This window comes from Pseudarthrobacter sp. Pseusp20, assembly GCF_059492155.1.
The window spans coordinates 3293868-3409210 of the sequence record NZ_CP168521.1 but is presented as its reverse complement, the minus strand read 5'-3'; the positions used below and the strand labels follow the sequence as shown (position 1 = coordinate 3409210).

The following is a 115343-nucleotide window of genomic DNA, read 5'->3' as shown; positions in this document are numbered from 1 at the left end:
TCCCGGAGGTGAGATGGTCAAAGAAGCCGTTAAGTGAGAACCCAAATAAGCCGACTCCGGCCACGATGACGACAGCAACGAAACCAACGGTGATTCCATATTCTGTTGCGGTGGCGCCGTCTTCCTCGCACCTTATTCGCCGTGCGAAATTACGGATCAGGAATAGGGACTGTGCAGGATTCCTCATGACTCCTCCTAGGAGAACGCGGCGATGATGTTCATGACTGCCGGCCCCAGCAGGATGATGAAGAGGGTCGGGAAGATGAAGAAAATTAGTGGAAAGAGAATCTTCACTGGTATCTTCATGGCGTGTTCCTCGGCACGCTGTCGGCGCTTCATCCGCATTTCGTGGGCCTGGACTTTCAGCACCTTGGCGATGGCAATTCCGTATGCATCCGCTTGAACAATCGCGCGGATGAATGAGCGCAGGTCGGGGACGTCAACTCGGTCAGACATAGCCAAATAGGCTTCCTTTCGGGAACGCCCCACTTGCATGTCCTGCAGCGTTCGCATCATTTCGTCAGCCAGTGGGCCGCCCCCATTTTGCGCTGTGCGCGCCATAGCGGCTTCAAACCCAAGACCTGCTTGGACAGAGATCAACATCTGGTCCAGGGTGTTCGGCAACTCCAGCCGAATCTTGTCTCTCCTCTTCTCAGCCTTACTGCGAATCAGCAGGTCCGGTGCGAAATAGCCAAACGCAAGAGCGGCAATGAGGAACGCGAACCGTGCCGGCTCAGGCGAGGCGAGGAAGTAGAAAAGAGCCAGAAGTCCGGCACCGAGAGCCAGTAGCGGTTTCGTCACCAGGAGTCGTTCAAGGGGCCACTCCTTGGGGCGTCCCAGGGCAGCGAGCTGTTTGTCCAGCCAAGCGACGTAGCGAACTGGAGTCACTTTGCGGGCCACGGCGCTGAATTCCAGGGTTAAGCTTTGCGGAGCTGCGTTCCTGGCCCGTTGACCGAGGTTCGTTTGGATGTTTCGAAGGGCGAGCCTATCTACGGCTGCTACCGACCACACGAGGTATGTGACAGGCAAAACGATGGCAAGTATGGCTCCGAGTGCAATGGGTGACATGTTGCTCTCCTAATACTTTGGCTTGATAAGCCGGCTGAGCCAGAAGCCACCGGCAGTGAGCATTACAGCCGCAGCGCTCAGCATCAGGTAACCAGGAACGGTGCTCGTAAACGTTTTCGCATATTGACCGTTGATCAGGATCAGGGCGAAGAACAAAACAACTGGCAGTCCCATGAGCACGGCAGCCGACATCTTGCCTTCGGCACTAAGCGCCTTTACCTGGCGGCGTATCTGGTTACGGTCACGGATGGTTTCGCCGACGTGGTCGAGCACTTCCGCCAAATCTCCGCCCACCTCACGGTGGATCTCAATGGCTTGGGAGATCCAACTGAAGTCTTCGCTGCCGGTGCGAGAAGAAACCTCGTTCATTGAATCCCCAAGGTCGCGGCCGATCCTAGTTTCATTGACGATCCTGCTCAGTTCTTCCGACATGGGTGCGTCACTTTCACGTGCTGACGCGTCGATAGCTCGCAAGAGGGAATGACCAGCACGCATGCTTCCGGTGAGCATTTGCAGGGTGTCCGGCAGTTGCTCATCGAACTTGCCCTTCCGTCTGGAAGTTAGTACCGAAAGATAGGCGAGCATTCCGGCCGGAACAACTGCGAGCAGAATGATCGCGAAGAAGAGCCCCCCAAGCAGGAAACCGAAGACGCTTCCCGCCAGCGCGCCCGCGCCCATCATGAGCAGGAAGTCGGCTGGCTGGGTCTTTAACCCGGCCTGTTCCAGCTTTTCGCGGCTAACCAGAAAGTCTTTTCTTCCTTTCATACGTTTGTTGATGGCGCCAACTGCAGTATCGGTGAGGACAGTCAGCCTGGAAGCACCTGCGGGCACATCCGGCCGGCGCCGTGAGAGCGGAATCGCATGACGGGGTTTCAGTACGACAATGAAAGTGACAATGATCGACGTGAAGATCATTAGCACCCCCGCAACCAACATCATGACCGGAGCTTCTGGAGTTTCCATCTATCGACTCCTTGGCCCTTGCGCACCAAAAACAGCAGGGGAGATTTTGATTCCCAGTTCCTCGAACCTGTCCGTGAACCGGGGCCGGACTCCGGTAGGAATAGGCTTCCCAAGGAATCGGCCGTTCGCGTCAATGCCCGCGGAATAGTCGAAGACGAAGGCATCCTGAAGCGTGACGATGTCTCCTTCCATGCCCTGCACTTCAGTTATGTGTGTCACCCGCCGTGATCCGTCCCTGAGCCGCGAGATATGCACGATCAGGTTTACCGCGGACGCAATCTGCTCCCGGATTGCCCTGAGCGGTAGGTCCATCCCTGCCATGAGGACAAGTGTTTCCAGGCGGGCCACTGCGTCACGAGGCGAGTTGGCGTGGACGGTCGAGATCGAGCCGTCGTGGCCGGTGTTCATCGCCTGGAGCATATCGAGTGATTCGCCGCCACGGACCTCACCGACAACAATGCGGTCAGGCCTCATACGAAGAGAGTTGCGGACCAGATCACGAATAGAGACCTCGCCCTTGCCTTCAATATTCGCTGGCCGGCTTTCGAGTCTGACCACGTGGTCCTGCTGAAGCTGCAGTTCGACGGCATCCTCGATGGTCACGATGCGGTCCGTAGCGGGGATGAAGGAGGAAAGCACGTTCAACATCGTCGTCTTGCCGGTGCCCGTACCACCGGAAACGATGATGTTCATCCTTGCCAATACGCATGCCTGGAGCAACTCGGCCATTTCGGGGGACAGGCTTCCGAAGCTGACCAGTTTTTGTACCGTCAGCGCCTCGCGCCCGAACTTACGGATTGTCAGCGACGCGCCGTTCACCGCCAACGGAGGGATGATCGCGTTTACACGGGATCCATCGGCCAAGCGAGCATCCACAAGTGGGGACGATTCATCGATTCGGCGCCCAATCCGGGTGACGATCCGCTCAATGACCCTACGAAGAGCATCCTCATTACTGAACTTGGTGTCGGTGAGGAAAAGGTGCCCATTTCGCTCGACGTATATCTGGTCCGCCCTGTTCACCATAATTTCTGTGACTGACGGGTCGTCCAGGTACCGCTGCAGCGGTCCATGTCCGAGGACATCGTCGATGATCTCCCGTGTGAGGCGCTGTCGCTCACCCTGTGACAGAGGGACCTGTTCCTCATCAACAACTGCCTTCAGCTCATCCTTTACAAACTGATGGAGCTCAGCCTCCTCAAGGGATGAGTCCGTGATCCGGGAGCCCAGCCTCTCGTAGAGTGCCTGACTGGCCCGTTCCTTGAGGCCTGTGAGTGCCTCGCTCGCAGTTCCACCGGTTACTTCTATCGTCACCGGGGCTTGGGCCTGCTCAGCTGCTTGAGCCAGTTGAATAGAACCCAAGGTAGATGCGAGGTATGGGGCAGCTTCGGAAGTGGGAGCATCGGACTCGCCACGCAACTTTGCAAAACGGTTGGAGAGACTCACTGAACTACCGCCCTTCTGTGGACCTTCTTGCGTGGCGCTTCCCAATTAGGTTTGAACCGCTCGACCAACTTGCGCAGCCCCTTGGCTGCTCCATCCCGGCTGCCATCCTGAAGCAGCGGGACGCCCTTGTTCGTCGAGAATGGGACCGCGCGGGACTTGGGAAGAACGACATCTACAGGCGCGCCAATGGTGGCCTCAACGTCTTGAACTGTCAGGCCCGTCCGCCGATCCGCCATGTTTAGCACCACGTGCCGGTTATCAGGGAGCAGATCGAGTTCCGAAAGGATCTGGAACCCCGTTCGCAACCCACGAATACTCGGGACATCCATTCCGCATACCCAAACAGCGTCCGTGGCCTGCTCCAGAGTGGCCAGCACGTGCTCGCCAAGGCCGGGTGCGGTATCGACCACCACATATTGGAACTCTGCCCTCAGTTGGCGAAGTAAGTGGCTTATATTTTCGCCGGATATCCGGTCCATATCGATAGGATTGCGGGGCGCGCACAGGACGTAAATGTTGCCTGGGTGGAGAGACAAATAGGTCTTGAGTACCATTGCATCCTGGCTCGCGGCACCCACCACAGCCTCCGTGATCGTGAATTCAGGCTCAAGCATCAGGCCGCTTGCTATGTCCCCGAACTGGAGATCCAGGTCGACAACCACGACGCTCATGGGTGAAACCTGTCCCAAGCCGATCGCAAGGTTGCTGGCCACCGTCGTCTTACCCACCCCGCCTTTGGGAGACATGACGGCGATGACCCGGCCTCCTTCAGCGGCCGGACGCTCGGCAGTGTTTGGTGCCAAACCCCGCCGGCGTCCGGCGGCCGCAAGGCTCGCCCGTTCCACCAGTGCTCGAACCTGGTCTAGGTCTGCTGCGGGCGGGATCAGATCACGAATACCGGAACGCATTGCATTCAAGGCAAGATCGCCGTCGTCATCTGCCGCCAGCACGATGCTGATTTCGGGATATTGCAGGTCCATGACCGCGGCGAATTTCAGGGCTTCCTCCTGCGGAAGCCCTGGGCCAAGAATGAGCACCTCTGGAGGTTCGCCTGCTTGCTGCCGAAGGAGATCTTCAGGGGACTCGGGAAGGTAAGCGGCTTGGAAAAACTGCAATGATCCGCTCAACGGGGCTACAGATGCCCGAACCTTGCGCTCGTAGTCAAGGGATGGCGATATCAGAATGAACCGGCTCATTTGAATACCTTTGTTTGGTTGACTACACCGTTGGTGCCTTCAGTGGCGTCGGCCGGTTCTTTCGAGAGGTAGACCTTCCCGAATTCAGCGGCATAAACGAGCTTTTCGGTGTCGACTGCATTCCGGGCGAACGTGATCAGGTACGAATCGCTTGTAGCTGGCTTGTTCTCGCTAGCCGCGTTGAGGGCACCCGATGAGCTCCCTTGAGTTGATTGCGCCTGCGTTTGGGCTGCGGCTCCCGAACTGAACTGAACGGCAGTGACTAGAACCTTGTGGAACGTGAGCTGGGTTCCGTTGCCGACGCCCGAAGGATCTGTCATGGAGATGAACACGCCTACTGTGTCGCCGGCCTGGATCTTGCCGCCGACGACCCGCTCAATCCCCAGGCGAAGAGTGATTTCCTGGAGCCCGGGTGGCACCGCAACCCGTGACGGGCCGAGGTAGGCATTTGCGTCTACGAGGCGGCTGCTGAGGAGCTGCTCGCCAGGCACCAGCGCGACTGCGGTGACTGTCGATCCCAACGAGGCCAGATCGTGGACTCCATCGACTGCCACGGCGGTGCGTGGCACTGCTTTAGTAGTAACGTACTGCGAGAGTTGGCTGGCCGGCGTTCCGGCCGGGACGTTCTGTTTGACGACCAGTACGTCCTCTGTTTCGGTGTTTGCCAAGGCGCGTCGATCCGCTCCTTGGACGTAATTGAAGAGAAGGACTGTGCCAAGAACTGCTACCACCAGTGCGGCTATGCCTCCCAGTAGGCGTGTTTTCATTACTTTCCCCTTAGTTGGAACTATTTGATGAGCCGGATTTCCGACGTGCCCAGATTTTGGCCTCCAGGAATGTAGCCACCGGAGCCGATAACCGAGTATTTGACGAACTGGCCGATGACACAGCGGTCGTTTCCGCCTGAGCAAGCTAGGGAGCTTGTCATTCCGGGGTCACTGGCGGTGTTGCGGAACTCGTAAACTCCGTTGTTGCCGAACTTCCAGCCCCAGATTTTGAATGTTGCGTAACCAATAATGTGGAACGAACCACCCTGCCCAGTGCCAGAGGACGTGTCGAACACGGGGAATTCGACTTTGACTTCTCCTCCTGCTTCGATCGTGGTTTTCCAGGTACCGAGAATTGTTGCGCAGCCACTTGGAGGGTTATTGCCGGGGTCCGATCCCATATCATTTGTTCCCACTTGTGTGTCAGCGACACAGGGGGAGTCCTGGTCAAGCCAGCCCCAACCGCCTGGAATCTGTGTTCCGGAGGGGCCCGTGCATGTCCCTCCCGGTTTGTATGACATCTTCTGAACTTCCGCCGTCTGGCTCCCTGAAGCCAGGTTGTAACAGTTGTTAGACAAAGCCAGCGGGAATCCGGAGCCGCCACCAGGGGGGCCCGCAGCTGCTACAGCTTGGGCACCAACCGTTACCGGGCCAGCGTTAATTGCATTTGCGAATAGGTTCGTCAGAAAACTGGACGAACCATTTTTCGTGGACGTAGTGACTGTCACTTGACCGGGTGTCGAAAGATCAACGGAAGCCGTGCTGGCGCCATCGTTGGAGTTTGAATTTGCCAAGTCATTCGCAAGGGCAGGAGTACAGGTGCCGGCCTGGCAACTTAGAGCAACGGCTAGGGCGCTTGCGTCGGCGCCATTTTGCAGTTGCGCGCGCTCGGCATAGATCTGCCCGACATCGACCGCCATTGCACCCGCGCCTATGAGGACGAGCATCATGACAGCGACTGTCACACCGGCTGCTCCGCGTTCACCTTCGTTTGCACCCCTTGCCTTTTTGACTAACCGCCACATTGCATAGCCCCTTTACCTGTGACTGTGAGGCTCGGGCCGAAAAACCCTGTTAGAGAAGAGCCGCTGTATTTGACCGTTACTACTGCAGTCGATGCTGGCGTCGCTGCCGGGCAGGTCGCTGACGAGAAGTCGAAGGTGAGCAGAGAGGAGTTAATTGAAGGTGCGCCGGCCTTGCCAGCTGCCGTTGCTTTCGTCGCGTCCTTGGTGATGGCCATCGTCCGGGCAGCTTCGCGTGATGCCTGCGTGACAGAGACTTGAATGTTGTATGCATTTGAGAACTCGACGATGGCTATGATCAAAGCGACCAGAATCGGGGCGACTAACGCGAATTCGACTGCAACGGCACCCCGTTCACCGTTATCAGAAGTTCTGTTGCTGCGTTTCAAAGGGTCCCCCTGGACGGTTGCAGCTTGAAAAGGGTCGGTGTGCCGTGCTCGGGAGCACGGCACACCGATTCCGGATAACTACCAAGCGCCGACAGTGCCGGCTAGACCATTGAAGAAGGCATTCAGGTTAGTGCCGAAGAGAGTTACCCCTGCGACGATAACCAAGGCAATAAGTCCAACGAGCAGTGAGTATTCAGTGGCCGTTGCGCCCTTTTCGCTGGTGAAGATTGTCCGGATGGCAACCGCCAGTTCTCGAACAAAGGCATTAATGTTTGACATTTTGTCGACACTCCCTCGTTGACGTTGGCTTCTACCAGGCGCCAACCTTGCCAGCGAGTCCGTTGAAGAAGGTGTTGAGGTTGCCGCCGAAGAGCGTTACGCCCGCGACGATCACCAGTGCGATGAGGCCTACCAGCAGGGAGTACTCGGTGGCCGTCGCTCCCTTTTCCGAGGAGAAACGCTCCTTGACACCGGTGACGAAAGCCATCATCGAGACCATGAGAGAAGTCATTGTATTTTCCTTAATTCGGTGAAATTGAAGTGATTTGTATTTCAACGAATTTCCAGCTGCCCCCATAAATCCTTAGCGGCTGGACTTCGCTAAGAAGAGATTGTCATTCAAGCCAACGGGCAACAATGCGTAGTAGTACTCGAATTTTTCGTGGCATGCTGAACTGACGTACTCGAATACTCGGAAAGGTACCTAGGGTGAGATCCGCGTGTTCTCTTTACTACTTGGATGGGTGCGCTTCACCACGAGCGGGAGGCGTCCGGAAGGGAGTGTTCCGGCTACGGGATGAGCAGTGCTGTGATGGCCAGGGCGCCCAGCATAGCGGGGCCATGTGCCACTTCCTTGGCCTTATTCCGGCGTTTTCCACCGACGATTATGGCTGTGCTGATCCCGTTCACAATGAAGCCCAGAAGGCCGCCATACAGCAGTTGGCTCCAACCTAGGTACCCCAGATAAAGGCCGATAGGTGCCGCCAGCTTTACATCACCCATACCGATGGCACCAGGCGAAATCAAAGCCAAAAGAACGTAGATGGCGAACAAAATCGCGGCGCTGAGAAGTGCGCGCAGAAAGTCATCAGCCTGCTGACCAAATATCAGGGGTGCTGCCAACAAGAGAACGCCGGCTACTAGCAAAATTATGACCAGCTGGTTGGGCAATAAATGCAGCGCAATATCCACCCTGGCAAGCTGCACACCAAGCACGGCCAGGAGTATCAATGCGGGCAGTGCCGCAGTATTTCCGAAACGCACAACGAGGGCGACACAGGCGGCGCCGGTGATTGCCGCCGTCGTAATCCGAACCCGCAAAGTAGGAAGGCCACCCAGCCGCGGGAGCAGTCGCGAAATCAAGAGCTCGGCCACGGGGGAGAGGAAGAGCCCCAGGAGGCCGATGGCAACGACCATGAGACCAGCGGTCGGACCGTTGCCCCCTGCTGATACCACTGCGGCCCCCTAAGTAGCTTGGGCCGGCGCGGGATGTACCCACCGCCGGCTACCCCATTTTGACCCTGAACCCCTTGACGCGCTAATCTTGGTAGTCGTTGTGCGTGTCCTATTCCGATGGTGCGTGCCCGCTTGAGAATCCGGTTGCAGGATAACTACTCAACGTGCACATTCGGAACTTCAGGATGACTGGTTACATGGAGCCCTCACCTCTGTTCCGGTAGCGCGCAGACAGTAGGTGCGCGAGCTAGCGACACCTAAACAAGAACGCCAGAACAAGAACGAGGCAAACACCGTGCGTACGTACACCCCGAAGCCCGGCGATATCAACCGCCAGTGGCACGTCATTGACGCCACCGACGTTGTCCTTGGTCGTCTTGCAAGCCAGACCGCAATCCTGCTGCGCGGCAAGCACAAGGCCACTTTCGCATCCCACATGGACATGGGCGACTTTGTCATCATCATCAACGCCGAGAAGGTAGCCCTGACCGGTGCCAAGCTGGAGCAGAAGCGCGCATACCGCCACTCCGGCTACCCGGGCGGCCTGACCTCCGTCAACTACGCGGAACTGCTGGAATCGAACCCGGTCCGCGCCGTTGAGAAGGCCATCAAGGGCATGCTCCCCAAGAACTCCCTGGCTGCCCAGCAGCTCGGCAAGCTGAAGGTGTACCGCGGTGCCGAGCACCCGCACGCCGCCCAGCAGCCCAAGACTTTCGAAATCACCCAGGTCGCCCAGTAGTCCTGGCCACCAAACAACTTATCTATACAAGGAGAATCGTGGCTCAGAACGAAGAGACCACCGAGGTCGTCGAGGCCGAGGAAAACCTGACCAGCTACACCTCTGAGAGCTCAGCTGCTGAAGCTGCTCCCAAGAAGGAGCGCCCGGCCCTGACCGTTGCCGGCGCAGCTGTTGGCCGCCGCAAGGAAGCCGTTGCACGCGTCCGCGTTGTGCCCGGCTCCGGCAAGTGGACCATCAACGGCCGCGAGCTGGCGAACTACTTCCCCAACAAGCTGCACCAGCAGGACGTCAACGAGCCCTTCAAGATCCTCGATCTCGAAGGTGCCTACGACGTCATCGCCCGCATCCACGGCGGCGGCATCTCCGGCCAGGCAGGCGCCCTGCGTCTTGGCATCGCCCGTTCCCTGAACGAGATCGACGTCGAGAACAACCGCGCGACCCTGAAGAAGGCCGGTTACCTGTCCCGCGACGCCCGTGTCATCGAGCGTAAGAAGGCTGGTCTCAAGAAGGCCCGTAAGGCTCAGCAGTACTCCAAGCGCTAAATCCGCTTGCACAGAAGCCCGCCCCGCTATCCAGCGGGGCGGGCTTCTGTCGCTTCAGTCTGGTAGTTGCTGCGTCAGATCATACAGACGAACACCGGCGAATTCCCGGTATGGGTAGTGGTCTTGGATCCAAGCGACAACCGACAGTGTGTTCGGGCTGGCAGACCAACTTAGGATACCCGGCTGGTGGATGTAGTAGTGCACTTCTCCTGCGTGTAGATAGTCCTTAAAGGAGTTCAGTGACGGGTAAGAATCCAGAGCAGAGAAACCGCCAACGGACATCACCGGACGCTTCGTAGCCAGTTGGTAAAGGGCCGCATTTTCGCTTCCCGTCGTCGCAGCCGCCCAACGCGCGCCAGAAGATGTCCCCTCAATGTATGCTGCAATTTCTGCGACCACAGGCTCTCCTCGAGAGAGTGCGTACTTGCTCTTCTCATCCAGCCTCAATTGTTCGGCGTCGCGTTTGTGCCAACTCTCGGCAGTCGGAACAGGTCCGGAAATCGGAAACGATCCTTGCTGGGAAGTCGATATGGACTCGATGACGAACAACGCAGGGATTATGACTATTGTCGTCCCTGCTAGTAAGAGCGCTATCGAAGCGACTTGATGTCGTTTGGCCGTAAGGGGAAGTAGTAGGGCGACTGCAGACGCAAGCGCTCCGACTTTCATTCCGAATACTGCCCAAGGCTGCCAGTCCTGAAACCACGTGAGGATACCGGACGTGAGTACAGCGCAGAGGAGCGTGACAACCGCTGCCCCCCGCACATAGATCATCCTATTTCTGTTCACCCAGAAGGCTTCGAACGCGGTGCCAGCCATCGATGCCATTGGTAGTGCCAGCATCGAGGTGTAGTACGGGTGGATATCACCGGTCATGAAGCTAAGCACTGCAAAGGTGGTCAAAAACCACATGACCAATAGTGCCATAGCGTAGGACCCCAAACGGGACGGGCTGCGGCGGCAGATTCTGATCACCATCAGAGCTGTGCCCACGAAGGCAACAGGTAGCAGCCATGCCACCTCGGGAGCGTAATTGATGGTGAAGAGACGGATTGGACTTGCGTCATATCCAACTACCCCTGAAAAGTCTTTTGGATTAACGGCGCCTAGGTCCGTCTTGCCGGTCAATCGGCCGAGCCCGTTGTATCCAAAAGTAAGGTCGACAAAGCTGTTTGTCGTTGTTCCACCTATCCAGGGTCTTTTCGAGGGCGGCGTCAGTTCAACGATCGCAATCCACAATGAAGCCGGAATAAGTGTGACCACTGCGGCGGTAAAAAGATGGCCAAGCCTCGCACGCATTCGGCCGTCGCCGAAGATCAAGAACGCAAGTCCGAGAGCTGGTACCAGAATCCAACTCTGGAACTGCTTACATAGGAAGGCAATGCCCAGGATAAACGAGGCTGCGTAGATATACCTCGGTTGGTGCTTTTCTGCTGACTTCACGGCGAAAAATACGGCCAAAGACCACAGAAACAGTAGCAAGGCGTCCGGATTATTGAACCTAAAAATAATGGATGTCACAGGAATGAGTACCACAAACAGCCCGGTAATAAGAGCTTGACGCCGACTAGACCAGCAAAGCGTGGTGCGGTAGACCATGCCTACTGTTGCAATCCCCATCAATGCTTGAGGGACGAGGACGCTCAATGAATTTAGGCCGAATAGCCTTATGGACAATGCCATTATCCACAAATGCGCCGGCGGCTTATCTACTGTTAGACCGTTTCCTGCATCGGCAGAACCGTAGAACAGGCCTTGCAAATCTGCGGCGCCTACTTGCGCCGCAGAGGCGTAATAGGGATTTCCCCATCCATTTATCGTTAGGTTCCACAAGTAGACCAGTCCGGCTATGGAATAGAGCGCTGCTTCGGGCCAATGTCTCGTCCATCTGTCAGGCCAAGGCGCTTTCGGTTTACCTGCGCTTCGTTCATCGAGCGCCGACGTTGTAGACGTTAGTGCCATCTATCTTCTCCGCTTCAAAGTTTGCTTTGACCCAATCCTGTAGGGCAATGAGATCCTTGCTGTTGCCCGGCACCCTCAGTTGCTCTTGCTGCTCGATCACGTAGCAGACCTGACCGGAGGATACTGCCGTTTGAAATTGTTCGAGGGTCGGTGTGGGGTCCACCGCCGCGAATCCCCCAATCGACATAACCGCGCGTCCTGTTGCAAGTTGATATTGGGCGGCGGTTTGGCCGGGATATGTTGCAGCGGCCCATGTGCAGCTGTCTGGGGCCTGCCGAACAAGGTTGACCATGGCGGGGCTTGGTTTAATACCAATCGCTATGCCTGTGGCCCACGCTGGCTCTTGCTGCTTTACCCCTTGTAGAAACCGACTCAGTGTATTCGGGTTGTTTGTCAGCGCACCTGACATGGGATTTGATCCCTCCTGCGGCGACTGCAGCGTGAATGCGGAGCAGGAAAGGGGGCCTACAAGGAGTACACCGACCGCAAGAGAGCCAGCAGTGCGAGGTATCCACTGCCGGGGTGCCCGGACTGCCAGAACTGCAGCTGCGCAAACGCCGAGGAGTAGGAGGCTAGTCCCCAACCAGTCTGGATAGGCGCTGCTCAATTGCCACATCCCGTGCGCGAACACCGTGGCCACCACCAAGGAGAGTGCCAGGGTAATGCGCCCCGAACGTGTGTTCACTGATTTTCTCATCAAGTCAGTCCCTAGGCCGAGGCATAGAGCCATGGGAAGTGCCAGAGATGCAGTGTAGTAGGAATGAAAGTTACTTCCCATAAAGCTGAGCACCATATAGGTGGTAGCTGTCCATGCCACCGACCCACAAATAAGAATTGACTGTCGGCGAGAATAGCTATTTTTCGCTAGGAGAATGATCAACCCTATGCAGGAAAGTAAGGCTGGCAGCAGAAGCCAACCTAGTTCTTGGCCGTAGTTTGCATTGAACAGTCGAAGCAATCCAGCATCTGATTCCACCGTGCGGAATTGGACGGGTATAAGGGCGGCAGATGGGGAGTCGTCGTGCTGCAGGACGCGATCCAGTCCGTTGTACCCCAATGTGAGCTCAATCATGCTGTTAGTGGTCGAGCCCCCGATGTAAGGGCGACTTGAATTGAATCGCGAGTCCACGAAAAGTGGCCACGCGAGTGAACCAATCCCTAGCACGAGGCCCGCGGCACCCAAGGAAACGAATCGCCTGCGCCACCCAAGTGGTGCGTAGAGTAAATACGATGCAGCAACTGCCGGAAGTACAAGGAAGGCCTGCAGTTGCTTAGTTAGAAACCCCAGGATAAGGAAGACGGTCGCCAGGAGCATATACCTGAAGTGACCGCTCTCGGATGCGCGAACACCTGCGTAGAGGGCGGCGACCATCAAAAGAACCATAAGAGGGTCTGGGTTGTTGTAGCGAGCCATCAGGACTGTGATGGGGGCGAAAGCATAGGCGATTCCTGCGAGGAGGGCGGTTGAGAAAGGAAAACACCGCCTCAAAAGCCGAAACGCCATGTAAGTGCTGGCCAATGTCATGACTGCCTGTGGAACCATTATGGACCAAGAGTTGAGGCCAAAAATCCGAACAGAGATTCCCATAATCCAAAGGCTTAGCGGGGGCTTGTCGACCGTGATGAAGTTGCCCCAATCAGCCGAAGCGAAAAGAAATGCTTCAAGGTTGTACTGTCCGGCCTGTATCGCAGCAGAGTAATAGGCATTTGCCCAGCCATTTCTGTCAACTGCCCAGACGTACACGAGCCCCGCCGCGAGCATTAGGGCACCAAGAGCCCATTTTTCCCTGTGCCGGTGAACAGGGACCTGGTCGTTCAGGACCGCAGTGCCCCGCTGCTCTTCCGCGACTTTCACAGGCCAGACTTTCCGGCATGCGCAACTTGCATGCTTGTCGCACTGCCCGAAGTACGGCCGCCTCTGAAGACCCAGAGGCGGAGGAGCACGAATCGCAGCAATGTCGCAACGACGTTCGCAGCAGTCAGAACTAGAAGTTCCACTCTGGGTGCAGCGTCGGGATGCACCGAGTGGAGCACCAGCAAACACGATGACGTGATAGCCCAGGCCAACAAGAAGACCAAGAAACCTTGGAATTGTTGGGTGAACAATTTCTCTGGCCCGCTTATACCGAATGTGTATCTGCGGTTTGCTGCGGTATTTCCTACCGCCGTAAGCAGTAGTGCAACGAAGTTGGCTTCCTGAGAGCCAAGGGGTCCCTGCATCATTAGGTACAGCAGAGCGAACGCCAGAGTCGAGGCCGCCCCCACGAGTCCAAAGCGGAGTACCTGCCCAAAGAAGCTTGGCCGGTTCAGAGGCGCGATCGGCCGGCGTCCGAGTTCAGCGTAGATTGCCTGAACAGGAATCACGCCCTTTAATAAGGAGGTGGCTACCCGCACCATCCCCCTGAGGTCATCCAGAGCAGTCTGCTTGATATCGACCCGGCTGTCGGGATCATCCACCCAATCGACTGGAATTTCGTGAATGCGGAGCCCGGAGCGTTCAGCGATGATCAGCAACTCTGTGTCAAAAAACCAGCCGTTGTCCTCGATATGGGGGAGCAGGCGTTTCGCTACGTCGGCCCGAAGTGCCTTGAACCCGCACTGTGCGTCGGAGAACCTCACGTGCATTGTGCGACGCAACAGGAAGTTGTAGGACCGGGAAATGAATTCGCGCTTCGGACCACGGCTCACCCGTGAGGTCTGACCCAACCGTGTGCCTATCGAAATATCCGAATGACCAGACAGCAAGGGGGCGACAAGGGGCGGAAGCGCCGCAAGATCGGTGGATAGATCCACGTCCAAGTAGGCGAGGACTTTTGCTTCGGAAGCGGTCCAGGCATCTCTCAGTGCCAAGCCGCGTCCTTTGGCTTCAAGGCGTCGGTATTCGATGTTTTCATGTTGCTCACTGAGTCGAGCGGCAATCACCGGTGTCCCGTCGGTGCTTGCATTATCGGCGATGGTAATTTTCCACGTCGACGGCATTTCATGCGTCAGATAATCGGCGAGCCTTGTGATGCTGTTTTCGAGTACCGCTTCTTCGTTGTAGACCGGTACTACAATTTCGAGCGCCAAGCCCCCATAGCTAGGTGTCATGCATGGATCGTAGGGTTCACGAAGTAGGCACGGCGAGGGTTTGAGGTAAAGACAGGTACCCGGACCGTGATCTAAGTAGCCAGGAAGTCCCGCACTCTCGCTGAGGCAGGTAATCGCGATGGAAGACCAAGTAGCCGGTTGGAAGCCTTCTTGCTGCAAAAGGGAGCTCCAATCACCGTTCCGCCTGAAAAGCCCGGATAGCCACTAGGTTCCGGGCCGTGTGGGAGGTGCGACGGCGAAATCAGGTAGTTGCTACTGAGGCGCAGGACCGGGCCGGCTACATACCTTTGACGCATGCAAGGGATAGGCGTGGCGCGGTACCAAGCCCTCGATGGGTTGAGGGGAATCGCCGCATGCGTGGTCCTGATTCATCACTGTTGCCTGGTCTCCCCGGAGCTGGCGGAAGCGGTGGACAGCAACGGACGCGGCACCTTCGAACCGTGGACATGGTGGACCGTCTTTTCGCCCCTTCACCTTTTCTGGGCAGGCCAAGAGGCGGTCTTTGTGTTTTTTATCCTGTCCGGGTTCGTCCTCACGCTGCCACGGCTGCGAGGCCGTCCTCAGAGTTGGCCGGCTTATTACTGTAAGCGAATAGCTCGAATCTTTCCGCCCGTGTGGGCGTCGCTCGGTCTCGCTGTCATTACCGTCTGGATTGCTCCCAGGATCGCAGACCCTGACCTAAGTTCTTGGGTCAATAAGCATCAAGAACCCACAAATGCCTTCATTGATGGAGCCTTGCTTTTCGGCGCAAGTAGCTTGAACTCACCTCTCTGGTCTCTGAGGTGGGAAGTTCTGTTTTCATTGTTGCTCCCGATGTTTTGCATAGGTGTCTGTCGATTCAGGCAAGCCTGGATGCTGCGCATGGCGGGCCTTCTCATGACAATCGGCCTAGGAGACATCCTGGAAGAGGACGTACTGGTATTCCTCCCCATGTTTGGACTCGGCGTTCTCATGGCATCGCATGTGGAGGTTCTCAGCGCGTGGGCGGCAAAGTTCCGTTCCAGCACGTGGTGTGGGCTTCTCACCGTCACACTCATCTTCTTGTTGTCGCGCTGGATTCTGCCTGGCATTCCTGCAGCCAATGCACTGTCTGCAGTCGGCGGAGTACTTCTTCTGTTCATGTTCGTCGGGTCGAAGGGGACCAGCATGATTGGGAGTGCTCCGGCTCTCCAATGGCTGGGCAAACTGTCCTTTAGCCTTTACTTGACTCACGAACCCGTGGTTGTGTCCGTCGCCCTTGTGACACATTCTGATGAGCCCGTTGTAGTCGGGCTCATCGCCGTACCGCTTTCTATCGCCTTGGCCGTGGCTTTCAGCGCCTTGGTGGAGCGACCCAGTCTTCGATTGGCGTCAACCGTGGGTGATCTGGTCGACAAGACAAGCTGGCGTCCACGTCTATGGAGTCAGGGCCGGGAAAGCCGCATCCAAAACAAGGAGCCATCCAGGAATTAAGCGGCCGGGAGATCGTCGGCCCGATGCCTGCGATTGCGCTGGGGCGCCTTCTGATTCAGGTTGAAGATCGGCAATGCGTGCCTGGGAAGCAGCGGTTTCCATTTCCCCCCACACCCATCCTCTACACTTGACCGGTGTCTAGATTATTTGGAACTGATGGTGTCCGGGGGCTGGCCAACGGCCTGCTGACAGCAGAACTGGCCCTGCAGCTGGCCCAGGCGGCCGCCGTCGTGCTCGGCCACGACCGCAACTCCAACGGCTCCCGGCCCCGCGCCGTGCTGGCCCGCGACCCGCGCGCCAGCGGCGAATTCATCGCCGCAGCCGTGGAAGCCGGGCTCTCCAGCTCAGGCATCGACGTCTATGACGCAGGGGTGTTGCCCACCCCCGCGGCCGCTTACCTGGTGGCGGACCTGGACGCGGATTTCGGCGTCATGATCTCCGCCTCCCACAACCCGGCACCGGATAACGGCATCAAGTTCTTCGCCCGCGGCGGCCAGAAGCTGCCCGACGAGGTGGAGGACGCCATCGAAGCCCAGATGGGCAAGGAAGCCGTCCGGCCCACCGGCGCCGACGTGGGCCGCATACAGCGCTTCTCCGACGCAGAGGACCGCTACATCGTCCACCTGCTCCGCACCCTCCCGCACCGCCTCGATGGCCTCACCGTGGTCCTTGACTGCGCCAACGGTGCGGCCAGCGGCTGCTCGCCCCAGCTCTTCAAGGACGCCGGAGCTGACGTGGTCGTCATCGGCGCCGATCCGGACGGTCTCAACATCAACGACGGCGTCGGCTCCACCCACCTCGGCCCGCTCAAGGAAGCCGTGATCAAGTACGGTGCCAACCTGGGAATCGCCCACGACGGCGATGCCGACCGCTGCCTGGCGGTGGACCACGAGGGCAACGAGGTTGACGGCGACCAGATCATGGCCATCCTCGCCGTCGCGCTCAAGAACTCCGGCAAACTCAAGGATGACGTCCTGGTAGCCACCGTCATGAGCAACCTCGGCCTGAAGATCGCCCTCCGCGAAGCCGGCATCACCATCGTGGAAACCGCGGTGGGGGACCGCTACGTGCTGGAGGGCATGCGCGATGGCGGCTACAACCTGGGCGGCGAACAGTCCGGCCACGTCATCTTCGCCGACCACGCCACCACCGGCGACGGCCTCCTCACCGGCCTGCAGCTCGCCGCACAGGTGGCCCTGACCGGGAAACCGCTCAAGGAACTCGCCACCGTGATGACCAAGCTCCCGCAGGTCCTCATCAACGTCAAGGGCGTGGACCGCACCCGCGTGGGCAGCAGCGATGTCCTGGCCCAGGCCGTGGCATCGGCGGAAGCAGCGCTTGGGGAAACCGGCCGCGTCCTGCTCCGCCCATCCGGCACTGAGCCCGTGGTCCGCGTCATGGTGGAGGCCGCCGACGAGGAGACGGCCCAGTCCATCGCCGAACACCTGGCCCAGGTGGTCCGCACCGAACTCGCGCTGGAGCTCGCCTCCAACTAGCCGGCGCGGCTCAAAACAACCGCAGCAAAAAGAGTGGCCCGCCTCCCAACAGGGAGACGGGCCACTTTGCGGTTGGAAAGGCTTAGACCCGGTCCTTCAATGCATCCCGGATCTCGGTCAGGAGCGCAACCTGCGGATCCTCTGCAGCGTCCTTCTTCACATCCTTGTTGATCCCAAGCCGGCGGTTGCGGCGCTCAATCATGATGTTCATCGGCATCACCACCACAAAATAGATGGCCGCCGCAATCAGCAGGAAGTTCACCACCGCGGTCAGCAGCACCCCGAACTCGATGGCGTTGCCGTTCAGCTCCACCCTTCCAAAGCTGTCGAAGTTGGGTGCACCCACTAGGCCTGAGACGAAGGGCATCAGCACTTTGTTGACCAGCGCCGTCACCACGGCGCCGAAAGCAGTACCCATGACGACGGCGACCGCAAGGTCAACCACGTTGCCCTTCATAATGAAGTTTTTGAATCCACTAAGCATGGAAACCAACCTAGCGCACCGGCATTACAGGTACCCCGGTGCCGCCTCCAGGCCGAAGTATTCCTCCAGCGTGCCGATGCCCCGGTTCAGCATGTCCGTGGCCGCCTCCACGCCCACGTACCGCAGGTGCCACGGCTCGTAGTAGTACCCCGTGACGGGGTGCAGCATCCAGGGATACCGCACCACGAATCCGAAGCGGTGGCCGTTGGCTTTCGCCCAGGACGCCGCTGGCTGGTCGGCAAAGCACGGCTGGAAGCTGCAGGCGCCCCCGCCGTCCGCGATGTCGAACGCCCACCCCGTCTGGTGCTCCGAGTGGCCGGGCCGGGCACTGGCCGTGTCGGCATCGGCTTGCCCGCGCGCCGCGACGTACCCGTTGTAGGTGGTCACCTGCGTGCTGTACGAGCGGTAGCCGCTGGCCAGGACCAAAGCCACGCCATCCTGCGCGGCGGCCGCGAACATCGCTTCGGCCGCCGCCGCCGTCGTGCTGTTCAACAGCGCCGCCTCGCCCGCGGCGGAAATGGCGACGGCGGGACGCGCCAGGTCCGCCGGCACAAAGTTCGCCGGCTTCAGGGGCCGGTGCTTGTTGACGATGACCCACTGGCTGGCCGGGTCATCAAGCGAAAACTGGCGCGCCAGGGCCGCCGACGGCGACGGTGACGGTGCGGGGGACGGCACCTCCGGTGACTGGCCCACCGTGGCGGCTTCCGCCGTCGGGCCCGCTGAAGCGGTGACCGCAGCAGGGGAGGGGGCTGCGGAAGAAACAGCGGACGACGCCGGCACGGCGTTGGGTGCCTCAGGCGTGCACGCTGCCAGGACAGTCAGCCCGGCCCCCGCGGCGAGGAACCGGGTGAAGCTGCGCCGGCTGGGGGACCCGCATTGGTAGCACACCTGTGCTACACCTTCCGGAGGAGCATGCGGCGAATGGAGTGGTCCGCTTCTTTGGTCAGCACCAGCTGCGCCCGCCCCCGCGTGGGAAGGACATTCTCCTCCAGGTTGGGTTCGTTGATCCGCTTCCAGATGTCGCGGGCCGTGGTTTCGGCTTCCTCGTCGGACAGCGTGGCGTAGCGGTGGAAGTAGGACTCCGGCTGTGCGAACGCGGTGCTGCGCAGCTTCCGGAACCGGTCCACGTACCACTCCTCGATGTAGGAGGTCTTGGCATCGACGTAGATGGAGAAGTCAAAGAAGTCGCTCAGTGCCAGCCCCTGGCGGCCGTCATGCCGGGGCCGTGCCGGAGCCAGGACGTTCAGGCCCTCCACGATGAGCACGTCAGGACGGCGGACCACCACTTCCTTGCCGGGCACGATGTCGTACGTGACGTGGGAGTACCAGGGCGCGCGCACTTCCTCGGCGCCGCCCTTGATCTCGCTCACGAAGCGCAGCAGCGCCCGCCGGTCGTAGGACTCCGGGAAGCCCTTCCGGTCCAGCAGCTGCCGGCGCTTGAGTTCGGCCAGGGGGTAGAGGAAGCCATCGGTGGTGATGAGCTCCACGTTGGGGGTGCCCGGCCAGCGGCGGAGCATCTCACGCAGCACGCGGGCGATGGTGGACTTGCCCACGGCAACCGAACCGGCCACGCCGATCACGAACGGGGTGCGCTGGGTCTGCTCGCCCAGGAACGTGGTAGTGGCCGCGTGCAGCTGCCCCGCCGCCTCAACGTACAGGTGCAGCAGCCGTGACAGCGGCAGGTAGACATCCCTGACTTCATTGATGTCCAGGGGGTCACCGAGCCCGCGAAGGCGCAGCACATCCTCTTCATTAAGGGGCTGTTCCATCTGGGCTGCGAGCCGGGACCAGGTTTGCCGGTCCAGCTCCACGAACGGCGAGGCACCCTCCCCGTTCGCTTCATTGCGTTGCGAAGTCACGCTAAAGATTCTGCCCCGCGCCCGGCCCATCACGAAATGAGCGCCCTGCTCAGCGCGGCGGAGCCCGTCACGCAGGCCCCCGTTAAAGCCCCGCCGGGTGGGCCGCCGGTTTAGAGCAACAGGCACGCTGCCGATAGTCTTGTGCCTATGTGTGGAATCGTGGGATACGTAGGCCGTCCGGTTGACGGTGCAATTAACGGTCACAGTGCCCTGGATGTTGTCCTTGAAGGACTGCGCCGCCTGGAGTACCGCGGTTATGACTCTGCCGGCGTGGCAGTGGTGTCCAAGGGCGCCATTGAGTCGCGGAAGAAGTCCGGAAAGCTGAGCAACCTGATTGCCGAGCTGGAGGCCCGCCCGTTGCCTGAGACGGTGACCGGGATCGGACACACCCGCTGGGCCACGCACGGCGGCCCGACGGACCGCAACGCGCACCCGCACCTGGCTGACGGCGGCAAGCTGGCCGTGATCCACAACGGCATCATCGAAAACTTCGCCGAGCTCAAGCTCGAGCTGCTTGAAAAGGGCGTCACGTTCCTGTCCGAGACGGACACTGAGGTCGCTGCCGCGCTGCTGGCCGACATCCTCCGGAACAAGCTGGGCGGGGACACCGCGAACGGTGGCCTGACCCGCGCCATGGAGCTGGCCTGCCAGCGCCTGGAGGGCGCCTTCACCCTGCTGGCCGTGCACGCGGACCAGCCCGACGTCGTCGTGGCCGCCCGCCGCAACTCACCGCTGGTGGTGGGCCTGGGCGAGGGGGAGAACTTCCTGGGCTCGGACGTGTCAGGGTTCATCGACTACACCCGCCGCGCGGTGGAGCTGGGCCAGGACCAGATCGTGACCATCACCGCGGACACGGTGGAGATCACCGATTTCTACGGCAACCCGGCCCAGGGCAAGGAATACCACGTGGACTGGGACCCGGCCTCCGCGGAAAAGGGCGGCTTCTCCTCCTTCATGGAGAAGGAAATCCACGACCAGCCCGACGCCGTGGCGCAGACCCTGCTGGGACGTTCGGACATCAAGGGCAAGCTGACCCTGGACGAGCTGCGGATTGATCCGGAACTGCTGAAGCAGGTCAACAAGATCATCGTGCTGGCCTGCGGCACCGCCGCCTACGCGGGCATGGTGGCCAAGTACGCCATCGAGAACTGGTGCCGGATCCCCACGGAAGTGGAGCTGGCACACGAGTTCCGCTACCGGGACCCGATCCTGGACCAGAACACCCTGGTGGTCTCCATCAGCCAGTCCGGCGAGACCATGGACACGCTGATGGCAGTCCGGTACGCCCGCGAACAGGGCGCCAAGACCATCTCCATCTGCAACACCAACGGCTCCACCATCCCGCGCGAATCCGACGCCGTGCTGTACACGCACGCCGGCCCGGAAATCGCGGTGGCGTCCACCAAGGCGTTCCTGGCGCAGATCACCGCCGCCTACCTGCTGGGCCTGTACCTCGCCCAGCTGCGCGGCAACATCTTCTCCGGCCAGATCAAGGACGTCCTCGCGGACCTGAACAAGATCCCCGCGAAGATCCAGACCATCCTGGACAACGCCGGGCCGCTGCGCGAACTGGCCCGCAGCATGGCGAACGAGAAGTCCGTGCTGTTCCTGGGCCGCCACGTGGGCTACCCGGTGGCCCTCGAGGGCGCGCTGAAGCTCAAGGAAATCGCGTACATCCACGCGGAGGGCTTCGCGGCCGGTGAGCTCAAGCACGGCCCCATCGCCCTGATCGATGAAGGCCAGCCGGTGTTCGTGGTGGTCCCGTCCCCGCGCGGCCGCGACTCGCTGCACGCCAAGGTGGTCTCCAACATCCAGGAAGTCCGCGCCCGCGGCGCCCGCACCCTGGTCATCGCCGAGGAAGGCGACGAAGCCGTCAAGGCCTACGCCGAGTACGTCTTCTACGTCCCCGAAACCCCCACCCTGCTCATGCCCCTGCTGACCACCGTCCCGCTGCAGATCTTCGCCGCGGAACTCGCGGCAGCCAAGGGCTACGACGTGGACCAGCCCCGCAACCTCGCCAAGAGCGTCACCGTCGAGTAACAGCCAGCCAATGAACAGCTGAAAGCCCCGGGCCCACTGAACCAGTCAGTGGGCCCGGGGCTTTCACCCTTAACCCTGCCGTGCCAAAACCAGGTGTTTGCGCTGATGGCGGACAACCGCAATTTCCGGGGTCAAACCGCACCCTGCACCCGCTTCCGGCCAGGCGCGCCCCCGTAGAATGAAGCCCATGATCGTTGGCATCGGGGTAGACGTAGTAGACATCGAGCGGTTCGGCCGCCAGCTGGAACGGACGCCGGGCCTGAGGGACCGGCTGTTCGTGCCGGCGGAACGGGAACTGAACACCCGCTCCCTGGCAGCCAGGTTCGCCGCGAAGGAAGCCGTGGCCAAGGTCCTCGGTGCGCCCGCCGGCATGAACTGGCAGGACTGCTGGATCGGCCTTGACCACAACGGACCCACCGTCCAGGTCAAGGGGACCGTCCTTGCGGTTGCCGAGGCCAAAGGCGTCAAGCGCTGGCACCTGTCCATCAGCCACGACGGCGGCATCGCCACCGCAACGGTCCTGGCCGAAGGCTGACCAGGCAGCCGCCGCATGATCAACGCCTACACCGGAACGCAGGTCCGGGCCGCCGAGCAACCCCTCCTGGCCACCGGCCTGGGGGACGTGCTCATGCAGCGCGCCGCACACGGCCTGGCCGGCGCCGTCGTCCAGGAACTCAAGTCCCGGGGCCGCCGCCTGAGCGGTGCCCGCGTGGTGGTGCTGGCCGGCAAGGGCAACAACGGTGGCGATGGCCTGTTCGCAGCCGCCTTCCTTGCCGCCCGCGGAATGCGCACGACGGCGGTACTCACCGGCGATTCCGCCCATCCGGCTGGCCTTGCGGCATTCGAGCGCGCCGGCGGCCGGGTGCACCGGCTCACTGAATCTGCAATCCCGGGACTGGCGGCGGAAGCTGCCGCGGCCGACGTCGTCATTGACGCCGTGCTGGGGACCGGAGCGAAAGGCGGGCTGCGGGGCAGCGCTGCAGACCTGGTCCAGGCTGTCAGTGACGGCATCAGGAGCGGTTTGGTGGTGGCCTGCGACCTCCCGAGCGGCGTGGACGCCGATACCGGCGAGGCAGCCGGGCCGGTCCTTTCCGCTGACCTGACCGTGACGTTCGGGGGAGCGAAGGCCGGCCTGCTGGCGGACCCGGGCGCGGACCATGCTGGACGCGTCCTGGTGGTGCCGATCGGGATCGAGGAGCACCTGCCGCAGCCGTCCCTTCGCCGGCTGGAGGATGCCGAACTGGCCCACCTCCTGCCCCGTCCTGCACGGCGGGCCCAAAAGTACTCCCGCGGAGTGCTGGGAGTGGTGGCCGGATCCGAAGACTATCCCGGCGCCGCAGTCCTGGCGTGCCGGGGCGCCCTGGCCGCAGGAGTCGGCATGGTGCGGTACCTCGGTCCGCCGGCCGTGGCCGACCTCGTCCGGCAGTCCTGCCCTGAGGTGGTGTGCAGCACCGGGAGCGTGGCCGACAACCGGGTGCAGGCATGGCTGGTGGGCTCGGGCATGGGCCCGCAGGACCATGACCAGTTGACGCGTGCCCGCGATGCCATCGCGTCCGGACTTCCCGTCGTTGCCGACGCCGGCGCGCTGCCCGCGTTGCCGGCCATGCTCGCCCCGCACATGGTGCTGACCCCGCACGCCGGCGAGCTGGCGTCGCTGTTCCAACGCCTGGGCGGTGGGGAGGACCGGGAAGCCGTGGAAACAGGAACCCTCGCCGCCGTACGCCAGGCCGCCAACCGTACGGGAGCCACCGTCCTGCTCAAAGGCGCCACCACACTCGTGGCGGCACCCTGGGGAGAGACCTTCAGCCAGGCGGACGGTACGCCCTGGCTCGCCACTGCAGGCAGTGGGGACGTCCTGGCCGGGGTCATTGGTGCGCTGCTCGCCCAGGCGGGGCCCGACGTCGGCCGCTTCAGTGAGGTGGGCATAGCGGCGGAGGGGCGGTGGGCCGCCATTGCCGCACTGGGCGCCGCGCTGCACGGGCGGGCAGGGCTGGCGGCGTCGGAGGCGGTGACAGGTGGTCCGATCACGGCAGGCGGCGTCGCGAATGCCATACCCGAAATTTGGGGTAAAGTCAGCATGCTTAGTAAATATGGAGCCTGGAAACGTAATAGTCACAGCCAACCACTACGGTAGGCATTAGTTCGCACCAGCAGCGGGGCGTTCCGATGCCCTCTGCTGCTGACCACAAAATGAGGAGCACGATGGAAGTCTGGCCTGGAACTGCCTATCCGCTGGGAGCGACCTTTGATGGCACCGGCACCAATTTCGCCCTGTTCAGCGAACGGGCCGAGCGGGTCGAACTCTGCCTCCTGGCTGATGACCTGACCGAAACGCGCATCGAACTGACCGAGGTGGACGGCTACGTGTGGCACTGCTACCTGCCGCACATCCAGCCCGGCCAGAAGTACGGCTACCGCGTGCACGGTCCCTACGACCCCGCCAGCGGCAACCGCTTCAACCCGAACAAGCTGCTGATGGATCCCTACGCCAAGGCCATCCAGGGCCAGATCGACTGGGACCCGGCCCTCTTCTCCTACGAATTCGGCGACCCCGACTCCCGCAACGACGCCGATTCCGCTCCGCACACCATGCACGGCGTGGTCATCAACCCCTTCTTCGAATGGGACGGCGACCGCCAACTGCGGATCCCGTACCACGAGTCGGTGATCTACGAAGCCCACGTCAAGGGCCTCACCGAGCTCCACCCGGAAATCCCGGACGAACAGCGCGGCACCTACGCCGGTGTGGCCCACCCTGCGGTCATTGAGCACATGAAGAAGCTCGGGGTCACGGCCATCGAACTCATGCCCGTCCACCAGTTCGTCAACGACGGCACCCTGGTGGAAAAGGGGCTCAGCAACTACTGGGGCTACAACACCATCGGCTTCTTCGCCCCGCAGAACACCTACAGCGCCACCGGCGACGTGGGGCACCAGGTCCAGGAATTCAAGGCCATGGTCCGCGACCTGCACCGCGCCGGCATCGAAGTGATCCTCGACGTCGTCTACAACCACACTGCCGAAGGCAACCACCTGGGCCCCACGCTGTCCTTCAAGGGCATCGACAACCAGGCCTACTACCGCCTGGTGGACAACGACCTCAAGCACTACATGGACTACACCGGCACCGGCAACTCCCTGAACGTCCGCCACCCGCACTCGCTGCAGCTGCTCATGGACTCCCTGCGCTACTGGGTCACGGAGATGCACGTGGACGGCTTCCGCTTCGACCTTGCCTCCACCCTGGCCCGTGAGTTCTACGACGTGGACAAGCTCTCCACCTTCTTCGAACTCATCCAGCAGGACCCGGTAGTTTCCCAGGTGAAGCTGATCGCCGAGCCGTGGGACGTGGGCCCGGGCGGCTACCAGGTGGGCAACTTCCCGCCGCAGTGGACCGAATGGAACGGCAAGTACCGCGACACCGTCCGCGACTTCTGGCGCGGCGAGCCCTCCACGCTTGGCGAGTTCGCCTCCCGGCTAACCGGCTCCGCCGACCTCTACGAAAGCTCCGCCCGCCGTCCGGTGGCCTCAATCAACTTCGTCACCGCCCACGACGGTTTCACCATGCGGGACCTGGTCTCCTACAACGAGAAGCACAACGAGGCCAACGGCGAGGGCAACAACGACGGCGAATCGCACAACCGCTCCTGGAACTGCGGCGTTGAAGGCGACACCGACGACGACAAGGTCCTGACCCTGCGCGCCCGCCAGCAGCGGAACTTCATCGCCACGCTGCTGCTCTCCCAGGGTGTGCCCATGCTGCTGCACGGCGACGAGCTGGGCCGCACCCAGCAGGGAAACAACAACACCTACTGCCAGGATTCCGAGCTCAGCTGGATCCACTGGGAAGCCATGGACCAGCCGCTGGTGGAGTTCACCGCCTTCGTGAACAAGCTCCGCCACGACCACCCGACGTTCCGCCGCAGCCGCTTCTTCGACGGCCGGCCGGTGCGCCGCGGCGAAGGCGAAAAGCTGCCGGACATCGTCTGGCTCAAGACGGACGGCACCGAAATGCTGCCGGAGGACTGGGGGAGCGGCTTCGGCCGCACCATCGGCGTGTTCTACAACGGCGACGGCATCCAGGAACAGGATTCACGCGGCCGGCGCATCACGGACGACAGCTTCATCATGGCCTTCAACGCCCACGACGATGCCGTGGACTTCTGCCTTCCCAACGAAGAGTACTCACAGTACTGGGAGGTCCTGATTGACACCGCGGCCCAGGCTGACGCGTATGAACCGCTCAAGGCGAAGGCAACGCTGACCCTGGACGCGAAGTCCATGGTGGTGCTGCGCGCCTACTCCGGCCCGGAAGCTGAAGTGGACACGTCCGCTGCCGCTTCACTGGCGTCCAGGGTAGAGCACGAGGAAGCCCAGGAGGAGATGGTGGAGGCCCAGACCAAGGCCGCGGAAGCGAGCGAGGCAAAGGCCGAGGAAACCAAGGCAGCCAAAGCCGAGGACGCCAAGGCTGCGAAGGCGGAGGAGACCAAGGCTGCGAAGGCAACCGAGGCATGAGGACGCCCGTCTCCACCTACCGTTTGCAGATCCGCAGCAGCTTCACCCTGTTCGACGCCGCCAACCAGGTCCCGTACCTGAAGGACCTCGGCGTGGACTGGGTGTACCTTTCGCCCATCCTCACTGCGGAAAAAGGTTCGGACCACGGCTATGACGTGACCGACCCCTCCGCCGTGGACCCGGACCGCGGCGGCCCTGAAGGGCTGCTGGCCCTGTCCAGGGCAGCGCGCGAGCACGGCATGGGCGTCCTGGTGGACATCGTGCCCAACCACGTGGGCGTGGCATCCCCTCCCCAGAACCCGTGGTGGTGGTCCCTGCTCAAGGAGGGCCGCGAATCACCCTACGCGGAAGCTTTCGACGTCGACTGGGACCTGGGCGGCGGAAAGGTCCGGCTCCCCATGCTGGGCTCCGACGCCGACCTGGACAAGCTGGAGGTCAAGGACGGCGAACTCCGCTACTACGATCACCGGTTCCCCCTGGCCGAAGGCACATACAGCGACGGTGATTCCCCGCAGGACGTGCACAGCCGCCAGCACTACCAGCTGATGGACTGGCGCCGCGCCGACGCCGAGCTGAACTACCGGCGCTTCTTCGCGGTCACCACGCTCGCCGGAATCCGCGTCGAAGAACCCTCGGTCTTCCAGGAAGCGCATGCCGAGGTGGGGCGCTGGTTCACCGAGGGCCTGGTGGACGGGCTCCGCGTGGACCACCCGGACGGCCTCGCCGATCCCACCGGCTATCTCCGCTGGCTGAAGGACCTCAGCGGCGGCGCCTACGTCCTGGTGGAGAAGATCCTGGAACCGGGCGAGGTGCTGCCGCAGGAGTTCGCGTGCGAAGGCACCACCGGATACGACGCGCTGGCGGACGTGGACCGGGTCTTTGTGGACCCCGCGGGGCAGCAGGCACTGGACGCACTGGACGCCAGGCTGCGGGGCTCCTCAGAGCCCGCGGACTATGCCGCAATGATCCGCGGCACCAAGCGCATGATCGCCGACGGCATCCTGCGCTCCGAAGTGCTGCGGCTGGCCCGGCTGGTCCCGGAGTCCTACGGCCTCGCCCTGGACCAGGCAGCCGACGCCATCGCGGAGATTATCGCGTCCTTCCCGGTGTACCGTTCGTACCTGCCCGTGGGCGCCGATGTCCTCAAGGAAGCATGCGAGTCCGCGGCAGCCCACCGGCCGGACCTGGAAGTGGCGGTGGGAACCCTCCTTCCGCTGCTGCTGGATCCGGCCAACGCCATCGCCATCCGGTTCCAGCAGACCTCCGGCATGGTCATGGCCAAGGGCGTGGAGGATACGGCGTTCTACCGCTACACCCGCCTTGGAACCCTGACCGAGGTGGGCGCTGAACCCACCGAGTTCGCCGTGGGCCCGGAGGAATTCCACCAGCGGATGCAGCGGCGCCAGCAGGACCTCCCGCTGTCCATGACCACCCTGTCCACGCACGACACCAAACGCAGCGAGGATGCCCGGGCACGGATCTCGGTCATCGCCGAGCTGCCGCAGGAGTGGGCGGAAACGCTGGAGAGCCTTCGCGGCCTGGCGCCGATCCCGGACGGCCCGTACGAAAACCTGCTGTGGCAGGCAATCATCGGTGCCTGGCCGGCAAGCCGGGAACGGCTTCAGGGATACGCCGAGAAGGCGGCCCGGGAGGCCGGGAACTCCACCACCTGGACCAATCCCAATGGGGACTTCGAGGCCGCGGTGAAGGCCGCCGTGGACGCAGTCTTCGACGACGCCAAGGTCGCCAACGTGGTGACGGACTTCGTGGCCCGCATCGACTCCTTCTCCGCCGCCAACTCGGTTTCCGCCAAGCTGGTCCAGCTGACCATGCCCGGCGTGCCGGACGTGTACCAGGGCAGCGAGTTCTGGGAACGTTCGTTGACGGACCCGGACAACCGCCGGCCGGTGGACTTTGGTGCCCGGCAGGCTGAGCTGGCAAAGCTCGACGCCGGCACCTTGCCGGACGCGGGCACAGAGGCCAGCAAGCTCCTGGTCACCTCACGGGCACTCCGCCTGCGCCGGGACCGGCCGGAGCTGTTCCAGGGCTACGCGCCAGTCCCAGCCACCGGCGCGGCTGCCGGGCACCTGCTCGCATTCACCCGCGGAACCGATGCCTTCTCCGGCGCCCTCACGCTTGCCACCCGGCTCCCCGCCGGACTGGAAGCCGGCGGCGGGTGGCGGGACACCGCCGTCGACCTTTCCACTGCCATGCGCGACGAACTTACGGGAGCCAGCTACGGGCCGGGCCCGGTTTTGGTGGCAGATGTGCTGGGTACCTACCCGGTGGCCCTGCTGGTACCCGAAGATGGAGAGAAGGCATGACCCTGGTCAACGTTGGACCTGAGCGCTTCGATGTCTGGGCGCCGGACGTTTCATCGGTGGTTTTGCTGGCCGATGGCCGGCAATATCCCATGCAGAAGAAGGACACGGCGCCGGGATCGGAAGGGTGGTGGACGGCCCCCGACGCGCCCGTTGACGGCGACGTGGACTACGGCTACCTGCTGGACGGGGACACCGCCCCCGTCCCGGATCCCAGGTCCCGCCGGCTTCCCGCCGGCGTGCACGACCAATCCCGGACCTACGATCCCGCCGCCTATGCATGGCAGGATTCCGGCTGGCGCGGCAAGGACCTGCAGGGTTCCGTCATCTACGAACTCCACGTGGGCACCTTCACCCCCGAAGGAACCCTGGACGCCGCCGCGGAGAAGCTGGGCTACCTGGTGGACCTGGGCATCGACTTCGTGGAGCTGCTGCCGGTCAACGGATTCAACGGCACGCATAACTGGGGCTACGACGGCGTCCAGTGGTACACCGTGCACGAAGGCTACGGCGGGCCGGCCGCGTACCAGCGTTTCGTTGACGCCGCCCATGCCGCCGGACTGGGCGTCATCCAGGACGTGGTCTACAACCACCTTGGCCCCAGCGGAAACTATCTGCCCAGGTTCGGCCCCTATCTGAAGCAGGGGGACGCCAACACCTGGGGCGACTCGGTGAACCTGGACGGGCCCGGCTCGGACGTGGTCCGCGAATACATCCTGGACAACGCCGCTCTCTGGCTGCGCGACTACCACGTGGACGGGCTCCGCCTCGATGCCGTGCACGCGCTGCGGGACGAGCGCGCGGTGCACATCCTGGAGGACCTGGGGGCTTTGGGCGACGCGATTTCAGCCGGGACCGGGCTGCCCAAGACGCTCATCGCGGAATCGGACCTCAACAATCCGCGCCTGCTCTACCCCCGTGACGTCAACGGGTACGGACTGGCCGGGCAGTGGAGCGACGACTTCCACCATGCCGTGCATGTCAGCGTCAGCGGCGAGACCACCGGCTACTACTCCGACTTCAAATCCCTGGCCGTGCTGGCCAAGGTGCTGAAGGACGGGTTCCTGCACGACGGCAGCTACTCCAGCTTCCGCGGACGCCACCACGGCCGGCCCATCAACGCCGCCCTGGTGGACCCCGCGGCACTGGTGGTCTGCAACCAGAACCACGACCAGATCGGCAACCGGGCCACGGGGGACAGGCTCTCGCAGTCCCTGTCCTACGGGCAGCTCGCCGTGGCCGCGGTCCTCACGCTGACCTCCCCGTTCACCCCCATGCTGTTCATGGGCGAGGAATACGGCGCCACCACACCATGGCAGTTCTTCACCTCCCACCCCGAACCGGAGCTCGGGAAGGCCACCGCGGAAGGGCGCATCAAGGAATTCGAGCGCATGGGGTGGGATCCCGCCGTCGTGCCTGACCCGCAGGACCCGGAAACCTTCCGCCGGTCCAAGCTGGACTGGGCCGAGGCCACCTCTGGCGACCACGCGCGGCTCCTGGAGCTGTACCGGGCGTTGACGGCGCTGCGGCGCGGGCATCCGGAACCGGCGGGGCTTGGCTTCGGCGGGACGGAAGTTAAGTTCGACGACGACGCGGGCTGGCTGCGGTTCCGGCGCGGATCCGTCGAGGTCCTGGTGAACTTCGCGGACTCGAAGGTCCGGCTGGACGAGGCCGCCGGCAGCGTCCTGCTGGCCACGGACAACGGAACCACACTGGACGGCGGGTCCTTGGAACTGGCGCCCTGGAGCGCTGCGATCCTCAAAGCCTGAATCGACGGAAGAGAGAAACTGATGACCTACATTGCAGCAGGCGACCGCTACGAATCCATGCCCTACCGCCGGGTGGGCCGCAGCGGCCTGAAGCTCCCGGCCATCTCGCTGGGACTGTGGCACAACTTCGGCGACGACAAGCGCTTCGAGGAACAGCGGGACATCCTCCGCCGCGCCTTCGACCTGGGCGTCAACCACTTCGACCTCGCCAACAACTACGGGCCGCCGGACGGGTCCGCCGAGACCAACTTTGGCCGGCACCTGCGGGACGACTTCAAGCCCTACCGCGACGAACTGGTCATCTCCACCAAGGCCGGCTACTACATGTGGCCCGGTCCCTACGGCGAATGGGGCTCGCGCAAGTACCTGATCTCCAGCCTGGACCAGTCGCTGCAGCGCATGGGACTGGACTACGTGGACATCTTCTACAGCCACCGGCCCGACCCGGAAACACCGATGGAGGAGACCATGGGTGCCCTGGACTACGCCGTCCGTTCCGGCAAGGCACTGTACGCGGGCATTTCCTCCTATACGCCGGAGCAGACCCTCGAGGCCGCCCGTATCCTCAAGGAACTGGGCACGCCGCTGCTGATCCACCAGCCCAGCTACTCCATGCTGAACCGCTGGACCGAGGACGGTTCACCCAACCTGTACGAGGTACTGGACCAGGTGGGCGCCGGATCCATCGCCTTCTCGCCGCTGGCGCAGGGCATGCTCACCGACCGATACCTCCACGGCATTCCTGACGACTCGCGGGCAGCCAAGGCGCGCTTCCTCTCGGAGGACTCCATCACCGAGGAGAAACTGGACCGGGTCCGCGGACTGCGGAAGATCGCCCAAGGCCGGGGGCAGACCCTGGCCCAGATGGCCATCGCCTGGATCCTGCGCGACCAGCCCAAGGGCTCGCCCGTCACCTCGGCACTGGTTGGCGCCTCCAGCGTCCAGCAGTTGGAGGACACGCTGTCCTCCATCAACAACCTCGGCTTCTCGGATGAAGAGCTGACCGCGATTGACGAGTTTGCGGTTGAGTCGGACATCAACCTCTGGAAGCAAAACGCCTGACGGTGATTCTCTTTACGCAGCGGGACCGGGTGCACTGCGCCTGGTCCCGCTGCGTTGGGTAGTATGAAAAGGCGCCGCGCGGCGCCGAGCCAGCCGGCCGCCGTCGTAACGTCTGCGAAGCAAACCCGGCCGGCTGACGTTTGTCCCCAAAGGAGTTCTGTGTCTTCACATCCCATCCGTGTTGCAATCGTTGGCGTGGGCAACTGCGCCGCCTCGCTGGTGCAGGGCGTCCAGTACTACAAGGATGCCGATCCCGCAGAGACTGTTCCGGGCTTGATGCATGTTGAGTTCGGCCAGTACCACGTGGGTGACGTTCAGTTCGTCGCCGCGTTTGATGTTGACGGCAAGAAGGTCGGCGTTGACCTTGCCGACGCCATCACGGCCAGCGAAAACAACACCATCAAGATCGCCGACGTCCCGCCCACCGGTGTCACCGTCCAGCGCGGCAACACCCTGGACGGGCTGGGCAAGTACTACCTTGAGACCATCGAGGAATCCACTGAAGAGCCCGTGGACGTGGTCCAGGCCCTCAAGGACGCTGCCGTTGACGTTATGGTCTGCTACCTGCCCGTCGGCTCCCAGGAAGCGGCCGAGTTCTACGCGCAGGCCGCGATCGACGCCGGCGTGGCGTTCGTGAACGCGCTGCCGGTCTTCATTGCCGGAACCAAGGAGTGGGCGGACAAGTTCACTGCCGCGGGTGTTCCGATCGTGGGCGATGACATCAAGAGCCAGATCGGCGCCACCATCACCCACCGGGTCATGGCGAAGCTGTTCGAGGACCGGGGCGTGACCCTGGACCGGACGTACCAGCTGAACGTTGGCGGCAACATGGACTTCAAGAACATGCTGGAGCGTGACCGGCTGGAGTCCAAGAAGATCTCCAAGACCCAGGCCGTGACCTCCAACGTTGAGGCCGAGCTGGCTGCCAAGGACGTGCACATCGGTCCGTCCGACTACGTCCAGTGGCTCGATGACCGCAAGTGGGCGTTCGTCCGCCTGGAGGGCCGCAACTTTGGCGACGCCCCCGTGTCGCTGGAGTACAAGCTGGAAGTCTGGGATTCCCCGAACTCCGCAGGTGTGATCATCGACGCGATCCGCGCCGCGAAGATCGGCCTGGACCGTGGCATCGGCGGCCCGCTGCTGTCCGCGTCGAGCTACTTCATGAAGTCCCCCCCGGAGCAGTTCAACGACGACCTCGCCCGCGAAAAGGTGGAAGCCTTCATCCGCGGCGACGTGGAGCGCTAGAACTCCACACCTCGTTGCCGGCGCTCCCTCACCCTCCGGGGTGGGGGAGAGCCGCCATTTAAAACGCCCCATCACTTCCTGCAGTTCTTCTGGCGACGCCCGCTCACTTTTGGCGGATTTTTCTATGACGCCCGCTCACTTTTGACGATTATTCTGGGGACGCCCGCTCGCATCTCACCGGCGAACGTTCAGTCGATCCCAGCTGAAAGTGAGCCCCGTTCAACTAGTCCCCGTTTGCGAACCCCGACGCCACCGTCGCATCCGCCACAGAGTTCTTCACGGCTCGCCTGATCTTTCTGATAGCGGCAGCGAAGCTGTCCTTCTGATCGGCCTTGTCGACGATGATGACAGTCCACCCGGCCGCTTCGAAGGCCTTGTCCCTGCGCCGATCGCTTAGTCGCTGGGCTTCCATAAGGTGATGGCCGCCGTCGTACTGGATAGCAATTCTTCGCTGCCGAAATCCGAGGTCGGCAGACGGCGATCGAGGGTCTCCAGGATAAAGTGCCAGCTGCAGCTCTGGCTCCGGGAGACCAGCGTCAAACATGGCCAACCGGAGGAAGGTCTCGGGCGCGGAGTCCGATCCAACCCGCGCCAAGTCCAGTGCCTGCCGGGCACGCACAACCCCTTGAAGGTTTGGATGACGGGCAACCATGTCCCGTAGTTCCTCAATTGTTGAGTAGGCGCCCTCCCTGCCCTCCAGTTCAGGCCGGGGCAGCCGTACCAGTTGGTCCGCCATAGCCACCAAGTCTGCCAACGGCAGTAGCCGTGACATGTCCAGCCATGTCCGTGCCCGTGTGCTGATCCATATCCCCTCGACGAACTCCACCTCGCCAGGCTTCACAATGAGCCGGTGGCCGTGAATTCCTTTCCTGCGGGCTCCCGGAAGCAGCGTGGGCTTGCTTAGGTGAAGTTCGCTGGAGTCGGACAACCAAGCGGGCAGGAGCGAACTCTGGAGGCGCGCCGCTGTCACATGGGAAATCCATGCGCCGGGCGTCGCCTCCGACAATGCGCGGGCAGCATGCTCGAGGCAGAAGTCCCATGCAGCAGGGCGGTAGAGGCCCCGGCTGATGTGTTCGACGTCGTTGTGACGCAGGCGGTTGTGGTCCAGTCCGGCGCTTCTTGAGCTTTCAAGCGTGAAGGGTCTGCCAGCCAGATGCACAGGCAAGGGAAGGCGGGATCGCATACTGCATTGTCATGCATATGTCGGATACCCGTGTTGAGTTATCCACAGGCCGTGCCGGTTCGCCGTTTTGCCCGACGCTCGCCGCGGAAGGGGGTGAGCGGGGGTTTGGTTTTGTGCTGCCAAAGGTGAGCGGGGGTTTGGTTTTGTGCTGCCAAAGGTGAGCGGGGGTTTGGTTTTGTGCTGCCAAAGGTGAGCGGGGGTTTGGTGTTGTGCTGCCAAAGGTGAGCGGGCGTGTCAGGTGAGGCCTACCGGGTTGCCGTCCGCGTCCACGTCCATGCGCAGGGCTGCCGGGACGGCGGGGAGGCCGGGCATGGTCATCACCGCGCCGGTCAACGCCACGATGAAGCCCGCACCTGTCTTGGGCAGGAGGTCCCGGACATGGATGGTGAAGCCCTTCGGGGCACCGAGCCGGGAGGCATCGTCCGTGAACGAGTACTGTGTCTTGGCCATGCAGACCGGCAGCCCGCTCCAGCCGTTCCGCTCGATATCGGCCAGCCGCTTCAACGCCGGAACCGAGAAATCCACGCCGTCGGCGCCGTAGATCTCCTGGGCAATGGTCCGGATCTTGTCCTCCACCGGCAGTCCCAGGGCGTAGAGGTGCCGGAAGCTGTTGGGCCCCTCCGCAGCCTGGAGGACCAACGCTGCCAGTTCGTCGCCGCCGTCACCGCCGCCGCCGCGACCCCACACGTCCGCCACGGCCGCCGCCACGCCTTCGGCAGCACACCAGGCCAGCAGCCAGTCCAGCTCCTCCTGGGAATCGGAGGAGAACCTGTTGATCGCCACCACAGGGGTGACCCCGAACTTCTCCACGTTGCGCACGTGCCGGCGCAGGTTGGCCACCCCTGTTTCGAGGGCCGCCAGGTCCGGCTGGGCCAGCCGGTCCTTGGCCACCCCGCCCTGCATCTTCAGCGCCCGCACCGTGGCCACCACCACCACGGCCGACGGCGCCAGGCCCCCGTACCGGGCCTTGATGTCCATGAACTTCTCGGCCCCCAAATCCGCGCCGAAACCGGCCTCCGTGACCACGATGTCCGCCAGCCGCCGGGCGGTCTGGGTGGCAATCAACGAATTACAGCCGTGCGCGATGTTGGCGAACGGGCCGCCGTGGACCAGGGCCGGGGTGCCGGCGATGGTCTGGACCAGGTTGGGTTTGACCGCCTCCTTCAGGAGCAGCGTCAAGGCGCCCTGCACCCCCAGGTCCGCCACCGTTACGGGTACCCGGTCGTAGGTGTAGCCGAAGGTGATCCGGCCCAGCCGGGAGCGCAGGTCCGCCAGATCCTTGGCCAGGCAGAAGACGGCCATGACCTCGGAGGCCACGGTGATGTCGAACCCGTCCTGCCGCGGCACCCCCTGCGAAGGGCCGCCCAGGCCAATGACCACTTCACGCAAGGCGCGGTCGTTCATGTCCAGCACACGCTTGAACGTCATGCGGCGGGGATCGATATTGAGCGCGTTGCCCTGGTAGATGTGGTTGTCCACCAGCGCCATCAGGGCGTTGTTGGCGGAGGTGATCGCATGGAAGTCGCCGGTGAAGTGCAGGTTGATCTCATCCATGGGCAGCACCTGTGAATAGCCGCCGCCGGTGGCACCGCCCTTCATCCCCAGGACCGGACCCAGCGAGGGCTCCCGCAGCGCGATCATCACCTTCCGGCCGGCCCTGGCAAGGGAATCCGCCAATCCCACGGTGGTGGTGGATTTGCCCTCGCCGGCGGGCGTGGGGGACATGGCCGAGACCAGCACCACCTTGCCGTAGGGAGCCGGCGCATCGAGCTTGGCCGGATCGATCTTGGCCTTGAACCGCCCGTACTGTTCCAGGGCTTCCGGATTGACCCCCGCGGCAGCCGCGATGTCCGCAATGGGACGGATCCGGGCAGCCCGGGCTATCTCGAGATCAGAAGGGAGAGCAGACATCGTTGTCCTTTCCTGCGCAGCTTCATCCTGCCCAGTCCATTCCGGCGCCGGCAGGCGCCGGAGGCCTGCCCCTAAGCTAACAGCACCCGGGGCGCCCGCGAAGGAAAAGGAAAAGCCCATGACAGAAAAGCCGGGCAGGAAACCAGGACAGGAACGTCAGGATGCGGGAACCACCGGGGCCAGGCGCCGGCCCACAAAATTCTCGACGGCGGCATGGTAGCTTTCCAGCGTGATGGCGGCTGTGCGCTGCCAGCCGGAGTTCTGGGCGCGGATGGCGGCGGCGCGGCCCAGGTCTTCGCGGGTGGCGGGGTCGTCGTACAGGGCTTCGAGGGCATCGGCCCAGTCGGCGGCATGGTGGCCATCCACCAGGAGCCCCGTCCGGCCGTGGAAGATGGCGCGGGACAGCCCGCCGACGCGGGTGGCCACGACGGGCGTACCGCAGGCCTGGGCCTCGAGTGCCACCAGCCCGAAGGATTCGCTGAAGGAAGGCATCACCACCACGTCCGCCGCACGGAACCAGGAGGCCAGCTCAGGTGCCTTAACCGGCGGAAGCTGCGTGACGACGTCGTCCATTCCTGCCTCCGCAACCAGGCAGCGCAGGTTGAATTCCTTGTTGCCGCTCAGGGCGCCCAGGATGGTGACGCGCAGGTCGATGTCCGGCCGGCGTTTGCGCAGCAGCGCCGCCGCCTTGACCAGGACCTGCGGGCCCTTCAGCCGTTGGATGCGGCCGGCGAACACCAGATGGAAGGTGTCCGGGCTGATGCCGTGCCGGGCCCGGGACCGCGCCCGGAATGCCGGCGTGAAGGTGGCCAGGTCCACTCCGGGCGGGGCGATGTCGATGCGGTCGTAGGTGGCGCCGTAGTGGGAAACGAGCTCGGCTGCCTCGGAGCTGGTGTTGGCGATCAGCCGCGCCGCGCCGTCCACGATGCGGTGCTCGCCCACCTCGCGCCGGCGCGGCTCCGGCTGTTCGCCTGATTCAAGGAGCAGGTTCTTGACCTTGGCCATGGTGTGCATGGTGTGCACCAGCGGCACGCCCCACAGTTCGGACAGTTCCAGCCCGGCGATCCCGGACACCCAGTAATGCGAATGGATGACGTCATAGCGGCCGTGGGGCTGCCGGCGGCGGATCTGTTCGATCTCGGCCACCATGGCGTGCAGCAACCCCGGCAGCTCCTCTTTGGGGATCTTCTTCGGCGGCCCGGCCAGGACATTGTGCACGCAGACGCCGGGATCGGGATGTTCGACGGCGGGCTGGTCGGCTGAGGTGGCGCGTGTGAAGATCTCCACTTCCACGCCCGCCTCGGCCAGGGCGGAGGCCAGCTCGCGGATATAGACGTTCATTCCGCCGGCGTCACCGGAGCCCGGCTGTTCCATGGGGGAGGTGTGGAGGGAGAGCAGCGCGACCCTGCGGATCAGTGCCACGGGACCTCCTTCCGGCCGCCGGCGGGTATCAGGGGAGCCGGCTCAGTGCGCATTCGATAAAACATTACTCCTTCCCCTAACGCCCGCCGCCTTCCCAGATCTTCCCCAAAGCCGGGAAAGCCTGCTCATAACCAGCCAGAAGCTTCGCGGCGAGGTCCGGCGAATCCACGAGCGGGTGCCGGGCGAAGGCTTCAAGGGCCGCATCGCGGGCTCCGGTGCCGGCGGCCCGGACCACGAGCCGTTCCACCTCTTTGACCCGCTGGAGCAGCCGCAGCTGCGGGCCGTCCGGCGCCTGCTGGGGCAGGGGCACGGCGCCCCTGGCCGTCACCATGCAGGGAACCTCGACGACGGCGTCGGCGGGAAGGCCTGGAATGGCAGGCTGGGGAGCGGGCGGGGCAGCCGTGGCGGAGGCGGGCGGGTGGCCTTCAGGTGTCCCGGCGGGTGCCGCCGTGTTCCGGGTGTTCAGGACCAGTTGGGTCTCCCCGCGGCCGGCCAGGGCCCGCATGGCCGCCAGCGCCACCCGCTCATAGCCGCCCCCGGCCAGGTCCTCCTCGGCGCGGCGCTCGCCATCGTGCCGGGCCTCGGCCAGGTAGCCCTCTTCGCGGGAGCGCCGCGCCTCCTCCCACAGCCGGTAGGCGTCCGGCCCGGCAGCAGCCAGCCGCGGGTAGAGCTCCCGCTGCTGGCTGTGGATGGTCTCGCCCCGGGTCTGCGCCATGGCCTGCATCGCCTGCCGGGCTGCGTCGCGCTGGTAGTAGTAATACAGGTACTCGTTGGGAAGCATGCCCAGTTGGGCCAGGAACGGCTGCGGGAAAAGGCGGCCTTCCTCGAACGACTGCAGTGCGCCGGCATCCGCCAAAAGGCCACGCAGCACGTCCCGGCCGCCGGACTCCAGGCGGTACAGCCAGCCCAGGTGGTTCAGCCCGTAGTAGCCCACGCCGTCGAGCCTTCCCTCCGGCAACTGCACCCCGGCAGCGGCCGCCGCCCGCTGCACCAGACCGCCGGCAGAATCGCAGATCCCGATGACCCGGTGGCCCAGGACGGGAAGCAGCGCCTCGGTGACCATCCCGGCAGGGTTGGTGAAGTTGACCAGCCACGCGTCAGGGCAGTGCTCCCGCATCAGCCGGGCAAGGCCAAGCATCTGCGGAATGGTCCGCAAAGCGTACGAAATTCCCCCGGCCCCCGTGGTCTCCTGGCCCAGCAGCCCTAGGTCCTGCGCCACCTTCTCGTCCGCAACGCGCCCCGCTGTACCGCCCGGCCGGATCGCGGCGAACACCACGGTGGTGCCGGGCAGTGCTTCGGCAGGATCGGTGGTGGCGTGGACCGGAAGACGGGCACCATCACCCACCGGCATGCTCTCCAGCACGGCGGTGACGGCATCAAGGCGCGCGGGATCGACGTCGTACAGCACCAGCTCGGTGACCAGCCCGGCAAAGCGGCCGGACACCAGGGCCCGGTATATCAGCGGCACCCGGAAACCCCCGCCGCCGGCAATCAGAAGCCGCATACCATGCAGTGTAGGCGGGGTGTCCCGCGGCCTGTCCACGCCCGACCAAGGCCCCTACCGCAGCGGTGCGGCACGGCGTATCCTGCGCACTATGGACGCCATCCCAGCACGCCCCTACGACCCCCTGGCTGCCGTCCGTTCACCCGCCGAACCCGGATTCGACCTCTTGCTGGCCGGGACCGTGTTCCAGGACATCATCTTCACCGGCCTGCCCCACGGGCCCGAACCCGGCACGGAAATCTGGAGCGACGGCATGGGCAGCTGCCCCGGCGGCGTGGCCAACCAGGCCATTGCCGCTGCCAGGCTTGGGCTGCGCACCGGGCTGGCAGCTGCTTTCGGCGACGACGGGTACGGGGACTTCAACTGGAAGATCCTTTCCGGCCAGGAACACGTGGACCTCAGCCTTTCCCGACGCGTCCCGGGCTGGCACTCCCCGGTGACCGTGTCCCTCTGCGTGGACCAGGACCGCTCCCTGGTGACCCACGGGCACTCCGCACCGGTGACAAATTCCGAGCTGATCGGAAACCCGCCCAAGGCCCTCGCCGGAATCGCTGAGGTGGGCCTGGAAGTGGAGCCGTGGGCCCACGCAGCCCACGCCGGCGGGGTAAAGCTGTTCGGCGATGTTGGATGGGACCCCAGCGGGGAATGGGCGCCCGTCAGGCTCGACAACCTGCAGTACTTCTACGCCTTCCTGCCCAACCAGCGCGAGGCCATGGCGTTCACGGGCAAGGACAATCCGTGGAGCGCCTTGTACGCGCTGGCGGACCACGTTCCGGTGGCTGTCGTAACCCTGGGCCCGCAGGGCGCCATGGCCGTGGACTCGGAAACGGGTGAGGAAGAATGGGTCCCGTCGCTTCCGGTCAAGGCGCACGACCCCACCGGAGCCGGCGACTGCTTCGATGCAGCCTTCATCGTGGGCACCCTGGCCGGGTGGCCGCTGGGGGACCGGCTGCGCTTTGCCAACCTGTGCGCGTCCATGGCGGTGCAGGAGGTGGGCGGCTCGCTGGCGGCGCCGGGTTGGGGCGACATTGCCGACTGGTGGAGACGCGCCAACGCCCGCCCCGAACGGCAGACGAGCCAGTGGCTGCGGCGCTTCGGGTTCCTCGCTGACATCATCGACGACGTGCCGCTGTCAGCCCAGCGCAGGGCGGCCGCCACCATCGCGCACTTGTCGGATGCTTAGGCGGCGTTGGAGGCCCTGATTATTCGGCGCGAAGTGCCCGCACTAGAATCACTTAGGTGACCTACCCCGCAACAACCGGTGAATTCAGCGCTGCCTCCGGGCCGGACCCCCGCCACGAGCGGTCGGCCGTGATCGACCTGGACGCCATCCGGCACAACGTCCGCCGGCTTGCCGCCGCTGCCTCCCCCGCGAAAGTCATGGCCGTCGTCAAGGCGGATGCATACGGGCACGGCGCCGTCCCCGTGGCCCGCGCAGCCCTGCAGGCCGGCGCGGCCTGGCTCGGCGTGGCCCACATTTCCGAGGCCCTGGCGCTGCGCGCCGCCGGCATCGACGCGCCGCTTCTCGCCTGGCTGCACACCACGGACAGCAACTTCGGTGCCGCGGTGGCCGCCGGCGTCGACATTGGCTGCTCAGGGTGGGAGCTGGAACGCATCGTGGCCGCGGCCCGTGAGCAGGAGCGGCCGGCACGGGTGCATCTCAAGGTGGACACCGGGCTGGGACGGAACGGAGCCACCCCCGAGTCCTGGGACCGCCTGGTGGGGGAGGCCGTGGAATACCAGGACCAGGGCCTGCTGCGCGTAGTTGGCATCTTCTCCCACCTGGCCGTGGCCGACGAACCGGAGCGGCCCGAAACGGACCAGCAGGTGGCCGCGTTCCGGGAGGCGCTGGCCATTGCCGAGGACGCGGGCGTGGATCCCGAGGTCCGGCACCTTGCCAACACTCCCGCCACCCTGTCCCGCCCGGACACCCACTTCGACCTGGTCAGGGTTGGCCTGGGCATCTATGGGCTGTCGCCGTTTGACGGGCAGACTTCAGCAGAACTGGGACTCCGACCCGCCATGACGCTGCGCACCCTCGTGTCGCAGTGCAAGGACGTGCCCGAGGGGCAGGGTGTCTCCTACGGGCTGCATTACCGCACCAGGACGGCGAGCACGCTGGCCCTGATTCCGGTGGGCTATGCCGACGGCGTCCCCCGGGTCGCCACCGGTGGACCCGTCCGCGTCGCAGGGAAGACCTATCCCGTGGTGGGCCGGATCGCGATGGACCAGATGGTGATCGACCTTGGGCCGGAGGCATCCGGAACTGACCTGCAGGGTGCGGAAGCGGAACTGTTCGGGGACGGCGCCGACGGCGGCCCCACCGCGGAGGACTGGGCACGCGCCGCGGGGACCATCAACTATGAAATCGTGACCCGCATCAGCCCCCGTGTTCCGCGCCGCTTCATCAACGAGGACCAGCCGGCGGGCACCGGCCACGCGGGCAACGGCCACGGCCTGGTGGGCGCGCCCGGCTCGGCGGGGGCCGCATGAGCGCGGCCGGACAGTTGGCTGCCAACTGGGAAAAGACGTTCACGGCGACGACGGCGGAACAGACGCACGCGTTCGGCGCACGTTTGGCGGAGGTGCTGCGGGCCGGGGACCTGCTGGTGCTTTCCGGTGAGCTGGGTGCCGGGAAAACCACCTTCACCCAGGGACTGGGCGAGGGGCTGGGTGTCCGCGCAGGCATCATCTCACCCACCTTTGTGCTGGTCCGGATTCACCCGAACCTGCCGGATGGGCCGCGTCCCGGCGGCCCCGACCTTGTGCACGTGGACGCCTACCGGCTGGGTTCCGCAGCGGAGATCGACGACATCGACCTCGAAAACACCATGGACTCGTCCGTGACCGTGGTGGAGTGGGGGCAGGACCGGGTGGAGCACCTCAGCGAGAGCCGGCTGGAGATCGACCTCCTCCGTGCCATCGGGCTGGATGCCGCCGGCAGTGGAGCTGGAAGCCTGACCTTCGACGGCGAAGACACCGACGAGCCCCGCACAATCGTGATGCGCGGCTACGGGCCGCGCTGGGCAACTGCCCCCGAACTGGGTGCCCCCGAACTGGGCGGGCCGGAGCTGGGTGGGCCGGAAGGAAGCGCCCCATGCTGATCCTTGCAATTGACACTTCCGCGGTGGCCAGCGCCGCGCTGGTGTCCGATGCAGCCCCCGAAGGCGTGGTGGCCAGCTTCTCCACGGAGGACACCCGCAGCCACGCCGAGGTGCTCGCTCCCGGCATCCACACCCTGCTGTCCGAAGCCGGCGTCACCGGGCAGGACATCGATGCGCTGGTGGTGGGCGTAGGCCCCGGCCCCTTCACCGGGCTGCGCTCGGGCATTGCCACCGCCCGGACGCTGGCGTTCGTCTGGGGCAAGCCGCTGCACGGCCTGATGAGCCTGGACGCGGTGGCCCTGGAGGTAGCCGAATCCACCGCCGCCGTCCCGGAGTTCCTGGTGGCCACCGACGCCCGCCGGAAAGAGGTCTACTGGGCGCGCTACAGCCTGGGTGACGGGCAGCTGCCGCTGCTGGAGGACGGCCCCCATGTTGGTTTCGCCGCCGACCTGCCGGACCTGCCCGCCTTCGGCGCGGGCGCAGGTCTCTACGCCGACGTCCTCCAAGCCCATCCCGAGTTCGCGGGGGAGCAGCCCGACGCCCTGTATCTTGGCCAGTTTGCCCTGGCGCGGCTGGCTGCCGGGGAGGCCCTGCTGGACACCACACCCCTGTACCTGCGCGAATCAGATGCCCAGGTACCCGGACCACGGAAGCGTGCACTGTGAGTACCACCCCGGAACCCCACATGGCAGGCGTCACCGTCCGCGACATGACCCTGGACGATGTACCCGCCGTCGGCGCCCTGGAACACAAGCTCTTCCCCATCGACGCCTGGCCCGTGCAGATGTTCCTGGATGAACTCTCCCAGCCGGAAACCCGCCGCTACCTTGTGGCGGAGACCACCGACGGCATCGTGGGCTACGCCGGGCTGATGTGCATCGAGCCCATCGCCGACATCCAGACCATCGCCGTCGTTCCTGATTACGAGGGGCGGGGAATCGGCAGCAGGCTGCTCACCCAACTCATCGCCGAGGCCAGGCACCGCGGTGCCGCCGATGTCCTGCTCGAGGTCCGCGCCGACAACCCGCGGGCGCAGCAGCTGTACGTGCGGTTCGGCTTCGAACAGATCCACATCCGCCCCCGCTACTACCGCGACGGCGTGGATGCGCTCATCATGCGGCTCCAGCTGGCCGCACCGGAAACTGATGGCCACCAAGCAACGGAAGCAGGCCGGCAATGAACCGCTCACAGCCCCTGGTGCTGGGGATCGAATCATCCTGCGACGAAACCGGCGTGGGCATCGTCCGCGGCACCACCCTCCTGACCAACACCGTCTCCTCCTCCATGGACGAGCACGTCCGCTTTGGCGGCGTCATCCCCGAGATCGCCTCGCGCGCCCACCTGGACGCGTTCGTCCCCACGCTCGATCAGGCGCTGGCAGACGCAGGCGTGAGCCTTGACGAGGTGGACGCCATCGCCGTCACATCCGGGCCCGGACTGGCCGGCGCACTCATGGTGGGTGTCTGCGCTGCCAAGGCGCTCGCCGTCGCCACCGGGAAGCCGCTGTACGCGATCAACCACCTGGTGGCGCACGTGGGCGTGGGGCTGCTGGATGACCGCGCCAACGGCCGGAAGCAGGAGCTGCCGGAGAACCTGGGCGCCCTGCTGGTGTCCGGCGGCCACACCGAAATCCTGCGGATCAGGACCATCACCAGCGACGTGGAGCTCCTGGGCTCCACCATCGACGACGCCGCCGGCGAGGCCTACGACAAAGTGGCACGCATCCTGGGTCTTGGCTACCCGGGCGGCCCTGCGATCGACAAGGTGGCCCGCGGCGGCAATCCCAAGGCCATCCGCTTCCCCCGCGGCCTCACCCAGCCCAAGTACATGGGCACGGCGGATGAGCCGGGGCCGCACCGGTATGACTGGTCCTTCAGCGGCCTCAAGACGGCAGTGGCCCGGTGCGTGGAGCAGTTCGAGGCCCGCGGCGAAGAGATCCCCGTGGCTGACATCGCGGCCGCCTTCCAGGAAGCCGTGGTGGACGTGATTTCGTCCAAGGCGGTGCTGGCCTGCCGCGAGTACGGCATCAAGGATGTCCTGCTGGGTGGGGGAGTGGCGGCCAACTCGCGGCTGCGGGAACTGACCGGGCAGCGGTGCGCGTCCGCCGGCATCCGGCTGCACGTGCCGCCCCTGGACCTTTGCACGGACAACGGCGCCATGGTGGCCGCCCTCGGCGCACAGCTGGTGATGGCCGGCGTCGAACCCAGTGGAATCGCCTTCGCCCCGGACTCGTCAATGCCGGTTACATCGGTGTCGCTGCCGGCCTGACGGCAGAGCGCCGGGCGAAAGCGAACCGTCGCGGGGCACTTTGGCGGGCTCCGCCGTCGTACATCACGATGGCGGCCGGCGTGTCCGTGCCGAAGTGCCCCACTTCGGCAGGAGCACGTTACGCGGTGGGGCCGTTCCGCATCTGCTTGACCAGGTCCAGCACCACGGCCTGGAGGTTCCCGCCATTTTCCGCGGCCACGCGGCGCTGGCGCTGGTACCCGGCGCCGCGGCGGATGATCTTCTCGACGTCGGCAAGCTCGTCGGCGCAGCGCAGCTTGGCCGCCACCGGCTCCAGTCGGTTCAGCGTCTCCAGCAGATGCTCGGTGACCAGCTGTTCCCGCCCTGCGGCGTCCAGGATGATGATGGCGTCCATGCCGTACCGGGCGGCGCGCCACTTGTTCTCCTGCACGTGCCAGGGCGGCATGGTGGGAATGGTGCCGCCGTTGTCCAAGGTGGTGGAGAACTCGTCCACCAGGCATTGGGTGAGGGCCGCAATGGCACCCACTTCCTCCAACGTGGCCAGGCCGTCGCAGATGCGCATCTCGATGGTGCCAAGGGCGGGCACCGGCCGGATGTCCCAGCGGATCTCCGAGATGGTGTCGATGACGCCGGTGGTGAACATGTCCTGCACGTAGGACTCGTATTCCTCCCAGGATTTGAACTGGAAGGGCAGGCCGGCGGTGGGAAGCTGCTGGAACATCAGGGCCCGCTGGGAGGCGTAGCCGGTATCCTCGCCGCCCCAGAAGGGGCTCGATGCGGAGAGCGCCTGGAAGTGCGGGAAGTAGTTGACCAGCCCGTCCAGGACGGGGAGTGCCTTGTCCCGGCGGTCAAGTCCTACGTGCACGTGAACGCCGTAAATGACCATCTGCCTGCCCCACCACTGGGTGCGGTCGATGAGTTTGGCGTAGCGGGCCTTGTCCGTCACGGGCTGCAGCTGCGGCGGGCTGAACGGGTGGCTGCCGGCGCAGAAGAGTTCCACGCCCATGGGATCGGTGATTTCGCGGACGGCGGCAACGGACCGGCTGAGGTCTTCCTTGGCCTCGGCAGCTGTTTCGCAGATGCCGGTGACCAGTTCCACAGTGTTCAGCAGCAGTTCCTGCTTGATGTGCGGATGCTCGTCGTCTTCGTTGAGTTCCGGGTGGCGGGAAGCAACTCCGCGGAGCACCTGGTTGGCCACGGATGCGAGCTCGCCCGTCTTTCCGTCCACCAGGGCAAGCTCCCACTCAACACCGAGGGTTGACTGCCTCGATGGGGCGAAGTCGATCTTCACACGTTTCCTCACTGTCCGGTTTGCCGCTGGCTGATGCCGCTCACAGGCTGCTGCCGGCAGGCGAACGGGTGGTTCAAGTCTAGTGCAGGGGTAGCATCGTATTGATGGCCCCGTTCCCCACGCGTCACAGACCTGCCAAAACCACTCCCGCCAAATCCTTCCCGCTCCTCCTGGCCCTGTCGGCCCTGGCGCTGGCCTCCTGCACAGCCTCCCCAACAGCAGCCCCGCCGTCGTCGTCCTCAGGGCCCGCCGGCGCCCCTTCGGCATCGGCAAGTACCACGACGGCGCCTCCCACCGCTTCTGCCTCACCTGACGCAGGCTCCCGCCCCCTGGGGTGGGGCCCGGAGCAGCGCGACCAGGACGCCGCCGTCGCGGCCGTGGCAGCCATGACTCCGGAGGAGAAGGCCGGGCAGGTTCTGCTCCCGTTCTTCAAGGGCAACCAGGTGGAGGCGCACGCCGCGCTCATCCAGCGGCTGCACCTGGCCGGATCCATCATCATGGGCGACAACGTGCCACGCGATCAGCAGGGGAACGTGGACGTTGCCGCCATGGGCGCGGTGAACCAGCGGCTGCAGCAGGCTGTCGCCGCCGGCGGCCGGCGGTGGCCCGGGATCATCGGCGTGGACCAGGAAGGGGGCGCCGTGGCACGCCTGGGGCAGCCCCTGACTGAATGGCCCACGCCCATGAGCTACGGAGCGGCCGGCAACCCGGCCCTGACCCGGGAAGCAGGAAAGGGCCTGGCCGGCGAGCTGGTGCCGCTGGGATTCGACCTCGACTTCGCGCCGGATACCGACGTGACCATCGGGCCCAGCGACCCCACCATCGGCGCGCGCTCCATGTCCGCGGATCCTGCCGCCGCCGCAGCCCACGGGGTCGCCTTCGCCCAGGGCATGCTGGACGCCGGCGTGCTTCCCACCGTCAAGCACTTTCCCGGCCACGGCTCGGTGACCGCGGACTCCCACCTCAGCCTCCCGGTCCAGCCGGCCGGCATCGACCAGCTCCGGGCCCGGGACTGGAAACCCTTCCAGGCGGCCGTGGCCGCGGGCCTGCCGGTCGTCATGACGGGCCACATCGCTGTGCCTGCGCTGGAGCCCGGTGTGCCGGCGTCGCTCTCCGCACCGAGCTACGCCGCGATGAGGGAGCTCGGATTCAAAGGTGTAGCCGTGACGGACGCCCTCAACATGGGAGCCGTGGACAAGCAGTACCCCGCCGGCGCAGCAGCCGTAAAAGCTTTGGGAGCCGGCGCCGACCTGTTGCTGATGCCCGCGGACGTGGAACAGGCGCACGCCGCCATCCTCCAGGCCCTGGCCGCCGGCACGCTTCCCGCCTCCCGGCTGGATGAGGCCGCGCAGCGGGTGGCCACCATGATGATCTGGCATGCCCGGACCACGCCGCCTGCCGGAACAGCCGGCACAGGTGCCCCGGCCGGAAGCGGTGCGGCGTTGTCGGCGCGGGTTTCGGCGTCGGCCGTGACGGTTGTCTCCGGTCCCTGCAGCGGACCCCTGGTGCCCGGTGCGGTGCGCGTTGCCGGCGGGGGACCGGGGGACCGGGAGCGCTTCGAAGCCGCCGCCGCACGTGCCGGCCTCGCGGTTGGATCAGGACCGCTGGTGAACCTCATCGGCTTCGGCGGGAATCCAGCGGCCGGGGACATTGCCGTGGCCCTGGATGCCCCCTGGCCGCTCCAAAACTCCACGGCTCCGGTGAAGCTGGCGCTGTACGGCCGCACCGACGCCGCCTTTGATGCGCTGGTGGCCGTGCTGGCAGGCAAGGCGCCTGCTCCCGGGAAGCTGCCCGCTGCCGTCGGGCCTTTCCCCGCGGGAACCGGCTGCGCCTGACCTCTGGCTCCTGACCCGGACCCCGGACCGGGGACCCCGCACGATGGCTGGAACGCGTTTAATGGTCTGGTGCCCATTCTGAATAAAGACATGACCCTCTGCATCTCGCTGTCGGCCCGCCCCAGCAACAACGGGACCCGCTTCCACAACCATCTGTACGGGCAGCTGGGCCTGAACTGGATCTACAAGGCGTTCGCGCCCACCAACCTGCAACAGGCCATCGCCGGAGTGCGGGGCCTGGGCATCCGCGGCTGTGCCATCTCCATGCCGTACAAGGAAGACGTCATCGCGCTGGTGGACGAGATGGACCCGTCCGCCAAGGCCATCGACTCCGTGAACACCATCGTGAACACCGACGGCTACCTCAAGGCGTACAACACCGACTACACGGCCATTGAGCAGCTGCTGGCATCCAACGGGGTCCCCACCGACTATTCCGTGCTGGTCCAGGGGGCGGGCGGGATGGCCAAAGCCACCGTCGCCGCGCTCCGGGACGCCGGTTTCAAGGACGTCACCGTCATCGCCCGGAACGAGGCCGCCGGGCGTGCGCTCGCAGGCCAGTACGGTTTCCAGTGGCGTGCAGCGCTCGACGGCGGGACGGCGGACATGATCATCAACGTCACCCCCATCGGCATGGCGGGCGGCGCCGAAGCGGACAGCCTGTCCTTCCCCGCGGAGGCCATCGAGGCCGCACGCGTGGTCTTCGACGTGGTGGCACTGCCCGCCGAGACGCCGCTGATCCGGGCCGCCCGCGCGGCAGGCAAGCACGTCATCACCGGTGCGGAGGTTGCCACCATCCAGGCCCTGGAACAGTTTGTGCTGTACACGGGAGTGCGCCCCACCGCGGAACAGGTCCGGGCAGCCGAGGAGTTCATGCGCGCCCAGTAGGCGTTTACACCGGTTCCACCACGATGGCCACGCGGTCCTCGCCGATGCGAGTCAGGACCAGCGTGGCCGTCCTGGCGGAACCCTTTTTGGCGGCGCCCTTGCCCTGCGGGAGGAGCTGCTTCCGCAGCTCTTCCGGGGTCACCGCTGTGCCGCGCTTCTTGATGTCCAGCACGGTGATCCCCTCCTCCTTCACCCAGGCCTTGAGTGCCTTGACGTTGTAGGGCATGACTTCCAGGACCCTGTAAGCCTTGGCGAACGGGGTGTCCAGAAGTTCCGCGGCACAGATGTAGGCAATGTGTTCATCCACCAGGTGCCCGCCGAGCTGCAGCGCCACGTCGGCAACCAGCCCGGCACGGATCACGGCGCCGTCGGGTTCGTACAGGTAACCCTCCACGGGTCCCACCGGAGCGGCCGGGCCGGCGCCGAATTCCTCTGCGCTGGTCAGCTCGGCGGGCCCCTGGGACCCCAGGACCAGGGCCGCCCGGCGGACCCCGGGCCTGCGCACGGCGTTGAACCAGAGGGTCACCTCGGTCACGTCCCCGGCCACCGACACCCACTGGGCTTCGCATCCCGTGGGCACGGACTCGTGGGGCATGCCGGGGCCCATCTTCACGCCCACCGCCTTCCCCCCGGCCGCCAGCGACTCCACGAAGGACAACGGCGGTGAGAACGCCTCCGGGTCCCAGATCCGCTTGGTCCCCGACGTGGAAGTGACGCGGCGTGCCGGATCCAGCCAGACGCCGTCGATCCCCTCCAGCGGGACCGATGCCGCGTCCGCGTGGACCACCGTGGCATTGGGGAAGGGGATGAGGTTCATGGTGGCGCAGGCGGCGGTGGTTTCATCCATCTCCACGGCGGTGACGGTGATGTCCAGGGAAGCCAGGGCCATGGCGTCGGCACCAAGACCGCAGCCCAGGTCCGCCACGTGCCGGATCCCGGCTGCGGCGAACCGCTGCGCGTGGTGTGCGGCGACGTTCAGCCGGGTGGCCTGCTCAAGGCCTGCCTGGGTGAAAAGCATCTGGCGGGCGAACTCACCAAACTTCGCCTCGGCCCTGGTCCGCAGCCTGGACTGCGTCAGGACGGCGGATACAAGTTCGCCCGGGTGGCCGGCTTTCCGGAGCGCCGAATTGAGCTCAAACGCGTCCTCTTCGCGGTAGGGGCCCAGCGATGCCAGCAACTCCCAGCCTTCGGGGGTCAACAGGGGTGCGATCTGGTCCTGGGGAGCGTGGGGCATGGTTTCCAGCCTAGTGGAGGACGGCTGCCGGGATGCGGATACTGTTGAAACCATGGATGACAGCGCAGCCCCAGGGGAGACCGGCGAACATCGACCCAGGGACCGCGGTGTGGCTAGGTTTGCCCGTCCAGCCCTGATCGCCGCGGCCGTGGTGGCCGTGGTGTGCATCGCCCTGTTGGTGATCATTTTCCTGCTGGACACGTTCAACGCCACCGTTTATTCGGTGGGCGGCAACGACATCCACGACAACACGCAGGAGGCGCGGGACATCCGCGGGTTGTACGACGGCGCACGGGCCGGGAGCATTTTCTTCCTCGTTGTTGCCGTACTCACCGCAGCCGGGGCCGGTTGGGTGCTCTACCGGAAACGTCAGCAGGGAGGCGGCGAGGCCGACGGTGGCGAGGACGTGGACTTCGACGACCTGGGCCGTTAGGGAAGCATGTTTGCCGGCCGGATCCGCCGTCGGCCGGAGCCCGAAAGGCTTACGCCGATGACGAAACGTTGGCACTCACCTTGACCGAGTGCTAACCCTTACATAGAGTCTTCATTAGCACTCTCCCTAGGAGGGTGCTAACACATGAAGAGCTGCCAGCCAGGCTGCTGCCGGCACCGCGACGACGGTTTGCCAGCCACGGCGGAAAGCTTTCCAGTCCACGAATTTTGCTGACGAAAAGGAGAGGTCCGAGTGTCGGTCTCTATTAAGCCTCTTGAGGATCGTATTGTTGTCCGCCCGCTCGAAGCCGAGCAGACCACGGCTTCAGGCCTGGTCATCCCGGACTCCGCCCAGGAGAAGCCGCAGGAAGGCGAAGTTGTTGCAGTAGGCCCCGGCCGCTTCGAAGACGGCCAACGGGTTCCGGTTGACGTTGCCGTTGGCGACGTCGTCATCTACTCCAAGTACGGCGGAACCGAAGTCAAGACCGGCGGCACCGAGTACCTGGTGCTGTCCGCCCGCGACGTCCTGGCTGTCGTCGTCAAGTAACTCTTCCGGATCCCCGTGCCGCCGGCCATGCTCATGCTGGCCGGCAGTGCGGGGTTTCTGTCTTTGAAAGGACAAAACCATGGCAAAGCAGCTTGCGTTTAACGACGCTGCCCGCCGGTCCCTTGAGGCCGGCATCGATAAGCTCGCGAACACCGTCAAGGTGACGCTCGGCCCCCGCGGCCGCAACGTCGTCCTGGACAAGAAGTGGGGCGCCCCCACCATCACGAATGACGGCGTCACCATCGCCCGTGAAGTGGAACTTGACGATCCCTACGAGAACCTTGGCGCGCAGCTGGCCAAGGAAGTAGCCACCAAGACCAACGACGTTGCCGGCGACGGCACCACCACCGCCACGGTCCTGGCCCAGGCCCTGGTCAAGGAAGGCCTGCGCAACGTTGCTGCCGGCGCCGCTCCCGGCCAGATCAAGCGCGGCATCGAAGTTGCGGTTGAAGCCGTGGCTGCCCGCCTGCTCGAAAACGCCCGCCCGGTCGAAGGCACCCAGGTGGCTAACGTTGCCGCCATCTCGGCCCAGAGCGACGAAATCGGCGAACTGCTCGCCGAGGCCTTTGGCAAGGTGGGCAAGGATGGCGTCATCACCATCGAAGAGTCCTCCACCACCCAGACCGAACTGGTCCTCACCGAGGGCATGCAGTTCGACAAGGGCTACCTGTCCCCGTACTTCGTCACCGACGCGGAACGCCAGGAAGCAGTCCTCGAGGACGCCCTTATCCTGATCAACCAGGGCAAGATCTCCTCGATCCAGGAATTCCTGCCGCTGCTGGAAAAGGCACTGCAGGCTTCCAAGCCGCTGTTCATCATCGCCGAGGACGTCGAGGGCGAGGCCCTGTCCACGCTCATCGTCAACCGCATCCGCGGCACCCTGAACGTTGTTGCCGTCAAGGCTCCCGGCTTCGGCGACCGCCGCAAGGCCATGCTGCAGGACATCGCCACCCTCACCGGTGCGCAGGTTGTTTCCCCGGAGCTGGGCCTGAGCCTGGACACCGTTGGCCTGGAGGTGCTGGGTACCGCCCGCCGCATCACCGTCACCAAGGACAACACCACCATCGTCGACGGCGCAGGCTCGGCCGAGGACGTGGCCGCACGCGTTGCCCAGCTGCGCGCCGAGGTTACCCGCACCGATTCCGACTGGGACCGCGAAAAGCTCCAGGAGCGGCTGGCCAAGCTGGCCGGCGGCATCGGCGTCATCAAGGTGGGTGCCGCAACCGAGGTTGAGCTGAAGGAAAAGAAGCACCGCATCGAGGACGCAGTGTCCTCCACCCGCGCTGCCCTCGAAGAAGGCATCGTGGCCGGCGGTGGCTCGGCCCTGATCCACGCCCTCAAGGCACTGGATGAGGACGCCGCCGTCAACGCCCTCGAAGGCGACGCTGCCGCGGCCGTCGGCATTGTCCGCCGCGCACTGGTCCAGCCCCTGCGCTGGATCGCCCAGAACGCCGGCTTCGACGGTTACGTGGTCACCTCCAAGGTTGCCGACCTGGAAATCAACAACGGGTTCAACGCCAAGTCCGGCGAGTACGAGGACCTGATCGCTGCGGGCGTCATCGACCCCGTCAAGGTCACCCGTGCAGCCCTCCGCAACGCGGCCTCCATCGCCGCGCTGGTTCTCACCACCGAGACCCTTGTCGTGGAGAAGCCGGCCGAAGAGGACGAGCACGCAGGCCACAGCCACTGATCCTGCCCGTCTTCACATACAGAAAACCGGTCCAGCACCAGCTGGGCCGGTTTTCTGTGTTCCGGGTGCTACGTAGCCGCCATCTCGGCGGTTTCGACTCCGCCCGCAGGCTCGTAGACCAACGACACGGCTCCCTTGGGGTAGCTGCGTACCGGCTCGGCGAGCCGGAATGTTGAGGGGACCGTCCCGGCGTCGAAGAGCCGCTTGCCCTGCCCCAGGGTGACCGGATACAGCCAGAGATGAAGGCGGTCCAGCACTTGCGCCTCCAGCAGGGACCGGATGAGGACGCCACTGCCGAACATGTGCACCTGCTGGTACTCGTCCCGGAGCCCGCCCGCCGCCGCGGCATCCGGCAGCACGGTGGTGCCGGCCCATGCCGGATCGGACAAGGAGCTGGACACCACAAACTTGGGTATCCGGTTGAGCGTGTCCGCGATGTCCCCGGACTGCTGGGGCCAGTAGGCGGCAAAGATGTCGTAGGTCTTCCTGCCAAGGAGCAGGGCATCCATCCGCGCTATTCCAGCCGCAATGGCGGCGCCGGATTCGTCGTCGGAGACCGGTGCCTGCCAGCCGCCAAGGTTGAACCCGCCCTCGCTGTCTTCCTCGCGGCCGCCGGGCGCCTGGTAGACGCCGTCCAGGGTGATGAACAGGTTCGCGACGATGTTGCCCATCCACCAAGTCTGGAACGGGGCTCCGGCCCTGTCCAGTGCCGTGGCAGGATGGTGCCATGCTGCTCCTTGAGCTCGTCAACACCGCGGAGGCCGTCACCTCCACCCGCTCCCGGCTGGCCAAGGTGGATGCGCTGGCCCAGCTGCTGGGCCGGCTTGAGCCGGCGGAAATCCCGACGGCGGTGGGCTGGCTGGTTGCCAAGCCCCGCCAGGGACGCGTGGGCGTCGGATGGAGTGCCGTGGCGGCGGCCAAGGAGGAACCCGCCGTCGAACCAACCCTCACCCTGGCCGACCTCGACGCTGCCCTGGACCGGCTGCTTGCCACGGCGGGTACCGGATCGGGCGCGGGGCGCGCGGCCACCCTCCGGACGCTGATGGCGGCAGCCACTGCTTCTGAGCAGGCCTTCATTGCAGGTGTCCTGGTTGGCGAGCTGCGTATAGGAGCCCTGGAGGGAGTGCTGACGGATGCCGTTGCCCGCGCTGCCGGGAAGCCCGTTGCCGCCGTACGGCGCGCTGCGATGCTTTCGGGCGACCTGGGCGGAACAGCCCTGCTGGCCATCACGGGCACCGAAGCCGAGCTGGACGCCGTCGGCCTGGTGGTTGGCCGCCCCGTGCAGCCCATGCTGGCGGCCACCGCGGCCAGTCCCAGCGCAGCCCTGGAGGCGACCGGGGAGGCCTCGGTGGAATACAAGCTCGACGGCGCCCGCATCCAGGTGCACCGGTCCGGCGACGACGTCAGCATCTACACGCGCAACCTCGCCGACGTCACCCACCGGCTCCCCGAGGTGGTGGACCTGGTTCGCGGGCTGCCGCTGCGGGACGTGATCCTTGACGGCGAAACCCTGGCCCTGGACGAGGAAGGCGGCCCGCGGCCGTTCCAGGAAACCATGGCGCGCTTCGGTGCGGATGCCGCGCGTGAGACGGTGCTGCATCCCTGGTTCTTCGACGTGCTGCATATCGATGGGCGGGACCTGCTTGATGAGCCGCTGTCCGCCCGGATCAGTGAGCTCGAGCGGATCGCGCCGGAGCACCGGATACCGGGGGAGGTCACGGCCGATCCCGCCGTTGCGGAACGGGTATCGCAGGAGGCGCTTGCCGCAGGCCATGAAGGCGTTGTGGTGAAGGCCATCGGTTCCACCTACGCGGCCGGCCGGCGCGGAGCCAACTGGGTGAAGGTCAAGCCGGTGCTGACGTACGACCTGGTGGTGCTCGCCTGCGAATGGGGGTCCGGGCGCCGCACCGGGATGCTGTCCAACCTGCACCTGGGCGCCCTTGACCCCGCTGGGGAGTTCGGAGAACCCGGCGGCTACGTGATGGTGGGCAAGACCTTCAAGGGCCTCACCGACGAACTGCTGCGATGGCAGACGGAGAGGTTCCAGGAGCTTGAGGTGCGGCGCACGGCCGGCACGGTGTGGGTTGAGCCGGTCACGGTGGTCGAAATCGCCATCGACGGCGTGCAGCAGTCACCGCGCTATCCCGGTGGCATCGCCCTGAGGTTTGCCCGGGTCAAGCGCTACCGGGACGACAAGGCTGCGGCCGAAGCAGACACGATCCAGACCCTGCGCGCCCTGCTGCGGCCGTAGCGCACCGCGAATGCGGAGGCTCCTTAGTTGCGGGCCCCGCTCCGCTGGCGCCTCAGGTTCCGTGCCACCCCGTGCGGCACGCGCCTCGAAATTATGCGGTAGAAAAGCAGTACCGCGAGGGCGGCCACCACGATGCCCACGAGGTTGAGCAGCAACTGGAGCGCCGAGCCCGCAGCCTTCTGGTATTCCCCCAGGACCAGGGCCACCGCAACGTACCCTGCCGCCGGAACGGTGGTCACCGAGATGAAGACCCCGATCAGGGCCGCGGAGCGCCGGCCGATGATGGAGAGCATTCCCGCGATGCCGGCCAGGACGGCAACAATCAGCGAATACGGACCCGGATGGTAGATGAATTCCACCGCGGAACCCTTGTCCAGGGCATCCCGCGGGAAGAGACCGAGGGGCACCGACAGCCACGCCGTCAGTGCCGCCAGCAGCATGGCCACGGGGAACCCGACACCCAGGGCAATGGCAGCACGGCGGCCAAGCTTCCACTGCCGGGTGGCAAGCGAGACGGCGAGGGCGGCCAGCGGTCCGAACTCGGGACCTACCGCCATGGCTCCCACAATCGCGATGGGGGAGTCCGTCACGATGCCGATCCCGGCAAGCTGGGTTGCGAGCACCAGGAAGGCGAGGAAGTTCCATGTCAGGCGGGAGTCCTCTCCGGTTTGCCGCGTCACGTCGTCCCAGATCACTGCGTCCGCACCGTCCCCGGGGGCGGCCCGCTCCGCCCGGTCGGCTTTCTTTGACAGGACTAATTCCGGCGTGGACATGGCAATGGATCCAACGTCCTGGACCTTCAGGATCTCCAGCTTCTCGAGGAGTTCCTCCACTGACTCCCGGGCGATCAGGACCTCGATAACGTCGCCTTCCGGGACCACCGACGCACCCGCAACCAGCGCAACCTCTGCCGCACCCCGCTGGTCCCGGCACGTCTTCAGCGTCACGGCGGACAGCTCGCCGGGCACGCAAATCCGCAGTTGGACAACCACGCCGTCTCCCTTCGATGATTGGGCCCAGCATAGTCCGAACAGGTGCGTTGATTGGCCGTTGCTGACCGCCTTGGCTAGGCTTGATGCTTTGGCTGGCGGGCGTCCTGAGAGGTTCTAGTGTCGATAACGGAAACGTCGAAGGCACCTGAACCCCCGTCCAGTGCCGCGAACAGGAAACGGAAACCCACTTTCCGCCCCGAGGTCCAGGGGCTCCGGGCCCTGGCTGTCCTGATGGTGGTGGCGTACCACGTGTGGCTGGGCCGCGTGTCCGGCGGCGTGGACATCTTCCTGCTGATCTCGGCGTTCCTGCTCACGCTTTCCTTCGTCCGCAAAGCCGAATCCGGCCACCCTTTCAAGCTGATGGCGCACTGGCTGCACCTTTTCAAGCGACTGCTGCCGGCCGCCGTCGTGGTGATCCTTGGAGTGCTGGCAGGCACCTGGCTGATCCTGCCGCAGGGCCGCTGGCCACAGGTGCTGGACCAGGCCTGGGCGTCCCTCCTTTACCGGCAGAACTGGCTCCTGGCAGACAATGCAGTGGACTACTACGCGCAGGACCACGCCGGAGCCAGTCCGCTGCAGCACTTCTGGTCCCTGTCCATCCAGGGACAGGTCTTCATCCTGTGGCCACTGATCTTTGCCGCGACCGCTGCGTTGCTGAACCGGCTGCGCCGGGTTCCCCGCCTGCAGGGGCTGACCTACCGAGGGCTGCTCGCCGCAGTCTTTGGAACGGTTTTGGCGGTGTCGCTTGCCTACTCCATTGACCAGACCGCCGGCAACCAGGCCTCCGCCTACTTCGATACCCGCGCCCGGCTTTGGGAGTTTGCGCTGGGATCGTTGCTGGCACTGGTGCTGCCCTACGTCAAGCCCGGCCGCGTGGTGCGGGTGGCCCTGGGCTGGGCCGGACTGGCAGCCATGGTGTCCTGCGGGCTGGTCCTGACCGTCGACCGGTCCTTTCCCGGGTACGTGGCGCTCTGGCCCACACTGGCCGCGGCGGCCATCATCATTGCAGGGCAAACCGGCAGCCGGTTCGGCGTGGACCGGCTCCTCAGCAGCCGCCCCGCCGTCGCCCTGGGTGACAACTCCTACGCCCTCTACCTCTGGCACTGGCCGGTCCTGGTGCTGGCGCTCGCGGCCACCGGCGTGGAGGCACCCAACCTCAAGCAGGGACTGGGCATCGTCGCTGCCTCCATCGTGCTCGCTGTCCTGACCACCCGCTTTGTTGAAAAGCCGCTGCGCGACTGGCATTGGCCCAAGCTTCGCGCCTGGCGGACCGCCGTCGTTATTGTTGCCTGCGGTGCCTTGCTGGCTGGTCCCGTGGCGGTTTGGCAGACATCGCTCACCGCAGAGGAAAGCGCGACGGCGGCACAGCCCCGTGAGCTGACGCCGGGGGCCCTGGCGCTCACGCCGGAGAACGAAAGCACGCCCGCGCCCAGGGCCAGGACCATCCCCGGGCCCACCGCCCTGGACAACGACTGGGCCGGGATCGACTCGCCCTGCACAGGTGCCAACGCCACGGGCGATCCCATCCTGGAGGGGTGCCGGCAGGAGCTTCCGGAGGAACCGTCCACCCGGCGCATCGTGGTGCTGGGCGACTCCCATGCCCAGCAGTACCTGGCAGCGCTGGCTCCCGTGGCGGCCGCGCGTGGGTGGGAATTGGTCACCCTCCTGATGCCCGCATGCCGGTTCGGCGCCGAATCGGAGACCAGGAATGCCGAATGCAACGCCTACAACAAGGCCAGCTCCGCCTACGTCCTGGAACACCGCCCGGATGCGGTGTTCACCGTGGCAACGCTGACCCATGAGGATGCCCCGTTCGAAACGGAGGTGCCGGGGTACCTTGACGGCGTCAAGCCGTTCGCCGACGCGGGGATCGAGATCGTGGGAATCCGCGACAACCCGAGATTCACCTTCAACATGCCCCAGTGCGCCCAACGGAACGGCGCCGGCGCGGCTGCCTGCAATCCATCGCTCGCCGAGTCCCTGGTGGAGCCATCGCCACTGGAGAACTACCGCGGCAAGCTGCCCGGGCTGCACCTGATGGACATGAGTGACTTCATCTGTGCCCGGGGCGTTTGCCCTGCGGTGGTGGGGAACGTGTACGTCTACAAGGACGACAACCACCTGACCAGAACCTATGTGGAGACCATGATCCCCATGTTCGAGCAGCGGCTGCTGGCTGCAACCGGCTGGAGCTGAGCCGGCCCTAAGGGTGGGTGGGGGCGTGCGGTTGCTCACATTACCGGCGTGGAATAGGGGGATCGGCGCCGAGGTTCTAATATTTACTCAACACTTTCTGCCCCCGGAACGCCGTCCTGCACGGTGGTCCCGCAGGATCGTCTGCACAGGCCAGTTCCGTAATAACGGGCTGGTCATCGGCTGCAACCCCTACCCGTGACCCAGCAACCAAGGTAAGAGGCGCACTCATGACCGAGCCCGAACACAACCCCTTTGGCTTCATCGGCCTGACCTACGATGACGTCCTGCTCCTGCCGGGCCACACCGACGTGATCCCGTCCGAAGCAGACACCTCCTCGCGGATCTCCAAGCGGATCACGGTGCAGACCCCGCTGCTTTCCGCCGCAATGGACACCGTGACGGAATCCCGCATGGCTATCGCGATGGCCCGCCAGGGTGGCCTGGGCGTGGTGCACCGCAACCTGTCCATCGCCGACCAGGCTGACCAGGTGGACCGGGTCAAGCGGAGCGAGTCAGGGATGATCACCAACCCGCTCACCATCCGTCCCGAGGCCACGCTGCGGGAACTTGATGACCTTTGCGCCCACTACCGCGTCTCCGGCCTGCCCGTGGTGGACGAGGACAACCGCCTGCTGGGCATCGTCACCAACCGCGACACCCGCTTTGTCCCCGAGTCCGATTTCCCGCTGCGGCTGGTCAGCGACGTCATGACCAAGATGCCCCTGGTCACCGGACACGTGGGAATCAGCCGCGAGGAAGCCTCGCACAAGCTCGCAACCAACAAGATCGAAAAGCTCCCGCTGGTGGACGAGCAGGGCCGGCTCAAGGGCCTCATCACCACCAAGGACTTCACCAAAGCCGAGCAGTACCCGCTGGCCACCAAGGACGACGAGGGCCGGCTCCGCGTGGGTGCTGCCATCGGCTTCTTCGGTGACGGCCGGGAGCGGGCCATGGCCCTGGTGGACGCCGGCGTCGATGCCCTGTTCGTGGACACCGCCAACGGCCACTCCCAGGGTGTGCTGGACATGATCCGCCGGCTCAAGTCCGACCCCGTGGCCGCCCACGTGGACATCATCGGCGGCCAGGCTGCCACCCGCGAAGGCGCCCAGGCACTGATCGACGCCGGCGCGGACGGCATCAAGGTGGGTGTTGGTCCGGGCTCCATCTGCACCACCCGCGTGGTGGCCGGCGTGGGCGTCCCGCAGATTACCGCCATCTACGAATCAGCCAAGGCTGCCATGCCGGCCGGCGTGCCGCTGATCGCCGACGGCGGCCTGCAGTACTCGGGCGACATCGGCAAGGCACTGGTGGCCGGAGCCGACACCGTCATGCTGGGATCGCTGCTGGCGGGCTGTGACGAGTCCCCGGGCGAGCTGATCTTCGTCAACGGCAAGCAGTTCAAGTCCTACCGCGGCATGGGCTCCCTGGGCGCCATGCAGTCCCGCGGCAAGAACACGTCCTACTCCAAGGACCGCTACTTCCAGGCGGACGTGTCCGGCGACGACAAGCTGATCCCCGAAGGCATCGAAGGCCGCGTTGCCTACCGCGGGCCGCTGTCCTCGGTGGCGTACCAGTTGGTGGGGGGCCTGCGCCAGACCATGTTCTACACCGGCGCACCGACCATCCCGGAGCTGAAGGCCCGCGGCAAGTTTGTCCGCATCACGTCTGCCGGACTCAAGGAATCGCACCCGCATGACATCCAGATGACCGTGGAGGCGCCGAACTACGGTTCGCGCTGATCCCGGTGGCTTAATGCTGCAGAAGGAGGTGGGGAATTCCCCGCCTCCTTCCGCATTCAAGCCCCTATACCGCCGGCTGCAGTTCCGACGTCAGCTCCTCAAGGGTGGGCGGATTGGCGCCCGGGCGGCTGACCGTAATCGCGGCAGCCTTGGATGCCATCCTGCCCAGGGTTTCCAGGACGGACGGCGCCAAGCCATCGGTGCTCCGGCAGAGCAGGCCGTAGATCAGGGCCGCCATATAGGAATCACCGGCTCCGATGGTGTCTGCCACTACCGTTCGAACGGACGGAATCTGCACCCGTGTGTCGGGTGTTGCCAGCAGCGAGCCGGCTGAACCCATGGTGACCACAGCCATGCCCGCACCAAGTTCCAGGATCCGCGCCGCGGCGTCCTCGAACGCCACCCCCGGGTAGAGCCACCGGGCATCCTCGTCGCTAAGCTTCAGCACGTCCGCCAGGGGAGCCAGGTCTTCGAAAACAGCGAGGGCTTCCGCGTGGCTGCCCAAGAGTGCGGGGCGGATATTGGGATCGTAGGAAACCAGGCATTCACGGTGCGCCCGTTCCAGGAGGCTCATGACGGAACCGGCTCCGGGCGCCAGGAAGCTGGCGATCGAGCCGGTGTGGAGCACCTTGGGAAAGGTGGCGGGGTGCACCGGCGGCAGCTCCCAGGAAACGTCGAATTCGTAGCTGGCGGACCCGTCAGCGCCCAGCGTGGCGGTGGCGGAAGCCGTGCGGCCCGGTGATTTCGACCCTGGCAGCAGCGCAACTCCGGCGCTGCCCAGGTGACGCTCGATCAGGGCGCCGCGTTCGTCGTCGCCTATTGAGGTCAGGAGGCTGGTTCGCACGCCCAACCGTGCCAGCCCGTAGGCGACGTTGGCCGGGGAACCGCCGGGGTGCTCCGCCGTGCCTTCGGAGGTGCGGACGACGTCGACGAGTGCTTCGCCAACCACGATGACATCGGGAGTGGAGGCGCTGGTGCCGGAGCCACTGGTGTAGGGCATGGGAGCAAACTTTCGTGAAGACGGGCGCGGACCTGCCGCCCGGGGCAGGCGAGCAGGTCCGCGAACAGGAAGGGGAGTGAAGGAAAGCGGTCGAACGCGGATCAGGCCGTGGCGGCGCCGGTCATGATGGCCACCGCGTCGGTCATGCTGTGCGACTTCGGAGTGATCGTGGCGGCGCATTTGCCGAGACGCTGGATGTGGATCCTGTCGGCAACGTCAAACACGTGCGGCATGTTGTGGCTGATCAGGATGACTGGAAGGCCTCGGTCCCGCAGATCCCGGACCAGCTGGAGGACCTGGTTCGACTCCCGAACGCCCAGTGCCGCGGTGGGCTCGTCGAGCACCACCACCTTGGAACCGAACGCTGCTGCCCTTGCCACAGCCACGGCCTGGCGCTGTCCGCCGGAGAGGTTCTCCACTGGGACGGTGACATCCTGAAGGGTGGAAATTCCGAGGCGGGTGAGCTCCTCCTTCGCCTTACGGCGCATCCCCTTGGTGTCCAGGACCCTGAAGATGGACCCGAGCGGTCCGGCCACCCGTTCCTCCCGGCCCAGGAACAGGTTCGACGCCACGTCCAGGGCCGGCGAGACCGCCAGGTTCTGGTAGACCGTTTCGATTCCATGCGCGCGGGCATCCTGCGGACGCTTGAAGTGCACCGGCTGGCCGGAAACCAGGAGCTCGCCCGAGTCCGGAACCTCGGCCCCGGTGAGGCACTTGATGAGGGTGGACTTGCCGGCGCCGTTGTCGCCGATGATGGCCAGCACCTCGCCCGGATACAGCTCAAGGCTGACACCGTCAAGGCCAACCACCTTGCCGAAGGTCTTGACGAGGTTCCGCGCCTGGAGGATCGGCTGCCGGGTTTCGGTCTTGGGGGATTCAATCCCGGTGGAGGTCATGACTTCACCTTTCGGATCCACTGGTCGATCGACACAGCGATGATGATGAGGACGCCGACGGCGAGGGTTTGGAACAGCACGTCCAGCCCGGCCAGGGAAAGCCCGTTGCGGAAAACGCCCACGATCAGCGCACCGAGGAGGGATCCCCAGACGGAGCCGCGGCCGCCGAAGAGACTGGTCCCGCCAATCACGACGGCGGTAATGGAGTCCAGGTTCAGGTCCACCCCGGCGTTGGGGCTTGCTGCGTTGGTACGCCCGATCTGGATCCACGCTCCGATCGCCAGCACCGCGCCGGCCGCGAGGTAGACGCTCATCAGGACGCGGTTGACGGGGATACCGGCCAGGCGGGCGGCTTCCTTGTCATCGCCGACTGCGTACACGTGCCGCCCCCACGCCGTCTTGCCCAGGATGAAGGCGACCGCCACATAGAGCAGGAGCATCATGACCACGCCGGTGGAAATGCGAACGGGCCCAAGGGGGAACGTGCTGCCCATCCAGGTCAGGAGCCCCGGCATGCTCGAGCCACGGACCGTGGAGCCGCCCGAGTAGAGCAGGGTCAGGGCGATGAAGATGTTCAGGGTTCCCAGCGTCACGATGAACGGAGGGAGCCGGAACCTGGTCACCAGGAAGCCGTTGACAGCCCCGGCGGCAAGTCCGACGACGAGCCCCGCCACCAGTGCGATGGGTCCCGGCATGCCGTTGTTCACAGCCAACTGCGCCACCACCATGGAGGCCAGGATCATCACGGCGCCCACGGAAAGGTCGATTCCGGCGGTGAGGATGATGAGGGTCTGGGCGATGGCCAGGGTTCCGACGACGGACACCTGCTGGGTGATCAGGGACAGGTTCTCGAACCGCAGGAAGCGGTCATTGAGCAGGCCGAACACCACCACCGCCACAATCAGGACGATGGCCGGGCTCAGTGCCGGGTAGCGGTGCAGCACATTGCGGATGCGGCTAAGGGGAGTTTGGCGGTCGAGGAATTCCTCGGCCAGGTCGGTGGGCCCGGTAACCGGCGGGCCTGCGGTTTGTTGCTGGGTCATCGTTGCTCCTGTGACAGTTCGGGGCTTACTTGCCCCAGCAGATCTGGGTGGCGTCCGTGGTCGTGATGCTCTTGACGCCGTCAGCCGCCTTGTCGGTGACCAGTTCGACGCCGGTGTTGAAGAAGTCCAGGCCGGCAGAGTTTTCGGGCTTCTTGCCGGTCTTGGCGAGGTCGACGATTGCCTTGACGCCCAGTTCGGCCATCTTGACCGGGTACTGCTGCGCGGTGGCACCGATGATGCCGGACTTGACGTTGTTCACGCCCGCGCAACCGCCATCAACGGAGACCACCAGCACGTCCTTTTCCTTACCTGCAGACTTCAGGGCTTCAAAGGCGCCCGCTGCGGCCGGTTCGTTGATGGTGTAGACGACGTTGATGTTCGGATTCTTGGAGAGCAGCGTTTCCATGGCGGTTCGGCCACCGTCCTCGGCGCCCTGCGAAGCCTGGTTGCCCACGATCTCGTACTCGCCGCCCTTGCCGCCGGTGTACTTTCCGGTCTTGGCTTCGTCGCCGTTCTTCTTCTTGTCGGCGGTGTCAACGCCCAGGCCGGTCAGGAAGCCCTGGTCGCGGTTGTAGTCAACTGAGACAACCTTGTCGTCGAAGAGGTCGATCAGCGCGATGGTGGCCTTCTTGCCGCCCAGCTGCGCCGCGGTCCACTTGCCGATCAGCTCGCCGGCGGCGAAGTTGTCGGTTGCGAAGGTGATGTCGGCGGCATCGGCCGGGTCCGGCGGGGTGTCCAGTGCGATGACGAACAGCCCGGCGTCCTTCGCCTTCTTCAGGGCGTCGACGACGGACGGGCCGTTGGGCGTGATGAGGATGCCTTTGTCGCCCTTGGAGATGGCGTTTTCGATTGCCTGGATCTGGGTGTCTTCGTCGCCGTCGGCCTTTCCTGCCGCGAGCTTGAGGTCGATGCCGTCCGTAGCAGCCGCCTTCTTCGCACCCTCCTGCATGGAGACGAAGAACGGGTTCGACGTGGTCTTCACGATCAGTGAGACACCGATTTTCTCCGAGGAAGTACCGTCGGTGGAGCCTGTTGCGGAAGAGTTGCCCCCGCAGGCCGAGAGGCTGAGGGCGCCCAGGGTCAGGACTGCGCCGATGGCGAGGGAACGAGTAACAGTGTGCCGCGGGGTTTTGGAACTCAACATTGAATCTCCTGGTCTCAGGGCACTTAGCGTGCCTGACAACGATGTCATCGCTCATGTAATCAATGTCACAGGGTAGAGTCAAGTGTGAATCAATGATGAAGAGCGAGGTATTGACAACGATGTCTAATCGTTACCAGTCCGAGGTCAGTACGAACCGACCCACCATGCGCCATGTGGCCGCCTTGGCTGGCGTTGGGATCAAGACTGTTTCCCGGGTGATGAATGACGAGCCCGGCGTTTCGGAGGCCACGCGCCAGCGTGTCCTGGGAGCTTCCCAGCAGTTGCACTACCAATTGGACATGGCGGCGGGGAGCCTGCGTCGCGCCGGCCGAAAGACCTTGTCCATCGGGTTGCTGCTGCCCAGCGTTGCCAACCCTTTCAGCAGCGAAATCCACCGCGCACTGGAAGACGCCCTCGCCGAGCGCGGAATCGCCGTGTTCGCTGCAAGCCTCGACGACGACCCCGAGCGGGAGAAGGCCCTGGTGGGAGCGTTCCTCGGGCGCAGGGTGGATGGCATGGTCCTGACACCCATTGCCAGGAGCCAGGCCTACGTGATCCCTGAGCACTCCCGGGACCTGCCCCTCGTCTTCATCGACCGCGAGCCGGTGGGGATCGAGGCCGACGCTGTGGTAACCGACAACGCTGCCGGCTCTGCGCGGGCTGCAGCCCATCTCCTCAAGCACGGCCATACCAAACTTGCCTACCTGGGTGACCGCCCTGATATCCAGACTGCCCGCGATCGCCGCAGGGGCTTCATGGAGGAACTCGGCCGGGCGGGCGTTGCCACCGGTTCTGTTCCGGTTCGCGATGGCCTGCACGACGAAGAATCAGCGCGGCTCGCTGCCCACGAAGTCCTTGCGTCCGACAACCCGCCTACTGCCATCTTCTCCAGCCAGAACCTCGTGACGTTCGGCGTCATGAGGGCACTGCGTGAACGGGGAGCCAGCCACCGGGTGGCGTTGGTGGGCTTCGACGACTTCACGCTCGCCGACATGATGGACCCGGGCATCACCGTCATCGCACAGCATCCTGACCGGATCGGGAAGCTCGCCGCTGAGCGGTTGCTCGCCCGCATGGACGGCGACGACAGCGCTCCCCAGACTTATGTTGTCCCCTCGGAACTGATCGTGCGCGGCTCGGGCGAGCTGCCGCCGTCGAACTGACCCACCCACAACAGAAAGAAGCAAGCCCATGACCAAAACACTGTATGCAGAATTCACCGTCAAGCCCGGAAGCGAAGGACGCGTCGCGGAGATGATGCGGGAACTGACGGAGCGCGTGCGCCGCGAGCCGGGCAACGAACATTTCCTTCCGTATACCCGGGAGTCCAACCCGCGTGAGTACTTCGTATTCGAGGTGTACCGGGACGACGACGCTTTCCAGGAGCACATCACCGCCGAATACGGAGCCACATTCAATGCCGAGCTGGCGCGGCACATCGAAGAGGACGGGTCGGTCCTGACCTGGCTGCAGCCGGTGGAATAGTTTCGCCGGGGGCTTCAGCATGCCCGGCCACCGGATGCCGCCGGCTGGGCATGCTGAAGCCTGCTTTCTCAGCCCCGGGCCTTCCCTCCGGCGTTGACCGCCTTGAGGGACGCCAGGAACATGGCCTGTTTCATCGGTGTGACGGTGAGCGACTTCAACTGCGCAACGCCGCCCTCGGCGAACAGCGCTACCTCCTTGGCTCCGTCCGCAGGGAAGACCTGATCGGTGATTGTCCGCAGTCCGCCTTGGGCGAAGACTTCCACCGAGGACCTGTCCACGTAGATCCGGAGGGTCACATTTCCCTGGGCATCCACGCTGACCGGTGCCGAATCGACCGAGGCAAACAGCGGATGGAAGCCGACATTGCCCGAATTCGCGCGATCGACATAGACCTCTTTTGTGGCGGCGTCGTAACCGACGGCTGTGGACGATGATCCGTTTCCGAATAGGGTGATCCCGGACTTGGCCGCAGTGCCGGGAGCGAAGGTCACATCGATCCGCTGCACATCCCCCGACGCCGCGGAAGGCAGGGGATGCGTTCCGGGAGTGATGGTCCCGCCTGCGGTATTCCGGTAACTGGGCGCAGAGGCCAGCCCGTCCACCTGCTTCACTGCCTGCTGCGTCAGCCGCGGGCCGTCCGGCGTTTGCGTCAGGCCGATCTCTCGGGGCAGCGACATCGCGCTGCGCCATGGGAAAGTGGGAATGCTGTTGGCGTAGTCCCAGTTGTTCATCCAGCCGAGCATGACCCGCTTATCTTCGGGCATGTTGCCGAAGGAAACCGAGGCATAGTAGTCGCGGCCACAGTCCAGCCAGTCATAACTGTTGAGGCGCGGCCGGGCCGGCTGCGGGGAAGCGGTGAACTCGTCGGCCAGGATGTGTCCCCAGCCGAACCGGTTGTTGTCCACGACCCTGATCTGCGCTTGGCGGCCGCGGAATTCCGCCACGTTCCACGAAGCCCAGTCCAGCACCTCACTGTTCGCGCCGGTAGCTGTGCGCACCACTTTGCCATCCACCACCAGGTTCACGGTGGTTTCGTCCGAGCGCGGCACCGCAGCCTGGTCGGTCAGCATGACATGGTCAGCGGTGAGGTGCCCCCAGCCGCCGGTCGCCTGGTCAACGATTCGAAGCCGGGCCTGCTTGCCCGCGAATTCGGAGACATCCCAGCCCTTCCAGTTGAGCGCGCCGGCGTCGTCCCCGGCCAGGGTGCGCACCACGTTCCCGTCCACCAGCAACTGGGCCTCCAGTACTTGCCCGGAGTCCGGGGAACGGTGCCCGCCGCCCACCAGCATGCTCACAAAGTTCCGGGAGAGCGTGAACTCGGGGGAGGTCAGGCTGCCTTGCCGGTCGTCACCCGGGGCCGCGCCTGTTTCGAAGGTGTTGATGCGTTTAGCGCCGATGTAGTAGTCGCCTCCCGCCGTGGCGGGCTGATACGACGGCGCGAGGTCGCCCGTGCCGGTCCAGCCGGCTTCGGCGAGGGTAGTGCCGTCCGGGACCTCGAAGCCATTGAACAGCAGGTCTCCCGGCGGCGGCGTATTGTCCAGCTTGTCGGAGACCCGCGGATGCTGGCCTCCACCCACCAGGAAGTTGATGTAGTCGCTGTCTACGGTAAAGCCAGGCGAGGACATGGACCCCAGGGGCCAGTCGCCGTCGTTGAAGGAATTTATCAAGCCCGCGCCTACGAACCCGCCAACGAGGTTTTGGCCCGGCAGGGTTCCGGCTGCCGGAGCGTCAGTGAAGGGTCCGTTCTTCCAGTTGCCGGGTTCATTGCTCACGGCCCACCCGTTGTATGTGCCGTCGTTGAATCCCGCCACGGGGGTTCCGGAGGGTAGCGCATCGCTGGGTTTCGTGGTCTCCGAGGTAAACGTGACGCCATCGAAGCTGCCCACGAAGTACTGACCCGCCGAGCCTCCAGCCACCCCGCCGGGATTGATATTGACCACCATGACCCATTTGACGTTGTTCGGGTCTCCGTCAACGGCCAGCGGGAAGAGGTCGGGGCATTCCCATAGTCCGCCCGTGGCATTGGCGGGCCCGAATTCGCTCAGGGCCGTCCAGTCCTTGAGGTTGGTTGACTTGTAAAGCAGTACTTTGTGGTCCAGGGCCTCAACGGCCGCCATCACCCAGTAGCCGCCTTCGGCAGTGCTGTACCAAAACACCTTTGGGTCCCGGAAGTTGGCGGAGTTCCGGTTCAGGACCGGGTCCGCACTGTATTTGGTCCAGGTTTGTCCGTCATCCAGGCTGTAGGCCAGCGACTGGGCCTGGAGCCCGCGGTGCGGCGAGGCGTCTTTGTAGGCACTGGTGTAAATCGCAATCAGCGGCGGGTTCTCCGTAGTCCCCAGACCGGACGTATTGTTCTTGTCCACCACAACGCTGCCCGAGAACACGTCCTCCTGGGTATCCGTGGAAATGGCGAGCGGCTGCTCCTGCCAATGAACGAGGTCAGTGGAGGTGGCATGTCCCCAGGACATGTTGCCCCAGGTGTTTCCGGACGGGTTGTGCTGGAAGAAAAGATGGTAGATCCCCTTGTGGTAGACCATTCCGTTGGGATCGTTCATCCAGTTCTTGGCCGGCGAGAAATGGTACGCCGGCCTGTAGGTTTCCTGGCCCAAAGTGCTGCCCGTGGTGGGCCCGGGGGGAGGATTCCCGTCCGACTTCCCTGCAATCGCAGGTCCAGCGCCGGCCAACGCTCCGGTCAATATCAAACCCGTCAGCGTCAGGGCCGAAAGGAGCCGCGTGCTTCCCTTTTGTTTTCTGTGCATTTTGAGGTCGCCCTTCATCGCGCGTTCAGTTAGACAACGATGTCAATACGTGACGGAGCGTAGGTTAAGTCCACGAGACAAGTCAACGAACTCCGGCGGCCGGGCATCGGCAAGGACCTGGCTGCTTTCGAGCCCGTCTGACCGGCACGGCGCTAGACACCGTTGTCATGACAGCGGGCAAGAGGTGGGAACGGACCTGCAGAACCAGCCCCAGCCGGCCTGCGGCAACGGTTGTTGGCTGCGCCGAACGCCCTTCCGGGCTACCGCAAACTTTCGGTGCGCGCCCTAGGCTTGAGGTATGCCCCCATCACGCCATCCGGCGGAACTGAGCCCGAAGAGCGAACCCCACCGGCGGCTTGCCATACGGCCTTACGCCCGCGCCGTGGCCCAGGTCTTGCGGGTCAGTTTCCGTGCATCCCCGGGCGCGGTGATCATGAAGGTGCTCGGCTCGCTGATCTCGGCCGTTCTTCCCCTGGTCACCACCTACTTTGCGTCCCTCACCACCACCGCGCTGGCCGCAGCCTACGCGGGCGACGCCGGAGCCGGACGCGTTGCGATCGTCTACGTCATTGTCACCGCGGCGCTGGGACTCTTCTGGGGCGCCTTCAACAGCGTTGACCGGTACATCCAGCAGTTGATGAGCTTCAAGGTGGGCGCCATTGTGGGCGACCAGATGTATCAGCGCTTCCTCGCCCTCGAATTCTGGCGCTATGACGACAAAGAAACCGTGGACCTCTACGACCGCGCCAAACGGTTCTCCGACTCCTATGCAAGGGTCCTGGACCGCATTGCCGCTATCTTTACGCAGCTCATCTCGGTCATCCTGGCCATCGGCGCCCTGCTGTTGGTCAGCTGGTGGATCGCCGTGATCGTCCTGGTGGCAATCGTGCCCAGCGTGTACCTGCAGTTCAAGCTGTCCAGGGAACAGATTGCGCACTGGAACACGCAGGTGGACTCACGCCGCCAACGCCGGATGATTGAAACCAACCTCCTCCGGCCGCAGCACATTGCCGAGATGCGGCTGTATGGCATTGTCGGTTTCCTCATGGACCTACGCTCCCGGCTCCGGGACGCAGACGAGCGGCGGCGCCTTGACTACCAGCGGCGCTACATCCCCAAGCAGCTGGCCGCCGATGCACTCCAGTACGGTGCGGAGGTGGTGTCGCTGATCTGGGTGGTGGGTCAGATCATTGCCCGTGCCCAGCCCGTGGGCCAGTTCCTCTATGTGCAGCAGATCGTCAGCCGCGCCCTGTCCACCGCAAACAACCTGGTGTCCTCCTTGAGCTCCATTGATGAAGACCTCGCCAACCTGAAGGACTACGAGTTGTTCATGGCAATGCCGGTTCACTCGGAGCACGCGCCGCCGTTGCTGGCAGCGCCGAAGGAAGTCGAGCTGAAGGACATCCGCTTCACGTACACCGGCAGTGACATCGAAGTGATCAGGGGCATCAGCCTGACCATCCGCCAAGGCCAGCACATTGCCATCGTGGGGGAGAACGGTGCCGGCAAGTCCACGCTGATCCGCATCCTGGCCGGCCTTTACCGTCCGGACTCCGGCCAGGTGCTGCTCGACGGCGTGGACCTCGCCGCCGTCGACGTCACCTCCTGGCACCGCCACCTGGCGGTGCTGAGCCAGGAGTTCCTGAAATACGAGTTTGCCACCGCGGCGGAGAACATCTACTTCGGCGACGTTGACTCGCCGCGGGACGATGACCGCATCCGCAAGGCGGCTGCGGATGCCGAGGCGCTCGACTTCATCAATAAGCTGCCCAACGGCCTGGACAACCACGTCAGCAACTGGATGGAGGACCCGCGCGGCCGGAAGGGCAGCGGCCTTTCCGGCGGCCAGTGGCAGCGCCTCGCCATGGCCAGGAACTTCTACCGGGACGCGTCCTTCATGGTAATGGACGAGCCCACCTCCGCCATTGATGCCCTGGCCGAACACCGCATCTTCACCCGGCTCTTCGCGGACCGCAGCAGCACCATCATCGCCATCAGCCACCGGCTTGCCACCATCGAGAAAGCCGACATCGTGTACATGCTGGAGGACGGCGAAATCGTGGAGCAGGGCACGCACAAGGAACTGGTGGCCCTGCGCGGCAGGTACTTCAGGATGTTCGAATCCCAGCTGACGGTAGAGGAACCTACAGCAAACTAGGCCTCCACTATGGTGGTGCGCACCCTCGCGACACTGGGCCTGGGCGGGACGCTGCTGAAACCGAAGGTCACGGCGGGCCGGATGGGGGCCAGCGCGCCGGCGTCGGCGCCTTCCCATGAAACGACGGCGGAGGTCACGTGGTGCAAGTCCGTCACCCCGTAAAACTCTGCCCTGCCGCTGCCCGCCGTGCCGTAGGTGCGGGCACCGCGGGCTGCCAGGGCGGCCAGCGGACTGACTGCGGAGAGCCAGCGTGGATGGACTGCAAGTCGCCTGGGAAGTGCCTTCAGCGCGGAACCGAGGTAGGTCCTCGCCCCGGTGACTGCCTGGATTGCCAGCGGCCCGGCGTCGACCGCCAACGCGCCGCCGGACAGTCCGGCAGCAACGTCCACCATGCGCACCTCATCAAAGCTGTAGGTCGACGCTATGAAGCCGGCAACGTCGGCGGACGGCGCAAGCAGCAGGCGGTGACCTGAGGGTTCCTGCACCATGACGTCCGAGAAGGTCCCGAAAGGGGACTCCTGCCACATGCCAACCACCGCGCGCAGTCCGGATGTGGTGCCAATGCCGGCGATGTGCCCGTCGAAGATCCAGCGTCTGCCCATCATGCCACTGTAGCCACCGGCCGGGACCAACGGGGCTGCTGGGATAACCTAGAGCAGTGACTTATGAGATCGAGATCGGCCGTGGCAAGCGTGGGCGTCGTGCCTACTCCCTGGATGACATTGCAATCGTCCCCAACCGTCGCACCCGCGACCCCAAGGACGTTTCCGTCTCCTGGCAGATCGACGCCTACCAGTTCGACATGCCGGTGATCGCGGCCCCGATGGACTCCGCCATGTCACCGGCAACGGCCATCGCGCTGGGCAAGCTGGGCGGACTGGGCGTCCTTGACCTCGAGGGACTCTGGACCCGGTACGAGGATCCGCAGTCTGTTCTGGATGAAATCGCTGCGCTCCAGGACGAAACCAACAGCCCAGCCGTCACTGGCAGGATGCAGGAGCTGTACCGGGCGCCCATCCAGCCGGAACTCATCACGTCCCGCCTCGCCGAGATCCGCGAGGCCGGCGTCACCGTGGCCGGATCGCTCACCCCGCAGCGCACCCAGGAGCACTACAAGACGGTCGTGGCCGCAGGCGTCGACATCTTCGTCATCCGGGGCACTACCGTCTCCGCCGAGCATGTCTCCAAGAACCACGAACCGCTGAACCTGAAGCAGTTCATCTACGAACTCGACGTCCCCGTCATCGTGGGCGGGGCGGCCGGCTACACCCCGGCGCTGCACCTCATGCGGACCGGCGCGGCTGGTGTGCTGGTGGGCTTCGGGGGCGGCGCAACCACCACCACGCGGCGCGCCCTGGGCATCCACTCGCCCATGGCGTCAGCCATTTCCGACGTCGCGGCCGCCCGCCGGGACTACATGGACGAGTCCGGCGGCCGCTACGTGCACGTCATTGCCGACGGCGGCATGGGCACCTCGGGTGACATCGTCAAGGCCATCGCCATGGGCGCCGACGCCGTCATGCTGGGCAGCGCGCTGGCGCGCGCCGAAGAGGCACCCGGCAAGGGCTGGCACTGGGGCCAGGAGGCGCACCACCTGGAACTGCCGCGCGGTGACCGCGCCAACGTCGGCACCGTGGGTCCGCTGGAGGAAGTCCTCTTCGGGCCCGGCCACCACACCAACGGCACGTCCAACCTCATTGGTGCGCTGCGCCGCTCCATGGCGACCACCGGTTATTCGGACCTCAAGGAATTCCAGCGGGTCGACGTCGTCGTATCGCCCTACGCAGGGAACTGACGCGTTGGACGGGGCAGGGTGGGCGCCGCCCACCCTGCCCAAAGCACGCCGCCAGCAAGTAGTGTGGGTTTACAACCGGCACTAGAGGCACTGGAGGCGTTCAATGAAGAGTGTTCCTGCAAACGGCGGAGCCCTTGGCCCCGAAGCCAGGGAAGCATCCATCCAGCGGTTGCGCGCCACGTCCGAACCCGGCCGGGAACTGGACATCCTGATCGTCGGTGGCGGCATCGTCGGAGCGGGAGCCGCTTTGGACGCCGTGACCCGGGGGCTGAGCGTTGGCATCGTCGAGGCAAGCGACTGGGCTGCCGGCACGTCGTCACGGTCTTCGAAACTCATCCACGGCGGCCTGCGGTACCTGGAGATGCTCGACTTCGCCCTGGTCAAGGAGGCCCTGCAGGAACGCGGGCTGCTGCTCTCCGAAATCGCCCCGCACCTTGCCCGCCCGGTGCCCTTCCTGTATCCGCTCACCAAGCCGTTTGTCGAGCGGCCTTACGTGGGCGCCGGCATCGCGCTCTATGACCTCATGTCCATCTCCAGCGGACACAGCCGCGGCGTGCCGTTCCACAAGCACCTGAGCAAGCGCGGCACCCTGCGCGCCGCCCCCAGCCTGAAGAATGATGCCTTCGTGGGATCCATCCGGTACTACGACGGACAGGTGGACGACGCCAAATACGTGGCAAACCTGGTGCGTACCGCTGCGTACTACGGCGCCCACGCCGTGAACCAGATGGCGGTGGTGGACTTCCTGCGCGAGGGCGAGCGGGTGGTCGGAGCCAAGGTGGAGAACCATGAGGACGGGACGCAATTCAGCATCCGGGCCAAGCAGGTCATCAACGCCACCGGAGTCTGGACGGACGAAACCCAGGCCATGGTGACCGACCGGGGCCAGTTGAAGGTCCGTGCCTCCAAGGGCATCCACCTGGTGGTTCCCCGCGACCGCTTCCAATCCACCGTGGGCCTGATCCTGCGCACGGAAAAGTCGGTGCTCTTTGTCATCCCGTGGGGACGGCACTGGATCATCGGCACCACGGACACCGACTGGCACCTGGACAAGGCCCACCCCGCGGCCTCAAGCAAGGACATCGACTACGTCCTGGAGCACGTCAACCAGGTGCTCAAGCGCCCGCTGACCAGGGAGGACGTTGAAGGGGTCTATGCCGGACTCCGGCCGCTGCTTGCCGGTGAAAACGATTCAACCGCCAAGCTGTCCCGCGAGCACGTTGTGGCACACCCTGTCCCCGGCCTGGTGGTGGTGGCCGGCGGCAAGTGGACCACCTACCGGGTCATGGCCAAGGATGCGGTGGACGAGGCCACCCGCACCATGGACGAACGGGTCCCGCCGAGCTGCACGGAAACCATCCCGCTGCTGGGCGCCAGCGGCTTCCGTGCGGCCTGGAACCGGCGGAACCGCACCGCGGAGGAATCCGGGGTCCATGTGGCACGGATCGAGCACCTGCTCAACCGGTACGGCTCCATGACGCCCGAGGTGCTGGCCATCATCGAGCAGAACAAGGAACTTGCCGAGCCCATCCCGGGAGCGGATGACTACCTGCAGGCGGAGGCGGTCTATGCCGCAACCCATGAAGGGGCCCGCCACGTGCAGGACGTCCTGACCCGGCGGACGCGCATTTCCATCGAGGCCTGGGACCGCGGCGTGTCCGCTGCCCCTGTTGTCGCTAAACTGATGGGTGACGTCCTTGGCTGGAGTGACGCGCAGCGTGAAAACGAGGTCCGCCACTACATTGCCCGCGTGGAAGCCGAACGCCTCAGCCAGCAACAGCCGGACGACGAATCCGCAGACGCCGCCCGCCTGGGCGCGGAAAACATCGTGCCCTTGCGCTGAGGGGCCGTTCGCCCTGCACTGCTGACAGAAGGGATACGCCTTGGCGGAACCACTGGACCCGTATGACGCCCACCTCACCACTGCCGACATGGTGATCCTGGAAATGGAAGCGAAGGACAAGACCGACGCCACCACCCAGTTGGCGGAACGGCTGCACGCAGCCGGGCGGATCTCGGATCTTGACGGGTTCCTGAAGAACGTCAATGCCCGCGAGCACCAGCTTGCCACGGGGCTCCCGGGCGGCATCGGGCTGCCGCATGCGCGCAGCGAGTTCGTCTCCCAGACCTCGATCGCGGTGGGGATCGCCAAGTACGGCCATGCCCTGGACTTCGGCGCCGCCGACGGTCCGGCCACGGTGATCCTGCTGATTGCCACCCCCGCCAGTTCCTTTTCGGACCACCTGGAAGTGCTGGCCACCCTGGCACGGTCGCTTTCCAAGGAATCCTTCCGCGAATCGCTGCGGCGCGCCTACGACGCCGAAGTGATCGCCGAACTCATCAACTCCAGCCTGGTGTTCTTCGACCACTAGGTCCGCCCGGACCACCAGGCCCGCGTGTCCGCCCTTTCCAGGTCCGGGCGTCCCCGGCGTTTAGTTGTTCTACAAGAGTACGAAGTACGGTTAAGACGTGTGGAAAACAGCCCTCAAGCCCCGATGGATCGCAGGCTTTGTCTTCGCGATCGCGCTCTCCGGGGTCTTCGTGCTGTTGAGCCAATGGCAGTTCGGCCGCTCCACCCAACCCGAAGTGCCCGTTAATCCGGCCACCGAACAGGTCCAGCCGCTGACAAGCACGCTCCAGCCTGGCGAGTTCTTCCACGGCAGCGTCGCGGACCAGATGGTCACTGCGCAGGGAACGTACAGTGCGGACAAACAGGTCCTGGTTCCCGGCCGGCTCCATGACGGAAAGAGCGGCTACTGGGTGGTCTCGGCCTTCGCCGTGAACGGCGCCCCCACCCTGACCGGAGCCGCCGCAACACCGCAGACCTGGATCCCCGTGGCACGCGGGTGGGTGGCGGAACCGCAGGACGCGGCAGCACCGCCGTCGGGCCTTGTTGAACTGACCGGACGCCTGCTGCCGTCCGAGGCGCCGGTGGCCGGGAAAGCGCCGAAGCCGGGGGAGGCCTCGGCTGTGTCCGTGGCGGAGCTCATCAACTACTGGGACGTGAGCAGCTACCCGGGCTTCGTGTCGGCCACCGCAGAGGTGGTGGGCGGCCAGGACGTGAGTGCCGCGGCCGTACCCGGCAACCTCTTGCCGCTGGACATCGGCCCCCAGCCGCCGGCACAGCACATCAACTGGCTCAACCTCTTCTACTCCATCGAGTGGGTCGTCTTCGCCGGCTTTGCCCTCTTCATCTGGTGGCGGCTGGTCAAGGACGACTACCACCGGGACCTCGAGGAGGCCCTCGATGACGCCGAAGGTTCCGAGCAGGACGAACCGCACGAACCGCACCAGCTTCCCCCGCACCAGCCTGACCAGCACCAGCAGCCTGACCAGTCCCAGCAGAAGGTACAGCCATGATTGATCCGAAACCGGCCACCCCGTCCCCGCAGGCTCCCGGCGGCAAGACGTCCGGCAGGAAGCGCCGCTTCGGCGGCACCGAGGCCCAGATCCGGTCGGCCCTGAAGTTCTATAGGGTCATGGCCTACCTCACCGGCACCATGCTGCTCCTGCTGTGCGCTGAACTCGTGGCCCGGTACGGCTTCGGGCAGTACCTGTTCGCCGGCGGCACCAACGCCGTGACCGGCCAGCCGTTCGGTTTCGGGTTCGCGGACGCCGAGCCGCCGGGAGTACTGAACGGCGTGAACGTCTCTGTTACGGTCCTGATCGTGCACGGCTGGATGTACGTCGTCTACCTGATCTCCAACTTCCGCTTGTGGTCCCTGATGCGCTGGCCCTTCCTGAAGCTGGTCCTGCTGGCCCTTGGCGGCGTGGTGCCGTTCCTGTCCTTCATCGTCGAGAAGAAGTTCCACGCCGAGGCGGAGGCCGAACTCGCTGCCAACCCGCAGGCTCCGCAGCGGTACTAGCTGTACTGCCCAGGGACGTTGGTTCGGTGAATGTGATGACTCGCTGGAGTCGTTGAGCCAAAGGTGAGGACCTCCGGTTGCACAGTGGAGTTGCTTAGACAACCGCTGCAGCGACCAGGAGGTCCTCATGTCCCACGCTAATGCCGCTTTGACTCCGCGCCAACGTTTACGCGTCGCGCGTCTGGTCGTTGACCACGGCTGGCCGGTATCCCGGGCTGCCGAGCAGTTCAACTGCTCCTGGCCGACCGCGAAACGGTGGGCGGCCCGTTACGCCGCGATGGGTGAGGCCGGTATGGCTGATAGGTCCTCCCGCCCGTACCGGGTGGCCAACCGGACGCCGCAGCAGCTGGTGCGCAAAGTTGTGCACCTGCGCTGGAAGCAACGGCTGGGACCGGTCGCGATCGGGGCGAAGCTGGCCATGCCGGCCTCGACCGTGCACGCGGTCCTGGTCCGGTGCCGGCTGAACCGCCTGCATCACGTGGACAAGCGCACCGGAGAAGTCATCCGCCGCTATGAGCACGTGACTCCCGGAGCGATGATCCATGTGGATGTGAAGAAGCTCGGCAACATCCCCGACGGCGGCGGCTGGCGCTACGTCGGGCGGCAGCAAGGCAAGCAGAACCGTGCTGCGACTCCGTCAAAGCCGCGCAGCAGACACCGTAGCCCGCTGATCGGGACCGCCTACGTACACACGGTCATTGACGACAATTCACGGGTCGCCTACGCGGAGATCCATGGCGATGAAACAGCGGCCACCGCAGTAGCAGTCCTGCAAAGGGCTGTGTCCTGGTTCGCTGCCCGCGGCGTCATCGTGGAACGGGTTCTCTCTGACAACGGGGCGGCCTACAAATCACATCTCTGGCGGGACACCTGCCAAGAACTGGGGATCACGGCAAAGAAGACCCGGCCATATCGCCCGCAGACCAACGGCAAGATCGAACGCTTCCACAGAACCCTTGCCGATGGGTGGGCATTCAAGCGCTTCTACGCCACGGAATCAGCCCGCAGAAACGCCCTCCCGGCATGGCTGCACCACTACAATCACCACAGGCCCCACACCGCAATCGGAGGCCACCCGCCCATCAGCCGCTTAACCAACCTGCCTGGGCAGTACAACTAGCCCTCCGGGCTGCCGGCCGCTGAGGTGCCTGGCCCCTCGCGGCGGCCGCCCGCCGTCGTACGTCTGCTCCGTCACAGCACGGCGTCTCAAGGTGCGCCGGTGCAACGGCGCCAAGTAGGCTATTACGGTGACTACTCCCACTGCATCCCAAACTTCCCAGAAGCCGGTGCTGGTTGTTGATTACGGTGCCCAGTACGCGCAGCTGATTGCCCGCCGCGTCCGGGAAGCGAATGTGTATTCGGAAGTGGTTCCGCATACCTACACCACCGAGCAGCTCCTGGCCAAGAATCCCGCCGCCATCATCCTGTCCGGCGGACCTTCCAGCGTCTATGCCGACGGCGCCCCGAGCGTGGGTGCCGACCTCTTCGAAGCCGGCGTCCCCGTCTTTGGCATCTGCTACGGCTTCCAGGCCATGGCCAACGCCCTGGGCGGCAAGGTGGACAAGACCGGCCTGCGGGAGTACGGATCCACCGAAACCACCATCCTCGGTGACAGCCGCTCGGTGCTTGAGGGCATGCCCCAGCACCAGAAGACCTGGATGAGCCACGGCGACTCCGTCCACCAGGCGCCGGAAGGCTTCGAAGTCCTGGCGACGACGGCGGGCGCGGAGGTAGCTGCCTTCGCCAACGAGGAAAAGGGTCTCTTCGGCGTGCAGTGGCACCCGGAGGTCAAGCACTCCGCCTACGGCCAGCAGGTGCTGGAGAACTTCCTGTTCAACTGCGCCAAGCTCGAGCCCAACTGGACCACCGGCAACATCCTGGAAGAGCAGGTGGAACGCATCCGCCAGCAGGTGGGGGATGCACGGGTCATCTGCGGCCTCTCCGGCGGCGTGGACTCCGCAGTGGCGGCAGCCCTGGTCCAGCGTGCCGTAGGCGACCAGCTCACCTGCGTGTTCGTGGACCACGGACTCCTGCGTGAAGGCGAAGCGGAGCAGGTGGAGCGCGACTTCGTGGCCGCCACCGGCGTGAAGCTGTACGTCGCCAACGAACAGGAACGCTTCCTCTCGGCCCTGGCAGGCGTCAGCGATCCGGAAACCAAGCGCAAGATCATCGGCCGCGAGTTCATCCGCGCCTTTGAGGAAGCCGAACTGGCCATCATCGCCGAGGCCGCTGCCCACGGCGAGAAGATCAAGTTCCTGGTCCAGGGCACCCTGTACCCGGACGTCGTCGAATCCGGCGGCGGCGAAGGTGCCGCGAACATCAAGAGCCACCACAACGTGGGCGGCCTCCCCGAGGACCTGCAGTTCGAGCTCGTTGAGCCGCTGCGCGCCCTGTTCAAGGACGAGGTCCGCGCAGTGGGTGCCCAGCTGGGGCTGCCGCAGGAAATCGTTGGCCGCCAACCGTTCCCCGGCCCCGGCCTGGGCATCCGGATTGTCGGCGAAGTGACCAAGGAGCGGCTGGACCTGCTGCGCAAGGCAGACGCTATTGCACGCGCCGAACTCACGGCAGCCGGCCTGGACAACGAGGTCTGGCAGATGCCCGTCGTCCTGCTGGCGGACGTCCGCAGCGTGGGCGTCATGGGCGACGGCCGTACCTACGGCCACCCCATCGTGCTTCGCCCCGTCTCCTCCGAGGACGCCATGACGGCCGACTGGTCGCGGCTGCCCTACGATCTCCTGGCCCGGATCTCCGGCCGGATCACCAACGAGGTGGACGGCGTCAACCGGGTGGTCCTGGACGTCACCAGCAAGCCGCCGGGAACCATCGAATGGGAATAGCATCCTAAGTGGCCGGCCTCCGCCAGCGGGGGCCGGCCGCTGCTTTTCCCGGATGAATCCCGGCAATTTCCCGTGCTCCAGTGTTGCGGTCGCTCAAGTCCGGCGCCGAAGCGGCTACTCTCGAATCTATGCCGGTATGGTCCAGGACGTCACGTGCAAGCGCAGAAAAGAAGGCAGAAGTGTCAGTTGGTCAAGGCCACCCGGAAGGCTCGGAAGAGCTTCGCAAATGGCTGTCCGGGCTTAAACCCGTTACCGGCGCGGACACGATGCTGCGCTTCACCAAGACACCCGAAGGCTCCATCGACCTTACGTCGGCACACCCCTCCGGGCTCGCCCAGCTCATGGCCGGGCGCCGCACACGCCTGTCCACCCTGATCCGTGACCGGCAGCAGTATGTGGTGGCGGCCCGCGCTTCGCGCAACATCCGGTCCAAGATCTTCGAGCTCGCCAACGACCGCGGCATCGATGCCGGCTACCTGTCCGCCGGCACTGTGGTGTGGACGTCAGCCGTCGGCGGCAAACCCCAGCGGGTGTCCGCTCCGGTCATGCTGACCGCCATCTCCCTCACGGTACGGCCGGGGGAGGACGACTTCGAACTGCAGCTCACCGAGCAGGCGCACATCAACCCGGCCCTGGTGCGGCACCTGAAGAACATCCACGGGATCGTCTTTGACGTCAACGCCGTGACCCGCCTCGCCTACAGCACCGCCCGGTTCGACCCCCAGCCTGTCCTGGACCGGCTGGCCACCCTGATCCGGCCCATCCACGGCGCGGAAACCCAGCACAACCTGCTCGTTTCCACGTTCGCCGACCTCTCCGGCAACCTCGACGATCCCTGGATCAACGACTCCCATCCCCTTGTGTCCGCGCTGGCAACTGCTGCCGGCGGCGAAGTGGTGGACGTGGAGGAACCCGACCCCTCCCGCTTCCCCCACCTGGACAACAGGCACCCCAAGGACGAGTTGCTGCTGCTGGATGCGGACACTGACCAGCAGTACGTCGTGGACGCGGCCCGCGCCGGAGACTCCCTGGTGGTCAGCAGTCCGCCCGGCACCGGGCAGACCCAGACGGCCATCAACACCATCGGTGCCCTGGTGGACGCCGGCAAGACTGTCCTGGTGGTGGGCGACCGCCGCGCCAGCCTCAACGAGGTCTCCGGGCATCTGGAGTCGCTGGGGCTGGAGTCCATCCTGTTCCAGCTCTCCGGAAACGTCACGGCGCAGCAGCTGAAGGGCCAGCTGCTCCGGGCGATCGTGCGCAACGAAAAATCACTGGAACCCCAGCTCGGGAACCTCCACAACACCCTGGTGGAACACCGGCACGCCCTCATGGACCACGTGGCGTCGCTCCACAACGTTCGCGAGCGTTGGGGCTGCTCGCCCTACCAGGCCATGCAGTCACTCGCGGAGCTCACCTCCATCCACCCCGCGCCCGCCACCACCGTCCGGCTCAAGCGCAGCGTCCTGGACAGTATCCGGGACCGTGAGGAGCTGGCCGGCAGGCTCAGGCGCGCCGCGGAACTGGGCAGCTTCAGTAAGGCGGCCACCACCAGCCCCTGGCACGGGGCCCGGCTGCTGACCCGCAAGGAGACGGAGGAAGCCCAGGACCTGGTCCGCTCCGTCGCCAAGAGCCTTCCCCTCCTCCGCGACCGCATGGACGCCGTTGCGGAGCACGCCGAAATCCGCCTGGGCGAATCATTCGCCGAGTGGGGCGAGCAGCTGGAACTGCTGGTCGCCGTCCGCGGAAGCCTGGACAAGTTCACCCCGGACATCTTTGACCGGCCCGTGACGGACCTAATTTCCGCCACCGCGCCGTCCGCCTGGCGGCGTGAGCGCGGCATCGAGCTGACTGCCATGCAGCGCTCAAGGCTGCGCCGGGTCGCCAAGGAATACGTGCGCCCGGGCGTCCACATCGCAGACCTGCACTCATCCCTGGTGCTGGTGCAGGAGCAGCGCGCCCTGTGGGCGGGCTACGCCACCACGCAGCGGCACCCCGCCGTACCTTCCGGCCTGGCCGAAATGATTGCCATGTACCGGTCCCTGGACGGCGAACTGGCACAGCTGGGTGAGGCGCTGCGGCACACGGAAGGCGGCGGCTCGCTGTCCACCGTTCCCTACGCGCGGCTGATGGAACGCCTGGAGCGCCTGGTGGCGGACACCGACACGCTTAAGACCCTGCCCGAGCGCACCCTCCTGGTCGAGAACATGCGCGAACACGGCCTGGGCGAGCTCCTGGCCGACCTCGCCGAGCGGGAAGTCCCGGAGGGATCCGTTGCCGCCGAGCTGGAGCTGGCCTGGTGGCAGTCCGCGCTTGAGGCAATGATCAGCGGTGACGACTACCTGGCCATGTCCGACGGCGACGCGCTGCGCCAGCTTGAGGCAGAGTACCGGCTGGCGGACAACGCCCACGTTGCCAGCGGCGCCGCCCGACTGCGGTGGGACCTGGCGGAACGGTGGCGCACAGCCATCGCTGCCCAGCCCCGCCAGGCCGACCTGCTGCGGAGCCTGCTCAAGGACGGCCGGGTCTCCCTGCCGGCCCTTACCGCACAGGCTCCGGACCTGATCGGCACCCTGGTTCCCGTCTGGTCTGTCAGCCCGTACCTGATGACGGGCCTGCTTCCGGCGGAACAGCACTTCGACGCCGTCGTGATCCTCGATGCGGAAGCCACCTCGCTTCAGGCTGTCCTGCCGGCAATCGCCCGTGCACGGCAGGTGATTGCCTTTGGCGACTCGCGCATTGCCACGCCGCGGACCTTCACCGTCGGGGTGGAACGGCTGGCGCCCGGCGAGTCGGCCCACCACCGGGTGGAAAGTGCCTTCACGGCATTGTCTGCCGTGCTTCCGGTGTGGCGGCTCAACGTGGTGTACCGGGCGGTGGACGAGGACCTGGTCCTTCAGCTGAGCAAGAACTTTTACGACGGCGGCCTGCGCCGGCTGCCGGAAGGCCAGTCGGCCACGGGGCTGGACCGGTCGCTGCTGGTGGAATACCTGCCGGACGGCACGGGCCTGCCCAGTGCCGGCGACGAAGGCGTGGAGTCCGTGGTGGCCGAGGTCAACCGCGTGGTGGAGCTCGTCTTCGAACACGCCCGCCTGCGCCCGCGAACGTCGCTGGCAGTGGTTACCGCAAGCCTGCGGCACGCCGCCAGGATTGGTGAATCCATCAGGCTCCAGCTGTCCAACCAGCCGGGCCTGGCCGGCTTCTTCGGCGCCGGGCCGGAATCTTTCCGGGTAGTTGACCTTGAACGCGCCCAGGGCCTGGTCCGCGACCACGTCATTTTCTCGCCCGGATTCGGGCGGACCCCGCACGGCCGCGCCCTGCACAACTTCGGGCCGCTCTCCGCGGAGGGCGGCCGGGAGAAGTTTGCCCTGGCCATAACCCGGGCGCGCCGTTCCATGCACGTGCTCACCTGCTTCCGGCCGGAGGACCTGGACCACACCAGGCTCACCCACGGGGCGGTGGATCTTTATACGCTGCTGGACCGGGAAATTTCCGGCAACACCGATCTCGGGACTCCCGCGTCCCGTGCCGCGGCCAGCGAGCAGGCGCTGGGAGCGGACCCGCTGGTAGCGGACCTGGGGGACCGGTTGCGGGCCCGGGGCGCCAGGGTCTGGCACCAGTACGACGGCGCCATCGACGTGGTTGCCGCGGCGGATCCCCTGAACACCATGGGCCAGGACGACCCCGACCTCCCGCGGCCCGTGGCCATCGAATCCGACGGCACGGCCCAGTACCGCACCATGAGCGTGCGTGAGCGCAGCAGGCTGCGGCCGCAACTGCTGGAACGCCTGGGATGGCGGTACATGCCGCTGTGGACCATCGAGGTCTTCACGGACCCCTCGTCCTGCGCGGACCGCATCGCCGGTTACCTGGGACTTGAGAAGATGGTGCTTCCGGGCCGGACCACGTCCAGCACAGGATTCCTGGACGATGACTTCAACCACGCACTTCACGGAATTGATGGGGCGCCTGCTGCCGGTGTTTCCTACCTGCCTTCCGAGGCTGTCAGCCAAGGCCGGCGCGCCCAGGGGACAAGGGAAGCGGGTACCACGACGAGAGAAGACCGGCCTGGGAAAGACAGGCCCGAGGAAGACATGCGCCAGAACGAGAACAACACCCGGAACACGAACGACCTGAACAGGAACGACGACCTGGATAAGAACGGCGGCTCGAACAGGAACGACGACCTGGACAAGAACGGCGGCGCGAACAGGAGCGGGGCCGCAGCCGGAACTGACCGCGGTGCCGCTCCCGCGGATTCCGCAGCGCCGGTGCCTTCTCCGGGGGCGCGGCCGGCAGCGGCGGGCACCGACGAGATCCTCCCGAGCAAGGCGGCGGAAGACGACGCCCGCAGCTGGGGTGACCGGGAGGACGATCACGATACCTGGTTGAAGGAACAGAAACCGCCGCACTGGGGCTGACCAACATCATCCGGGCCACGCTTGAGGTCAGGGCGCCCCGACCAGGACGAAGAACAGCCTGCCCTGGGTGGAGGCGCCGGCCAGGCGCAGTGATTGTTCGGCGGTGGCTGCCACCACGATCAGTCCATCGGTCTCGGTGGTGCCGAGCCATTGACCCCCTTGGCCGCCGTTGTTCGAGGTCCACAGCACCGGGACGGCAGACGCCAGGACCTCAGAGGGACCCTTCTGGTCGAACCCGTTGGCTGATGTCAGCACAATGTTGACCAGCTGGCCGGGGGAGACCAGCTGGATGGATGAGGCATCCGCCATCCGCAGGGGAACCGCGGCCGAACCGGGGGGCGTCCCTGCCAGGAGCCCGGGGCCCAGCAGCTGGGCGTCGGTGAGGAGCTGGCCCTTCCGCAGCGGCGCTGCGAGCTGCTTGCCTGCGGTTGCGGATCCATCCCGGAGGAAGCCGTCGGTCACCATCCCGGGCGGCACCTGGACCTGGGCCAGGTCTGCTGCCGTTACCGTTGTTCCCGCGGGCAGATCCCGGGCAGCGGCCAGCGCCGTGACGGTGGTGAGCGGGGCGGGAGTGAGTTGCTGGACAGCGATTGCTGCAGCTGCGCACAAGAGCAGGGCCGCTACGAGGCGTCGGTTGCGGCTTAGCCAGCCGGCAAACCGCGAGTGCAGGGGACGCCGTCCGGGGCGGCGGGGGATGTTACGGGCACCTGCAGCATGGACATGGCCGGGGAACCGGAGACCGTCGCGGCGACGTCGGAAGAGTACTGGCATGCGCCCACGCTAGGTGACGCCAAAGCGGCACGGGAGCCCGGACGGCGGCTATGTGGACAAAGGCGGCCGGACGCAGGGAGCGTCCGGCCGCCGTCGTAAAGTCCTGGGCTGCTTAGCTGGCGGCCGCTGCTGCCGGCGCCGACGCGGCGGGGGTGGCAGCGGGCGTCGCTGCGGGTGCGGGGGAGACGGAGCTGCCCTTGGAATCGCGGGAATCCGTGCGGTAGAAACCCGAGCCCTTGAAGACGACACCGACGCTGTTGAACTTCTTGCGCAACGTGCCCTCGCATTCCGGGCAGGACGTCAGGCTGCTGTCCGAGAACGACTGGACAATGTCGAAGGCGTGGCCGCAATCCTTGCAGGCGTAAGCATATGTTGGCACTGGTGCTCCTCCTCTTGGGCAAACGAGAGGTCCCGTGCTGCCACCGGGTAAACCGTTAGCAGTCGCAGGGCCTGAGTGCTAATTCTATCACTGTGCCCGAATGGACGGGCTCAGGCGCTGCCCGCCAATGGCCGGTATCCGGACGGGGCCAGGACGGCCGGGACCGGTCGGTCGAACTTCTCGGCCGGTATCCGGCCGGCGGGCAGCAATTCGTCATCGTAGATAACAGCGGCCAGGGGAATTTCCTTCCCTGCCGTAGCCAGGTGCCCCAGGAATTTGTCGTAGTAGCCTCCGCCCTGCCCGATCCTGTTGCCGGCGAGGTCCACTGCGGTGGCCGGAATAAAGAGCACCGCTGCGCCACCGGCCGTTTCCGGCCCGTGACGGTGCCCCGTGGGCTCCAGGATTGGTGCATATTTGCTGCGCTCGAAGCTGGTCTCCGGCGTCCAGAACACCCAGCTCAATTCCCGGCCTTCCTCGCACACCGGAAGCAGTACCTGATGGCCGCTGCGATGCAGGGCGTTGATCAGGGGCAGGGTGGGCGGTTCGTGTCCCACGCCAAGGTACACGCAGGCTATCGAGGCGTGCTTCCCTGTGACCGTCCCCGCCCATGCTTCCCCATGGACGGCCAGGGCCGCGCCGGCAGCTTCGAGCTGCGCCGGCGTCAGCGCTGCCCGCCGCCGGCGGTGGGCGGCCCTGATGCCGTCCTTGACTGCGTTGGTCTCCTGCAGCATGGTGTCCTTCCTGCAATGCCCCGTATTGGGAGGTTCTTCCCGCACCGGCACGGGCTTGCCGCTCCGGTGGTTACTGAAATGCTTGACGCTGACGTTAGATTAGACCGGTGAACACCAGTAACCCCAGAGTCCGCAAAGCCGTCATTCCCGCCGCGGGCCTGGGCACCAGGTTCCTGCCAGCCACCAAGGCGATGCCCAAGGAAATGCTCCCCGTCGTGGACAAGCCTGCCATCCAGTACGTGGTGGAGGAAGCCGTCCACGTGGGCCTCCACGACATCCTGATGATTACCGGCCGCAACAAGCGGGCCCTGGAAGACCACTTCGACCGCGTGCCGTCCCTTGAGTCAACGCTCGAGGACAAAGGGGACACGGAGAAGCTGGCGTCCATCCAGGCGGCCAGCCAGTTGGGTGACATCCACTACGTCCGGCAGGGCGACCCCCACGGCCTGGGCCATGCGGTGCTCCGCGCAAAACAGCACGTGGGTGACGAAGCCTTCGCCGTCCTGCTGGGAGATGACCTGATTGACGCCCGCGACGAACTGCTCAGCACGATGATTGACGTCCAGGCCAAAACCGGCGGGTCCGTCGTCGCCCTGATTGAAGTGGAGCCGTCGGAGATCAGCGCCTACGGCTGTGCGGACATCCAGGACATCGACGGCGAAGACTACGTCCGCGTCAACCGGCTGGTGGAAAAGCCGTCACCCGAGGAAGCGCCCTCCAACCTGGCCCTGATCGGGCGTTATGTCCTGCACCCCGCCGTCTTCGGCGTCCTTGAACACACCGAACCGGGCCGGGGCGGGGAAATCCAGTTGACGGATGCCCTCCAGGAACTTGCCTCCGGTGATGGTGAAGGGCACGGGGTGTACGGGGTCGTGTTCCGGGGCCGGCGCTACGACACCGGCGACAAACTCAGCTACCTCAAGGCCTGCATCCAGCTCGCCATCGACAGCGACGACCTGGGCCCGGGCCTGCGGGAATGGCTGCCAGGTTTCACCTCGGACCTTTCCCGCTAGCGCCATGCGCAGTGGTCCCATCTGGCCGGTCACCCTGGAGTGCGGCGACTTGGTCCTGCGGCCCATCCGGTACCGCGACAAGAATGAATGGATGGAGGTGCGCTCGCGCAACAGTGAGTGGCTGCAGCCGTGGGAGGCCTCCAATCCGGATCCGGGCGGTGGGCTGCCCGATTACCGGCACATGGTCCGGTCGCTCAAAGTGCAGGCCGCGCAGGCCACAGCTTTGCCCTTCCTTATTACCGAGTGGAGGCCGGGCCTCAGCAGCCCCGCCATCGTGGGCCAGTTGACCGTGTCGTCAATCGTGTGGGGTTCGGCCATGATGGCAACCCTTGGCTACTGGGTTGACCAGGCACGGGCTGGACGGGGGATCGCCCCCACCTCCGTGGCGTTGGTGACGGACCACTGCTTCAGGACCCTCGGCCTGCACCGGATGGAAATCAATATCCGGCCCGAGAACGGACCCAGCCTGCGGGTGGTGGAAAAGCTGGGATTCCGGGACGAGGGGTACCGGCCCCGTTTCCTGCACATCAACGGCAAATGGGCCGACCACCGTTCCTTCGCCCTCACCGCGGAAGAAGTCCCGGAGGGCCTGCTGGGCCCCTGGCTGGCCTCGCGCCGGTCATAAATCCAACGGTTTGCCAGAGGGGGCACGACACACCGGGGCTAATGCGGCCTGAGCAGGCATGATGCTCATACGGTTTTGAGTGTGGACTTCCCCCTTAGCAGCTCAGTGATCCTCGTGGTTGCCGTCGCGCTCTGGATTGTATGGGTTGCCCCTTACGTCCTCCGGAACCGCCGGCACCAGTTCCAGCCTGCCGTCGACTTCCTGGCAGACGCCCCCGCCGATGAGGGGCCGGATCCGCACGCCGGCCTGGTCTTGAACGTCGCCGCCCAGCAGGAGAAAGCCATGGAACCCAGGAAGAGTCCGGCACCCGGTGCCGGCGCTGCCAGCACCCCGCCTCCGGCCCGGCTCCGCATCCGCTACGGCCGGACCGCGCTGGCCCTGGTGGGGCTGCTCTCCCTTGTCACGGCATTCATTTCCGGGATCCTGGCTGCCTTTGGCATCGGTTCGCCTGCCCTTCCGATCCTGTGCACGGTGCTGACTGTCGGGTCGGTGGCGCTGCTGCGTATGCTCGCCGTCCGCGACCGCAAGGCAAAGGTCAATGCTGCGTTCCGCTCGGCCATGAGTGCGCCTGCACGCCGCCCGGAGACGGCCGACGCGATTCCCCCAAAACCTGAGGCCGCCCCCGCGCGGCCGGACAGCCCGCTTTTCGATGCCGAGGCAGGCCAGGCCGGGATCAAGCGGCTCACGGCAGTTGAGCTTCGTGAAGCAGCCCTCGCCGTCGCGGTGGCTGCCGGCGATACCAGTGCTGCAGAGGCGGCCCCGGCCACTCCGGCGGGAACCCCTTGGGAGCCGGTGGAAGTCCCCAAGCCCGTTTACGTGGACGCAGCCAAGGCAAAGCGCCCGGAGCCGCAGCCTCTTGAACTTCCTGAGGCGCCCAAGGCAGTTGGCAAGCCGTCCCTGAAGCAGGGCGCTGCCGGGGTGCAGGCAGCGGAGTCCGCGGAAGCACAGCAGGTGGCCGATCAGCAGTTGACCAAGGCGCAGAGCGCGCTGAGCAACCTCGACGACGTTCTTCAGCGCCGGCGCGCGTAAAGTTTGGGCGGCGCGCCTTGGAATCCCGCGGCCGGCCGGAGCGTCAATTGGCGTTGGGCCGGGAAAATTTGTAGCCTAGGGACACCGGTTCCGCACCATCCTGGAACGCCTTGCAGGTTGCGGCCGATTCCGGGGCTATAGCTCAGTTGGTAGAGCGCTTCGTTCGCATCGAAGAGGTCAGGAGTTCGAATCTCCTTAGCTCCACCATTTGCAGGCGTGTTGCCAGAGCCAGAACACCTGGTTTGCCTTCCTTTTCAAACGCAGGTGCCCACCGCCGGGGCGATTCCTGTCCGCGGGTGGACTCCGCGGATCCTTCCCTCGCTCGTCCCTTCCCGTGGCCCTGATGCAACGAGCCGCTTCCGCAGACCGGGCAAAGGGCGCCAACCTGGGCGAACTGCTGCGCGGAGGCTTTCCGGTGCCGCCGCATACGCTGGGCGGGCGCCTCACGGAAGCCGGTGTCCTGGCCGGGCCCACGGATGTCACTCACCTGCGCTTCGAGGAACTTGCGGCAATGCCCGACGGCGGGGCGTTGCCGCCGGCGGAGAAGGAGCGGCACCGCCGGCGTGTGCTGGCCCGCGCCGCCAAACGCAGTGAGCTGGAAGGTAGGTCCGCAACCCGCACCCTCGTGAACGGGCAAACAGTGGTGGTGGACGGAACCGCGGGACGCGTTACCGTTCCCATAGGCAAAACGCCCCCGGATGCAGGCCCGATCGGATGGGTGGGGGCCTAGAGTGGGCCTCATGGGAATCATCATCGGACTTCTTGTCCTCTGGCTCATCCTGTCCATCGTCGGCTTCGTCGTGAAGGGCCTTCTCTGGCTCGCCATCATCGGCCTGGTCCTCTTCGTCGCCACCGGCGTCTGGGGCTGGCTGAAGCGCAGAACCAACGCCTGACCGTCACCGCCTGCCCGGACCGGCTGTCACCGGCCCGGGTGGGCGGTGGGCGTTAGCGGTCGAAGGACCCTGTCTTTTTCCTCCTGCCGGCGTGACCCTTGCTCCATGAGCCTCACGAAGAAGGAAGGGCACCCCCCACAGCTGGCTCCGCCGGTCGTGCGCAACTTTGCCATCAACCGTGCCCTGCACCCCGACCGCCCATGGATCCGGGCCACCCGGATCAGCGTCGGTCTTGTCGTGCTGGCCGCAATCGTGCAAAAGACCTTCGACGCCACCCTGCCCGGCAACGACGTGGATGTCCCGCAGCTGTATTCGGAATTCACTGTGCAGGGAAATCTTGTCTTCGGGCTTGTCCTGATCATTTCAGGGGTGCTGCGGCGACGCCGGCCGCCGCTGTGGTGGGACCAGATGTTCGGCGCGCTGGTCCTGTACATGGTCATGACGGGCATCATCTACATCGTGCTCGTGGCTCCGCCGGAAGAGCCGTGGTGGACATGGGATTTGTATTGGCCGCAGGTTGCCCACCACCGCCTGGCCCCGCTGGTGGCGGCGCTTGACTGGATTCTCGTCACCCGGACGGTCCGAGGTCCCTGGTGGCGGCCCCTTGCCTGGCTGGGCTACCCGGTGGCCTTCCTTGCGTTTTCGTGGATCCGGGGCGGCCTTGACGGATGGTACGTGTACGACTTCCTTGACCCAACCCTCGATGGCGGATGGGTGAGGGTGCTGGGTTCCACCGGCCAGGTTCTGGTGGCATTCCTGGTTGTTTCCCTCATGGTGCACGCGGTGGGCAATATGCGGGTGGCGCTGGCCACCGGACGGCTGCCCGCGACGGTGATCCCGCCCCGCTAGATCCAGCCCTTCCTCTTGAAGATGCCGTACATAAGGCCGCCGGCAGCCACCATGAGGAGCAGCGCCAGGGGGTAGCCGAAGGACCAATGGAGTTCGGGCATGTTGTCAAAGTTCATGCCGTAGATCCCGGCCACGAATGAGGGCGCAAACAGGATGGCCGCCCAGGACGAGATTTTCTTGACCTGTTCGTTCTGCTCGGCGCTGGCCTCGTTCTGCCGGTTGGCTGTCAGTGTCCCGTCCAGGGTCAGGGCGTTCTGCAGCAAGTCCCGGAAGGAGTCCGCCCGGGAAATCACCCGCTCAACGTGGTCTTCCACGTCACGCAGGTTATGCCGCAGCTCGCTTTCCACTTCGTACTTCTCGAAGCCGCGCTTCAACTGGTCCAGCATCTCGGGCAGGGGGTGGATGGCGCGCTGGAACTGGATGACCTCCCGGGCCAGTTCGTAAATGCGGCGGGACACGGAGGAATCGCCGCTGAACAGCTGGTCCTCGATCTCGTCAATGTCGTTTTCCAGCCCCGCCACCACCGGGGCGTAGTCATCCACCACCCGGTCCAGCAGGGCATACAGCACCGCTTCGGGCCCGTGCCGCAGGAGATCAGGCCGCCCCTCCAGCCGCTGCCGCACCCTGGCAACGCCTGCCGTTTCCGCATGCCGCACCGTCACCACAAAGTTCTTGCCGGTGAACACGTGGAGTTCGCCGAATTCCACGGTTTCGTCCTCGTCCACGTACCGGGCGGGCCGCAGGACGGTGAAAAGGTTGTCGTCGTAACGCTCCAGCTTGGGCCGCTGGTGGGCCGAAACGGCATCCTCCACTGCGAGGGCATGGAGTCCGAACTCGCTGGCCACGGCCGCCATTTCCTCCGCCGTGGGCCGGTAGAGGCCGATCCATGCCATGCCGCCATGCAGGGACAGGGTCTCAAAGGTCTGCTCAAGACTGTCGGGCTCTGCATGGCGGACGCCGTTGACGTAGACGGCGTTATCGATGATGGTCATTCAGGAAATCCTAGCCGCCGGAGCTGCGGCACTGCTCAGGCCGCTGATGAGGGGCTCGGTCCGGTAGGGGATATGGGTGTGCAGGGCCAGCACGGTCTCTGTCCGGATGACACCCTTGATCCGCAGGACCTGCCGCAGGGACGACTGGAGGTTGTGGGTGTCCGTGGCCACCACCCGGCACCAGACATCGCCGCGGCCGGAGATCTCGTGGACTTCCAGGACCTGCGGGATGAGCCGCAGTGCTGCCACGACGCCGTCCAGCTCCCGGTGGGAGACCTCAATGGTCACAAAGGCCACCACGTCATAGCCCACCGCCTCCAGGTCAACCTCGCGCCCGCCCGGGCGCAGCACCCCGCTGCGCAGCAGGCGGCGAACCCGTGACTGGGCCGTGTTGCGGGCGATGCCCAGGGACTCGCCCAGCTCACCGATCTGGATGCGGGGATCCCGGATGAGGGCCAGCAGGATCTTCAGGTCCGTGGGGTCCAGTTTGTTCAAGATCGTCACTCTCCATCATTCGTGGAACCATAAGTTGATGATTTTGCTCAATTATCCCTGCAAGGTCGAAAGATATGGCGCAGCGGTACCGCATTCTTGAACCATCACAGTTGTATCCGCGCCGGGCTCCCACAAGGACCACCCGCCGCGGCGACCCCTAAGGCGGCACAATGACGGTCTTCAGCGAACTGCGCATGCGCCCGGCCACGGCCAGCGGATGGAATGCCACCACTACGGCGCGGCTGGTGATTTCCGGCGCGGTCATCTTCATGCTCCTGGTGGGCGCCAACCTTGCCACCCCGCTGTACCCCCTGCTGCAGGCCAACCTCGGGCTGTCCAGCCTCGACGTAACGGCGGCTTTCGCCAGCTACGTCCTGGCCCTGGTGGGGACGCTGCTGCTCGCCGGGCACTGGTCGGACCATATCGGCCGCCGGGCCGCCCTCCTGGTCGCTGTCCTGACCGGACTGGCGGGCGGCTGGATCTTCGCCGAAGCGGGCACGCTGGCTGCCCTGTGCGCCGGACGGGCGCTCCAGGGAATGGCCGTTGCGCTCGCCACGGGGGCCAGCGCGGCAGCCCTTCGCGAGCTGCTCCCGTCCCGGCCGGAGTGGGCATCGCGCTTTACGCTGCTGGCCTCCTCGGGGGGCGTAGCGGCGGGTCCCGTCATCGGCGGACTGCTGTCGCTGCTTCCCGGTGCCACCACGGCTCCGTACGTCGTCCATTCGCTGTTGCTGGCCGCGCTCCTTGTCCCGCTGTACCTGATCCGCGCACGCCCGGCCATCATGGTGCCGGCAGTGTCCCGCCCGCTGCACGTCCTTGCCCCGCGCCGTCCCTCCGTTTCACGGCAGGCGAGGGGCGCTTTCTGGCTGGCGTCCGGCGTCGGCTTCCTGAGCTTTGCCGTGTTTGGCTTCTCCCTGTCACTGGCCCCGGGCTACTTCGCGCAGGTCCTGGGCACGGACTCCCGGCCACTGATCGGCGTGCTGGCCGGCCTTCCGCTGGGGGCGTCAGCCCTGAGCCAGCTGGTGACCCTGCGCGGGCGCCTGGCCGTGCCTGCGGGGCTGGCCGTCCTGGGCGTCTCCGTCATCCTGCTGGGAGCCGCCGGCGCATGGCACAGCCCACTGCTGCTCGTTGGGGCTGCCGTTACCGCCGGCCTGGGGCAGGGCATGGCCTTCCGGATGGTTTTCAACGAGGTGGCGGGCAAGGTGGAGCCGGCACGCCACGCGCAGATCATCAGCACCGTGTACGTCATCACCTACCTGGGCAGCGCCGTGCCGGTCCTCGGCCTGGGCTGGGCCAGCGCCGTGTTCGGAATGGCGGCAGCGGTGCAGGGATTCGTCCTGCTGTGCGGCTCGGCGGCACTCGCCCTGTCAGCCGTCACCCTCACCGCTTCCATCAAAGCAACGAAACAGGGGTCCGTCTGAGCCGGGTGGATCTACAGCGGCGCTAGTCCGGAAGCGGGCCGTGGTTGCCCTGGATGTGTTCAAAGACCAGCGTGGTTTCGGTGTGGCCCACCACGGGATCGGTAGCCAAATTGTCCAGGACCCAGTCCCGCAGGTCTTCGGTGCTTCCGACGGCGATGTGCAGCAGGTAGTCCACCGAACCTGAGGTGTGGAAGGTCGACAGCACGGCGGGCAGGTGCGGCACGCGCGCAGTGAAACGGTCGATCTGGTCCCGGTCGTGGGCGCGGAGCCGTACGGCCACCAGGGCCTGCACCGACCGGCCGATGGCCGACAGGCTCAGCTTCGCCTCATAGCCCTGCACAATCCCACGCTCCGAGAGGGCGCGGGTGCGCATCAAGGCGGTCGACGGCGCAATACCCACCATTTCGGCGAGCTGCTTGTTGGAAATCCTGGCGTCTGCCACGAGGGCCGCAAGGAGCCGCTCGTCAATGGCATCCAGCGGCTCCAGATGCGCCCCGGGCCTGGTGTTCCTCGCATTCGTACTCACGGCGGTTCCTTCCACACGGTCCTTAGTTCATCCTAGACCGCAGAATCTCCACCATCGGCTCCACAGGCACGCGTCCTGCCGAACATCCGCTCTATCCTCGAAGCTGCTGGAGCGTGTTAATTCGAGTGCGGCGCCGAGTCAGGCAGCGGCCGTTTCCGCGCGGGAATGGACGACCGCGACAGTTGCGGCAGTGAGGCACGCCAGGGCGATCACGGCTCCAGCCAGTGCGTTCCAGCCCCAGGCCTGGAAGACCAGGCCACCTGCCCAGCCCAGGAGGCTGGAGCCCAGGTAGTAGGCCAGGTTGTAAAGGGACGCTGCCTGCGCGCGGCCGGTGCTGGCGATGGCGCCCGTCCAGCCGGAGCCGATGCTGTGGGCTGCGAAGAAGCCGCCCGTGAACACCACCAGCCCGCACAGGATCAGCACCAGGGACGGGGTGAGGGTCAGGGCAAGGCCGCCAACAGCCAGGCCAAGTCCGCCCAGCAGCACGTTCCGGCGCCCGTATTTCGAGGTCATCCCCGCTGCCCAGCGGGAGGAGAAGGTGCCGGACAGATAGGCCAGGAAGATCAGGCTGATCACGGTGGCCGGCAGCCCGAACGGGGCGCCCGACAACCGGAACCCCAGATAGTTGTAGACGGCCACGAACCCGCCCATCATCAGGAAGGCCTGGGCATACAGGGCCAGCAGCCGGATGTTCCTAAGGTGGCCCCCGAGCGTCCGGACGGCGCTCCGGAGTCCGGCGGCCCGGGCAGGAACAAAACCCCTGGCCCGGGGCACCAGGACAAGGAAGGCGGCGGCGGCAATCGTCGCCAGCACGGAAACTGCCAGGGCTGCCGACCGCCACCCCCAGAGTTCGCCGACAGGGCCGGCCACGAGCCGCCCTGAAAGTCCCCCCAGGGTGGTCCCGGCAACATAGCTTCCGGCGGCAAGCGCGGCGTGCGCTTTGCTGACCTCCTCGTTGAGGTAGGCAATGGCGATGGCGGGGATTCCGCCCAGCGCCATCCCCTCCAACAGCCGGAGGACCAGCAGCATGCCGAAGCTGGCGGACAGGGGCACCAGCAGTCCCAGCACCGTGGCCGCCGTGATGCCCCACATCATCGCCTTCACCCGGCCGATCCGGTCCGCCAGGAAGGACCAGGGGATCACGGTTGCGGCCAAACCCACGGTGGCCAGGGAAATGGTGAGGGCAGCCTCGGCGGCAGTGACGCGCAGATCGGCCGCCAGGAGGGGCAGGACCGCCTGGGTGGAGTAAAGCTGCGCGAACGTTGCAACCCCTGCGCATGACAGACCGGCCAGGATCCGCCCGTAGGCCCTGGACCCCTTGGGATGGCCGTTCCACGGAGGGGAAGCCGCCGTGCCGGAGCTCGCTTTCTGTGGCATCAAGCAAGCGTAGTCCCCGGGCAATGAATGCTTCCATGCATATTTCATGCCAAACTGATAGCAATATCGGATTGCTTCCCGGTTCCGGGAAAGCTCGGGAGCCGGCAAGGGAGCAGCCATGGAACCGGACCGGAAACAGTTGGCCCAACTGCTGCCCCTCATGCCGGTACTCGCCGAGCTGGGACGGACCGAACACGTCACGGAGACGGCCGAACTCCTCGGATTACCGCAATCGACGGTGAGCAGGGCAGTGGCAAGGGCCAGCGCCGCCGTCGGCACCGAACTCCTGGTCCGGGACGGCCGCGGTGTCCGCCTGACGCCCGCAGCCCGCACCCTGCTGCCCTACATCGAGCAGGCGCTCGCGGAGTTCCAGGCCGGCCTGGACCTGGTCCGGAACGAGTCCGAACTGGTCAGGGGCACCGTGTCCCTGTCTTTCCAGCACACCTTCGGCGAGGCCACCCTGCCCCTGCTGATCAGCGCCTTCCGTGCCCGGCATCCCGGGACCGGGTTCCGGCTCAGCCAGGGCGCCCGGAGCGCATGCCTTGAAGAGCTGTCATCCGGGGAAGCGGACCTGGCCCTCACCGCTCCCGTGGCGCCGGCGGGCAAAACCCTCGATTCGGCCCCGCTGTACCGGGAACCGCTCCGGCTGGTGGTGCATCACGCCCATCCCCTGGCCAGGCAGCGGATGGCCCGGCTGGCCGATATCCGGACGGAACCGTTTGTGGCGCTGGGAACCGGATACGGGCTGCGTTCGCTGACGGACGCCCTGTTCCGCGAGGCGGGATACCGGCCGCGGATCGCCTTCGAGAGCCAGGATTCACACACGGTCCGCGGGCTGGTCTCGGCAGGCCTGGGCGTCAGCATCCTGCCGCCCGGCGGCGACGCCCCCGGCAGGACGCTGCGCCCGGAAACCGGAGACCTCGGCTGGGTGGAGGTGCCGCTGGACTCGGAGCTGGCCTTCCGGGAAGTCGGAGTGAGCTGGCGGCGCCGGAAACCCGAAACCGAACCCGTTCCCGCCAGGCTCTTCCGCGAGCTGGTGGTGGCCCAGGGGCCACGCTTGTTGGCCGGGCTGGTCACCAGGGCGGGCCGCTGACCCGGGGAACCGGATGACGACGGCGGGTGGCGGCAGCGCCTCCGCGGAAGGCAGGCGCGGCGCCCCAAAGCCAGGCCACGCAAGTACCCTTGTGACGTGACGAACACCCAGAACCCCTCCACCAGTCCCGACCAGCACGCCACAGACTCGCCAGGCAACCCACTGCACGGCGTCACGATCGGCCTGGACATCGGCGGCACCAAGACACACGGCATCCGCTTTGAAGACGGAGTGCCCGTCGCGGACGATGCGGCGGGGAGCTCCAACGTCCAGAACGTCAGCCGCGACCAGGCAGCACGGAACCTGGCGGAGCTTTTCGCCAGGATCGGTGGCGGCCGCGTGGACCGGGTGTACGCAGGGTCCGGCGGAATCGATACCGACGAGGACGCCGCCGCCCTGGCGGCCCTGATCCAGCCACTCGTCCCGGAGGCCCGCATCACCGTTGTCCACGACTCCCGCCTGCTGCTGGCCGCGGGCCGTGCCAGTACGGGAGTTGCGGTCATTGCAGGTACCGGCTCGGCTGCCTGGGGACGCAACGCCGACGGCGGCGAGGCCCGGGCGGGCGGATGGGGCTACCTGCTGGGGGATGAGGGCAGCGGTTACTGGCTGGGCAGGGAAGCGGTCCGGCACAGCCTGCGCAGGATGAACCAGGGCCTGCCGATTGACCAGCTCACGGCATCCCTCCTGGCATCCTGCGGCCTGGACCACCCCAACAAGCTGATTGCGCTGTTCCATTCCCCGGACACGGGACGGCGCTTTTGGGCCCAGCAGGCCAGGCATGTCGTGGAAGCGGCCGCTGCCGGGCACCAGGACAGTGCAGCCCTGCTGGAGCAGGCCGGCCGCGACCTTGCCGCCTTGGCCGGGCAGGTGCTGGGCCAGCTGAAAATTGAAGGTCCGGTGATCCTGGGCGGCGGCCTGGGCATGAACGTGGCACCCCTGCAGGAGTCATTCCGCCGGAACCTCGAAGCAGGCGGCATCACTGACGTGAGGGTCCTGGACCAGGAACCGGTGTTCGGCGTCCTGCAACTCCTGGCCGAACCGGCCTGACGGCCGACAGGAACCAAACCGCGCTTGCCCGTCAGCGGGCCAGGCGGCGCGCTTAGTCGACGGCGCGCTTACGGGGCGTCAACCGCACGCCGGGCAGCGGGGGAGCGGGAATGCGGCCGGCCTCCGCCCCGGCTTCCGGACCGTGGCCTGGCACCAGTCCATACCTGGCCGCAGCCGTTTCGGCATCCGGCAGCCCGGCCTGCGCTTCCCAGTCCTCCCGGGCCTGCTCCACTTCGTCGTGGGTGCGGCCCACAAAGTTCCACCACATCAGCAGTTCTTCACCGAACGGCTCACCGCCAATCAGCAGGAACCGCGTGCCGGGGCGGGCCTCCATCCGGAGTTCGCTGCGGCCGGTGCCCAAGTAGCCCAGCGGCCCCGCCGGCAGGTCCTGCCCGTCCACCGCCAGGCCGCCGTCGAGCACCAGGATGCCGTGCTCAAAGGCGGGGTCCAGTGGCAGTACCGCGTCCCCTTCGCAGGAAACGTCCGCGCCAACGATCGGCGAAAACATCGTCGCGGGGGACACGACGCCCGCAAACCCACCCACCATGACGGTGGCGGTGAAGCCGTGGCCGGCGACGCGCGGCAGTTCCCGGTGCTGTTCGAACGCCGGCTCCCGGTTTCTCTCCCCGTCGGGAAGGGCCACCCAGAGCTGCAGGCCCCGCTGCAGCGGCAACTCCCCGCCGTCGGGAAGCACGGCGAATTCAGAGTGCGAGACCCCGTGCCCCGCCGTCATGATATTCAGCTCCCCGGGGCGCACTACCACGTCGCTGCCAACGCTGTCCCGGTGTCGGATGTGCCCAGCCAGCGGCCACGTCACCGTCTGCAGCCCGATATGGGGATGGGGGAGGACAGACATGGCGGTACGGTCCGGCCCGAAGCTGTCCAGGAAGCACCACGCGCCGATGGTGGGCAGTCCGCGCTGGGGCAGGGTGCGCTTGACGTTCATGGCGCGCACCCCGCCCAGGGGCACCTCACGTTCGGGCCACAGCTGCAGGCACGGGCCCGACGTGCCTCCGGCAGGTGCGGGCGGACAAACTTCCTGCTGGGGTGAAACTTCCAAGTTGGTCACGCCTCCACTTTAGGCCCGCCCGGCTTCGGCTACCCATCCACGCCAAGCGGGGTACCGAATGATTACAGTAGGGATTCCTTTGCGGGGATTAGGGCCTCATCTGCTGAAGCCGGCCCCCGTTTGGGTTACCGTAACTATCAGCGTGCTGATGGCAATGTCGCGGTGCTGACAACAGCCCGTCCAAGAGAACAGGTAAGTCCGCACCATGGACCAGGCGATGATCGAGTTCCAGAGTGTTACCAAGCAGTACCCGGGCGGCCAGCCGGCGGTGGACGGGCTGTCCATGTCCATTGCCAAAGGCACTGTGACGGTCTTCGTGGGTCCTTCCGGCTGCGGTAAAACAACATCGCTCAGGATGATCAACCGCATGGTGGAACCCACGTCAGGGACCATCACCGTGGACGGCCGGGATGTCACCACGGTGCCGGCGGCCGAACTGCGCCGCTCCATGGGCTACGTCATGCAGTCGGCAGGTCTGCTGCCGCACCGCTCGGTCCTCGACAACATCGCCACCGTTCCTCGGCTGAACGGCGTCTCCAAAGCTGACGCCCGGAAGCGCGCAGAGGAGCTCCTGGACGTGGTGGGCCTGGCGCACTCCCTCGGCAAGCGGTACCCCTCCCAGCTGTCCGGCGGCCAGCAGCAGCGCGTTGGCGTTGCACGCGCGCTCGCCGCAGATCCGCCTGTTCTCCTCATGGATGAGCCGTTCAGCGCCGTGGACCCCGTTGTCCGGGACGAACTCCAGCAGGAACTGCTGCGCCTCCAGAAGGACCTGGCCAAGACCATCGTGTTCGTAACCCACGACATCGACGAGGCCACCATCCTGGGCGACAAGGTCGCCGTCTTTGCCACCGGCGGCAAGCTGGCCCAGTACGCCACCCCGGAGGAAATCCTGCGGGCACCGGCCAACAACTTCGTCGCATCCTTCGTGGGGCGGGACCGCGGCTTCCGCCACCTGGGCTTCACGCCGTCCGACGGCGTGGCCATCCATCCCGTGCCCACGATCGTCCGCTCTCCGGACGGATATGAGTCTGATGCCAGTGCTGCCGGTGGCTGGCAGTTGGTGGTGGATGCGGACAAACATCCCCTGGGATGGTCGGCACCAGGGACCGAGACCGAGCTCGTTCCGGGTGGGTCGCTGTTCCGTCCGGGAGAGAGCCTGCGGCGGGCCCTTGACGCGGCCCTGTCGTCCCCGTCGGGCCTCGGTGTCGCCGTTGATACCGATGGCACGGTATTGGGCGTGGTCCGCGGCGGTGAGGTCCTGGCGCTGATCGAAGAGGCGCGCCAGTTGCGGCAGGCTGCCCTCTGATGGAATGGTTCCTGGCCAACACCGGCATGATCCTGGAACGCGGCGGCCAGCACCTGGTGCTGGCACTCGTTCCCATGGCCCTGGGCCTGCTGATTTCCATTCCGCTGGCGCAGTTGGCACGGCAGAACAGTGCACTCCGCTCCGTGGTCCTGACGGCTTCCTCCCTCCTCTACACCATCCCCTCGCTGGCGCTGTTCATCATCCTGCCCACCATCCTGGGCACCCGGATCCTGGATCCCCTCAACGTGGTGGTGGCCCTGACCATCTATGCCGTGGCACTGCTGGTGCGCGCCGCCCTGGATGCCTTCGATTCCGTGGACGCAGACGTCAGCCAGGCCGCGCAGGCCATGGGCTTCAAGCCGCTGGCCCGGTTCCTGCAGGTGGACCTGCCGCTCTCCCTGCCGGTCCTGTTCGCCGGGCTGCGGGTGGTGTCCGTCAGCAACATCTCGCTGGTGAGCGTCGCCGCCCTGCTGGGTGTCGGCAACCTGGGCATGCTCTTCACCGATGGCCTCCAGCGCGACTTCGTCACCGAGGTGGTGGTGGGGATCGTCGCCATCCTGATCCTCGCGCTGCTGATGGATGCCGTCCTCGTCCTGCTGGAACGCATCCTCACTCCGTGGGAACGGGCAGGAACGCGGCGGGGCCGCAGGGATGAAGGCGGCACTGCGCCCGCCGCTGCGGAGCGCGCCACCCTGGCGGGAGAAGCAGCGTGAGCAACGTCTTTTCAGATACCTTCGCCTGGCTTTCCGACCCCCTGCACTGGTCCGGAAGCATGGGCATCCCCGCCCGGCTGTTGGAGCATCTGCAGTACACCGGACTCGTCATGCTGATCGCCACTGCCATCGCCGTTCCCGTCGGGCTGTTTGTCGGCCACACGGGAAGGGGACGGGTGGCAGTCGTCGCCCTGGCCGGAGCCCTGCGCGCGCTGCCCACCCTGGGCCTGCTCATCCTGTTCGTTCTGCTGGCCGGCATCGGGCTGATGCCTCCCATCTGGGCGCTGGTGATCCTCACCGTGCCCCCGCTGCTGGCCGGGACGTATGCCGGCATCTCCAGCGTGGACCGGAATGTGGTGGACGCGGCCCGGGCCATGGGAATGACTGAACTGCAGGTCCTGTTCCGGGCCGAGCTGCCCAACGCACTCACCGTCATGTTCGGCGGTTTCCGGACCGGCGTGCTGCAGGTGATCGCCACCGTCTCCGTCGTTGCCTACATCAACCTAGGTGGCCTGGGCCGCTATCTCTTCGACGGCCTTGTCCTTAGCGACTTCCCCCAGATGCTGGGAGGTTCGCTCCTCATCGCGGCGCTGGCGATCGCCGTCGACCTTGTCCTGTCCCTGTTCCAGAGGCTGTTCCTGACCCAAGGGGCCTCGAAGCTGTCCTACCGCAGCCATGAGGCTGCGGTTGATCTCACAGACCCCGTTGTTGCGGAGACTGTTGTTCAAGGAGGTAAGTCATGAAAGATAGCCGTCACCAGCGCCTCGGAAGGCGGGCGTTCAGCGGTCTGGCCGCCGGGCTTGGCCTGGCAGTGGCATTGTCCGCCTGCGGGGGGTCGTCCGATCCGCTGAAGAACCCGCCGGCCACCAGCGGCAGTGCATCAGGCGGGGCAACCTCCCTCGTGGTGGGTTCAGCGGACTTCCCGGAGAGCCAGATCATCGCCGAGCTGTATGCCGGTGCATTGAACGCCAACGGCATCACCGCCACCACCAAGCCGAACATCGGCTCCCGCGAGGTCTACTTCAAGGCCGTCCAGGACGGCTCGGTGGACGTGGTGCCGGACTACAGCGGCAACCTGCTGCTCTATGTGGACAAGGAAGCCAAGGAGGTCTCCGCCGGTGACATCGCCAAGGCACTGCCCGGCAAGCTGCCGGACGGACTCGGCGTGCTGGACGTGTCCAAGGCCGAGGACAAGGACGCCATGGTGGTCACCAAGGCAACGGCGGAGAAGTACCAGTTGAAGTCCATCGAGGACCTGGCCAAGGTCTGCAGCGAGATCGTAGTGGGGGCTCCGGCCACGTTCGCCGAGCGCGCGTACGGCCTGCCCGGACTGAAGAAGAACTACAACTGCGTCCCCAAGAAGCTGGAGCCCTTCAGCGACGGCGGCGGCCCGGTGACGCTCAAGGCGCTGCTGGAGAACCAGGTGCAGGTGGCCGACATCTACACCACCACGCCGTCCATCGCGGACAACGACCTGGTGGTGCTGGAGGACCCGAAGAACAACTTCATCGCCCAGCAGGTCCTGCCGCTGTACAACAAGGCCAAGATGACGGACAAGGCCAAGCAGGCGCTCAACTCCGTGTCCAGCACGCTCACGACGGATGACCTGATCAACCTCAACCGGGCAGTCAGCGGCAGCCAGAAGCAGGACGCCAAGGCGGCAGCAACCGCCTGGCTGAAGGACAAGGGCATCGTCAAGTAAATCGGTTCCCTGTCCGCACGGGCAGGGTACGGACTGGTGATTAACGACGGCGGCTGCCGGACCTGCGAGGGTCCGGCAGCCGCCGCCGGCCGTGTGGTGGACGTCTCAACGGGGATGCATCCGTCCTGTGGCATATTTGAGGGATGGCAGAATTCAGGCAGTCCACGAAGCTCAACAACGTCCTCTATGACATCCGTGGACCGATCCTGCAGGCCGCCCAGCAGATGGAGGCGGAGGGCCATCGAATCCTCAAACTGAACATCGGCAACCCGGCGCCGTTTGGCTTCGAGGCGCCGGACGCCATCCTGGTGGACATGATCCGCCACCTGCCCCATGCCCAGGGCTACAGCGACTCCCGCGGCATCTTTTCGGCACGCACCGCCGTCTCGCAGTACTACCAGACCCGCGGGATCCAGAATATCCACGTGGATGACATCTACCTGGGCAACGGTGTCAGCGAGCTCATCACCATGTCCCTCATGGCCCTTCTTGACGACGGCGATGAAGTGCTCATCCCCACGCCGGACTACCCGTTGTGGACCGCGTCCGTGGCGCTGGCCAGCGGCAGGCCGGTGCATTACCTCTGCGACGAGGAATCCGGCTGGCAGCCCGACCTTGACGACCTGGAAGCGAAGATCACGCCGCGCACCAAGGGCATCGTGGTCATCAACCCGAACAACCCCACCGGCGCCGTCTACCCGGAAGAGACGCTGAAGAAAATCGTCGCCCTCGCCGAGAAGCACGGCCTGGTGATTTTTGCCGACGAGATCTACGAAAAGATCCTGTACGAGGACGCCGTCCATGTGAACCTCGCCAAACTGACCGGTGACGACGTCCTGTGCCTGACGTTCAGCGGGTTGTCCAAGGCGTACCGCGTCTGCGGCTACCGGGCCGGCTGGATGGCCATCTCCGGGCCCAAGAAGGATGCCGCCGACTACCTCGAAGGCATCAACCTCCTGGCCAATATGCGCCTGTGCGCCAACGTCCCGGCCCAGCACGCCATCCAGACGGCGCTGGGCGGCTACCAGAGCATCAACGACCTGATCCTCCCCGGTGGCCGCCTGCTGGAGCAGCGCAACAAGGCATACGACATGCTGAACGCCATTCCGGGCGTCAGCACGCAGCAGGCCCGGGGTGCCCTTTACCTCTTTCCCCGGCTCGACCCGGAGGTCTACCACATCCGGGACGACGAAAAGTTTGTCCTTGACCTCCTGAAGGAACAGAAGATCCTGGTGTCCCACGGCCGTGCCTTCAACTGGGTGCGCCCCGACCATTTCCGGATGGTGACGCTGCCCAACGTCAAGGACATTGAAGAGGCCATCGGCCGGATGGGGGACTTCCTAACCAGGTACCAGGGGAACTAGCCTGTGCTCACGGGCCCACCGGTCCGTGCAACCTTGCGGAAAGGACTCCCATGGCCCGCGTCGTCGGCTTCGACCAGCATCCTGCTGAAACCCTTCGGGCCGGGGAGGGGTTCTCCCTTGCCGCAGTGGACCCGGACTCGACCCCCGGGTACAGCGGCAACAAGGCTGACGGCCGGCTGCTGCTGGCGGAGATGGACGACGAACTTTCCGGGTTGCAGGAAAAGCTCTTTGCCGAATCCCGGTTCGGGGGGACCAAGCGGATCCTGTTGATCCTGCAGGCCATGGACACCGCCGGCAAGGGCGGAATCGTCAGCCATGTCATGGCGGCGATGAACCCTCAGGGCGTCCAGTTCAAGGCATTCAAGGCGCCCACCGACGAGGAGAAGTCCTACGACTTCCTGTGGCGGATCGAAAAGGAAGTGCCGGCGGCCGGAATGGTGGGTGTGTTCGACCGCTCCCACTACGAGGACGTTCTCATCCATCGCGTCCACGGATGGGCCACCCCGGACGAGATCAAGCGGCGCTACGTGGCCATTAATGAGTTTGAAACACGGCTGGCCGACTCGGGGACGAAGATCATCAAGGTGATGCTCCACATCAGCAGTGCGGAGCAAAAGGAGAGGCTGCTGGCCCGGCTGGATGATCCTTCCAAGCACTGGAAGTACAGCAGGGGAGACCTGGACGAGCGGGCCCACTGGGAGGACTACATGGCCGCGTACCAGGCGGCCATCGACGAAACGAGTACGCCCAACGCGCCATGGCATGTTGTTCCGGCCAACAAGAAGTGGTTCGCCCGGATCGCGGTCCAGCAGCTGCTGCTCGGCGCCTTGTCCGGCCTGAAGCTGGAGTGGCCCAAGGCCGAGTTCGACGTAGCTGCCGAGCGGGAGCTGGTGGCCCGTTCCTGAGGGCCGGCCCTGGCCGTGGTCCTGCTTCAGCTCCCCTGTTTGGTTTTCCCCGCTTCCGGGTTTGCCTAAAGCGGCTGGTCCCGGGCTGCAGCCAGCCGCTTCCGGGCGCCCTCCAGCCACTCCTCGCAGCGTACCGCCAGCGCCTCACCTCGTTCCCACAGGGCCAGGGACTCCTCCAGGCTTGCCCCTCCTGCCTCCAGCCTGCCCACCACTGCTATGAGCTGCTCCCGCGCTTCCTCGTAGCTCAGGGCTGCGACGTCGGACTCAGGTTTCTGTTCGGTCATGACTTCTCTTCCAATTCCTGGTGGTGGTCGGGGTTTCCTGATTGTGACCCGCCGGCCCCGGTGGACATGGTGCCGGTGGACGTGGCTCCGAAGCGCCCCTCTGCCACGCGGATGGACAGGGCGGCCCCCGCCGGCGCTTCGGCAGGACGGCGGACAACGGCGTGGCCGGCCTGGGCGATCCGGGCGGCCTGGTCGCCTGCCAGTTCGACGACGGCGTACCCCCGGTCAAGCGTCTTTTGGGGCGAGAGGGCCCGGACCTGGGCTTTCAGGTGTTCAAGCTGGTCCGCTGCCCGCACCACGGTGGAGCTCACGGCCGCAGAGGACCGCCGCAGCAGCCGCTCGATTTCCTCGGCCCGGACGGAGACCATTCCTTCGGGTGCCGCCATGACGGGCCGGGAATGCAGGGCCGCCAGCCGGTCCGACTCCCGGTCCACCAGCCGGTCCATGCACCGCCGCAGTTGTTCCCGCGCCTGGCGCACGCCGGCGAGTTCTTCCGAGACTTCGGGAACGATCCGCTTGGCGGCGTCGGTGGGGGTGGAAGCCCGGAGGTCTGCAACATCATCCAGCAGCGGCCGGTCGGCCTCATGCCCGATGGCACTCACCACGGGCGTGGCGGCGGCAGCCACTGCCCGGACCAGTTCCTCGCTGTTGAACGGCAAGAGGTCTTCCAGCGCCCCGCCGCCCCGGGCGATGACAATGACGTCCACCTCAGGCCGGGCGTCCAGTTCCCGCAGGGCGCGGACCACCTGGGCCACTGCGGTATTCCCCTGGACAGCAACCTCGCGGATCTCAAACTCCACCGCCGGCCACCGCAGGGCTGCGTTGCGCAGGATGTCCTTCTTGGCGTCCGAATCCCGCCCGGTGATCAGGCCGATGCGGTGAGGCAGCAGGGGCAGCGGTTTCTTCCGTGAGTCGGCAAACAAGCCCTCAGCCGCCAACGCCTGGCGCAGCCGCTCGATCCTGGCCAGCAAGTCGCCCAATCCCACGGGCCGAATGTCCCGCACCAGCATGTTGAGCCTGCCCGTCTTCAACCAGAACTCCGGTTTCAGCAGGGCCACCACCCGTGAACCGCGCTCCAGCGGCAGATTCTGCCGTTCCAGCACCTTGGTCCACACCGACGCGGGAAGGGACACCTCTGCGTCCACGTCGCGAAGCGTGAGGTAGGCGTTGGTGCCGCGGCGGTTCAGCTCGATGACCTGGCCTTCCACCCATGCCGACGGGGTGCGGTCGATATGCGCCTTAAGCTTCTGCGACAACAGCTGCAGCGGCCAGGGGTTGTCCGGGCTGGTTTCCGCCGCTGTGGCCGGCAGGGTAGTGGGCGCCGCACCCGGAAGGGAGGCCTGGTCAGACATGCGGACGCCGTTGGGAGGCTGCTGGTGCTGCGGGCATGCGGTCCTTCATCTGTTGTGGGCGGTCAATCAACCTTATCCATAAGGTGTAGCACCGGGCACTGACAGGGACGGCCCTTCCACCCTGCCTAGGATGGGGTAAGGCCCCCAACCCCGAAGGACCTGTTGTGCGCACTTTTGTCTCTGCCATCGCCACCGTGCTGGGCATCCTCCTGGCCGCCGTTGCGGTTCCCGCCATGTGGGTGGACCGGAACATTGTCCAGGAAGACGGGTTTGTCCGCCTTGCAGCTCCACTCGGCAAGGACTCAGACTTCCAAAGGAAACTCGCTGCGGCGGCGGTGGGAACGATCGATACCGGATCTGTCCCCGGTTTCCTGTCCGGGCTGGTCCAGCCGATGCTCGAGAAGGCGGCGGAGTCCCTGACCGGGCTTCCCGGCTATCCGGCGGCGTGGGAGGAGACGCTCCGCCGGAGCCACCGCCTAAGTTTCGCCGACCCGGCGGCCAGTCCGCAGGGCGGTGCCTCGGCATCCTCGTTAACCCTCGACGTCGCCCCGTTGGTTGCCCTCGGCTCGGAGGAGATCTCCCGCACCACCCGGCTTCCCCTCGACCCTCCGGAGCAAACGCTGATCAATGTCGGCCAGCCCGTTCAGCGGCAATGGACCGAGCGGCTGGCCACGTACGCACCCATGGGCTACATCCTGGCCATCGGTTCAGCCATAGCGTTCCTGCTGGCTCTCGTCGCGGCACGGCGCCGCTGGACCGTGCTGCTGGCAGCCGGACTCGGCGGACTGGCCCTTGCAGGGGCGTGGGGCTTGGCCTTACAGCTGGGTTCGGCCCGTGCCCAGGCCACGGACACCGGCAATGCGGTGGCCAACATGTTCCGTGACGAGTTCCTGGCCGCCGCAGGCACCGATTTCCAGACGTGGATCGCAGCGGCCACGGTGACAGGTGGCGTTCTTATGGCAGCAGGCGTTGTGACGTTGTTCGCATCCCGGAAACGGGCGCGGGCCAGCCGGTAGCATGGAGGGATGACCACCTCGGCTGTACCCCTCTCGATGCCAACCATTCCACGCAGGCGCCGCTCGCCTGAGGACGTAGCAGCGGCAGCCCCCGTGAACGGCACCAAGAAGGTGCTGTTGGCTGCCCCCCGTGGCTACTGTGCAGGCGTTGACCGGGCCGTGATCGCCGTCGAAAAGGCACTGGAACACTACGGGCCGCCCGTGTATGTCCGCAAGCAGATCGTCCACAACGTCCACGTGGTCAGCTCCCTGGAGGAAAAGGGCGCCATCTTCGTGGAGGAGACGGACGAAGTGCCCGAAGGCGCGCTGGTGATTTTCTCCGCCCACGGCGTTTCCCCCGCAGTGGTCGAATCCGCCGAAGAGCGCGGCCTGCGCACCATTGATGCCACGTGTCCGCTGGTTACCAAAGTGCACAAGGAAGCCGTCCGCTTCGCCAAGGACGATTTCGACATCCTCCTGATCGGCCACGACGGGCATGAGGAAGTGGAAGGCACCTCCGGTGAAGCGCCGGAACACATCCAGATCATCAACGGTCCCCATGAAGTGGACAAGGTAACTGTCCGTGACCCCGAGAAGGTCATCTGGCTCTCGCAGACCACGCTGAGCGTCGACGAGACCATGGAGACCGTCCGGCTGCTCAAGGAGCGGTTCCCCACCCTGCAGGACCCGCCCAGCGATGACATTTGCTACGCCACCACCAACCGCCAGGTCGCCATCAAGAAGATCGCACCCAAGGCGGACCTGGTGATCGTGGTGGGCTCGGCCAACTCGTCGAACTCCGTCCGCCTGGTGGAGGTGGCACTTGAGTACGGCGCCAAAGCCTCCTACCGGGTGGACTTCGCCAACGAGGTTGACGAAGCCTGGTTCGAGGGCGTCGCTACCGTGGGCGTCACATCCGGGGCTTCGGTTCCGGAAGTCCTGGTCCAGGACGTCCTCAGGCTCCTGGCAGACTATGGCTACGGCGCGGTGGAGGAAGTGGTCACGGCAGAGGAAGACCTCCTGTTCTCGCTGCCCAAGGAACTCCGCGCAACCCTGAAGCAGGCCGGCGACGTCAGCCGCGCCCTTGGCGGACGCCGGCCCCGCAGCTGAGTCCCCTGCATTATCAGCAGCCGGACGCCAACCAGACGTAAAAGACGGGCCGGGCAGTCACACGACTGCCCGGCCCGTCCTGCATCCGCGGCCCGTTGTCAGGCGGCCTCGCCGTCGCCCTGGAGTTCGGGTGCCACCAGCGAGCGCGGCGTCACCTCCACAACAGGAGGTGTCACCAGGCCGGACTCCTCGAGCGTGTTGAGCTTCCGGGCAGTGGGCAGCACCCTGGCTTCCAGGGTGCCCACCATGGCGTTGTAACGGTCCACCGAAGACTTGAGGGAAGAGCCCAGTTTGGTGACGTTTTCACCCAGGGTGCCCATCCGGTCGTACAGCTGCCGCGCGAGCTCGAACAACTCACGTGCACTGTCCGTCAGGACGTCCTGGCGCCACGTGAATGCCACCGACTTCAGCACGGCCAGCAGGGTGCTCGGCGACGCAAGGACCACGTTGCGGGACAACGCGTAATCCAGGAGCCCGGCGTCGGCAGTCAGAGCCGCCGCCAGGATGGATTCGGCCGGAATGAAACAGACCACCAGTTCCGGAGAGTTTCCCGGGATGTCCCAGTATTTCTTGGTGCCCAATGCGTCAACGTGCGCCCTCAGGGCCTTGGCATGCGCCGCCAGCAGCGCCTGCCGGTTCCGCCCATCACTTACCGACTGGAGTCCGGAGGGCTGGCCGGCGCGCGGATCCACCGCACCCAGTTCCTGTGCCTCAAGGTAGGACGACAACGGGACTTTGGCATCCACCACCAGCTGCTTGTCGCCCGGCAACTGCACCACCAGGTCCGGGCGGACAGCCGAGTCCTGGCCGGCGCTGTGCACCTGTTCCACAAAGTCCACGTGGCGCAGCATCCCCGCGGCCTCCACTACACGCCGCAGCTGCACCTCGCCCCACTGGCCCCTGGCGCTGTTGGAACGCAGGGCCGATTCCAGGGCATGCGTGGACCGGATGAGCTGTTCATCGGAAAGCCTTGCCTCCTGCAGCTGCTGCGCCAGTTGGCCGTACTGTTCCACCCGGTCCCGCTCCAGCAGCGCCACCTGCTGCTGGACAGCGGACAGCTTCTCCGCCACCGGGGCCAGGGCGCGCAGGACACTGCCGTCCTGCGTCCTGGCCTCGCCCAGCTCACGGTTCTGCACCGCCAAAAGCCGCCGCTCGGCGTCGGCCGCTGCCAGCTGCGCCGTGACCTCCGAAAGGCGGGACGACACCTGGTCAAAGTCCGCCTCCAAGGCATGCGAGTTCCTGCGCAGGGAGAAATAAGTGGCCGCGGCGCCGGCAAGCGCACCAAGCAGCAGCATGAGAAGGGCCAGAATCAAGGCAAAAGCATCCATGGCTTCACTGTTGCACGGGCCTCTGACAATCAAAGGCAATGACATTCCCCGGTAGGGGCTGCCGGGGCCGGACGGGTAGAATCAATGCTCGTGGCTCTAACTATTGGCATCGTCGGACTGCCCAACGTCGGCAAATCAACCCTCTTCAACGCGCTCACCCGCAACCAGGTCCTGGCCGCGAACTACCCGTTCGCCACCATTGAACCGAACGTCGGTGTAGTGAACCTCCCGGACCCCAGGCTCCAGAAGCTCGCCGGGATCTTCGGCTCGCAGCGTGTCCTGCCTGCCGCCGTGTCCTTCGTCGACATCGCAGGCATCGTCAAGGGTGCGTCGGAGGGGGAGGGGCTGGGCAACCAGTTCCTGGCCAACATCCGCGAGGCTGAAGCCATCGCCGAGGTTGTCCGGGTCTTCGATGACCCCGACGTGGTGCACGTCGACGGCAAGGTGGATCCCCGCTCGGACATGGAAACCATCAACACCGAGCTGATCCTCGCCGACCTGCAGACCATCGAAAAGGCCATCCCGCGGATCGAAAAGGAAGTCAAGATCAAGAAGCGGGAGGCCGCCGAGCTTGCGGCCATCAAGGCCGCGCAGGCGGTCCTGGAACGGGGTGACACCATCTACTCCTCCATCAAGAGCGACAAGCTGGAGATGGAGCACCTCAAGGAGCTGGGGCTGCTGACGGCCAAACCCTTCATCTACGTTTTCAATGCGGATGAAGCCATCCTGGGCAGCCCGGAAAAGCAGGAGGAGCTGCGCGCCATGGTGGCCCCCGCGGACTGCATCTTCCTTGACGCAAAGCTCGAAGCAGACCTCGTGGAACTCGACGAGGAAGAGGCCCGCGAGATGCTCGAGATGAACGGCCAGGACGAATCCGGCCTGGACCAGCTGGCGCGCGTCGGCTTCCACACCCTGGGGCTGCAGACGTACCTCACTGCCGGGCCCAAGGAAGCGCGGGCCTGGACCATCCGGCAGGGGGACACGGCACCGCAGGCCGCCGGCGTCATCCACTCCGACTTCCAGCGCGGATTCATCAAAGCCGAGGTGGTCTCCTTCAACGACCTCGTGGAGGCCGGCTCCATGGCTGAAGCAAAGTCCCGCGGGAAGGTCCGCATCGAAGGCAAGGAATACGTCATGGCCGACGGCGACGTGGTGGAGTTCCGCTTCAACGTCTGACCGGCCGGACGGCTTATCCTGAGTCTGTAGGGCGTGATCGTGGCGACCCAGTCCCCTCCGGAGAGGGAAAACACAAGGAGGCGGCATGCCGGTCCGGCGTCTGATGCAGTTGCTCATCGCCGTATTGGCGGCTGCCCTGGTTCTTTCAGGCTGCTCAGGCACCAGTGCCCCCTCGGTGGTGGTGGGGGAGGCGAAGCGCGGCGGCAGCGTGACGGTGGCGGAGGTCAATGCCTTCTCCTCGTTCAACCCCTACAGCGCCAACGGCAATACCGACATCAACTCGAAGATCGGTGCCATTACCCACTCCGGCTTCTACTACCTCGATGACAGCTCCAAAGTTGTCCGCAATGACAAGTTCGGGCACTTCGAAAAGGTCTCCGACCAGCCGCTCAAGGTGAAGTACACAGTCAACGAGGGCGTCAAGTGGTCGGACGGTGCGCCAATTGGCGCGGCCGACCTGCTACTAAGCTGGGCCGCCGGGTCAGGCTACTTCGACGACGTCGATCCAGCGGCCGGGAAGGGAACCAAGTACTTCTCCGTGGCGTCTGACACCACCGGGCTGGCAGGCACCCAGTTTCCTGAAATCGGCTCGGACGGCCGGTCCATCACCATCGAGTACGCAGCACCGTATGCCGACTGGGAAGTGGCGTTCGACGTCGGCCTCCCGGCCCACGTCGTCGCCGCCAAGAGCGGGCTGAACGATGAGGAGGACCTGGTTGATCTCCTCAAGGACACCCCGCGGGGCAATCCGGAAAAGCCGGCATCGAACCCCGCGCTCAAGAAGGTCAGCGACTTCTGGAATACCGGTTTCGATACAAAATCCATTCCCGACGATCCGGCACTCTACCTGTCCAGCGGCCCCTACATTGTCCGCGACATCGTCCCGGAGGTTTCAATGAAGCTGGTCCGGAACCGGGACTACGTCTGGGGTTCCGAACCCTGGCTGGACGAGATCAACGTCAGGTTCACCGGGGCAGTGCCGGCCGCAGTTGATGCCCTGCGCAACGGGCAGGCAGACATCATCTCGCCCCGGCCCTCGGCTGCCACGGACAATCTCCTCACGGGCCTGTCCGGCCAGGGCATCATCGTTGAACGGTACAAGCAGTCCGGCTACGACCACCTGGACCTCAACTTCGCCGGACCGTTCGCCGACAAGGACGTCCGGGAAGCGTTCCTCAAGACGGTTCCACGGCAGGCAATCGTGGACGCAGTGCTGGGAAACCAGGTGCCGGACAGCAAGCCGCTGGACTCGCAGGTCTTCCTGCCTGGACAGCCCAAATACGAAGAGACGGTAAAGAACAACGGCTCCTCAAACTACGCCAAGGTGGACATCGACGCCGCAAAGAGCCTCCTGAAGGGCGCAACCCCCACTGTCCGGATTCTCTACAACCGCGACAATCCCAACCGTGCCAGGGCGTTCACCCTGGTCCGCGACTCGGCCGTCCTGGCAGGATTCCGGGTGGTGGACGGTGGCCAGGGGAGTGCCGACTGGGCAGCTGCCTTGAGCCGTGGCGGCTATGACGCCGCCTTGTCCGGATGGATTGGGACCGAGGCCGGCGTGAGCCGGGTGCCGCAGATCTTCCGCACCGGGGCAGGCAGCAACTTTACGGGCTATTCCGACGGCGACGCGGACAAGGTCATGGAACAACTGTCCCAGACCACGGATCTGGGCAAACAGGACGAACTCCTGGCCGAGATCGACAAGCACGTCTGGGAGGACGCGTACGGGCTGCCCCTCTACCAAACCCTCGGCACAACTGCCTTCAACTCCAAGGTGGCCGGCGTGAAGACCAGTCCCGGCCCCCTCGGTGTGTGGTGGAACGTATGGGACTGGCGTCTGTCCTGACGCAGCCGCGTTTCCTTTAGGTCTTCCGGCCCTTGCGGGGAGCCGCGCCAGCCGATTCGCCGTCTGGCTTACTGGCGAGTAGCATGTGACGTGCCTAACTATCCACTGTGGCCTGGGGCATTTGACTGCGCCGGTCACGGTTTGGCAACGGAGTACCAGTATCTGGACTTTGTGCGGTTAGGCTAACCCGTATATGTAGGTTTCGTCACAGCGGTGTGCTGCGTCCGGCCTGCGGGGAAGCACAAGATTCCCCTATACATCTCTCCCACAACTCATAGGAGGCGGAATGCGTTTTACGCGCACTTCCAAAGCATTGGGCATCGTGGCAATCGCCGCGCTTGCCTTGACCGGATGCGGCACCGGTGGCGGTGGCAGCAATGAGGGTGCCAGCAATGCTGCCGGCGACCCGAACAAGGTCATCACGGCCTACAGCAACGAACCACAAAACCCGTTGCTGCCTGCCAACACCAATGAGGTCTACGGCGGCCGTGTCGTAAACCTGCTGTTCGAAGGCCTTCGCAGCTACGACGCGAACGGCAAGGCAGTCAACGCGCTGGCCGACTCGATCGACTCGTCGGACGCGCAGAACTGGACCATCAAGGTCAAGCAGGGCCAGAAATTCACCAACGGTGAAGCCATCACGGCCAAGACCTTCGTTGACTCCTGGAACTTCGCGGCAAACTCCAAGAACCTGCAGAACAATGGCTTCTTCTTCGAATCCATTGCCGGGTACGAGGATGTCTCCGCCGTCGATTCCGTCAAGGGTGCTGACGGCAAGACCACCACCACGCCCGCTCCCAAGGCCGACACCATGTCCGGCCTGCAGGCGACCGATGATTCCACCATCACGGTCAAGCTCGCCCAGCCCGAGGCCGACTGGTCTCTGCGCCTTGGCTACTCCGCCTTCTACCCGCTGCCCTCCGCGGCTTTGAAGGACCCCAAGACCTACGGCGAAAACCCCGTGGGCAACGGCCCCTACAAGTTCGAGAAGCAGGGTTCCTGGGTCCACGACCAGTCCATCACGCTGGTCAAGAACGCTGATTACAACGGCACCCGCCCCGCCAAGAACGGCGGCGTGACCTTCAAGTTCTACACCGACCCGGGCCCCGCGTACACCGACCTTCAGTCGGACAACCTGGACATCACCGATGTCCTGCCGTCCAACGCCCTGAAGACCTACGTCAACGACTTCCCGGATCGGAACGCCACCAAGCCGGTAGCCACCGATTCCACCCTGAACATCCCGGGCTACAACCCGAACTTCCAGGGTGAAGCCGGCAAGCTGCGCCGCCAGGCTCTGTCCTACGCCATCAACCGCGAGGAAATCGCCAAGGTGGTCTTCAACGGCACCCGCACCCCGGCCAAGGCCTTCGCGCCGCCGGTCATCGATGGCTTCAAGGAAGGCATCAAGGGCAGCGAAGTCCTGAAGTTCGACGCCGCCAAGGCCAAGGACCTGTGGGCACAGGCTGAGAAGATCAAGCCGTACGACAACTCCAAGCCGCTCCAGATCGCCTCCAACACCGATGGTGGCAACAAGGAATGGATCGATGCCGTCGCCAACGGCTTCAAGAACAACCTCGGCATCCAGGCTGAAATCCAGCCCTTTGCCAAGTTCGCCGAAGTCCTGAACCTGCGCAAGTCCCAGCAGCTGCCGGGCCTGACCCGTGCGGGCTGGCAGGGTGACTACCCGTCGCTCTACAACTTCCTGGGACCGGTCTGGGCCACGGGCGCTTCCTCCAACTACGAGAAGTACTCGAACCCTGAGTTCGACAAGCTCCTCAAGGAGGGCCTGGCCGCCAAGAGCACCGACGAGGCCAACGCCAAGTTCAACCAGGCACAGGAGATCCTGTTCCAGGACCTGCCCGGCCTGCCGCTCTGGGACCAGGCACGGCCGATCGTGTGGAGCAACAACATCGTGAAGGCCGAAACCGGCTGGAACGGTGAAATCCTCTACTACGGCATCACCGCCAAGTAGTCCCAGATCTAACTTGCCGTCAAGGCTGATGGGGGTTCCGGTTACGTCCGGGCCCCCATTGGCTTGCAAACGGCAGGAAGGCACTCATGAACGCGTTTTCTCCTTTACCGGAAGGCAGGTAACACTGTGCTCCGGTTCATTCTGCGCCGACTCCTCCAGGTGATCCCTGTTTTCCTCGGCACAACCCTCTTGGTCTACTACATGGTGTTCGCCCTGCCCGGTGATCCCATTGCGGCCTTGTTCGGCGACCGCCAGCCCCCGCAGGCGGTCATCGACACCCTGCGCAGCCAGTACAACCTCGACCAGCCCTTCTGGGTCCAGTACGGCCTGTTCCTCAAGAACCTCTTCACCTTCAACCTGGGCAATGACTTCACCGGCCAGCCGATTGCGGCAAGCCTGGCGCGGGTCTTCCCGGTGACGGCGATGCTCGCCATCGAGGCGCTGGCCATCCAGGCCATCTTCGGGGTCGCGTTCGGCGTTTTCGCGGGCCTGCGCCGCGGCGGCTGGTTCGACTCCACGGTGCTCGTGGCATCGCTGGTGGTCATCGCCGTCCCCACCTTCGTGTTGGGCTTCGTCTTCCAGCTCGTCTTTGGTGTCCAGCTGGGGTGGGCCAAACCCACCGTGGGCGCCAATGCCAACTGGGTCACCCTGCTGCTGCCGGCAGTGGTCCTGGGACTCGTCTCCTTTGCGTACGTCCTCCGCCTGACCCGGGCATCGGTGAGCGAAAACATGAACGCCGACTACGTCCGGACGGCAACCGCCAAGGGTCTGTCCCGGCCCCGGGTGGTCCTGGCGCACATCCTGCGCAACTCGCTGATCCCGGTGGTGACCTACCTGGGTGCCAACCTTGGCGGCCTGATGGGCGGTGCCATCGTGACCGAGGGCATCTTCAATGTCCCCGGCGTGGGCAACAAGCTTTACCAGGCCGTCCTGCGCAGTGAAGGTCCCACCATCGTCTCCATCGTCAGCGTGCTGGTGCTGGTGTTCGTGGTGGCCAACCTGCTTGTCGATCTCCTGTACGCCTGGCTTGACCCGAGGATCCGCTATGACCAGTAATAACAGCCACTTTGTGGCACCCATCGACGAGACACCTCTGCAGGCAACGGACGCCGTCAAGACCGACCAGGCCCCGCTCAGCCTGTGGGCTGACGCCTGGCGCAAGCTCCGCCGTCGTCCGTTGTTCATCATCTCGGCACTGCTGATCCTTGCCCTGATCGTGATTGCGCTGTTCCCGGGCCTCTTCACGTCAACCCCGCCCAACGAGGGCTGTGAGCTTGCCAACTCCGAGGCAGGCCCCACCGCCGGGCACCCGTTCGGCTTCACCTTCCAGGGCTGCGACGTCTATTCCAGGGTCATCCACGGCACGCAGGCCTCACTTTCCGTGGGCCTGCTCTCGGTACTCTGCGTCCTGGTCATCGGTGTGACCCTCGGCGCCCTCGCCGGATACTACGGCGGCTGGATCGATGCCGTGCTGGCCCGCCTGGGCGACATCTTCTTCGCACTGCCGCTGGTGCTGGGCGCACTGGTGATCACGCAGCTCCCGCTGTTCCGCGAGAACAAGAGCGTATGGACCGTGGTATTCGTTATCTCGCTCCTGGCGTGGCCGCAAATGGCCCGCATCACCCGGGGCGCTGTCATCGAGGTGCGCAATGCGGACTTCGTCACCGCTGCACGGGCGCTGGGTGTCTCCAAGTTCGGCGCACTGATCCGCCACGTCCTGCCGAACGCCCTGGCCCCGATCATTGTCCTGGCAACGCTGGAACTTGGCGTGTTCATCGTTGCGGAAGCCACCCTGTCCTTCCTGGGCATCGGCCTCCCGCAAAGCATCATGTCCTGGGGCAATGACATTGCAGGTGCCCAGGCATCAATCAGGACCCGGCCGGAAATCATGCTCTACCCGGCCGCCGCGCTCTCCCTTACGGTGTTGAGCTTCATCATGCTGGGCGACGCCGTGCGTGACGCCCTTGACCCGAAGAGCCGTCAGCGATGAGAGATAAAGAGATGACAACTCCAGACGTCCGCATTGATGAGGCCGGCACCACCGGCGTCAGGCCGCTGCTCGAAATCCGTGACCTGGCCATCACCTTCAAGACCGGCGGCGGTGAAGTCCAGGCTGTCCGGGACGCCCACCTGACCATCATGCCGGGCGAAACCGTGGCAATCGTGGGGGAATCCGGCTCCGGAAAGTCCACCACTGCCTTGGCGGCCATCGGGCTCCTGCCCAACAACGG

Annotated in this window: 102 protein-coding genes and 1 tRNA gene (2 of these 103 cut by a window edge); 61 read left to right on the top strand and 42 right to left on the bottom strand. The window is 65.2% G+C overall.

Features of this window, described 5'->3' with window-relative positions; translation table 11 throughout:
- The 11 genes from ACEN9K_RS15680 to ACEN9K_RS15630 form a co-directional block, all read right to left on the bottom strand.
- Positions 1–187: the 5' portion of a Flp family type IVb pilin gene (locus ACEN9K_RS15680; protein ID WP_056388982.1), read on the bottom strand. Its footprint begins 26 nt before the window's first position; 187 of the gene's 213 nt are visible here — the first part of the coding sequence; it begins with the start codon at positions 185–187; its stop codon lies beyond the left edge, outside the window.
- An 8-nt stretch (positions 188–195) separates the two neighbouring features.
- The gene (locus ACEN9K_RS15675; RefSeq protein ID WP_056388985.1) at positions 196–1068 is read right to left on the bottom strand and encodes a type II secretion system F family protein; all 873 of its coding nucleotides are present in this window, start codon (positions 1066–1068) and stop codon (positions 196–198) included.
- A 9-nt stretch (positions 1069–1077) separates the two neighbouring features.
- Entirely contained in the window at positions 1078–2031 is a 954-nt protein-coding gene (locus ACEN9K_RS15670; protein WP_056388988.1) for a type II secretion system F family protein, read from the bottom strand.
- Positions 2032–3477: a TadA family conjugal transfer-associated ATPase gene (locus ACEN9K_RS15665; RefSeq protein WP_056388991.1), complete on the bottom strand. Its 1446-nt coding sequence runs from the start codon at positions 3475–3477 to the stop codon at positions 2032–2034.
- Positions 3474–4673, bottom strand: a complete 1200-nt coding sequence (locus ACEN9K_RS15660; RefSeq protein ID WP_056388994.1) for a CpaE/TadZ family protein — start codon at positions 4671–4673, stop codon at positions 3474–3476. Before ACEN9K_RS15660 ends, ACEN9K_RS15665 begins: the two co-directional genes overlap by 4 nt.
- The gene (gene cpaB / locus ACEN9K_RS15655; RefSeq protein ID WP_056388998.1) at positions 4670–5440 is read right to left on the bottom strand and encodes a Flp pilus assembly protein CpaB; all 771 of its coding nucleotides are present in this window, start codon (positions 5438–5440) and stop codon (positions 4670–4672) included. Before cpaB (ACEN9K_RS15655) ends, ACEN9K_RS15660 begins: the two co-directional genes overlap by 4 nt.
- A gap of 20 nt (positions 5441–5460) precedes the next feature.
- Positions 5461–6465 carry a pilus assembly protein TadG-related protein gene (locus tag ACEN9K_RS15650; protein ID WP_056389001.1) on the bottom strand — a complete coding sequence of 335 codons (1005 nt, stop codon included), beginning with the start codon at positions 6463–6465 and terminating at the stop codon, positions 5461–5463.
- Positions 6453–6851: a TadE family protein gene (locus ACEN9K_RS15645; protein WP_082581682.1), complete on the bottom strand. Its 399-nt coding sequence runs from the start codon at positions 6849–6851 to the stop codon at positions 6453–6455. Before ACEN9K_RS15645 ends, ACEN9K_RS15650 begins: the two co-directional genes overlap by 13 nt.
- A 78-nt stretch (positions 6852–6929) precedes the next feature.
- A complete protein-coding gene (locus ACEN9K_RS15640) occupies positions 6930–7130 on the bottom strand; it encodes a Flp family type IVb pilin (protein WP_082581683.1) in 201 nt (66 codons plus the stop codon).
- Positions 7131–7161: 31 nt separating this feature from the next.
- Entirely contained in the window at positions 7162–7362 is a 201-nt protein-coding gene (locus tag ACEN9K_RS15635; protein WP_056389004.1) for a Flp family type IVb pilin, read from the bottom strand.
- Positions 7363–7640: 278 nt separating this feature from the next.
- On the bottom strand, positions 7641–8267 hold the full coding sequence (locus ACEN9K_RS15630) for a prepilin peptidase (RefSeq protein WP_144600725.1): 627 nt from the start codon (positions 8265–8267) through the stop codon (positions 7641–7643).
- A gap of 334 nt (positions 8268–8601) precedes the next feature.
- Between ACEN9K_RS15630 and rplM the strand changes: the two genes are divergently transcribed.
- Positions 8602–9045 carry a 50S ribosomal protein L13 gene (rplM, locus tag ACEN9K_RS15625; protein ID WP_015937805.1) on the top strand — a complete coding sequence of 148 codons (444 nt, stop codon included), beginning with the start codon at positions 8602–8604 and terminating at the stop codon, positions 9043–9045.
- Between the two features lie 38 nt (positions 9046–9083).
- Positions 9084–9587 (top strand): 30S ribosomal protein S9, encoded by a 504-nt coding sequence (gene rpsI, locus ACEN9K_RS15620; RefSeq protein WP_018769171.1) that lies wholly within the window; start codon positions 9084–9086, stop codon positions 9585–9587.
- A gap of 54 nt (positions 9588–9641) precedes the next feature.
- Here the strand turns inward: rpsI and ACEN9K_RS15615 are convergent, their stop codons facing one another.
- The 3 genes from ACEN9K_RS15615 to ACEN9K_RS15605 form a co-directional block, all read right to left on the bottom strand.
- On the bottom strand, positions 9642–11420 hold the full coding sequence (locus tag ACEN9K_RS15615; protein ID WP_495634631.1) for a glycosyltransferase family 39 protein: 1779 nt from the start codon (positions 11418–11420) through the stop codon (positions 9642–9644).
- Positions 11421–11514: 94 nt separating this feature from the next.
- Positions 11515–13404, bottom strand: a complete 1890-nt coding sequence (locus ACEN9K_RS15610) for an ArnT family glycosyltransferase (protein WP_144600721.1) — start codon at positions 13402–13404, stop codon at positions 11515–11517.
- On the bottom strand, positions 13401–14639 hold the full coding sequence (locus ACEN9K_RS15605; RefSeq protein WP_056389017.1) for a bifunctional glycosyltransferase family 2/GtrA family protein: 1239 nt from the start codon (positions 14637–14639) through the stop codon (positions 13401–13403). Before ACEN9K_RS15605 ends, ACEN9K_RS15610 begins: the two co-directional genes overlap by 4 nt.
- A gap of 294 nt (positions 14640–14933) precedes the next feature.
- On the opposite strand from ACEN9K_RS15605, the gene ACEN9K_RS15600 reads away from it, so the two are divergent.
- Both ACEN9K_RS15600 and glmM read left to right on the top strand, forming a co-directional pair.
- Positions 14934–16091: an acyltransferase family protein gene (locus tag ACEN9K_RS15600; protein ID WP_056389020.1), complete on the top strand. Its 1158-nt coding sequence runs from the start codon at positions 14934–14936 to the stop codon at positions 16089–16091.
- Between the two features lie 134 nt (positions 16092–16225).
- Positions 16226–17587: a phosphoglucosamine mutase gene (glmM, locus tag ACEN9K_RS15595; RefSeq protein ID WP_026265751.1), complete on the top strand. Its 1362-nt coding sequence runs from the start codon at positions 16226–16228 to the stop codon at positions 17585–17587.
- An 82-nt stretch (positions 17588–17669) separates the two neighbouring features.
- On the opposite strand, the gene mscL is transcribed toward glmM, so the two are convergent.
- The 3 genes from mscL to coaA are packed head-to-tail and all read right to left on the bottom strand — an operon-like array spanning position 17670 to position 19960.
- Positions 17670–18071, bottom strand: coding sequence for a large conductance mechanosensitive channel protein MscL (mscL, locus tag ACEN9K_RS15590; protein ID WP_056389022.1), 402 nt, complete (start codon positions 18069–18071; stop codon positions 17670–17672).
- Positions 18072–18095: 24 nt separating this feature from the next.
- The gene (locus tag ACEN9K_RS15585; protein WP_495634630.1) at positions 18096–18959 is read right to left on the bottom strand and encodes a M15 family metallopeptidase; all 864 of its coding nucleotides are present in this window, start codon (positions 18957–18959) and stop codon (positions 18096–18098) included.
- A gap of 5 nt (positions 18960–18964) precedes the next feature.
- The gene (coaA, locus tag ACEN9K_RS15580) at positions 18965–19960 is read right to left on the bottom strand and encodes a type I pantothenate kinase (RefSeq protein WP_186447803.1); all 996 of its coding nucleotides are present in this window, start codon (positions 19958–19960) and stop codon (positions 18965–18967) included.
- A 117-nt stretch (positions 19961–20077) separates the two neighbouring features.
- Here coaA and glmS point away from each other — a divergent pair, with 117 nt between their 5' ends.
- The 8 genes from glmS (at position 20078) to ACEN9K_RS15540 (ending at position 32882) form a co-directional block, all read left to right on the top strand.
- The gene (gene glmS, locus ACEN9K_RS15575) at positions 20078–21970 is read left to right on the top strand and encodes a glutamine--fructose-6-phosphate transaminase (isomerizing) (protein ID WP_134163725.1); all 1893 of its coding nucleotides are present in this window, start codon (positions 20078–20080) and stop codon (positions 21968–21970) included.
- 187 nt (positions 21971–22157) lie between these two features.
- Entirely contained in the window at positions 22158–22505 is a 348-nt protein-coding gene (locus ACEN9K_RS15570; RefSeq protein ID WP_013601780.1) for a holo-ACP synthase, read from the top strand.
- A gap of 15 nt (positions 22506–22520) precedes the next feature.
- Positions 22521–24104: an NAD(P)H-hydrate epimerase gene (locus ACEN9K_RS15565; protein WP_495634629.1), complete on the top strand. Its 1584-nt coding sequence runs from the start codon at positions 22521–22523 to the stop codon at positions 24102–24104.
- 68 nt (positions 24105–24172) lie between these two features.
- Entirely contained in the window at positions 24173–26485 is a 2313-nt protein-coding gene (glgX, locus tag ACEN9K_RS15560; protein WP_018769184.1) for a glycogen debranching protein GlgX, read from the top strand.
- Positions 26482–28809: a malto-oligosyltrehalose synthase gene (treY, locus tag ACEN9K_RS15555; RefSeq protein WP_495634628.1), complete on the top strand. Its 2328-nt coding sequence runs from the start codon at positions 26482–26484 to the stop codon at positions 28807–28809. The genes glgX and treY overlap by 4 nt, the downstream gene beginning before the upstream one ends.
- A complete protein-coding gene (gene treZ / locus ACEN9K_RS15550; RefSeq protein WP_495634627.1) occupies positions 28806–30575 on the top strand; it encodes a malto-oligosyltrehalose trehalohydrolase in 1770 nt (589 codons plus the stop codon). The genes treY and treZ overlap by 4 nt, the downstream gene beginning before the upstream one ends.
- Positions 30576–30596: 21 nt before the next feature.
- Entirely contained in the window at positions 30597–31637 is a 1041-nt protein-coding gene (mgrA, locus tag ACEN9K_RS15545) for an L-glyceraldehyde 3-phosphate reductase (RefSeq protein ID WP_018769187.1), read from the top strand.
- A 159-nt stretch (positions 31638–31796) separates the two neighbouring features.
- Positions 31797–32882 carry an inositol-3-phosphate synthase gene (locus ACEN9K_RS15540; protein WP_495634626.1) on the top strand — a complete coding sequence of 362 codons (1086 nt, stop codon included), beginning with the start codon at positions 31797–31799 and terminating at the stop codon, positions 32880–32882.
- 223 nt (positions 32883–33105) lie between these two features.
- Here ACEN9K_RS15540 and ACEN9K_RS15535 read toward each other — a convergent pair whose 3' ends face one another.
- The 4 genes from ACEN9K_RS15535 to ACEN9K_RS15520 all read right to left on the bottom strand — a co-directional run bounded on the left by ACEN9K_RS15535 (position 33106) and on the right by ACEN9K_RS15520 (position 38902).
- Entirely contained in the window at positions 33106–33708 is a 603-nt protein-coding gene (locus ACEN9K_RS15535) for an endonuclease domain-containing protein (RefSeq protein ID WP_261377352.1), read from the bottom strand.
- 591 nt (positions 33709–34299) lie between these two features.
- Entirely contained in the window at positions 34300–35976 is a 1677-nt protein-coding gene (locus ACEN9K_RS15530) for a formate--tetrahydrofolate ligase (RefSeq protein ID WP_223992222.1), read from the bottom strand.
- Between the two features lie 156 nt (positions 35977–36132).
- On the bottom strand, positions 36133–37398 hold the full coding sequence (mshA, locus tag ACEN9K_RS15525) for a D-inositol-3-phosphate glycosyltransferase (protein ID WP_018769191.1): 1266 nt from the start codon (positions 37396–37398) through the stop codon (positions 36133–36135).
- A gap of 76 nt (positions 37399–37474) precedes the next feature.
- The gene (locus ACEN9K_RS15520; protein ID WP_018769192.1) at positions 37475–38902 is read right to left on the bottom strand and encodes a family 4 glycosyl hydrolase; all 1428 of its coding nucleotides are present in this window, start codon (positions 38900–38902) and stop codon (positions 37475–37477) included.
- Between the two features lie 91 nt (positions 38903–38993).
- Between ACEN9K_RS15520 and ACEN9K_RS15515 the strand changes: the two genes are divergently transcribed.
- From ACEN9K_RS15515 to tsaD, 6 genes are read left to right on the top strand one after another with little or no spacing between them, the layout of a single operon-like run.
- Positions 38994–40085, top strand: coding sequence for a PfkB family carbohydrate kinase (locus ACEN9K_RS15515; protein ID WP_268001711.1), 1092 nt, complete (start codon positions 38994–38996; stop codon positions 40083–40085).
- Positions 40086–40141: 56 nt separating this feature from the next.
- Complete coding sequence (gene alr, locus ACEN9K_RS15510; protein ID WP_488315837.1) at positions 40142–41395, top strand: alanine racemase; 1254 nt, start codon at positions 40142–40144, stop codon at positions 41393–41395.
- Positions 41392–42006: a tRNA (adenosine(37)-N6)-threonylcarbamoyltransferase complex ATPase subunit type 1 TsaE gene (gene tsaE, locus ACEN9K_RS15505; RefSeq protein ID WP_495634625.1), complete on the top strand. Its 615-nt coding sequence runs from the start codon at positions 41392–41394 to the stop codon at positions 42004–42006. Before alr ends, tsaE begins: the two co-directional genes overlap by 4 nt.
- Positions 42000–42671 (top strand): tRNA (adenosine(37)-N6)-threonylcarbamoyltransferase complex dimerization subunit type 1 TsaB, encoded by a 672-nt coding sequence (gene tsaB / locus ACEN9K_RS15500; protein WP_495634624.1) that lies wholly within the window; start codon positions 42000–42002, stop codon positions 42669–42671. The genes tsaE and tsaB overlap by 7 nt, the downstream gene beginning before the upstream one ends.
- Positions 42672–42691: 20 nt before the next feature.
- The gene (rimI, locus tag ACEN9K_RS15495; RefSeq protein WP_495635714.1) at positions 42692–43186 is read left to right on the top strand and encodes a ribosomal protein S18-alanine N-acetyltransferase; all 495 of its coding nucleotides are present in this window, start codon (positions 42692–42694) and stop codon (positions 43184–43186) included.
- Positions 43183–44274: a tRNA (adenosine(37)-N6)-threonylcarbamoyltransferase complex transferase subunit TsaD gene (gene tsaD / locus ACEN9K_RS15490; protein ID WP_018769198.1), complete on the top strand. Its 1092-nt coding sequence runs from the start codon at positions 43183–43185 to the stop codon at positions 44272–44274. The genes rimI and tsaD overlap by 4 nt, the downstream gene beginning before the upstream one ends.
- A 118-nt stretch (positions 44275–44392) precedes the next feature.
- On the opposite strand, the gene ACEN9K_RS15485 is transcribed toward tsaD, so the two are convergent.
- Entirely contained in the window at positions 44393–45544 is a 1152-nt protein-coding gene (locus ACEN9K_RS15485) for a glutamate--cysteine ligase (RefSeq protein ID WP_056394198.1), read from the bottom strand.
- Between the two features lie 386 nt (positions 45545–45930).
- Between ACEN9K_RS15485 and ACEN9K_RS15480 the strand changes: the two genes are divergently transcribed.
- A complete protein-coding gene (locus ACEN9K_RS15480) occupies positions 45931–47379 on the top strand; it encodes a glycoside hydrolase family 3 protein (protein ID WP_495635713.1) in 1449 nt (482 codons plus the stop codon).
- A gap of 69 nt (positions 47380–47448) precedes the next feature.
- Entirely contained in the window at positions 47449–48267 is an 819-nt protein-coding gene (locus tag ACEN9K_RS15475; RefSeq protein WP_495634623.1) for a shikimate 5-dehydrogenase, read from the top strand.
- Positions 48268–48271: 4 nt separating this feature from the next.
- Here the strand turns inward: ACEN9K_RS15475 and ACEN9K_RS15470 are convergent, their stop codons facing one another.
- On the bottom strand, positions 48272–49501 hold the full coding sequence (locus ACEN9K_RS15470; RefSeq protein ID WP_495634622.1) for a THUMP-like domain-containing protein: 1230 nt from the start codon (positions 49499–49501) through the stop codon (positions 48272–48274).
- Positions 49502–49553: 52 nt separating this feature from the next.
- On the opposite strand from ACEN9K_RS15470, the gene ACEN9K_RS15465 reads away from it, so the two are divergent.
- From ACEN9K_RS15465 to groL, 3 genes are all read left to right on the top strand, one after another.
- Positions 49554–49934: a DLW-39 family protein gene (locus ACEN9K_RS15465; RefSeq protein ID WP_026265756.1), complete on the top strand. Its 381-nt coding sequence runs from the start codon at positions 49554–49556 to the stop codon at positions 49932–49934.
- Positions 49935–50186: 252 nt separating this feature from the next.
- On the top strand, positions 50187–50480 hold the full coding sequence (gene groES / locus ACEN9K_RS15460; RefSeq protein ID WP_018769205.1) for a co-chaperone GroES: 294 nt from the start codon (positions 50187–50189) through the stop codon (positions 50478–50480).
- Between the two features lie 79 nt (positions 50481–50559).
- The gene (gene groL / locus ACEN9K_RS15455) at positions 50560–52170 is read left to right on the top strand and encodes a chaperonin GroEL (protein ID WP_018769206.1); all 1611 of its coding nucleotides are present in this window, start codon (positions 50560–50562) and stop codon (positions 52168–52170) included.
- 68 nt (positions 52171–52238) lie between these two features.
- Here groL and ACEN9K_RS15450 read toward each other — a convergent pair whose 3' ends face one another.
- Positions 52239–52841: a dihydrofolate reductase family protein gene (locus ACEN9K_RS15450; protein ID WP_018769207.1), complete on the bottom strand. Its 603-nt coding sequence runs from the start codon at positions 52839–52841 to the stop codon at positions 52239–52241.
- 56 nt (positions 52842–52897) lie between these two features.
- Between ACEN9K_RS15450 and ACEN9K_RS15445 the strand changes: the two genes are divergently transcribed.
- Complete coding sequence (locus tag ACEN9K_RS15445) at positions 52898–54421, top strand: ATP-dependent DNA ligase (RefSeq protein ID WP_495634621.1); 1524 nt, start codon at positions 52898–52900, stop codon at positions 54419–54421.
- 23 nt (positions 54422–54444) lie between these two features.
- Here ACEN9K_RS15445 and ACEN9K_RS15440 read toward each other — a convergent pair whose 3' ends face one another.
- On the bottom strand, positions 54445–55413 hold the full coding sequence (locus ACEN9K_RS15440; RefSeq protein WP_495634620.1) for a DUF389 domain-containing protein: 969 nt from the start codon (positions 55411–55413) through the stop codon (positions 54445–54447).
- 117 nt (positions 55414–55530) lie between these two features.
- Between ACEN9K_RS15440 and ACEN9K_RS15435 the strand changes: the two genes are divergently transcribed.
- A complete protein-coding gene (locus ACEN9K_RS15435) occupies positions 55531–57609 on the top strand; it encodes an acyltransferase family protein (RefSeq protein WP_495634619.1) in 2079 nt (692 codons plus the stop codon).
- Positions 57610–57836: 227 nt separating this feature from the next.
- Complete coding sequence (gene guaB / locus ACEN9K_RS15430) at positions 57837–59348, top strand: IMP dehydrogenase (protein ID WP_495634618.1); 1512 nt, start codon at positions 57837–57839, stop codon at positions 59346–59348.
- Positions 59349–59412: 64 nt separating this feature from the next.
- Here the strand turns inward: guaB and ACEN9K_RS15425 are convergent, their stop codons facing one another.
- The 4 genes from ACEN9K_RS15425 to ACEN9K_RS15410 form a co-directional block, all read right to left on the bottom strand.
- A complete protein-coding gene (locus ACEN9K_RS15425) occupies positions 59413–60348 on the bottom strand; it encodes a carbohydrate kinase family protein (protein ID WP_495634617.1) in 936 nt (311 codons plus the stop codon).
- 101 nt (positions 60349–60449) lie between these two features.
- Complete coding sequence (locus ACEN9K_RS15420) at positions 60450–61244, bottom strand: ATP-binding cassette domain-containing protein (protein ID WP_018769213.1); 795 nt, start codon at positions 61242–61244, stop codon at positions 60450–60452.
- Entirely contained in the window at positions 61241–62287 is a 1047-nt protein-coding gene (locus tag ACEN9K_RS15415) for an ABC transporter permease (RefSeq protein ID WP_495634616.1), read from the bottom strand. Before ACEN9K_RS15415 ends, ACEN9K_RS15420 begins: the two co-directional genes overlap by 4 nt.
- A gap of 25 nt (positions 62288–62312) precedes the next feature.
- Positions 62313–63431 (bottom strand): substrate-binding domain-containing protein, encoded by a 1119-nt coding sequence (locus tag ACEN9K_RS15410; protein WP_268001705.1) that lies wholly within the window; start codon positions 63429–63431, stop codon positions 62313–62315.
- 164 nt (positions 63432–63595) lie between these two features.
- Here ACEN9K_RS15410 and ACEN9K_RS15405 point away from each other — a divergent pair, with 164 nt between their 5' ends.
- Positions 63596–64594 carry a LacI family DNA-binding transcriptional regulator gene (locus ACEN9K_RS15405; RefSeq protein ID WP_495635712.1) on the top strand — a complete coding sequence of 333 codons (999 nt, stop codon included), beginning with the start codon at positions 63596–63598 and terminating at the stop codon, positions 64592–64594.
- A 28-nt stretch (positions 64595–64622) separates the two neighbouring features.
- Positions 64623–64916 carry a putative quinol monooxygenase gene (locus ACEN9K_RS15400; protein WP_018769217.1) on the top strand — a complete coding sequence of 98 codons (294 nt, stop codon included), beginning with the start codon at positions 64623–64625 and terminating at the stop codon, positions 64914–64916.
- Positions 64917–64984: 68 nt separating this feature from the next.
- Here ACEN9K_RS15400 and ACEN9K_RS15395 read toward each other — a convergent pair whose 3' ends face one another.
- A complete protein-coding gene (locus tag ACEN9K_RS15395; RefSeq protein ID WP_495634615.1) occupies positions 64985–67693 on the bottom strand; it encodes a GH32 C-terminal domain-containing protein in 2709 nt (902 codons plus the stop codon).
- 280 nt (positions 67694–67973) lie between these two features.
- Here ACEN9K_RS15395 and ACEN9K_RS15390 point away from each other — a divergent pair, with 280 nt between their 5' ends.
- On the top strand, positions 67974–69833 hold the full coding sequence (locus ACEN9K_RS15390; RefSeq protein WP_056394172.1) for an ABC transporter ATP-binding protein: 1860 nt from the start codon (positions 67974–67976) through the stop codon (positions 69831–69833).
- Here the strand turns inward: ACEN9K_RS15390 and ACEN9K_RS15385 are convergent.
- On the bottom strand, positions 69830–70435 hold the full coding sequence (locus ACEN9K_RS15385; protein WP_144600002.1) for a hypothetical protein: 606 nt from the start codon (positions 70433–70435) through the stop codon (positions 69830–69832). The two genes, ACEN9K_RS15390 and ACEN9K_RS15385, sit on opposite strands and share 4 nt — an antisense overlap.
- A gap of 56 nt (positions 70436–70491) precedes the next feature.
- Between ACEN9K_RS15385 and ACEN9K_RS15380 the strand changes: the two genes are divergently transcribed.
- The 8 genes from ACEN9K_RS15380 to ACEN9K_RS15345 all read left to right on the top strand — a co-directional run bounded on the left by ACEN9K_RS15380 (position 70492) and on the right by ACEN9K_RS15345 (position 82749).
- Positions 70492–71628, top strand: a complete 1137-nt coding sequence (locus ACEN9K_RS15380) for a GuaB3 family IMP dehydrogenase-related protein (protein WP_018769221.1) — start codon at positions 70492–70494, stop codon at positions 71626–71628.
- 103 nt (positions 71629–71731) lie between these two features.
- Positions 71732–73471 (top strand): glycerol-3-phosphate dehydrogenase/oxidase, encoded by a 1740-nt coding sequence (locus tag ACEN9K_RS15375; RefSeq protein ID WP_056394166.1) that lies wholly within the window; start codon positions 71732–71734, stop codon positions 73469–73471.
- A gap of 40 nt (positions 73472–73511) precedes the next feature.
- Positions 73512–74000, top strand: a complete 489-nt coding sequence (locus ACEN9K_RS15370; RefSeq protein WP_056394163.1) for a PTS sugar transporter subunit IIA — start codon at positions 73512–73514, stop codon at positions 73998–74000.
- A gap of 97 nt (positions 74001–74097) precedes the next feature.
- Positions 74098–74988 carry an SURF1 family protein gene (locus tag ACEN9K_RS15365; protein WP_056394160.1) on the top strand — a complete coding sequence of 297 codons (891 nt, stop codon included), beginning with the start codon at positions 74098–74100 and terminating at the stop codon, positions 74986–74988.
- Positions 74985–75494 (top strand): DUF3817 domain-containing protein, encoded by a 510-nt coding sequence (locus ACEN9K_RS15360; RefSeq protein WP_056394158.1) that lies wholly within the window; start codon positions 74985–74987, stop codon positions 75492–75494. Before ACEN9K_RS15365 ends, ACEN9K_RS15360 begins: the two co-directional genes overlap by 4 nt.
- Positions 75495–75621: 127 nt before the next feature.
- Positions 75622–76614, top strand: coding sequence for an IS481 family transposase (locus ACEN9K_RS15355; RefSeq protein ID WP_495634614.1), 993 nt, complete (start codon positions 75622–75624; stop codon positions 76612–76614).
- Between the two features lie 127 nt (positions 76615–76741).
- Positions 76742–78331 (top strand): glutamine-hydrolyzing GMP synthase, encoded by a 1590-nt coding sequence (gene guaA / locus ACEN9K_RS15350; protein ID WP_056394155.1) that lies wholly within the window; start codon positions 76742–76744, stop codon positions 78329–78331.
- Positions 78332–78459: 128 nt separating this feature from the next.
- Positions 78460–82749, top strand: coding sequence for an AAA family ATPase (locus ACEN9K_RS15345; protein ID WP_495634613.1), 4290 nt, complete (start codon positions 78460–78462; stop codon positions 82747–82749).
- Between the two features lie 27 nt (positions 82750–82776).
- Here ACEN9K_RS15345 and cpaB (ACEN9K_RS15340) read toward each other — a convergent pair whose 3' ends face one another.
- From cpaB (ACEN9K_RS15340) to ACEN9K_RS15330, 3 genes are all read right to left on the bottom strand, one after another.
- Positions 82777–83520 carry a Flp pilus assembly protein CpaB gene (gene cpaB, locus ACEN9K_RS15340; RefSeq protein ID WP_495634612.1) on the bottom strand — a complete coding sequence of 248 codons (744 nt, stop codon included), beginning with the start codon at positions 83518–83520 and terminating at the stop codon, positions 82777–82779.
- 112 nt (positions 83521–83632) lie between these two features.
- Positions 83633–83899 carry an FmdB family zinc ribbon protein gene (locus ACEN9K_RS15335; protein WP_018769229.1) on the bottom strand — a complete coding sequence of 89 codons (267 nt, stop codon included), beginning with the start codon at positions 83897–83899 and terminating at the stop codon, positions 83633–83635.
- Positions 83900–84009: 110 nt separating this feature from the next.
- On the bottom strand, positions 84010–84630 hold the full coding sequence (locus ACEN9K_RS15330; RefSeq protein ID WP_488315848.1) for a 5-formyltetrahydrofolate cyclo-ligase: 621 nt from the start codon (positions 84628–84630) through the stop codon (positions 84010–84012).
- 107 nt (positions 84631–84737) lie between these two features.
- On the opposite strand from ACEN9K_RS15330, the gene galU reads away from it, so the two are divergent.
- The 7 genes from galU (at position 84738) to ACEN9K_RS15295 (ending at position 89039) form a co-directional block, all read left to right on the top strand.
- Positions 84738–85643, top strand: coding sequence for a UTP--glucose-1-phosphate uridylyltransferase GalU (gene galU, locus ACEN9K_RS15325; RefSeq protein ID WP_018769231.1), 906 nt, complete (start codon positions 84738–84740; stop codon positions 85641–85643).
- Between the two features lie 4 nt (positions 85644–85647).
- Positions 85648–86268: a GNAT family N-acetyltransferase gene (locus ACEN9K_RS15320; protein WP_018769232.1), complete on the top strand. Its 621-nt coding sequence runs from the start codon at positions 85648–85650 to the stop codon at positions 86266–86268.
- A 105-nt stretch (positions 86269–86373) separates the two neighbouring features.
- Entirely contained in the window at positions 86374–87297 is a 924-nt protein-coding gene (locus tag ACEN9K_RS15315) for a hypothetical protein (RefSeq protein WP_144600058.1), read from the top strand.
- A 131-nt stretch (positions 87298–87428) separates the two neighbouring features.
- Positions 87429–87504, top strand: a tRNA-Ala gene (locus tag ACEN9K_RS15310).
- A 136-nt stretch (positions 87505–87640) separates the two neighbouring features.
- Positions 87641–88027, top strand: a complete 387-nt coding sequence (locus tag ACEN9K_RS15305; protein WP_155845557.1) for a hypothetical protein — start codon at positions 87641–87643, stop codon at positions 88025–88027.
- A gap of 10 nt (positions 88028–88037) precedes the next feature.
- On the top strand, positions 88038–88190 hold the full coding sequence (locus ACEN9K_RS15300) for a hypothetical protein (RefSeq protein WP_018769235.1): 153 nt from the start codon (positions 88038–88040) through the stop codon (positions 88188–88190).
- 105 nt (positions 88191–88295) lie between these two features.
- Entirely contained in the window at positions 88296–89039 is a 744-nt protein-coding gene (locus ACEN9K_RS15295; protein WP_223992190.1) for a Pr6Pr family membrane protein, read from the top strand.
- Here the strand turns inward: ACEN9K_RS15295 and corA are convergent.
- Entirely contained in the window at positions 89036–90031 is a 996-nt protein-coding gene (gene corA / locus ACEN9K_RS15290) for a magnesium/cobalt transporter CorA (RefSeq protein ID WP_018769237.1), read from the bottom strand. The two genes, ACEN9K_RS15295 and corA, sit on opposite strands and share 4 nt — an antisense overlap.
- Positions 90032–90526, bottom strand: a complete 495-nt coding sequence (locus ACEN9K_RS15285) for an Lrp/AsnC family transcriptional regulator (protein WP_026265759.1) — start codon at positions 90524–90526, stop codon at positions 90032–90034.
- 170 nt (positions 90527–90696) lie between these two features.
- Between ACEN9K_RS15285 and ACEN9K_RS15280 the strand changes: the two genes are divergently transcribed.
- A complete protein-coding gene (locus ACEN9K_RS15280; protein WP_134163748.1) occupies positions 90697–91944 on the top strand; it encodes an MFS transporter in 1248 nt (415 codons plus the stop codon).
- 22 nt (positions 91945–91966) lie between these two features.
- Here the strand turns inward: ACEN9K_RS15280 and ACEN9K_RS15275 are convergent, their stop codons facing one another.
- Both ACEN9K_RS15275 and ACEN9K_RS15270 read right to left on the bottom strand, forming a co-directional pair.
- Entirely contained in the window at positions 91967–92470 is a 504-nt protein-coding gene (locus tag ACEN9K_RS15275) for an Lrp/AsnC family transcriptional regulator (protein WP_026265760.1), read from the bottom strand.
- A 138-nt stretch (positions 92471–92608) separates the two neighbouring features.
- Complete coding sequence (locus tag ACEN9K_RS15270; protein ID WP_488315851.1) at positions 92609–93847, bottom strand: MFS transporter; 1239 nt, start codon at positions 93845–93847, stop codon at positions 92609–92611.
- A gap of 118 nt (positions 93848–93965) precedes the next feature.
- Between ACEN9K_RS15270 and ACEN9K_RS15265 the strand changes: the two genes are divergently transcribed.
- Complete coding sequence (locus tag ACEN9K_RS15265) at positions 93966–94940, top strand: LysR family transcriptional regulator (RefSeq protein ID WP_018769242.1); 975 nt, start codon at positions 93966–93968, stop codon at positions 94938–94940.
- 96 nt (positions 94941–95036) lie between these two features.
- Positions 95037–95987, top strand: coding sequence for an N-acetylglucosamine kinase (locus ACEN9K_RS15260; RefSeq protein WP_056394132.1), 951 nt, complete (start codon positions 95037–95039; stop codon positions 95985–95987).
- Between the two features lie 52 nt (positions 95988–96039).
- Here ACEN9K_RS15260 and ACEN9K_RS15255 read toward each other — a convergent pair whose 3' ends face one another.
- Positions 96040–97056 carry a pirin family protein gene (locus ACEN9K_RS15255; RefSeq protein ID WP_018769244.1) on the bottom strand — a complete coding sequence of 339 codons (1017 nt, stop codon included), beginning with the start codon at positions 97054–97056 and terminating at the stop codon, positions 96040–96042.
- Between the two features lie 205 nt (positions 97057–97261).
- Between ACEN9K_RS15255 and ACEN9K_RS15250 the strand changes: the two genes are divergently transcribed.
- The 6 genes from ACEN9K_RS15250 to ACEN9K_RS15225 all read left to right on the top strand — a co-directional run bounded on the left by ACEN9K_RS15250 (position 97262) and on the right by ACEN9K_RS15225 (position 103046).
- Complete coding sequence (locus tag ACEN9K_RS15250) at positions 97262–98362, top strand: ABC transporter ATP-binding protein (RefSeq protein WP_134163749.1); 1101 nt, start codon at positions 97262–97264, stop codon at positions 98360–98362.
- A complete protein-coding gene (locus tag ACEN9K_RS15245) occupies positions 98362–99075 on the top strand; it encodes an ABC transporter permease (RefSeq protein WP_018769246.1) in 714 nt (237 codons plus the stop codon). Before ACEN9K_RS15250 ends, ACEN9K_RS15245 begins: the two co-directional genes overlap by 1 nt.
- Positions 99072–99818 carry an ABC transporter permease gene (locus ACEN9K_RS15240; RefSeq protein ID WP_056394126.1) on the top strand — a complete coding sequence of 249 codons (747 nt, stop codon included), beginning with the start codon at positions 99072–99074 and terminating at the stop codon, positions 99816–99818. Before ACEN9K_RS15245 ends, ACEN9K_RS15240 begins: the two co-directional genes overlap by 4 nt.
- Complete coding sequence (locus ACEN9K_RS15235; RefSeq protein ID WP_495634611.1) at positions 99815–100777, top strand: ABC transporter substrate-binding protein; 963 nt, start codon at positions 99815–99817, stop codon at positions 100775–100777. The genes ACEN9K_RS15240 and ACEN9K_RS15235 overlap by 4 nt, the downstream gene beginning before the upstream one ends.
- Before the next feature lie 143 nt (positions 100778–100920).
- The gene (locus ACEN9K_RS15230; RefSeq protein WP_134163751.1) at positions 100921–102141 is read left to right on the top strand and encodes a pyridoxal phosphate-dependent aminotransferase; all 1221 of its coding nucleotides are present in this window, start codon (positions 100921–100923) and stop codon (positions 102139–102141) included.
- A gap of 50 nt (positions 102142–102191) precedes the next feature.
- Positions 102192–103046: a polyphosphate kinase 2 family protein gene (locus ACEN9K_RS15225; RefSeq protein WP_018769250.1), complete on the top strand. Its 855-nt coding sequence runs from the start codon at positions 102192–102194 to the stop codon at positions 103044–103046.
- Positions 103047–103111: 65 nt separating this feature from the next.
- Here the strand turns inward: ACEN9K_RS15225 and ACEN9K_RS15220 are convergent, their stop codons facing one another.
- Both ACEN9K_RS15220 and xseA read right to left on the bottom strand, forming a co-directional pair.
- Positions 103112–103330 (bottom strand): exodeoxyribonuclease VII small subunit, encoded by a 219-nt coding sequence (locus ACEN9K_RS15220; RefSeq protein ID WP_018769251.1) that lies wholly within the window; start codon positions 103328–103330, stop codon positions 103112–103114.
- Positions 103327–104682, bottom strand: coding sequence for an exodeoxyribonuclease VII large subunit (gene xseA / locus ACEN9K_RS15215; protein WP_056394115.1), 1356 nt, complete (start codon positions 104680–104682; stop codon positions 103327–103329). The genes ACEN9K_RS15220 and xseA overlap by 4 nt, the downstream gene beginning before the upstream one ends.
- Before the next feature lie 164 nt (positions 104683–104846).
- Between xseA and ACEN9K_RS15210 the strand changes: the two genes are divergently transcribed.
- Both ACEN9K_RS15210 and ACEN9K_RS15205 read left to right on the top strand, forming a co-directional pair.
- On the top strand, positions 104847–105698 hold the full coding sequence (locus ACEN9K_RS15210; RefSeq protein ID WP_018769253.1) for a hypothetical protein: 852 nt from the start codon (positions 104847–104849) through the stop codon (positions 105696–105698).
- A 9-nt stretch (positions 105699–105707) separates the two neighbouring features.
- Entirely contained in the window at positions 105708–106787 is a 1080-nt protein-coding gene (locus ACEN9K_RS15205; protein WP_026265762.1) for a 4-hydroxy-3-methylbut-2-enyl diphosphate reductase, read from the top strand.
- A 98-nt stretch (positions 106788–106885) separates the two neighbouring features.
- On the opposite strand, the gene ACEN9K_RS15200 is transcribed toward ACEN9K_RS15205, so the two are convergent.
- Positions 106886–108115, bottom strand: a complete 1230-nt coding sequence (locus ACEN9K_RS15200) for a DNA recombination protein RmuC (protein WP_018769255.1) — start codon at positions 108113–108115, stop codon at positions 106886–106888.
- Positions 108116–108205: 90 nt separating this feature from the next.
- Here ACEN9K_RS15200 and ychF point away from each other — a divergent pair, with 90 nt between their 5' ends.
- The 6 genes from ychF to ACEN9K_RS15170 all read left to right on the top strand — a co-directional run.
- Entirely contained in the window at positions 108206–109291 is a 1086-nt protein-coding gene (gene ychF / locus ACEN9K_RS15195; RefSeq protein ID WP_026265763.1) for a redox-regulated ATPase YchF, read from the top strand.
- Between the two features lie 85 nt (positions 109292–109376).
- Entirely contained in the window at positions 109377–111137 is a 1761-nt protein-coding gene (locus ACEN9K_RS15190; protein ID WP_268001696.1) for an ABC transporter family substrate-binding protein, read from the top strand.
- A 286-nt stretch (positions 111138–111423) separates the two neighbouring features.
- Positions 111424–113112, top strand: coding sequence for a peptide ABC transporter substrate-binding protein (locus ACEN9K_RS15185; RefSeq protein ID WP_018768615.1), 1689 nt, complete (start codon positions 111424–111426; stop codon positions 113110–113112).
- A 126-nt stretch (positions 113113–113238) separates the two neighbouring features.
- Positions 113239–114168 (top strand): ABC transporter permease, encoded by a 930-nt coding sequence (locus tag ACEN9K_RS15180; RefSeq protein ID WP_018768614.1) that lies wholly within the window; start codon positions 113239–113241, stop codon positions 114166–114168.
- Positions 114158–115102 (top strand): ABC transporter permease, encoded by a 945-nt coding sequence (locus ACEN9K_RS15175; protein ID WP_018768613.1) that lies wholly within the window; start codon positions 114158–114160, stop codon positions 115100–115102. Before ACEN9K_RS15180 ends, ACEN9K_RS15175 begins: the two co-directional genes overlap by 11 nt.
- An 11-nt stretch (positions 115103–115113) precedes the next feature.
- A protein-coding gene (locus ACEN9K_RS15170; RefSeq protein ID WP_018768612.1) for a dipeptide ABC transporter ATP-binding protein crosses the window boundary here: on the top strand, positions 115114–115343 show its 5' end (the start). Its footprint extends 1477 nt past the window's final position; only the first 230 of its 1707 coding nucleotides appear in the window; the start codon lies at positions 115114–115116; the stop codon falls past the right edge of the window.

Coding starts and splice junctions, on each gene's coding strand:
- ACEN9K_RS15675 (WP_056388985.1), bottom strand. CDS start 1,068: ATGTCACCCATTGCACTCGGAGCCATACTTGCCATCGTTTTGCCTGTC.
- ACEN9K_RS15670 (WP_056388988.1), bottom strand. CDS start 2,031: ATGGAAACTCCAGAAGCTCCGGTCATGATGTTGGTTGCGGGGGTGCTA.
- ACEN9K_RS15660 (WP_056388994.1), bottom strand. CDS start 4,673: ATGAGCCGGTTCATTCTGATATCGCCATCCCTTGACTACGAGCGCAAG.
- cpaB (WP_056388998.1), bottom strand. CDS start 5,440: ATGAAAACACGCCTACTGGGAGGCATAGCCGCACTGGTGGTAGCAGTT.
- ACEN9K_RS15650 (WP_056389001.1), bottom strand. CDS start 6,465: ATGTGGCGGTTAGTCAAAAAGGCAAGGGGTGCAAACGAAGGTGAACGC.
- ACEN9K_RS15640 (WP_082581683.1), bottom strand. CDS start 7,130: ATGTCAAACATTAATGCCTTTGTTCGAGAACTGGCGGTTGCCATCCGG.
- ACEN9K_RS15635 (WP_056389004.1), bottom strand. CDS start 7,362: ATGACTTCTCTCATGGTCTCGATGATGGCTTTCGTCACCGGTGTCAAG.
- ACEN9K_RS15630 (WP_144600725.1), bottom strand. CDS start 8,267: ATGGTCGTTGCCATCGGCCTCCTGGGGCTCTTCCTCTCCCCCGTGGCC.
- ACEN9K_RS15605 (WP_056389017.1), bottom strand. CDS start 14,639: ATGACACCTAGCTATGGGGGCTTGGCGCTCGAAATTGTAGTACCGGTC.
- ACEN9K_RS15600 (WP_056389020.1), top strand. CDS start 14,934: ATGCAAGGGATAGGCGTGGCGCGGTACCAAGCCCTCGATGGGTTGAGG.
- mscL (WP_056389022.1), bottom strand. CDS start 18,071: ATGCTTAGTGGATTCAAAAACTTCATTATGAAGGGCAACGTGGTTGAC.
- coaA (WP_186447803.1), bottom strand. CDS start 19,960: ATGGGCCGGGCGCGGGGCAGAATCTTTAGCGTGACTTCGCAACGCAAT.
- glmS (WP_134163725.1), top strand. CDS start 20,078: ATGTGTGGAATCGTGGGATACGTAGGCCGTCCGGTTGACGGTGCAATT.
- ACEN9K_RS15570 (WP_013601780.1), top strand. CDS start 22,158: ATGATCGTTGGCATCGGGGTAGACGTAGTAGACATCGAGCGGTTCGGC.
- ACEN9K_RS15565 (WP_495634629.1), top strand. CDS start 22,521: ATGATCAACGCCTACACCGGAACGCAGGTCCGGGCCGCCGAGCAACCC.
- glgX (WP_018769184.1), top strand. CDS start 24,173: ATGGAAGTCTGGCCTGGAACTGCCTATCCGCTGGGAGCGACCTTTGAT.
- treY (WP_495634628.1), top strand. CDS start 26,482: ATGAGGACGCCCGTCTCCACCTACCGTTTGCAGATCCGCAGCAGCTTC.
- treZ (WP_495634627.1), top strand. CDS start 28,806: ATGACCCTGGTCAACGTTGGACCTGAGCGCTTCGATGTCTGGGCGCCG.
- mgrA (WP_018769187.1), top strand. CDS start 30,597: ATGACCTACATTGCAGCAGGCGACCGCTACGAATCCATGCCCTACCGC.
- ACEN9K_RS15530 (WP_223992222.1), bottom strand. CDS start 35,976: ATGTCTGCTCTCCCTTCTGATCTCGAGATAGCCCGGGCTGCCCGGATC.
- ACEN9K_RS15520 (WP_018769192.1), bottom strand. CDS start 38,902: ATGCGGCTTCTGATTGCCGGCGGCGGGGGTTTCCGGGTGCCGCTGATA.
- ACEN9K_RS15515 (WP_268001711.1), top strand. CDS start 38,994: ATGGACGCCATCCCAGCACGCCCCTACGACCCCCTGGCTGCCGTCCGT.
- tsaE (WP_495634625.1), top strand. CDS start 41,392: ATGAGCGCGGCCGGACAGTTGGCTGCCAACTGGGAAAAGACGTTCACG.
- tsaB (WP_495634624.1), top strand. CDS start 42,000: ATGCTGATCCTTGCAATTGACACTTCCGCGGTGGCCAGCGCCGCGCTG.
- rimI (WP_495635714.1), top strand. CDS start 42,692: ATGGCAGGCGTCACCGTCCGCGACATGACCCTGGACGATGTACCCGCC.
- tsaD (WP_018769198.1), top strand. CDS start 43,183: ATGAACCGCTCACAGCCCCTGGTGCTGGGGATCGAATCATCCTGCGAC.
- ACEN9K_RS15480 (WP_495635713.1), top strand. CDS start 45,931: ATGACTCCGGAGGAGAAGGCCGGGCAGGTTCTGCTCCCGTTCTTCAAG.
- ACEN9K_RS15470 (WP_495634622.1), bottom strand. CDS start 49,501: ATGCCCCACGCTCCCCAGGACCAGATCGCACCCCTGTTGACCCCCGAA.
- ACEN9K_RS15465 (WP_026265756.1), top strand. CDS start 49,554: ATGGATGACAGCGCAGCCCCAGGGGAGACCGGCGAACATCGACCCAGG.
- groL (WP_018769206.1), top strand. CDS start 50,560: ATGGCAAAGCAGCTTGCGTTTAACGACGCTGCCCGCCGGTCCCTTGAG.
- ACEN9K_RS15450 (WP_018769207.1), bottom strand. CDS start 52,841: ATGGGCAACATCGTCGCGAACCTGTTCATCACCCTGGACGGCGTCTAC.
- ACEN9K_RS15445 (WP_495634621.1), top strand. CDS start 52,898: ATGCTGCTCCTTGAGCTCGTCAACACCGCGGAGGCCGTCACCTCCACC.
- guaB (WP_495634618.1), top strand. CDS start 57,837: ATGACCGAGCCCGAACACAACCCCTTTGGCTTCATCGGCCTGACCTAC.
- ACEN9K_RS15425 (WP_495634617.1), bottom strand. CDS start 60,348: ATGCCCTACACCAGTGGCTCCGGCACCAGCGCCTCCACTCCCGATGTC.
- ACEN9K_RS15420 (WP_018769213.1), bottom strand. CDS start 61,244: ATGACCTCCACCGGGATTGAATCCCCCAAGACCGAAACCCGGCAGCCG.
- ACEN9K_RS15415 (WP_495634616.1), bottom strand. CDS start 62,287: ATGACCCAGCAACAAACCGCAGGCCCGCCGGTTACCGGGCCCACCGAC.
- ACEN9K_RS15410 (WP_268001705.1), bottom strand. CDS start 63,431: ATGTTGAGTTCCAAAACCCCGCGGCACACTGTTACTCGTTCCCTCGCC.
- ACEN9K_RS15405 (WP_495635712.1), top strand. CDS start 63,596: ATGCGCCATGTGGCCGCCTTGGCTGGCGTTGGGATCAAGACTGTTTCC.
- ACEN9K_RS15400 (WP_018769217.1), top strand. CDS start 64,623: ATGACCAAAACACTGTATGCAGAATTCACCGTCAAGCCCGGAAGCGAA.
- ACEN9K_RS15395 (WP_495634615.1), bottom strand. CDS start 67,693: ATGAAGGGCGACCTCAAAATGCACAGAAAACAAAAGGGAAGCACGCGG.
- ACEN9K_RS15390 (WP_056394172.1), top strand. CDS start 67,974: ATGCCCCCATCACGCCATCCGGCGGAACTGAGCCCGAAGAGCGAACCC.
- ACEN9K_RS15385 (WP_144600002.1), bottom strand. CDS start 70,435: ATGGGCAGACGCTGGATCTTCGACGGGCACATCGCCGGCATTGGCACC.
- ACEN9K_RS15375 (WP_056394166.1), top strand. CDS start 71,732: ATGAAGAGTGTTCCTGCAAACGGCGGAGCCCTTGGCCCCGAAGCCAGG.
- ACEN9K_RS15360 (WP_056394158.1), top strand. CDS start 74,985: ATGATTGATCCGAAACCGGCCACCCCGTCCCCGCAGGCTCCCGGCGGC.
- ACEN9K_RS15355 (WP_495634614.1), top strand. CDS start 75,622: ATGTCCCACGCTAATGCCGCTTTGACTCCGCGCCAACGTTTACGCGTC.
- ACEN9K_RS15345 (WP_495634613.1), top strand. CDS start 78,460: ATGCCGGTATGGTCCAGGACGTCACGTGCAAGCGCAGAAAAGAAGGCA.
- cpaB (WP_495634612.1), bottom strand. CDS start 83,520: ATGCCAGTACTCTTCCGACGTCGCCGCGACGGTCTCCGGTTCCCCGGC.
- ACEN9K_RS15330 (WP_488315848.1), bottom strand. CDS start 84,630: ATGCTGCAGGAGACCAACGCAGTCAAGGACGGCATCAGGGCCGCCCAC.
- ACEN9K_RS15320 (WP_018769232.1), top strand. CDS start 85,648: ATGCGCAGTGGTCCCATCTGGCCGGTCACCCTGGAGTGCGGCGACTTG.
- ACEN9K_RS15305 (WP_155845557.1), top strand. CDS start 87,641: ATGCAACGAGCCGCTTCCGCAGACCGGGCAAAGGGCGCCAACCTGGGC.
- ACEN9K_RS15300 (WP_018769235.1), top strand. CDS start 88,038: ATGGGAATCATCATCGGACTTCTTGTCCTCTGGCTCATCCTGTCCATC.
- ACEN9K_RS15295 (WP_223992190.1), top strand. CDS start 88,296: ATGAGCCTCACGAAGAAGGAAGGGCACCCCCCACAGCTGGCTCCGCCG.
- corA (WP_018769237.1), bottom strand. CDS start 90,031: ATGACCATCATCGATAACGCCGTCTACGTCAACGGCGTCCGCCATGCA.
- ACEN9K_RS15280 (WP_134163748.1), top strand. CDS start 90,697: ATGACGGTCTTCAGCGAACTGCGCATGCGCCCGGCCACGGCCAGCGGA.
- ACEN9K_RS15270 (WP_488315851.1), bottom strand. CDS start 93,847: ATGCCACAGAAAGCGAGCTCCGGCACGGCGGCTTCCCCTCCGTGGAAC.
- ACEN9K_RS15265 (WP_018769242.1), top strand. CDS start 93,966: ATGGAACCGGACCGGAAACAGTTGGCCCAACTGCTGCCCCTCATGCCG.
- ACEN9K_RS15250 (WP_134163749.1), top strand. CDS start 97,262: ATGGACCAGGCGATGATCGAGTTCCAGAGTGTTACCAAGCAGTACCCG.
- ACEN9K_RS15245 (WP_018769246.1), top strand. CDS start 98,362: ATGGAATGGTTCCTGGCCAACACCGGCATGATCCTGGAACGCGGCGGC.
- ACEN9K_RS15235 (WP_495634611.1), top strand. CDS start 99,815: ATGAAAGATAGCCGTCACCAGCGCCTCGGAAGGCGGGCGTTCAGCGGT.
- ACEN9K_RS15230 (WP_134163751.1), top strand. CDS start 100,921: ATGGCAGAATTCAGGCAGTCCACGAAGCTCAACAACGTCCTCTATGAC.
- ACEN9K_RS15225 (WP_018769250.1), top strand. CDS start 102,192: ATGGCCCGCGTCGTCGGCTTCGACCAGCATCCTGCTGAAACCCTTCGG.
- ACEN9K_RS15220 (WP_018769251.1), bottom strand. CDS start 103,330: ATGACCGAACAGAAACCTGAGTCCGACGTCGCAGCCCTGAGCTACGAG.
- xseA (WP_056394115.1), bottom strand. CDS start 104,682: ATGTCTGACCAGGCCTCCCTTCCGGGTGCGGCGCCCACTACCCTGCCG.
- ACEN9K_RS15205 (WP_026265762.1), top strand. CDS start 105,708: ATGACCACCTCGGCTGTACCCCTCTCGATGCCAACCATTCCACGCAGG.
- ACEN9K_RS15200 (WP_018769255.1), bottom strand. CDS start 108,115: ATGGATGCTTTTGCCTTGATTCTGGCCCTTCTCATGCTGCTGCTTGGT.
- ACEN9K_RS15190 (WP_268001696.1), top strand. CDS start 109,377: ATGCCGGTCCGGCGTCTGATGCAGTTGCTCATCGCCGTATTGGCGGCT.
- ACEN9K_RS15185 (WP_018768615.1), top strand. CDS start 111,424: ATGCGTTTTACGCGCACTTCCAAAGCATTGGGCATCGTGGCAATCGCC.
- ACEN9K_RS15175 (WP_018768613.1), top strand. CDS start 114,158: ATGACCAGTAATAACAGCCACTTTGTGGCACCCATCGACGAGACACCT.